The organism is Blastococcus sp. OS1-29 (assembly GCF_057628075.1).
This window is the reverse complement of the sequence record NZ_JBXXJK010000003.1, coordinates 53865-167709: the sequence shown is the minus strand read 5'-3', so window position 1 is coordinate 167709 and position 113845 is coordinate 53865. Positions and strand designations below refer to the sequence as shown.

Annotated in this window: 101 protein-coding genes and 3 tRNA genes (2 of these 104 only partly in view); 53 read left to right on the top strand and 51 right to left on the bottom strand. The window is 73.5% G+C overall.

Annotated features, from left to right (window positions below):
* A protein-coding gene (locus AC2H4J_RS08955; protein WP_487464518.1) for a GNAT family N-acetyltransferase crosses the window boundary here: on the top strand, positions 1 to 711 show its 3' portion. Its footprint begins 537 nt before the window's first position; 711 of the gene's 1248 nt are visible here — the last part of the coding sequence; the start codon falls outside the window, past its left edge; its stop codon occupies positions 709 to 711.
* Between the two features lie 96 nt (positions 712 to 807).
* Here the strand turns inward: AC2H4J_RS08955 and AC2H4J_RS08950 are convergent, their stop codons facing one another.
* Positions 808 to 2175 (bottom strand): NPCBM/NEW2 domain-containing protein, encoded by a 1368-nt coding sequence (locus AC2H4J_RS08950; protein WP_487464517.1) that lies wholly within the window; start codon positions 2173 to 2175, stop codon positions 808 to 810.
* Positions 2176 to 2535: 360 nt separating this feature from the next.
* On the bottom strand, positions 2536 to 3018 hold the full coding sequence (locus tag AC2H4J_RS08945; protein ID WP_487464516.1) for a ribose-5-phosphate isomerase: 483 nt from the start codon (positions 3016 to 3018) through the stop codon (positions 2536 to 2538).
* A 26-nt stretch (positions 3019 to 3044) separates the two neighbouring features.
* On the opposite strand from AC2H4J_RS08945, the gene AC2H4J_RS08940 reads away from it, so the two are divergent.
* Positions 3045 to 3704 carry a DUF429 domain-containing protein gene (locus AC2H4J_RS08940; RefSeq protein ID WP_487464515.1) on the top strand — a complete coding sequence of 220 codons (660 nt, stop codon included), beginning with the start codon at positions 3045 to 3047 and terminating at the stop codon, positions 3702 to 3704.
* On the opposite strand, the gene AC2H4J_RS08935 is transcribed toward AC2H4J_RS08940, so the two are convergent.
* The 3 genes from AC2H4J_RS08935 to AC2H4J_RS08925 form a co-directional block, all read right to left on the bottom strand.
* Positions 3701 to 4255: a dihydrofolate reductase family protein gene (locus tag AC2H4J_RS08935; protein WP_487464514.1), complete on the bottom strand. Its 555-nt coding sequence runs from the start codon at positions 4253 to 4255 to the stop codon at positions 3701 to 3703. The genes AC2H4J_RS08940 and AC2H4J_RS08935 overlap by 4 nt on opposite strands.
* A 10-nt stretch (positions 4256 to 4265) precedes the next feature.
* Positions 4266 to 5027, bottom strand: a complete 762-nt coding sequence (locus AC2H4J_RS08930) for an SDR family oxidoreductase (RefSeq protein ID WP_487464513.1) — start codon at positions 5025 to 5027, stop codon at positions 4266 to 4268.
* 83 nt (positions 5028 to 5110) lie between these two features.
* Positions 5111 to 5776 carry a mycothiol-dependent nitroreductase Rv2466c family protein gene (locus tag AC2H4J_RS08925; RefSeq protein WP_487464512.1) on the bottom strand — a complete coding sequence of 222 codons (666 nt, stop codon included), beginning with the start codon at positions 5774 to 5776 and terminating at the stop codon, positions 5111 to 5113.
* Between the two features lie 140 nt (positions 5777 to 5916).
* Between AC2H4J_RS08925 and pepN the strand changes: the two genes are divergently transcribed.
* Positions 5917 to 8469, top strand: a complete 2553-nt coding sequence (pepN, locus tag AC2H4J_RS08920) for an aminopeptidase N (protein ID WP_487464511.1) — start codon at positions 5917 to 5919, stop codon at positions 8467 to 8469.
* Between the two features lie 113 nt (positions 8470 to 8582).
* Here pepN and AC2H4J_RS08915 read toward each other — a convergent pair whose 3' ends face one another.
* The 3 genes from AC2H4J_RS08915 to AC2H4J_RS08905 are packed head-to-tail and all read right to left on the bottom strand — an operon-like array spanning position 8583 to position 10803.
* Positions 8583 to 9044: a DUF5130 family protein gene (locus tag AC2H4J_RS08915; RefSeq protein ID WP_487464510.1), complete on the bottom strand. Its 462-nt coding sequence runs from the start codon at positions 9042 to 9044 to the stop codon at positions 8583 to 8585.
* Positions 9045 to 9090: 46 nt separating this feature from the next.
* Positions 9091 to 9345: an aa3-type cytochrome oxidase subunit CtaJ gene (gene ctaJ / locus AC2H4J_RS08910; protein ID WP_487464509.1), complete on the bottom strand. Its 255-nt coding sequence runs from the start codon at positions 9343 to 9345 to the stop codon at positions 9091 to 9093.
* A 30-nt stretch (positions 9346 to 9375) separates the two neighbouring features.
* Entirely contained in the window at positions 9376 to 10803 is a 1428-nt protein-coding gene (locus tag AC2H4J_RS08905; protein ID WP_487464508.1) for an amidase, read from the bottom strand.
* 41 nt (positions 10804 to 10844) lie between these two features.
* On the opposite strand from AC2H4J_RS08905, the gene kynU reads away from it, so the two are divergent.
* Positions 10845 to 12110, top strand: coding sequence for a kynureninase (gene kynU / locus AC2H4J_RS08900; protein ID WP_487464507.1), 1266 nt, complete (start codon positions 10845 to 10847; stop codon positions 12108 to 12110).
* 10 nt (positions 12111 to 12120) lie between these two features.
* Here the strand turns inward: kynU and AC2H4J_RS08895 are convergent, their stop codons facing one another.
* Entirely contained in the window at positions 12121 to 12978 is an 858-nt protein-coding gene (locus AC2H4J_RS08895) for an SCO6745 family protein (RefSeq protein ID WP_487464506.1), read from the bottom strand.
* Positions 12975 to 13502, bottom strand: coding sequence for an HNH endonuclease (locus AC2H4J_RS08890; protein ID WP_487464505.1), 528 nt, complete (start codon positions 13500 to 13502; stop codon positions 12975 to 12977). The genes AC2H4J_RS08895 and AC2H4J_RS08890 overlap by 4 nt, the downstream gene beginning before the upstream one ends.
* A gap of 213 nt (positions 13503 to 13715) precedes the next feature.
* On the opposite strand from AC2H4J_RS08890, the gene AC2H4J_RS08885 reads away from it, so the two are divergent.
* The 8 genes from AC2H4J_RS08885 to AC2H4J_RS08850 all read left to right on the top strand — a co-directional run bounded on the left by AC2H4J_RS08885 (position 13716) and on the right by AC2H4J_RS08850 (position 21671).
* Positions 13716 to 15788 (top strand): prolyl oligopeptidase family serine peptidase, encoded by a 2073-nt coding sequence (locus AC2H4J_RS08885; protein WP_487464504.1) that lies wholly within the window; start codon positions 13716 to 13718, stop codon positions 15786 to 15788.
* 101 nt (positions 15789 to 15889) lie between these two features.
* Positions 15890 to 17203, top strand: coding sequence for an MFS transporter (locus tag AC2H4J_RS08880; RefSeq protein ID WP_487464503.1), 1314 nt, complete (start codon positions 15890 to 15892; stop codon positions 17201 to 17203).
* Entirely contained in the window at positions 17200 to 17598 is a 399-nt protein-coding gene (locus AC2H4J_RS08875) for a globin (protein WP_487464502.1), read from the top strand. Before AC2H4J_RS08880 ends, AC2H4J_RS08875 begins: the two co-directional genes overlap by 4 nt.
* On the top strand, positions 17595 to 19163 hold the full coding sequence (locus AC2H4J_RS08870; protein ID WP_487464501.1) for a glycoside hydrolase family 13 protein: 1569 nt from the start codon (positions 17595 to 17597) through the stop codon (positions 19161 to 19163). The genes AC2H4J_RS08875 and AC2H4J_RS08870 overlap by 4 nt, the downstream gene beginning before the upstream one ends.
* Before the next feature lie 52 nt (positions 19164 to 19215).
* On the top strand, positions 19216 to 19779 hold the full coding sequence (locus AC2H4J_RS08865; protein ID WP_487464500.1) for a biotin transporter BioY: 564 nt from the start codon (positions 19216 to 19218) through the stop codon (positions 19777 to 19779).
* Positions 19776 to 20504: an energy-coupling factor ABC transporter ATP-binding protein gene (locus AC2H4J_RS08860; RefSeq protein WP_487464499.1), complete on the top strand. Its 729-nt coding sequence runs from the start codon at positions 19776 to 19778 to the stop codon at positions 20502 to 20504. Before AC2H4J_RS08865 ends, AC2H4J_RS08860 begins: the two co-directional genes overlap by 4 nt.
* Positions 20501 to 21148: an energy-coupling factor transporter transmembrane component T family protein gene (locus tag AC2H4J_RS08855; RefSeq protein ID WP_487464498.1), complete on the top strand. Its 648-nt coding sequence runs from the start codon at positions 20501 to 20503 to the stop codon at positions 21146 to 21148. Before AC2H4J_RS08860 ends, AC2H4J_RS08855 begins: the two co-directional genes overlap by 4 nt.
* Complete coding sequence (locus AC2H4J_RS08850) at positions 21138 to 21671, top strand: MOSC domain-containing protein (protein ID WP_487464497.1); 534 nt, start codon at positions 21138 to 21140, stop codon at positions 21669 to 21671. Before AC2H4J_RS08855 ends, AC2H4J_RS08850 begins: the two co-directional genes overlap by 11 nt.
* On the opposite strand, the gene AC2H4J_RS08845 is transcribed toward AC2H4J_RS08850, so the two are convergent.
* The 4 genes from AC2H4J_RS08845 to AC2H4J_RS08830 form a co-directional block, all read right to left on the bottom strand.
* Positions 21672 to 22043, bottom strand: a complete 372-nt coding sequence (locus AC2H4J_RS08845; RefSeq protein WP_487464496.1) for a PspC domain-containing protein — start codon at positions 22041 to 22043, stop codon at positions 21672 to 21674.
* Between the two features lie 75 nt (positions 22044 to 22118).
* Positions 22119 to 22532, bottom strand: coding sequence for an acyl-CoA thioesterase (locus tag AC2H4J_RS08840; RefSeq protein WP_487464495.1), 414 nt, complete (start codon positions 22530 to 22532; stop codon positions 22119 to 22121).
* 67 nt (positions 22533 to 22599) lie between these two features.
* Positions 22600 to 24270, bottom strand: coding sequence for an energy-dependent translational throttle protein EttA (ettA, locus tag AC2H4J_RS08835; protein ID WP_487464494.1), 1671 nt, complete (start codon positions 24268 to 24270; stop codon positions 22600 to 22602).
* A 101-nt stretch (positions 24271 to 24371) separates the two neighbouring features.
* Positions 24372 to 24920, bottom strand: a complete 549-nt coding sequence (locus AC2H4J_RS08830; RefSeq protein ID WP_487464493.1) for a single-stranded DNA-binding protein — start codon at positions 24918 to 24920, stop codon at positions 24372 to 24374.
* Positions 24921 to 25128: 208 nt separating this feature from the next.
* Here AC2H4J_RS08830 and AC2H4J_RS08825 point away from each other — a divergent pair, with 208 nt between their 5' ends.
* From AC2H4J_RS08825 to AC2H4J_RS08815, 3 genes are all read left to right on the top strand, one after another.
* Complete coding sequence (locus AC2H4J_RS08825; RefSeq protein WP_487464492.1) at positions 25129 to 26265, top strand: S1C family serine protease; 1137 nt, start codon at positions 25129 to 25131, stop codon at positions 26263 to 26265.
* A 71-nt stretch (positions 26266 to 26336) separates the two neighbouring features.
* A tRNA-Arg gene (locus AC2H4J_RS08820) sits at positions 26337 to 26409 on the top strand.
* Between the two features lie 258 nt (positions 26410 to 26667).
* Positions 26668 to 28086 carry a lytic transglycosylase domain-containing protein gene (locus AC2H4J_RS08815; protein ID WP_487464491.1) on the top strand — a complete coding sequence of 473 codons (1419 nt, stop codon included), beginning with the start codon at positions 26668 to 26670 and terminating at the stop codon, positions 28084 to 28086.
* A 71-nt stretch (positions 28087 to 28157) separates the two neighbouring features.
* On the opposite strand, the gene AC2H4J_RS08810 is transcribed toward AC2H4J_RS08815, so the two are convergent.
* Together AC2H4J_RS08810 and AC2H4J_RS08805 are read right to left on the bottom strand one after the other, a co-directional pair.
* Entirely contained in the window at positions 28158 to 28781 is a 624-nt protein-coding gene (locus AC2H4J_RS08810) for a hypothetical protein (RefSeq protein ID WP_487464490.1), read from the bottom strand.
* Between the two features lie 119 nt (positions 28782 to 28900).
* On the bottom strand, positions 28901 to 29611 hold the full coding sequence (locus tag AC2H4J_RS08805; RefSeq protein ID WP_487464489.1) for an NUDIX hydrolase: 711 nt from the start codon (positions 29609 to 29611) through the stop codon (positions 28901 to 28903).
* 71 nt (positions 29612 to 29682) lie between these two features.
* On the opposite strand from AC2H4J_RS08805, the gene nadA reads away from it, so the two are divergent.
* From nadA to nadC, 3 genes are read left to right on the top strand one after another with little or no spacing between them, the layout of a single operon-like run.
* The gene (gene nadA, locus AC2H4J_RS08800; protein ID WP_487464488.1) at positions 29683 to 30693 is read left to right on the top strand and encodes a quinolinate synthase NadA; all 1011 of its coding nucleotides are present in this window, start codon (positions 29683 to 29685) and stop codon (positions 30691 to 30693) included.
* A gap of 1 nt (position 30694) precedes the next feature.
* Complete coding sequence (locus AC2H4J_RS08795; RefSeq protein WP_487464487.1) at positions 30695 to 32284, top strand: L-aspartate oxidase; 1590 nt, start codon at positions 30695 to 30697, stop codon at positions 32282 to 32284.
* Positions 32285 to 32289: 5 nt separating this feature from the next.
* Positions 32290 to 33168, top strand: a complete 879-nt coding sequence (gene nadC, locus AC2H4J_RS08790) for a carboxylating nicotinate-nucleotide diphosphorylase (protein WP_487464890.1) — start codon at positions 32290 to 32292, stop codon at positions 33166 to 33168.
* An 81-nt stretch (positions 33169 to 33249) separates the two neighbouring features.
* On the opposite strand, the gene AC2H4J_RS08785 is transcribed toward nadC, so the two are convergent.
* Positions 33250 to 34296, bottom strand: a complete 1047-nt coding sequence (locus AC2H4J_RS08785; protein WP_487464486.1) for an LLM class flavin-dependent oxidoreductase — start codon at positions 34294 to 34296, stop codon at positions 33250 to 33252.
* 207 nt (positions 34297 to 34503) lie between these two features.
* On the opposite strand from AC2H4J_RS08785, the gene AC2H4J_RS08780 reads away from it, so the two are divergent.
* A complete protein-coding gene (locus AC2H4J_RS08780) occupies positions 34504 to 36453 on the top strand; it encodes a putative bifunctional diguanylate cyclase/phosphodiesterase (protein ID WP_487464485.1) in 1950 nt (649 codons plus the stop codon).
* A 49-nt stretch (positions 36454 to 36502) separates the two neighbouring features.
* Positions 36503 to 37288, top strand: a complete 786-nt coding sequence (locus AC2H4J_RS08775; protein WP_487464484.1) for a transglutaminase-like domain-containing protein — start codon at positions 36503 to 36505, stop codon at positions 37286 to 37288.
* Position 37289: 1 nt separating this feature from the next.
* Here the strand turns inward: AC2H4J_RS08775 and AC2H4J_RS08770 are convergent, their stop codons facing one another.
* Positions 37290 to 38696: a dihydrolipoyl dehydrogenase family protein gene (locus AC2H4J_RS08770; protein ID WP_487464483.1), complete on the bottom strand. Its 1407-nt coding sequence runs from the start codon at positions 38694 to 38696 to the stop codon at positions 37290 to 37292.
* Between the two features lie 26 nt (positions 38697 to 38722).
* Between AC2H4J_RS08770 and AC2H4J_RS08765 the strand changes: the two genes are divergently transcribed.
* From AC2H4J_RS08765 to AC2H4J_RS08740, 6 genes are all read left to right on the top strand, one after another.
* Complete coding sequence (locus AC2H4J_RS08765; RefSeq protein ID WP_487464482.1) at positions 38723 to 39229, top strand: flavin reductase family protein; 507 nt, start codon at positions 38723 to 38725, stop codon at positions 39227 to 39229.
* Between the two features lie 156 nt (positions 39230 to 39385).
* Positions 39386 to 39901, top strand: coding sequence for a sigma-70 family RNA polymerase sigma factor (locus tag AC2H4J_RS08760; protein WP_487464481.1), 516 nt, complete (start codon positions 39386 to 39388; stop codon positions 39899 to 39901).
* Positions 39885 to 40967: a hypothetical protein gene (locus AC2H4J_RS08755; RefSeq protein WP_487464480.1), complete on the top strand. Its 1083-nt coding sequence runs from the start codon at positions 39885 to 39887 to the stop codon at positions 40965 to 40967. The genes AC2H4J_RS08760 and AC2H4J_RS08755 overlap by 17 nt, the downstream gene beginning before the upstream one ends.
* A gap of 2 nt (positions 40968 to 40969) precedes the next feature.
* Entirely contained in the window at positions 40970 to 41965 is a 996-nt protein-coding gene (locus tag AC2H4J_RS08750; protein ID WP_487464479.1) for an ABC transporter ATP-binding protein, read from the top strand.
* Positions 41962 to 42819 (top strand): ABC transporter permease, encoded by an 858-nt coding sequence (locus AC2H4J_RS08745; RefSeq protein WP_487464478.1) that lies wholly within the window; start codon positions 41962 to 41964, stop codon positions 42817 to 42819. The genes AC2H4J_RS08750 and AC2H4J_RS08745 overlap by 4 nt, the downstream gene beginning before the upstream one ends.
* Positions 42820 to 42846: 27 nt before the next feature.
* Complete coding sequence (locus tag AC2H4J_RS08740; protein ID WP_487464477.1) at positions 42847 to 45459, top strand: bifunctional FO biosynthesis protein CofGH; 2613 nt, start codon at positions 42847 to 42849, stop codon at positions 45457 to 45459.
* Here the strand turns inward: AC2H4J_RS08740 and AC2H4J_RS08735 are convergent.
* Together AC2H4J_RS08735 and AC2H4J_RS08730 are read right to left on the bottom strand one after the other, a co-directional pair.
* Entirely contained in the window at positions 45385 to 45867 is a 483-nt protein-coding gene (locus AC2H4J_RS08735; protein WP_487464476.1) for a hypothetical protein, read from the bottom strand. The genes AC2H4J_RS08740 and AC2H4J_RS08735 overlap by 75 nt on opposite strands.
* A gap of 72 nt (positions 45868 to 45939) precedes the next feature.
* Entirely contained in the window at positions 45940 to 46434 is a 495-nt protein-coding gene (locus AC2H4J_RS08730; RefSeq protein WP_487464475.1) for a CoA-binding protein, read from the bottom strand.
* Between the two features lie 209 nt (positions 46435 to 46643).
* On the opposite strand from AC2H4J_RS08730, the gene AC2H4J_RS08725 reads away from it, so the two are divergent.
* The 4 genes from AC2H4J_RS08725 (at position 46644) to AC2H4J_RS08710 (ending at position 50419) form a co-directional block, all read left to right on the top strand.
* Positions 46644 to 47342: a DUF4386 family protein gene (locus AC2H4J_RS08725; protein WP_487464474.1), complete on the top strand. Its 699-nt coding sequence runs from the start codon at positions 46644 to 46646 to the stop codon at positions 47340 to 47342.
* Between the two features lie 5 nt (positions 47343 to 47347).
* On the top strand, positions 47348 to 49342 hold the full coding sequence (locus tag AC2H4J_RS08720) for an ATP-binding protein (protein ID WP_487464473.1): 1995 nt from the start codon (positions 47348 to 47350) through the stop codon (positions 49340 to 49342).
* Positions 49339 to 49947: a response regulator gene (locus AC2H4J_RS08715; protein ID WP_487464472.1), complete on the top strand. Its 609-nt coding sequence runs from the start codon at positions 49339 to 49341 to the stop codon at positions 49945 to 49947. Before AC2H4J_RS08720 ends, AC2H4J_RS08715 begins: the two co-directional genes overlap by 4 nt.
* 151 nt (positions 49948 to 50098) lie before the next feature.
* On the top strand, positions 50099 to 50419 hold the full coding sequence (locus AC2H4J_RS08710; protein ID WP_487464471.1) for a hypothetical protein: 321 nt from the start codon (positions 50099 to 50101) through the stop codon (positions 50417 to 50419).
* Between the two features lie 105 nt (positions 50420 to 50524).
* On the opposite strand, the gene AC2H4J_RS08705 is transcribed toward AC2H4J_RS08710, so the two are convergent.
* The 8 genes from AC2H4J_RS08705 to AC2H4J_RS08670 are packed head-to-tail and all read right to left on the bottom strand — an operon-like array spanning position 50525 to position 61061.
* The gene (locus AC2H4J_RS08705) at positions 50525 to 51868 is read right to left on the bottom strand and encodes an adenylate/guanylate cyclase domain-containing protein (protein ID WP_487464470.1); all 1344 of its coding nucleotides are present in this window, start codon (positions 51866 to 51868) and stop codon (positions 50525 to 50527) included.
* A gap of 47 nt (positions 51869 to 51915) precedes the next feature.
* Positions 51916 to 52758 carry an HAD-IIA family hydrolase gene (locus AC2H4J_RS08700; protein WP_487464469.1) on the bottom strand — a complete coding sequence of 281 codons (843 nt, stop codon included), beginning with the start codon at positions 52756 to 52758 and terminating at the stop codon, positions 51916 to 51918.
* Positions 52751 to 54226, bottom strand: coding sequence for a biotin carboxyl carrier protein (locus AC2H4J_RS08695; RefSeq protein WP_487464468.1), 1476 nt, complete (start codon positions 54224 to 54226; stop codon positions 52751 to 52753). Before AC2H4J_RS08695 ends, AC2H4J_RS08700 begins: the two co-directional genes overlap by 8 nt.
* On the bottom strand, positions 54226 to 55605 hold the full coding sequence (locus tag AC2H4J_RS08690; protein WP_487464467.1) for an acetyl-CoA carboxylase biotin carboxylase subunit: 1380 nt from the start codon (positions 55603 to 55605) through the stop codon (positions 54226 to 54228). The genes AC2H4J_RS08695 and AC2H4J_RS08690 overlap by 1 nt, the downstream gene beginning before the upstream one ends.
* Complete coding sequence (locus tag AC2H4J_RS08685; protein ID WP_487464466.1) at positions 55602 to 56087, bottom strand: biotin/lipoyl-containing protein; 486 nt, start codon at positions 56085 to 56087, stop codon at positions 55602 to 55604. The genes AC2H4J_RS08690 and AC2H4J_RS08685 overlap by 4 nt, the downstream gene beginning before the upstream one ends.
* Position 56088: 1 nt before the next feature.
* Positions 56089 to 57180 carry a PEP/pyruvate-binding domain-containing protein gene (locus AC2H4J_RS08680; RefSeq protein ID WP_487464465.1) on the bottom strand — a complete coding sequence of 364 codons (1092 nt, stop codon included), beginning with the start codon at positions 57178 to 57180 and terminating at the stop codon, positions 56089 to 56091.
* 18 nt (positions 57181 to 57198) lie between these two features.
* Positions 57199 to 59007, bottom strand: coding sequence for a PEP-utilizing enzyme (locus AC2H4J_RS08675; protein WP_487464464.1), 1809 nt, complete (start codon positions 59005 to 59007; stop codon positions 57199 to 57201).
* Between the two features lie 26 nt (positions 59008 to 59033).
* Positions 59034 to 61061, bottom strand: coding sequence for an acetoacetate--CoA ligase (locus AC2H4J_RS08670; protein WP_487464463.1), 2028 nt, complete (start codon positions 61059 to 61061; stop codon positions 59034 to 59036).
* Positions 61062 to 61150: 89 nt separating this feature from the next.
* Between AC2H4J_RS08670 and AC2H4J_RS08665 the strand changes: the two genes are divergently transcribed.
* The 5 genes from AC2H4J_RS08665 (at position 61151) to AC2H4J_RS08645 (ending at position 65708) form a co-directional block, all read left to right on the top strand.
* Complete coding sequence (locus AC2H4J_RS08665) at positions 61151 to 61966, top strand: IclR family transcriptional regulator domain-containing protein (protein WP_487464462.1); 816 nt, start codon at positions 61151 to 61153, stop codon at positions 61964 to 61966.
* A gap of 45 nt (positions 61967 to 62011) precedes the next feature.
* Positions 62012 to 62659 (top strand): HAD family hydrolase, encoded by a 648-nt coding sequence (locus AC2H4J_RS08660; RefSeq protein ID WP_487464461.1) that lies wholly within the window; start codon positions 62012 to 62014, stop codon positions 62657 to 62659.
* 13 nt (positions 62660 to 62672) lie between these two features.
* Positions 62673 to 63092, top strand: a complete 420-nt coding sequence (locus tag AC2H4J_RS08655) for a hypothetical protein (RefSeq protein WP_487464460.1) — start codon at positions 62673 to 62675, stop codon at positions 63090 to 63092.
* Positions 63093 to 63130: 38 nt separating this feature from the next.
* The gene (locus tag AC2H4J_RS08650) at positions 63131 to 64144 is read left to right on the top strand and encodes an NADPH:quinone reductase (protein WP_487464459.1); all 1014 of its coding nucleotides are present in this window, start codon (positions 63131 to 63133) and stop codon (positions 64142 to 64144) included.
* A 130-nt stretch (positions 64145 to 64274) separates the two neighbouring features.
* Complete coding sequence (locus AC2H4J_RS08645) at positions 64275 to 65708, top strand: adenylate/guanylate cyclase domain-containing protein (RefSeq protein WP_487464458.1); 1434 nt, start codon at positions 64275 to 64277, stop codon at positions 65706 to 65708.
* A gap of 5 nt (positions 65709 to 65713) precedes the next feature.
* On the opposite strand, the gene AC2H4J_RS08640 is transcribed toward AC2H4J_RS08645, so the two are convergent.
* The 4 genes from AC2H4J_RS08640 to AC2H4J_RS08625 form a co-directional block, all read right to left on the bottom strand.
* A complete protein-coding gene (locus AC2H4J_RS08640) occupies positions 65714 to 66424 on the bottom strand; it encodes a phosphatase PAP2 family protein (RefSeq protein WP_487464457.1) in 711 nt (236 codons plus the stop codon).
* Between the two features lie 70 nt (positions 66425 to 66494).
* Positions 66495 to 67649 carry an acyl-CoA dehydrogenase family protein gene (locus AC2H4J_RS08635; RefSeq protein ID WP_487464456.1) on the bottom strand — a complete coding sequence of 385 codons (1155 nt, stop codon included), beginning with the start codon at positions 67647 to 67649 and terminating at the stop codon, positions 66495 to 66497.
* Complete coding sequence (locus AC2H4J_RS08630) at positions 67650 to 69653, bottom strand: acetyl/propionyl/methylcrotonyl-CoA carboxylase subunit alpha (RefSeq protein ID WP_487464455.1); 2004 nt, start codon at positions 69651 to 69653, stop codon at positions 67650 to 67652.
* 10 nt (positions 69654 to 69663) lie between these two features.
* On the bottom strand, positions 69664 to 71277 hold the full coding sequence (locus tag AC2H4J_RS08625) for a carboxyl transferase domain-containing protein (RefSeq protein ID WP_487464454.1): 1614 nt from the start codon (positions 71275 to 71277) through the stop codon (positions 69664 to 69666).
* A 99-nt stretch (positions 71278 to 71376) separates the two neighbouring features.
* Between AC2H4J_RS08625 and AC2H4J_RS08620 the strand changes: the two genes are divergently transcribed.
* Entirely contained in the window at positions 71377 to 71964 is a 588-nt protein-coding gene (locus AC2H4J_RS08620; RefSeq protein WP_487464889.1) for an SACE_7040 family transcriptional regulator, read from the top strand.
* A 4-nt stretch (positions 71965 to 71968) separates the two neighbouring features.
* Here the strand turns inward: AC2H4J_RS08620 and AC2H4J_RS08615 are convergent, their stop codons facing one another.
* Positions 71969 to 73741 carry a hypothetical protein gene (locus AC2H4J_RS08615; RefSeq protein ID WP_487464453.1) on the bottom strand — a complete coding sequence of 591 codons (1773 nt, stop codon included), beginning with the start codon at positions 73739 to 73741 and terminating at the stop codon, positions 71969 to 71971.
* A 165-nt stretch (positions 73742 to 73906) separates the two neighbouring features.
* Positions 73907 to 75070: a hypothetical protein gene (locus tag AC2H4J_RS08610; RefSeq protein WP_487464452.1), complete on the bottom strand. Its 1164-nt coding sequence runs from the start codon at positions 75068 to 75070 to the stop codon at positions 73907 to 73909.
* Positions 75071 to 75215: 145 nt separating this feature from the next.
* On the opposite strand from AC2H4J_RS08610, the gene orn reads away from it, so the two are divergent.
* Positions 75216 to 75884 (top strand): oligoribonuclease, encoded by a 669-nt coding sequence (orn, locus tag AC2H4J_RS08605; protein WP_487464451.1) that lies wholly within the window; start codon positions 75216 to 75218, stop codon positions 75882 to 75884.
* 160 nt (positions 75885 to 76044) lie between these two features.
* Positions 76045 to 76120: transfer RNA gene (locus tag AC2H4J_RS08600), tRNA-His, on the top strand.
* On the opposite strand, the gene AC2H4J_RS08595 is transcribed toward AC2H4J_RS08600, so the two are convergent.
* Entirely contained in the window at positions 76109 to 76633 is a 525-nt protein-coding gene (locus tag AC2H4J_RS08595; RefSeq protein WP_487464450.1) for a hypothetical protein, read from the bottom strand. The two genes, AC2H4J_RS08600 and AC2H4J_RS08595, sit on opposite strands and share 12 nt — an antisense overlap.
* 116 nt (positions 76634 to 76749) lie before the next feature.
* Positions 76750 to 79467 carry an AAA family ATPase gene (locus tag AC2H4J_RS08590; protein ID WP_487464449.1) on the bottom strand — a complete coding sequence of 906 codons (2718 nt, stop codon included), beginning with the start codon at positions 79465 to 79467 and terminating at the stop codon, positions 76750 to 76752.
* Positions 79468 to 79591: 124 nt separating this feature from the next.
* On the opposite strand from AC2H4J_RS08590, the gene AC2H4J_RS08585 reads away from it, so the two are divergent.
* From AC2H4J_RS08585 to AC2H4J_RS08560, 6 genes are all read left to right on the top strand, one after another.
* Positions 79592 to 81064, top strand: coding sequence for an MFS transporter (locus AC2H4J_RS08585; protein ID WP_487464448.1), 1473 nt, complete (start codon positions 79592 to 79594; stop codon positions 81062 to 81064).
* A 200-nt stretch (positions 81065 to 81264) separates the two neighbouring features.
* Complete coding sequence (locus AC2H4J_RS08580) at positions 81265 to 81498, top strand: heavy-metal-associated domain-containing protein (protein WP_487464447.1); 234 nt, start codon at positions 81265 to 81267, stop codon at positions 81496 to 81498.
* Positions 81499 to 81588: 90 nt separating this feature from the next.
* Complete coding sequence (locus tag AC2H4J_RS08575) at positions 81589 to 81723, top strand: hypothetical protein (protein WP_487464446.1); 135 nt, start codon at positions 81589 to 81591, stop codon at positions 81721 to 81723.
* A 54-nt stretch (positions 81724 to 81777) separates the two neighbouring features.
* Positions 81778 to 82581, top strand: coding sequence for an ABC transporter ATP-binding protein (locus AC2H4J_RS08570; protein ID WP_487464445.1), 804 nt, complete (start codon positions 81778 to 81780; stop codon positions 82579 to 82581).
* Between the two features lie 7 nt (positions 82582 to 82588).
* Complete coding sequence (locus AC2H4J_RS08565; RefSeq protein WP_487464444.1) at positions 82589 to 85117, top strand: FtsX-like permease family protein; 2529 nt, start codon at positions 82589 to 82591, stop codon at positions 85115 to 85117.
* 178 nt (positions 85118 to 85295) lie between these two features.
* Positions 85296 to 86654: an alpha/beta fold hydrolase gene (locus AC2H4J_RS08560; protein ID WP_487464443.1), complete on the top strand. Its 1359-nt coding sequence runs from the start codon at positions 85296 to 85298 to the stop codon at positions 86652 to 86654.
* Between the two features lie 11 nt (positions 86655 to 86665).
* On the opposite strand, the gene AC2H4J_RS08555 is transcribed toward AC2H4J_RS08560, so the two are convergent.
* Positions 86666 to 89896 carry an AfsR/SARP family transcriptional regulator gene (locus AC2H4J_RS08555; protein ID WP_487464442.1) on the bottom strand — a complete coding sequence of 1077 codons (3231 nt, stop codon included), beginning with the start codon at positions 89894 to 89896 and terminating at the stop codon, positions 86666 to 86668.
* 170 nt (positions 89897 to 90066) lie between these two features.
* Between AC2H4J_RS08555 and AC2H4J_RS08550 the strand changes: the two genes are divergently transcribed.
* The 5 genes from AC2H4J_RS08550 to AC2H4J_RS08530 all read left to right on the top strand — a co-directional run bounded on the left by AC2H4J_RS08550 (position 90067) and on the right by AC2H4J_RS08530 (position 95721).
* Positions 90067 to 90597, top strand: a complete 531-nt coding sequence (locus tag AC2H4J_RS08550; RefSeq protein WP_487464441.1) for a heavy-metal-associated domain-containing protein — start codon at positions 90067 to 90069, stop codon at positions 90595 to 90597.
* Positions 90598 to 90629: 32 nt separating this feature from the next.
* Positions 90630 to 90788: a hypothetical protein gene (locus tag AC2H4J_RS08545; protein ID WP_487464440.1), complete on the top strand. Its 159-nt coding sequence runs from the start codon at positions 90630 to 90632 to the stop codon at positions 90786 to 90788.
* The gene (locus tag AC2H4J_RS08540) at positions 90785 to 91213 is read left to right on the top strand and encodes a hypothetical protein (RefSeq protein ID WP_487464439.1); all 429 of its coding nucleotides are present in this window, start codon (positions 90785 to 90787) and stop codon (positions 91211 to 91213) included. The genes AC2H4J_RS08545 and AC2H4J_RS08540 overlap by 4 nt, the downstream gene beginning before the upstream one ends.
* A 79-nt stretch (positions 91214 to 91292) precedes the next feature.
* Positions 91293 to 94535, top strand: coding sequence for a heavy metal translocating P-type ATPase (locus tag AC2H4J_RS08535; protein WP_487464438.1), 3243 nt, complete (start codon positions 91293 to 91295; stop codon positions 94533 to 94535).
* Between the two features lie 19 nt (positions 94536 to 94554).
* Positions 94555 to 95721, top strand: coding sequence for a flavin-containing monooxygenase (locus AC2H4J_RS08530; RefSeq protein ID WP_487464437.1), 1167 nt, complete (start codon positions 94555 to 94557; stop codon positions 95719 to 95721).
* Between the two features lie 38 nt (positions 95722 to 95759).
* On the opposite strand, the gene AC2H4J_RS08525 is transcribed toward AC2H4J_RS08530, so the two are convergent.
* The 4 genes from AC2H4J_RS08525 to AC2H4J_RS08510 all read right to left on the bottom strand — a co-directional run bounded on the left by AC2H4J_RS08525 (position 95760) and on the right by AC2H4J_RS08510 (position 101421).
* Positions 95760 to 97880, bottom strand: coding sequence for a heavy metal translocating P-type ATPase (locus AC2H4J_RS08525; RefSeq protein WP_487464436.1), 2121 nt, complete (start codon positions 97878 to 97880; stop codon positions 95760 to 95762).
* A 109-nt stretch (positions 97881 to 97989) separates the two neighbouring features.
* The gene (locus AC2H4J_RS08520) at positions 97990 to 98463 is read right to left on the bottom strand and encodes a hypothetical protein (protein WP_487464435.1); all 474 of its coding nucleotides are present in this window, start codon (positions 98461 to 98463) and stop codon (positions 97990 to 97992) included.
* Positions 98464 to 98554: 91 nt separating this feature from the next.
* Complete coding sequence (locus tag AC2H4J_RS08515) at positions 98555 to 99880, bottom strand: methyl-accepting chemotaxis protein (protein ID WP_487464434.1); 1326 nt, start codon at positions 99878 to 99880, stop codon at positions 98555 to 98557.
* Positions 99881 to 99915: 35 nt separating this feature from the next.
* On the bottom strand, positions 99916 to 101421 hold the full coding sequence (locus AC2H4J_RS08510; protein ID WP_487464433.1) for a flavin-containing monooxygenase: 1506 nt from the start codon (positions 101419 to 101421) through the stop codon (positions 99916 to 99918).
* A gap of 47 nt (positions 101422 to 101468) precedes the next feature.
* Here AC2H4J_RS08510 and AC2H4J_RS08505 point away from each other — a divergent pair, with 47 nt between their 5' ends.
* Positions 101469 to 102608, top strand: coding sequence for an acyl-CoA dehydrogenase family protein (locus tag AC2H4J_RS08505; RefSeq protein WP_487464432.1), 1140 nt, complete (start codon positions 101469 to 101471; stop codon positions 102606 to 102608).
* A 60-nt stretch (positions 102609 to 102668) separates the two neighbouring features.
* On the opposite strand, the gene AC2H4J_RS08500 is transcribed toward AC2H4J_RS08505, so the two are convergent.
* The 4 genes from AC2H4J_RS08500 to AC2H4J_RS08485 are packed head-to-tail and all read right to left on the bottom strand — an operon-like array spanning position 102669 to position 107827.
* Positions 102669 to 103286: a TetR/AcrR family transcriptional regulator gene (locus AC2H4J_RS08500; protein ID WP_487464431.1), complete on the bottom strand. Its 618-nt coding sequence runs from the start codon at positions 103284 to 103286 to the stop codon at positions 102669 to 102671.
* A complete protein-coding gene (locus AC2H4J_RS08495; RefSeq protein ID WP_487464430.1) occupies positions 103283 to 105430 on the bottom strand; it encodes a 3-hydroxyacyl-CoA dehydrogenase NAD-binding domain-containing protein in 2148 nt (715 codons plus the stop codon). The genes AC2H4J_RS08500 and AC2H4J_RS08495 overlap by 4 nt, the downstream gene beginning before the upstream one ends.
* A gap of 11 nt (positions 105431 to 105441) precedes the next feature.
* Complete coding sequence (locus AC2H4J_RS08490; protein WP_487464429.1) at positions 105442 to 106656, bottom strand: acetyl-CoA C-acetyltransferase; 1215 nt, start codon at positions 106654 to 106656, stop codon at positions 105442 to 105444.
* Between the two features lie 28 nt (positions 106657 to 106684).
* Positions 106685 to 107827 carry an acyl-CoA dehydrogenase family protein gene (locus AC2H4J_RS08485; protein WP_487464428.1) on the bottom strand — a complete coding sequence of 381 codons (1143 nt, stop codon included), beginning with the start codon at positions 107825 to 107827 and terminating at the stop codon, positions 106685 to 106687.
* Between the two features lie 182 nt (positions 107828 to 108009).
* Between AC2H4J_RS08485 and AC2H4J_RS08480 the strand changes: the two genes are divergently transcribed.
* On the top strand, positions 108010 to 108252 hold the full coding sequence (locus AC2H4J_RS08480; RefSeq protein ID WP_487464427.1) for a hypothetical protein: 243 nt from the start codon (positions 108010 to 108012) through the stop codon (positions 108250 to 108252).
* A gap of 13 nt (positions 108253 to 108265) precedes the next feature.
* Here AC2H4J_RS08480 and AC2H4J_RS08475 read toward each other — a convergent pair whose 3' ends face one another.
* From AC2H4J_RS08475 to AC2H4J_RS08460, 4 genes are all read right to left on the bottom strand, one after another.
* Complete coding sequence (locus AC2H4J_RS08475; protein ID WP_487464426.1) at positions 108266 to 108547, bottom strand: ubiquitin-like small modifier protein 1; 282 nt, start codon at positions 108545 to 108547, stop codon at positions 108266 to 108268.
* The gene (locus tag AC2H4J_RS08470; protein ID WP_487464425.1) at positions 108544 to 109626 is read right to left on the bottom strand and encodes an exo-alpha-sialidase; all 1083 of its coding nucleotides are present in this window, start codon (positions 109624 to 109626) and stop codon (positions 108544 to 108546) included. The genes AC2H4J_RS08475 and AC2H4J_RS08470 overlap by 4 nt, the downstream gene beginning before the upstream one ends.
* A gap of 124 nt (positions 109627 to 109750) precedes the next feature.
* Positions 109751 to 110224, bottom strand: coding sequence for a hypothetical protein (locus AC2H4J_RS08465; RefSeq protein WP_487464424.1), 474 nt, complete (start codon positions 110222 to 110224; stop codon positions 109751 to 109753).
* A gap of 120 nt (positions 110225 to 110344) precedes the next feature.
* Positions 110345 to 111523: a L,D-transpeptidase gene (locus tag AC2H4J_RS08460; RefSeq protein ID WP_487464423.1), complete on the bottom strand. Its 1179-nt coding sequence runs from the start codon at positions 111521 to 111523 to the stop codon at positions 110345 to 110347.
* A 167-nt stretch (positions 111524 to 111690) separates the two neighbouring features.
* Here AC2H4J_RS08460 and AC2H4J_RS08455 point away from each other — a divergent pair.
* Positions 111691 to 111766: transfer RNA gene (locus tag AC2H4J_RS08455), tRNA-Lys, on the top strand.
* A 41-nt stretch (positions 111767 to 111807) separates the two neighbouring features.
* Here the strand turns inward: AC2H4J_RS08455 and AC2H4J_RS08450 are convergent.
* Positions 111808 to 112107 carry a hypothetical protein gene (locus AC2H4J_RS08450; protein ID WP_487464422.1) on the bottom strand — a complete coding sequence of 100 codons (300 nt, stop codon included), beginning with the start codon at positions 112105 to 112107 and terminating at the stop codon, positions 111808 to 111810.
* A gap of 242 nt (positions 112108 to 112349) precedes the next feature.
* Here AC2H4J_RS08450 and AC2H4J_RS08445 point away from each other — a divergent pair, with 242 nt between their 5' ends.
* Positions 112350 to 113504 (top strand): MFS transporter, encoded by a 1155-nt coding sequence (locus AC2H4J_RS08445; protein WP_487464421.1) that lies wholly within the window; start codon positions 112350 to 112352, stop codon positions 113502 to 113504.
* A 59-nt stretch (positions 113505 to 113563) separates the two neighbouring features.
* Here AC2H4J_RS08445 and AC2H4J_RS08440 read toward each other — a convergent pair whose 3' ends face one another.
* Positions 113564 to 113845, bottom strand: the 3' portion of a protein-coding gene (locus AC2H4J_RS08440; protein ID WP_487464420.1) for an ABC transporter substrate-binding protein. It continues 960 nt past the right edge of the window; 282 of the gene's 1242 nt are visible here — the last part of the coding sequence; the start codon falls outside the window, past its right edge; the stop codon is at positions 113564 to 113566.

Sequence of the window (113845 nt, the reverse complement as noted above, 5' to 3'; positions counted from 1 at the left end):
CGCCGGTTCGTCCCGGGCAACCTGGACCGGGACGAGCGGTGGTGGGACCGCCGGCTGCTCGACCTTGCCGACCACCGCCACGGCGCGACCGCGCTCCGGTTCCTCCTGCACGAGGAGTCCGACGGCACCGTCACCGGCTACGCCGCCTTCCGGGTGAAGGGCACCTGGGACGACGACACCGGCGAGCCCGACGGCGTGCTCCAGGTCGAGGAGGTGCGGGCCAGCAGCACCCCGGCGTACGCGTCGCTGTGGAAGGTGCTGCTGTCGGTCGACCTGATCCGCACGGTGAAGGTGCCGCTGGCCTCGCCCGACGACCCGCTGCGCCAGATGGTCACCGACGGCCGCGCGCTGGCCGTCCGGCCGGTCGACTCGCTGTGGGTCCGCCTGGTCGACGTCGGCCGGGCGCTGTCGGCGCGCAGGTATCCGGCCCCGATCGACTTCGTCTTCGAGGTGCGCGACCCGTTCTGCGAATGGAACACCGGGCGCTGGCACCTGTGGGGTCACCCGGCCGGTGCGTTCTGCGACCGCACCGACCGCGATCCCGACATCGTGCTGGGCATCGAGGAGCTGTCCGCGATCTACCTCGGCGGCGTCTCCCTGGCGAGCCTCCGGGCGGCCGGCCGGGTCACGGAGGTGAGTCCCGGTGCGGTCACCCAGGCGTCCACGGCGTTCGGCTGGCCGGTCACGGCGTGGTGCCCGGACGAGTTCTGATGACGATGACCGCAGAGAGGCCGCGCGTTCTGAGTGACCGGAGCGCGAATCTCCTGGCGGACGCGCGGAGGTCGCGCCGATTCATTGGCGTGGCACTCAGTCGAGAGAACTGCACGTCACCCGAGCGTCTCCCCATACCGCAGTGGACGTGACAGGTGCCGTCAGCGTTGTGATCAACTGCAACCGTTGAACGCTGCTGACGTCGACCGACTTCGCCTCGGCACTTCCGAATGAGATATCGGATGATGCGAGGAGTTGCCCGTCCCCGAACACCTCAAATCGTTCTTGACCATTGGACGGGGAGCTGTCGGTCAAGCCGGCCGTGTACTGCAGGACGCTGCAGTGGCCCTGCAAGTCGTACTCGAAATCCGCCCGTCCCGCGGCCTCCGCGTAGTTGGTGGCCCAGATACTGCGCGGGAACGAGTTGCCGCCCACGAGGGCCAACCCGCCATTCGGTGGCCCGTCAGCCGGGTTCACCGTGGCTCGGTCGACCAAGTAGTAGTCGTGCGGGGAGGAGCAGACCAGGGCGGTCGACGCAGACTGACTGCGCTGACCCCGATCGTCGTAGATCCAGAACTCCACATCGGACTGGGTCTGTGATGCGTTTCCGCAGTTCTGGTTGAACGGATACTCGATGCTGCCAGGGGACACTCGGCCATAACTCGGGCTCGAGAAAGTGTGCTCTTCATGGGCCCAACCGGACCCATTGATGCTCTCGAACGCGAAGCCGACGGCGTCACCATCTGCGTCCGCGTACGTGACGGTGGCGTAGACCATCACACCCTCCGTGTGCGTCCTGACGCTGACGATCTGCGGAGTGTCGTCGGAGCGGCCCCCCGGGTTCGGCACCTCTGTACCGCCCTGGCCGGGGCCGCTTGGTGCGTCCTGATCCGGGGCGCCCTTGCTCGGATCGCCCGAGGGCGGGGTGCCCGAGGGTCGGGTGCCCGAGGGTGGGGTGGCCGAGGGTGGGGTGCCCTCATGACCCGGACTGCCTGACGGAGGACAATTCGGCACGAACCGATAATCGTCCGGCGAGCCGAAGGGATCGATGCCCGGACACAGGACATCTCCAGCGTCCGGGCCCGACGGCGGGTTGGACAACAGCAGACCGAGCGCACCGTGCACAGCCTCCTTGAAGGTGGGACTCACCGCCTCGCAGTCACTGAGGCCGAGAAGGGCCGCCAGGAGTTCCAGCTGCTGGTCCTGGGACAGGTTCTCGATGCGGTCGCCGTACACCGCTTGAATCGCTTGATTCACGTCCTGCCCATGGGTGACCAATTGGTAGATCTTCGCCCCGTTGCGTGTGGCGACGTCGGCATTGACGGATGTGAATGCATCTGTCGTCCGAGCGAGGCCGCACTTCATAATCGCGCCGAGAGAGGGATCGGCTGACGAGGACGTCGATGCAGTATCAGTCGCTGTGCTGCGACAACCCGGCAGCGCGGCGACCAGGAGGGCCGCCATCAGTACTGCGCAACCGAACCGATGAGTCAACGGGCACCTCCCGCTTGCCTGACCAGTCATTGGCCTGCGGATGAGCAGCCAGAAGGAGTTGAGGCTGCCAGGTGGAGCTCCGAATCCTCGGAGCCGGCGAGGCGGCAGACGGTAGTCCCCGTCCCAGCGTCAGGGAAGGCTCGCGACGCCGACAGCGGCAGGTCCATGTCACCTGTCCGCTGGGCCCTCACGGTCAGTGGGTCGTGCGCTCGACGCTTGTGTTCCCTGCTGGCGATCAGTCAGCCGATGCTCACCCGATGGATCGCACGGCGTCCCCCGGGTCGGGCCTCGGACGGGAACGGTCACAGGCCCAGGATTGCGGAGACGGATCTAGCTCCTGGTGGGCAGCCCGCCGGCGGGGCGGTGCCGGTCGCGCTCGTAGTCCCTGATCAGACCGATCCGGCGGACGTGCCGCTCGTCGCCGCTGAAGTCGGTCCGCAGGAAGAGCAGCACGAGCTCGGTCGCCTCCTCGACGGAATGCTGCCGGGCGCCGATCGACACCACGTTCGCGTCGTTGTGCTGGCGGGCGAGCTCCGCGGTGTCCCGGTTCCACACCAGGGCGGCGCGGACGCCGGGCACCTTGTTGGCCGCCATCTGCTCGCCGTTGCCCGAGCCGCCGATCACGACGCCGAGGCTGCCCGGCTCGGCCACGGTCCGCTCCCCCACCGCGAAGCAGAACGGCGGGTAGTCGTCCTGCGCGTCGTACTCGAAGGCGCCGCAGTCGACCGGCTCGTGGCCGGCCTCCTCCAGCGCCCGCTTCAGGTGGTCCTTGAACTCCAGGCCGGCGTGATCGGTCCCGACGAAGACGCGCATGACAACGAGTCTGTCAGGCTGCCCGCGTGGCGGTGCTCGGGGTCGACGGCTGGCGCGGGCGCTGGGTCGGCGCGCTCCTCGACGGCCGCCGGGTCACGCTGCTCGACCTGCCGGACGTCGCCGCCGTCCTCGCCGTCCCCGGTGCCGACGTCGTCGCCGTCGACATGCCGATCGGGCTGTCCGAGGACGGCGTCCGCACCTGCGACGTCGAGGCCCGACGCCGGCTCGGCCGCGCCGCGAGCTCTGTCTTCCCCGCTCCCCTGCGCCCGGTGCTCGCCGCGGCCGACTACCTCGACGCGTGCCGGATCTCGGTGGCGGCGTCGGGCAAGGCGCTGTCGAAGCAGGCGTGGAACCTCGTCCCGGCCATCCGATCGATCGACGATGCCCTCGGCCACCCACCCGCCGACCACGTCGTGGAGGTGCACCCGGAGCTGGCATTCCGGGCGCTCGACGCGCGGGTCCGCGATCCCAAGGCCAGCGCGCGCGGGCTGGCCCAGCGGATGGCCGCGCTGGCACCGGTCATGGAGGTCGACCTGCTGGAGGCACCACCGATCATCCCGGCCGTCGACGCGCTGGACGCCTGCGCAGCGGCCTGGTCGGCGCACCGCATCGCGACGGGCAGGGCGGAGTGCCTCGGGGACGGCGCACGCGACCGCCGCGGGCGCCCCATGCGGATCTGCTTCTAGGAGCCGGCGCGCTCGTACCGCTCGTAGACCACACGCGAACCGAACGTCCGGGTCTCGACCAGGTCCAGCTGGATGGCCTCGGGAACCGGCGGGAAGTACGGCGTCCCGCCACCGACCACGATCGGGTGGCGGAAGATCCGGAAGTCGTCGACGAGGCCGAGCATGATGGCCTGCCCGGCCAGCCCCGCGCCGCCGATCTCGACGTCCTTGTCGGTCCCGTCGAGCACCGCGGCGACCTCCTCGGCCACCGACCCCTCAGCCAGCCGGGCGTTGCCCTCGACGCGATCGAGCGTGCGGCTGAAGACGACCTTCGGCAGAGCGGTCCAGACGTCGGCGAACGCGACCATCAGGTCGCTGCTACGCATGGCGGGGTCGGTCTCCCACGGCAGCATCGCCTCGTAGAGCCTGCGGCCCAGGAGGTAGCCGCCGAGACCGGCGACCCGGTCGAGATGGAAACCGAAGGTCTCGTCGTCCGGGGGCGTCCACGCGAACCCTCGCGCGCGGTCGTTGATGAACCCGTCCGCCGAGACGCTCATCGAGAAGATCAGCATGCCTGTGCCCTCACGAGCCGGTGAGCCGGCGGACGACCGACAGCGGGAGCACGCGGAGGAGGCGGGCGACCGGGGTCCACGGCCAGCCGGGCACGTAGGCCTTCACCGGCTCCCGCTCGACGGCGGCGACCAGCGCGTCGACGCCCTTGTCCAGGTCGACGGTCATCGGGCCCCGCCGCCCGACGTTGATGTCGGTGGCGATGTAGCCGGGCAGGATCGTCGTGACGGTGATGCCGCTGCCCCAGACGTCCGACCGGATGCCCTCGGCCAGCGCGTTGACCGCGGCCTTGCTGGCGCCGTACGCCGTCCGCGTGCCCGGCATGCCCCGCACCGATGCGACGGAGGAGATCAGCACGAGATGGCCCGACCCCTGGGCGTGGAAGACGCCCATCGCCGCCTCGCACTGCGCGTGCGCGCCGAGGACGTTGGTGAGCAGGACGGCGCGGTTGGCCCACGCCCTGCCCGAACCGATCGAAGCGCCCTTGCCGATGCCGGCGTTGACGATGAACCGGTCCAACCCGCCGAGCCGTGCCACGAGCTCCGGGATGACCGTGGCGACCGACTCCGGGTCGTCGACGTCCATCGGCGCGGTCTCCACCCGGATGCCGGGATGGGCATCGAGGAGTTCCTTCTTCAACGCGTCGAGGCGGTCGGTGCGGCGGGCGGCGAGCGCCAGGTCGCGGCCCATGGCGGCGAACCGGCGGGCCATGCCCTCGCCGAGGCCGGAGCTGGCGCCGGTGATCAGGATGCGCTGGCGGCGAGGGTGTGACACCGCGACAGCATGCCGCACCCTCAGGCCCCGCTGCAGGGGCCCGCTGCGAGCTTGCGAGCGGTGGGGGGCAGCGGGGTCCTTTCTCACCGCTGGTTGATCAGCTCCAGGGCGTCGGCGGGCACCGACTCCATGTCGGGGCCCTCGGTGCGGGTGCGCTTGAGCTCCCAGAAGGAGGGCAGGTTGGCCAGCAGGACGGCGCCGTCGAAGGCCTTGCCGGCGTCCTCACCGGTCGGCACCTTGCTGATGACGGGGCCGAAGAACGCGACGCCGTCGATGTGCATGACCGGGGTGCCGACGTCCTCGCCGACCGGGTCCATGCCCGCGTGGTGGCTCTTCTCCAGGGCCTCGTCGTAGTCGGTGGAGGTCGCCGCCTCGGCGAGCTCGGCCGGCAGGCCGACGCGCTCGAGCGCCGGGACGACGATCTGGTCGAGCTCCAGCTTCTCGTGGTGCCGCAGCGTGCCCATCGCGGTGTACAGGTCGCCCAGGACCTCGTCGCCGAACTTCTCGGCCGCGGCGATCAGCACCCGGACCGGGCCGATGGCCTGCTTCATCATCTCGGCGTAGTCCTCGGGCAGGTCCCGCCCGCGGTTCAGGACGGCGAGGGACATGACGTGCCAGTGCAGGTCGAGATCGCGCACCTTGGCGGCCTCGAGCACCCAGCGGCTGGTCAGCCAGGCCCAGGGACACAGCGGGTCGAACCAGAAGTCCACGCGGGCGGTCGTGGGGGCACTCTGCACTGCGTCGGTCAAGGCTCGGTCCTCCGGAGGTCTCGACCCGGTCGATCGCGCCGGGTCTGCTGCTCGTGCCAATCCGGATCGGCTCCGGGTTGTTCCCGAGCCGGGGGGAGCGATCAACGGGAGTGTCGCTACCGCGTGGGAAGCTGTTCCGTGTGTCCGCACCGAATCTGACCCGCATCGACGCCGCCGCACGCGCCGAACTCCTCGCCGTCTCCAGCTATGACCTGCAGCTCGACGTCACCGACGGAGCCGGCCACCCCGGCCAGCACACGTTCCGCTCGATCACCACCGTCGAGTTCACCGCCCGGGAAGCGGGCTCGGACACGTTCATCGACCTCGTCGCCGACACAGTGCACTCGGCCACCCTCAACGGCACCGACATCGACGTCAGCGGCTATACCGAGACGGGCGGGCTGCCGCTGACCGGCCTGGCCGAGACGAACACGCTCGTGATCACCGCCGACTGCCGCTACTCCAACAGCGGAGAGGGGCTGCACCGCTTCGAGGACCCCGAGGACGGGCAGGTCTACCTCTACACGCAGTTCGAGCCGGCCGACGCCAAGCGGATGTTCGCCTGCTTCGACCAGCCCGACCTGAAGGCGACCTTCACCCTGCACGTCGTGGCGCCGTTCGACTGGCAGGTCGTCTCCAACACCGGCGGCCGCACGATCGAGGCCGGCCCGGGCGGATCGCAACTGGCGCACTTCGAGCCGACGAAGCGCATCTCCACCTACCTCGTCGCGCTCATCGCCGGCCCGTACGCAAAGGTCACCGACTCCCACGACGGCATCCCGCTGGGCCTGTACTGCCGCGCCTCGCTGGCGAAGTACCTGGACCCGGATGAGCTGTTCCGCGTCACCAAGCAGGGCTTCGACTTCTACCACCGGGTCTTCGACTACCCGTACCCGTTCGACAAGTACGACCAGCTCTTCGTGCCGGAGTTCAACGCCGGCGCCATGGAGAACGCCGGCGCGGTCACGTTCCTGGAGGACTACGTCTTCCGGTCGAAGGCCACCCGGGCGCGCTACGAGCGCCGGGCCGAGACGGTGCTGCACGAGCTCGGCCACATGTGGTTCGGCGATCTGGTCACCATGCGCTGGTGGGACGACCTGTGGCTCAACGAGTCCTTCGCCACCTACATCAGCACGCTCTGCCAGTCCGAGGCGACGGAGTACACGACCGCCTGGACGACGTTCGCGAACACCGAGAAGGCCTGGGCCTACGCGCAGGACCAGCTGCCGTCGACCCACCCCATCGCCGCCGACATCCCCGACGTCGCGGCGGTCGAGGTCAACTTCGACGGCATCACCTACGCCAAGGGCGCCTCGGTGCTCAAGCAACTGGTGGCCTATGTGGGCCGGGACGAGTTCCTGGCCGGGGTGCGCGACTACTTCAAGAAGCACGAGTTCGGTAACACGACGCTGGCCGACCTGCTCGGCCCGCTGGAGGAGAGCTCCGGCCGCGACCTCACGGAATGGGTCGAGCAGTGGCTGCGCACCAGCCAGGTCAACACCCTGCGCCCGGTGTTCGAGCTGACCGACGACGGCCGGTACGCGAGCTTCGCGATCGAGCAGACCGCCGTCGACGAGCATCCCGTGCTGCGCAACCACCGGCTGGCGGTCGGGCTGTACGACGAGACCGCGGACGGGCTCACCCGCAGCTTCCGGGTCGAGCTGGACGTCGCCGGCGCCAGCACGGAGGTGCCCGAGCTGATCGGCCGGCCGGCGGCCGACCTGGTGCTCGTCAACGACGACGACCTGACCTACGCCAAGCTCCGGCTCGACGAGGGGTCGCTGGCCACGCTGCGGAAGCGGATCGGCGCCCTTCCCGACCCGCTGGCCCGGGCGCTGTGCTGGTCGGCGGCCTGGGACATGACCCGCGACGCGGAGCTGCCCGCCCGCGACTGGGTGCAGCTCGTGCTCGCGGGCGTGGACACCGAGACCGAGATCAGCGTCGTCCAGTCGCTGCTCGCGCGCGTGCAGACGGCCCTGACGTCCTACGCCGACCCGTCCTGGGCGCCCACCGGCTGGACCCTCCTGGCCGACCACGCGCTGACCTCCCTGGAGTCGGCGCCGGCCGGCAGCGACATGCAGCTGCAGTGGTCGCGCACCTTCGCCAGCGCTGCCCGCACCGACGACCACGCCGAGGTGCTGCGCGGCCTGCTCGACGGTTCACGGGTCATCGAGGGCCTGGAGGTGGACGCCGACGCGCGCTGGGCGTTCCTGTCCGGGCTGGTCGCCATCGGCGGCGCAGGCGACGCGGAGATCGACGCCGAGGCGCAGCGGGACGCGACCGCCACCGGCGTGCGGCGCGCCGCCACCGCCCGGGCGCTGCGACCGACGGCCGAGGCGAAGGCGGAGACCTGGGAGCGCGCCTTCCACGACGACAGCCTCCCCAACGCCGTCCACGAGGCGATGCTGCAGGGCTTCTGGCATCCCGCGCAGCGCAAGCTCACCGCCGAGTACGTGGAGCGGTACTTCGCCGAGATCCGGTCGCTGTGGGACCGGCGGCCCGGTGAGATCGCGAAGAACGCCGTCCAGTACCTCTTCCCGCCCGTCGTCGAGCCGCGCACGATCGTGGCCGCCGACGCCTGGCTGGCCGACCAGGAGCAGCCTCCGCCGCTGCGCCGGTTGATCTTCGAGGGCCGGGACGGGATCGCGCGGGCGCTCCGGGCGCGGGAGTGCGACGCCGACTCCGAGCTGTAGGGGGTGGACCGATCGCGGGGGCCGGAGGCTCCCCGATCGGGACACGGGGTTCGGCTCAGCGCCGGTCGGGGACGGCTCCTGGCCGCGGTGCGGTCCGGAGGACCGCAGTGTGCTCAGTACGGGTGGCGCAGGGCCGCGGGATGGCCGGCCTGGTCCGACATCTGCCGCAGCCCGTTGACGATGCCGCCGACCAGGTCACCGGCCGCGAACGACCCGGTCATCGACAGCACCGCCAGCGCGCAGGCGCGGTCGGGCACGCGGCGGGCCGCGGCGGAACCGGTGACGACCTCGACGACGCGCTGCCCCGGGGAGACGGCGATCAGCACGGCGTCGGCGGGGTGCGGGCCCGAGCGCCCGTGCAGCTCCTCGGCGGTGACGCGGGTCTGCCTGCCCAGGTCGCCGATGTAGAGCGTGAACCGCAGGCCGGTCTCCCGGGAGGACATGGTCAACGCCTCGTCCAGCCGGGCCAGCTCGTGGTAGCTGAAGATGTGGTCGGCGGGGTGCGACACGATCGAGTCGGCACGCGGGTCGTGCATGCCGTCGACCGCAGCGTCGTGCTCGATCGTCGTGTTCATGGGGCCTCTCCGGGGGAGCTCAGCAGGGCGGTGGACAGCACGGCCGTCACCAGGTGCCGCGGGCGCCGCCGAGCGGACCCGCCGCGCCGGTGTGGGCGCCCGCCTCGAGAGCGGCGTGCGAGCCGGGCCCCGCCAGGCCGCCCGGGTGCGGCTCGTACCAGATCGGGGCGTGGTCCCACGGCTGGCCGGACTTGTAGCGGGGACGCTTGCGCCCTCCGGGCAGGAAGATCAACGCCGCCATCACGGCGATGATCAGCAGCGGAGCTGCGGCGTAGACGAGGATGGTCTCGGCGACGGTCACGGCCGACAACTTACCGGCACCGCCCTCCGATCAGCCCGTCCAGTCCCACGCGTCGGGGTGGCGGTCCGCCCAGGGCCGCGCCGCCTCGACCTGCGCGGCGAGCGAGACCAGCGTCGGCTCGCCCTCCGGACGGCCCACGAGCATGCTGCCGATCGGCAGTTCCGCCGCGGTCCAGTACAGCGGCACGCTCACCGCGGGCTGCCCCGTGACGTTGAACAGCGCGGTGAACGCGGCGTAGCGCTTCTGCCGCTCGAAGTCCTCCGCGCCGTCGGTGTCGAACCAGTCGAGCGGTCGGGGCGTCATGGTGCAGACCGGCGCGAGCAGCACGTCGAAGCGGGCGGTGGCCTGCAGGAAGTGCCGGGAGAACAGCCGCAGCGCCATCAGCGCCTCCATCGCGTCCTGCGCCGACAGCGCCAGGCCCCGTTCCCGCAGCTCCCGGGTCAGCGGGCGCAGCGCCCCGACCTGCTCCGGCGGCACCGGCAACGTCGTCCCCGACAGTGCCCACACCCGCTCGAAAGCCGGCAGGACGTCGTCGCCGAGCAGACCGGTCGGCACGTCCTCGACCTCGTGACCGAGGTCGAGGAGGAGGCGGGTGGCGTCGTCGAAGGCGGCCTGCACGTCCGGCTCGAGCTCGATGCCCGGCATCGGCGACTCGCTGTAGCGGCCGATGCGCAGCCGGCCGGGCTCCCGGTCCGCCCAGCCGAGGAAGGTCTCCCCGGCCGGCAGCGGTGCCGCCCAGGCCGGGTCGCCGAGCACGGGGCCGGCCATCGCGTCGAGCATCACCGCCGCGTCGCGCACCGTCCGGGCCAGCGGCCCGTTCGTGCCCAGGCCCGTCACGTCTCCGCCGAACGGGGCGTTGCTGACCCGGCCGCGGCTGGGCTTGATCCCGACGATGCCGTTGATGCCGGCCGGGATCCGGATCGAGCCGCCGCCGTCGCTGCCCTGGGCGAACGGCACCATGCCGGCCGCCACCGCGACCGCCGCTCCCCCGCTGGAGCCGCCGGCCAGGCGCGTCGGGTCCCAGGGGCACCGCGCGGGCCCGGCCAGCTCGTTGTCGGTGTAGCAGGGGAAGCCGAATTCCGGGGTGTTGGTCTTGCCGAGGCTGATCGTGCCGGCGGCGGCGAGCTTGGTCACGACGGCGTCGTCCTGGGTGGGCACGAAGTCGGCCATCACCGCCGAGCCGAACGTCGTCCGCACGCCGGCGGTGTTGTTCAGGTCCTTGATGGCCGTCGGGACGCCGAGCAGCGGAGGGATGTCGCCGCCGGCGCGCAGTCGGGCCTCGGCGTCGGCCGCAGCGGCGAGCGCGCGCTCCGGCGTGACCGTGAGGAAGGCGCCGAGACCGGGGTCGAGCGCCTCGATGCGGGCCAGCGCGTGCGCGACGAGCTGGGTCGGGCTGACGTCGCCCGATCGGACGGCGGCGGCCTGCTCGAGGGCGGTCAGGTCGTGCAACTGAGTCACGGAGCGGGACGCTAGACCAGCCGGCCGGTAGACAGGACGCCATGGACCTCACGCGCGACGCCGCGGCAGCGCTGGACGACGTCGACCCGCTGGCCGGGTTCCGGAGCAGGTTCGTCGGCACGGAGGACGACGGGCCCGACCGGCTGCTCTACCTGGACGGCAACTCCCTCGGCCGGCTGCCGCGGGAGACACCGGCCGCGGTGGCGCGCGTCGTGGAGCGGGAGTGGGGCGAGGGGCTGGTCGGCTCGTGGGCGAGCTGGATCGGCGAGGCGGCTCGGCTGGGCGACGCCCTGGCCGCGGGTGTCCTGGGCGCGCAGCCCGGCGAGGTGCTCGTCGGCGATTCGACGACCGTCAACCTCTACAAGCTGGTGGAGGCCGGTGCGCGCGCCCGGCCCGACCGCGACGTGCTCGTGTGCACCGCCGACGACTTCCCGACCGACCGCTACGTCGTGGCGGGCGTGGCCGCGGCGCGGGGCATGACCGTGCGGGAGCTCCCGGCCGACGTCGACGAGGGCCTGGACCTGGAGACGCTGGCCGCGGCCCTGGACGACCGGGTCGCCGTCGTCGTCCTCTCCGCCATCGCCTACCGGTCGGGTGCGCTCGCCGACATGGCGGCGGTGACCCGGCTCGTGCACGACGCGGGTGCCCTCGTGCTCTGGGACCTCTCGCACGCGGCCGGCGCGGTGCCGGTCGGCCTGACCGACGTCGGCGCGGACCTGGCGGTGGGCTGCACGTACAAGTACCTGAACGGCGGTCCCGGCGCCCCCGCCTTCCTCTTCGTCCGGCGCGACCTGCAGGAGCAGCTGCGCTCGCCCATCCAGGGGTGGTTCGGTCAGCGCGACCAGTTCGAGATGGGCCCGGTGTACGAGCCCGCGGCCGGGATCGAGCGGTTCGGCGTGGGGACGCCGCCGGTGATCGGCATGGCCGCCGTCGACGTCGGCGTGCGGCTGATCGCCGAGGCGGGGATCGACCGGTTGGCCGTCAAGGGCCGTGCGCTCTGCGAACTCATGGCGGCGATCGGGGACGCCTGGCTCACCCCGCACGGCGTCACCCTCGCCTCGCCCCGCGACCCGATCCGCCGCGGCTCGCACCTCACGTTCGCCCATCAGCAGGCGTGGCAGCTGACCCAGGCGCTGATCGACCGGCAGGTCGTGCCGGACTTCCGCACCCCCGACCGCGTGCGCCTGGGCCCCGCGCCGCTGTACACGCGCTTCGTCGACATCTGGGACGCGATGCAGCGCTTCCGCGAGGTGCTCGACGAGGGGGCGCAGGAGCGGTACCCGGCCGAACGGGCCCGGGTCACCTAGGACTCGCTGGCTACGGCTCGGGGACGCCGATCGGGTTGCCCACCGGCCACTCGCCTGCGGCGACCACCGCCCGGCGCAGTGGTGTCATGAGGTCGGCCAGCCGGTCGCAGTCCACCGCCCCCAGCGCGCGCCACGGCCCGAGCGCCAGCCGATCGGTGTCGGCCTCCACGGCGGCCACCGTCGCCAGTCCGTCGGCGGTCAGCTCGTCACCGGCCAGCCGGCCCCGCGCGGTGAGCTCGGCGACCGCGCCGTCCCAGGCAGCGTCGTCCCAGCCCCGCGCCTTCTGCAGCCACTCCCGGGTGCTCCGCCCGGCGGCCGCCGCCAGCACGTGCGCCCCGATCCCGTCGATCTCCCGCTGGACGAGCGCGGCGACGTGCCCGTCACCGCGGTGCTCCCGCAACGTCGTGAGCGCCTGCCACAACCGCAGGTGCGCCTCCTCCGGCATCGGCACCCCGCAGTTCGCGGCGGCCAGCGGCCGCCCGGGGAGGTCGACGGCAGCGGCGGCGGCGACCAGGAGGTCCGCGGCCTCGACCACCTCGCGGGAGTCGACCGCCTCGCCGAGCACCCGCCGCAGCGCCCGGTCGACCCCGTCCAGCCGGGCGCCGAGCGCGTCGGACGGCGTGACCGCATCCCAGACCGCGGGTACCCGCCGGGCGACGAATGCGGGGGCGAAGTTGTAGAAGGTCGCCGTCACCACCTCGGGCCCGACCGGGCCGAGCGGGGCGGCGCGCAGCGCGAAGTAGGTCTGCCAGAACCCCCGCAGGCCGACCTTCTCCCCCGCCTCCCCCACCTCGCCGGCGAAGTAGATCACCGCGTGCAGCGGCTCGCCGAGCGCCCACAGCCGGCGAGCCGTGGCCGGCGACGTCAAGCGCTCACGCTCTCGGGCACGCCCAGCCACTCACGCCAGCGCGGATCGACGGTGCGGGTGCCCAGCAGGCGCCACGCGGCGCCGCTGGGCGTGCGTGGCGGGTGCGGCAGCGCCCAGCCCATCTCCGCCAGCGACCGGTCGGCCTTGGTGTGGTTGCACCGCCGGCACGCCGCGACGACGTTGTCCCAGGTGTGCGTGCCACCCCGGCTGCGTGGGACGACGTGGTCGATGCTCGTCGCCGACTGCCCGCAGTAGACGCAGGTCTGCCCGTCGCGCGTGAACACCGCACGGCGCGACAGCGGCACCGACGTCGGGAACGGCACCCGCACGTACCGGGTCAGCCGGACGACGACCGGCACCGGCAGGCTGATGAGCGCGGCGTGGACGACCTCCTCCGCCGAGTCGACCGGCTCGGCCTTCTCGGCCAGCACCAGCACGATGGCGCGGCGGCTGGAGACCACGCACAACGGCTCGTAGGTCGCGTTCAACAGCAGGGTGGCGCTCGTGGTCCCCGGCGAGGGCACGGACAGGAGCGCCGGATGATGGTGTGGGTCGCGACGCGGACCTGGATGACCCGCCGTCGTCGACCCGGACGCTGCTCGCGGCACGGATCACCTCCGGTCGCCCGGGACCGCCGGTGGCTCCGAGACCCGCGGGCAGCCCCATTCTGACCCGAGAATGGCCGAAAGCGGCACTCGGAATCCTGGGAGGGCCCGCGGCGAACTACCGTCGGAGCAATGCGCTACCCCGACGCCGAGCGGCTCGACCTCGTCGAGGACCTGCAGGGACAGCCCGTGGCCGACCCCTACCGCTGGCTCGAGGACACCGCCGATCCCCGCACCCGGGCCTGGACGGAGGAGCAGGACGCCCTCACCGCCGAGGTGCTGGACGGGTTGACGATGCGCGCGGAGTTCGCCGCCCGGCTGGACCAGCTCGTGCACGCCGGGGCGGTCGGCGTGCCGGTCTGGCGGGGCGCGCGGGCGTTCTCCACCCGTCGCGACCCGGGCCAGGAGCACGCGGTGCTCCGCGTGCGCGAGGCCGACGGTTCGCAGCGGGTGCTGGTCGACCCGGTGGCCCTGGACCCCGCGGGAACCACGACCCTCGACGCCTGGTCCGCCTCCTGGGAGGGCGACCGGCTGGCCTACCAGCTCTCCACCGGCGGTGACGAGGAGTCCAGCCTCTACGTGCTCGACGTCGCCACCGGCGAGGTGGTCGACGGGCCGATCGACCGCTGCCGCTACTCCCCCGTCGCCTGGCTGCCCGGCGGCGAGGAGCTGTTCTACGTCCGCCGGCTCGCCCCCGACCAGGTGCCGGCCGGCGAGGAGCAGTTCCACCGCCGGGTCTGGCGGCACCGCGTCGGGGCGCCCGCCGCCGAGGACGCGCTGGTGCACGGCGAGGGCAGCGACCCCACCATGTACTTCGGCGTGCACACCAGCCGCGACGGCCGCTGGCTGGTGGTCTCCGGCTCCGCGGGCACCGCGCCGCGCGACGACGTCTGGATCGCCGACCTCGACGGGGACGGCGCGCTGCGCGAGTTCCAGCTCGGCGTCGACGCGCAGACCGCCGCGTGGGTGGCCCGCGACGGCCGCCTCTGGCTGATGTCCGACCGCGACACTCCCCGCTGGCGGCTGGCGGTCGCTGACCCGGCCGACCCCGCGACGTGGTCGCCGGACGCCTGGCGGGACGTGATCCCCCAGCAGCCGGACGCCGTCCTGTCCGACGTCACGCTCGTCGACGGTCCGGACGGCGGCCTGCAGGTGCTCGCGGTGCACGCGGTCGACGCCACCGACCGGCTGTCGGTGTGGGCCGCCGACGGGTCCGGCCGGCTCGCGGACGTCGAGGGGCTCGTCACCGGGAGCGTCTCCGGCGTCATGTCGTCGCCGGACGGCGGGACGGCGGCCTGGGTGGGCTACACCGACTACGCGACCCCGCCGTCGGTGCTGCGCTGGGACTCCGGCACGCCGACCGCGCTCACCGAGTGGGAGCAAGCGGCCGTCGCGGGCGAGGTGCCGGCGCTGACCGTCGTCGAGACGCACGCGACGTCGAAGGACGGGACCCCGGTGCACCTGTTCGTGCTGTCCGCCTCGGGGCGCCCCGACAGCCCCCGCCCGACCGTCCTCTACGGCTACGGCGGCTTCAACGTCTCCCTCACCCCCGCCTACACCGCGCAGGCCCTAGCCTGGGTGGCCGCGGGCGGCGTCTGGGCGGTCGCCAACCTGCGCGGCGGGTCCGAGCACGGCGAGGAGTGGCACCGGGCCGGTATGCGCGAGCGCAAGCAGAACGTCTTCGACGACTTCGCCGCGGCCGGGGAGCACCTGGTGGCGCAGGGCTGGACGACGCACGAGCAGCTCGGCATCTTCGGCGGCTCCAACGGCGGCCTGCTGGTCGGCGCGAGCCTCACGCAGCGCCCCGACCTGGCGGCGGCCGTCGTCTGCAGCGCCCCGCTGCTGGACATGGTGCGGTACGAGCAGTTCGGCCTCGGCCGCACCTGGAACGACGAGTACGGCACCGCCGAGGACCCGACGGAGCTGGGCTGGCTGCTCGGCTACTCGCCGTACCACGCGGTCCGCGAGGGGACGGCGTACCCGGCGGTGCTCTTCACGACGTTCGAGTCCGACACCCGCGTGGACCCGCTGCACGGCCGCAAGCTGGCCGCGGCGCTGCAGCACGCGACGACGTCCGGCGCTCCGGTCGTGCTGCGCCGCGAGACGTCCGTCGGGCACGGGGCGAGGGCGGTGAGCCGCACCGTCGGCCTGGCCGCTGACCAGCTGGCCTTTCTTGCGGAACACACCCGTCTCGCTCGTCCGTAGGATGCCTGGCCGCGCCTTGCCTGACAGGGGGCCGCGCACCTGGGAGTATTTCCGGTAATGAATCGATCACTGGTCGTGGTCAGCGTCGCCGGAGGGCGGCGGTGAGCGCGTCCGCGCCCGAGGGGACGGCGTCTGCCGACGTCGCGGGGCGGCCGGCGACGTTCCGCGACGTGCTCTCCGTACGCGAGTTCCGGCCGCTGTTCGGCACGTTCCTGCTGTCGACCGCCGGGGACGAGCTGGCCCGTGTCGCGCTCACCGTGCTCGTCTACCAGCGGACGTCGTCCCCGCTGCTGTCCTCCCTCACCTTCGTCATCGGCCACCTGCCCTGGCTGCTCGGCGGGCCGCTGCTGTCCGCGGTGGCCGACCGGTTCCCCCGGCACCGGGTGCTCATCGCCACGGACGTCGCGCGCGCGGGCCTGCTCGGGCTGATGGCGATCCCGGGCACGCCCCTGCCGGTCCTGCTCGCGCTGCTGTTCCTGGTCTCGCTCTGCGCGCCGCCGTTCGAGTCGGCGCGTTCGGCGCTGATCGCCGACGTGCTCGAAGGCGACCGGTACGCGGTCGCCAACTCGCTGACCAACATCACGCTGCAGCTGGCGCAGGTGGTCGGTTTCCTCGCGGCGGGGGCGCTGGTCGTCGCACTGAGCCCCTCGGCCGCACTGCTGATCGACGGCCTGACCTTCGCCCTGTCCGCCGTCTGGCTCGCCCGGGGGCTGGAGCGCCGCCCGGCGCCGACGTCGGAGTCCGGCGACGGCCCGCGCTCGCTGTGGCGGGACACCGGCGACGGTCTCCGGCTCATCGCCCGCTCACCGAGGCTGCTCGCGATCATGGGTGTCCTGTGGGTCGCAACCATGTTCACGACGGCGGCCGAGGGCGTCGCCGCCCCGCTGGTCGAGCAGCTGGGGCACCGCGCCACGGCCATCGGCCTCCTGCTCGCCGCGCATCCCCTCGGGGTGACCATCGGCGGCCTGGTGATCGCCCGGCTCGTGGCGCCGGCGCGTCGCGAGGGCCTGATCGCGCCGCTCGTCGTCCTCTCCCTGGCGCCGGTCCTCGCGGCGGGACTGGTCGCCGTCCTGGCCCGCCCCGGCGAGGTCGCGTTCGCCGTCGTCCTCGTCCTGATGTTCGTATCGGGGCTGGGCACGTCGTGGCTGATCCCGCTGAACGTGAGTTTCGTGCAGGCCGTGCCCTCGGCGTACCGCGGCCGGGCGTTCGGGGTGGCGGTGAGCGGGTTGTACGGCGTGCAGGCCCTCGGGGCCTTCGCAGCGGGTCTCGGCGCGGAGGGGCTGTCGGCCGGCGGCGTCATCGCCGTGTCCGGCGGGCTCGGGCTGGTGCTGGTGGCGCCCGCGCTGGTCGCCTTCCGGCGTACGCAGGGTCACATGGCCGCCGGTACCGCCGCTGAGGGACCATCGACGGCATGAGCGAGTCGAGCCGGTCCCTGCCCTCGGCGCGCACCTTCTACGACGAGGTCGGCGGCGCCCCGGTCTTCTCCGCGCTGGTCGCCCACTTCTACGCCGGCGTCCGCACCGATCCCGTCCTCGTCCCGCTCTACCCCCAGGACGACTGGGACGGCGCCGAGACCCGGCTGCGCACCTTCCTCGAGCAGTACTGGGGCGGCCCGACGACCTACTCCCAGCAGCGCGGCCACCCCCGGCTGCGCATGCGGCACGCCCCCTTCGCCATCGGCACCGCCGAACGCGACGCGTGGCTGCGGCACATGCGCGCGGCGGTCGACTCCCTCGAGCTCTCCCCCGAGCACGACGCCGCGCTCTGGGGATACCTGGAGATGGCCGCCATGAGCATGCAGAACAGATGACGGGCGACACAGCCCTGTCGTGGTGGCGGGACGCCGTCTTCTACCAGATCTACATCCGCAGCTTCGCCGACGGCAACGGTGACGGCGTCGGTGATCTGGCCGGCATCCGCAGCCGGCTGCCCTACCTGGCCGATCTCGGCGTGGACGCCCTCTGGATCACGCCGTTCTACCCGTCGCCGATGGCCGACCACGGCTACGACGTCGCCGACCCGCGCGACGTCGAGCCGGTGTTCGGCGACCTCGCAGAGTTCGACGCGATGCTCGCCGAGGCGCACGCGCTGGGGCTGCGGGTGACCATCGACCTCGTCCCGAACCACAGCTCGCACGACCACGAGTGGTTCCAGGCGGCGCTGGTCGCCGCGCCGGGCTCGCCCGAGCGGGCCCGGTACGTCTTCCGCGACGGCCTCGGCGCCGACGGCAGCGAGCCGCCCAACAACTGGCCGTCGATCTTCGGCGGACCGGCGTGGACGCGGGTGCCCGACGGGCAGTGGTACCTGCACATCTTCGCGCCCGAGCAGCCCGACCTGAACTTCGACAACCCCGAGGTGGTCGCTGACCTCGAGGAGACCATGCGGTTCTGGCTGGACCGCGGGGTGGACGGCTTCCGCATCGACGTGGCCCACGGCATGGCCAAGCCCGAGGGCCTGCCGGATATGGTGCTGCGCGAGGACGTCGGCCTGCTCGACGACCTCGGCGCCGACGACCTCCGGTTCGACCAGGACGGCGTGCACGCGGTGCACCGGCGGATCCGCGCGGTGCTGGACCAGTACCCGGGCCGCATGGCGGTCGGCGAGGTCTGGGTGAGCGACGACGTCCGGCTCGCCGCCTACCTGCGGGACGACGAGCTCCAGCTGGCCTTCAACTTCAAGCTGCTCACCGCCGACTGGGCCGTCGACGACCTCCGGGACGCCGTCGTCGACTCCCTGGCCGCGGTCGCCGACTCGCCGGCCCCGGCCTGCTGGGTGCTGTCCAACCACGACCGCCCCCGGCACGTGACCCGCTACGGCGGCGGACCTATCGGGCTGCGCCGGGCCCGGGCCGCGGCGCTGCTGCAGCTCGCCCTCCCGGGCGCGGCCTATCTCTACAACGGCGACGAGCTCGGCCTGCCCGATGTCGACCTGCCCGACTGGGCGCTGCAGGACCCGATCTGGGAGCGCTCGGGCCGCACCGAGCGCGGCCGGGACGCCTGCCGCGTGCCGGTGCCGTGGTCGGGCAGCGCGCCGTCCTACGGGTTCTCCACGCGGCCGGACACCTGGCTGCCGATGCCGGAGGGCTGGGCCGACCTGACCGCGGAGGCGCAGGCGGGTGATCCTTCGTCGATACAGTCGCTGTACCGAACGGCCCTGGCGCTGCGCTCGTCGTCCCCCGCGGTCACCGGCGAGGCCCTCGAGTGGCTACCGGCACCCGACGGCTGCCTCGCGTTCCGCCGCCCCGGCGGGCTGGTCTGCCTGGTCAACCTCTCGGACGCGCCGATCCCGCTGCCGGAGGGTGAGCTGCTCTTGGCGAGCGAGGAGACGACCGGCGGCACCCTCCCCGCCGATGCCGCGGTGTGGCTGCGGGCCTGACCACCCGGGCGTGACGAGGGCCACCCCGGAGCTTCGGGTAGCTTCCGCCGACATGAAGACCCGCGACCTCGCCCACATCGCGCTCTTCGCCGCGATCACCGCGGTCCTCGGCCTGGTACCGGCCGTCCAGATCGGCCCGGTCCCGATCACGGCGCAGACACTCGGCGTCATGCTCGCGGGCTCCGTGCTCGGCGCCCGCCGCGGGTTCCTGTCGCAGCTGCTGTTCCTGGGCCTCGTCGCGATCGGTCTGCCGGTCCTGCCCGGCGGCGGCGGGGGTCTGGCCGTCTTCGCCGGGGCGACCGCCGGGTACCTGATCAGCTGGCCGTTCGCGGCGTTCGTCGTCGGGCTGCTGACCGAGCGGTTCTGGGCGCGCTACGGCCTGGTCCGGGGCATCGCGGCGAACGTCGTCGGGGGCATCGTGGTCGTCTACGCGATCGGTGTGCCGGTGCTGAAGCTGGTCACCGGTCTGCCCTGGGGCGATGCGATGTGGTTCGGCGCCGCCGTGTTCATCCCCGGCGACCTGGTCAAGGCGGTGCTCGCGGCGGTCATCGCCGTCCAGGTGCGCCGGAGCTACCCGGTGATCGAGCGCCCGCGCCGGGCGGTCGCCGTCCGGTGAGGCTGCGGCGCGAGGCGCCCGCCCCGGAGATCGACGCCTCGCTCGGTGTCGAGCTGCGGGACGTCGGTCACGTCTACGGCGAGCGGGTCGTCCTCTCCGACGTCGATCTGCGGCTGACCGAGCGGCGGATCGGCATCATCGGCGCGAACGGGTCGGGCAAGAGCACTCTCGCGCGGCTGCTCAACGGCCTGGTCCTGCCGACCTCGGGCGTCGTGCGCGTGGACGGCCTGGACACCCGCACCTCCGTGCGCGACGTGCGGCGCCGGGTCGGCTTCGTCTTCCAGGACCCGGACGCCCAGATCGTGCACCCGACGGTGGCCGAGGACGTCGCGTACGGGCTGGAGAACCAGGGCGTGCCGCCGGCGGAGCGGGCCGAGCGGGTGGCCGAGGTGCTGGCCCGCTACGGGCTGGCCGGGCACGCGGACCACCCCGCCCACCTGCTGTCGGGCGGGCAGAAGCAGCTGCTGGCCATCGCCGGCGTGCTGGTGATGCGGCCGGCCCGGATCGTGTTCGACGAGCCGACCACGCTGCTCGACCTGGTCAACACCGGCCGGGTCGCGCGGGTGATCGAGGAGCTGGAGCAGCAGGTCGTCGTCGTCACCCACGATCTCGACCTGCTCGACGGGTTCGACCGGGTCCTGGTCGTGGACGGCGGGCGGGTGGTCGAGGACGGGACGCCGGAGTCGTCGATCGCCGCCTACCGCTCGCTGATGGTGCACCGGTGACCCTCGCCCTCTACGTGCCGCGGGCCGGCGTCGTGCACCGGGCGCCCGCCGGGCTGAAGCTCCTCGTCCTCGCGGGGCTGAGCGTGCTGGTCTTCGCCGTCCCGACGCTGCCCGTGGTGACCGGCGCGCTGGCCACCGTGGTGGCCGTGGCTCTGGTCGCTGCGCGGCTGCCGGCTGCCGTGCTCGTGCGTCAGGCCCGCGCCGTCCTGTGGTGGCTGGTCGCGCTGTTCGTGCTGCACGCGGTGGTCACCGACGTGCTCACCGGCGCGCTGACCGCGCTCCGGCTGCTGACCCTGGTGCTGGCGGCCGCGGTGGTCACCGCGACGACCCGGGTGACCGAGATGGTCGCGTTCGTGGAGCGGGTCTGCGGGCCGCTGCGATGGGTCGGCGTGCGGCCCGCGCGGATCGGGCTGGTGATCGCGATGGCGCTGCGCTTCATCCCGCTGATCAGCGAGCGCGCCGACCGGATCCGCGAGGCCCAGGCGGCCCGGGGCGGATCGGTGCGGGGCCTGCGCGGGCTGGCGACCACGGTGGTGCCGCTGCTCGTGCAGGTGCTGCAGTTGGCGCACACCGTGAGCGAGGCGCTGGACGCGCGCGGGGCCGACGACGTGCCGGTGCACCGGGGAGGTCCCCGTGCAGCCTGAGGGCCGGGTGGTCGAGATCTGGCTGGCCGGAGCGGCGGCCCGGCCGATGCGGCGGGTGGCTGCGGTCGAGGCGGTGGCCGGCCTGGGACTGAGCGGTGACCGCTATGCCCTCGGCGGAGGCACGTGGGCGCGGTATCCCGACCTGGAGAAGCAGGTGACGCTCATCGACCGCGAGGACGTCGCGGCGGTGGCGGCCGACACCGGTTCGGAGCTGGCTCCCGGCGACACCCGCCGCAACCTCGTGACGACCGGCATCGACCTGCCGGCGCTGGTCGGGCGCTGGTTCACTGTGGGAGACGTCCTGCTCTTCGGCATGAAGCGCTGCCCTCCGTGCACGCACCTGGAGAGGCTCACCGGGGTGCGGCTGGTCAAGGCGATGGTGCACCGCGGCGGGATCAACGCGGCGGTGTTCGCCGGCGGCACCGTCCCCGAGGGAGCCGTCGTCCGTCCGGTGTCCGAGGAGGAAGCCGCACGGCGGGGCGCCCCGACCGGTGCCGACCGGCCGGTGCCCCGCGTCGTCTAGCTAGCCGCGCGGCGGCAGCCACCCGGTCGAATAGACCTTCTCGTGGGCCTGCTTCGCGAGGCGGTCGAGCGCGTCGAGCCGCCCGGGCTGCTGGTCCTCGGCCCGCGGAGCGGGCGGCATGAGCACCCACAGGAGCAGGTACACCAGGACGCCGGCCCCGCCGGCGAGGGTGATCCCGACGAACCCGGCCCGCCACACGAGGCTGTCGATGCCGGTGTGCTCGGCCAGGCCGCCGCACACGCCGGCGACCATCTTGTCGGTGGTGCTGCGGCGCAGGGGCGGCCGGACGGGAGCCGCCGGCGGAGGGGTGAGCGGCTCCTGGCCCGAGTCCCTGTCGAGGAACGGTGGGCCGGGCAGTGAGCTGGATGTCATGGGACGAGCCTGGCGCGGCGGGCCGGCCGGGACCACGGCGGAAGGTCCCGAAGTCCCCTCGTCGGAAGGCTCTCGTCAGGCGGCCGGCTCGTCGGTCCAGCGGAGCAGGAACTCCTTCTCCTCCGGCGTGATGCGGCGGGGCCGGTTCAGGGCGAAGTCGAAGGGCACCAGCATGGTCTGGCCGGTGGCGGCGAGCTGCCCCTGGTCGAAGGCCTCGTAGTGGCAGAGGAATGACGCGGCTCGGATGGTCGACACCCAGATCTGGATCTCCAGGGGCTGGGCGTCGTACAGCACCGGCCGCTTGTAGGTGATCTCGTGCGAGTGGACGACGAGGCCACGGCGCATGCCGGTCTTCTCGTCGTGCGTGGGGTGCTCGAAGAACAGGCTGACGCGCGCCATCTCGAAGTAGCCGAGGAACGCGACGTTGTTGATGTGCTGGTAGGCGTCCATGTCCGACCAGCGCATGGGGACCTGCACGGTGTGCCTCACGGCCGACACCCTGCCGTACGGCCGCCGGGGATGCGCTGTGACCTCCAGCGCATCCCCGGTCGCCCGGTCAGTCCCGCGAAAGCTTGCGGTAGGTCGCCCGGTGCGGCCGGGTGGCCTCCTGACCCAGCCGCTCGACCTTGTTCTTCTCGTAGTCGGCGAAGTTGCCCTCGAACCAGAACCACTTCGAGTCGCCCTCGTAGGCGAGGATGTGCGTCGCGACCCGGTCGAGGAACCACCGGTCGTGGCTCACGACGACCGCGCAGCCGGGAAACTCCAGCAGCGCGCTCTCCAGGCTGGTCAGCGTCTCGACGTCGAGGTCGTTGGTCGGCTCGTCGAGCAGCAGCAGGTTGCCGCCCTGCTTCAACGTCAAGGCGAGGTTGAGACGATTCCGCTCACCACCGGACAGCACGCCGGCCGGCTTCTGCTGATCCGGGCCCTTGAACCCGAACGCCGCGACATACGCCCGCGAGGGCATCTCGACGTTACCGACCTTGATGTGGTCGAGCCCGTCGGAGACGACATCCCACAGCGTCTTCTTGGGGTCGATGCCGCTGCGGTTCTGCTCGACGTAGGAGAGCTTCACGGTCTCGCCGACCTTGATCTCGCCCTCGTCGGGCTTCTCCTCGCCGACCAGCATCTTGAACAGCGTGGTCTTGCCGGCGCCGTTGGGGCCGACGACACCGACGATGCCGTTGCGCGGCAGGGTGAACGACAGGTCGTCGATCAGCACGCGGTCACCGAAGCCCTTGGTCAGGTTCTTCGTCTCGACGACGACGCTGCCCAGCCGCGGGCCCGGCGGGATCTGGATCTCCTCGAAGTCGAGCTTGCGGAACTTGTCGGCTTCGGCGGCCATCTCCTCGTAGCGGGCGAGACGGGCCTTGCTCTTCGCCTGCCGCGCCTTGGCGCCCGAGCGGACCCACTCCAGCTCCTCCTTGAGCCGCTTGGCGCGCTTGGCGTCCTTCGCACCCTCGACCTGCAGGCGGGCGGCCTTGGTCTCGAGGTAGGTGGAGTAGTTGCCCTCGTAGGGGTAGGCGCGGCCCCGGTCGAGCTCGAGGATCCACTGCGCGACGTTGTCCAGGAAGTACCGGTCGTGGGTGACCGCGACGACGGTGCCGGCGTACTTCTCCAGGTGCTGCTCCAGCCACGCGACGCTCTCGGCGTCGAGGTGGTTGGTGGGCTCGTCGAGCAGCAGCAGGTCCGGCGCCTCGAGCAGCAGCTTGCACAGCGCCACGCGGCGGCGCTCACCACCGGAGAGGACGGTGACGTCGGCGTCGCCGGGCGGGCAGCGCAGCGCGTCCATGGCCTGCTCGATGCGGGCGTCGAGCTCCCAGCCGTCGTGCTGCTCGATGACCTCCATGAGCTCGCCCTGCTCGGCCAGCAGCGCGTCGAAGTCGGCGTCGGGCTCCCCCATCGCCGCACTGACCTCCTCGAAGCGGGTCAGCGCGTCGCGCAGCGGCTTGACCGCCTCCTCGACGTTGCCGCGCACGTCGAGCTTCTCGTTCAGCGGCGGCTCCTGCAGCAGGATGCCGACCGTCGCCTCCGGCGCGAGCGTCGCCTCACCGTTGGAGGGCTGCTGCATGCCGGCCATGATCTGGAGCACGGTCGACTTTCCGGCGCCGTTGGGGCCGACGACGCCGATCTTGGCGCCGGGCAGGAACGACAGGGTGACGTTGTCGAGGATCACCTTGTCACCGTGCGCCTTGCGCGCGCGGACCATCGTGTAGATGTACTGAGCCACTGGGCTTCGAAGCCTTCCGTCGTCTTGCGAGCGGGGGCGGGGCCGCCGGTCGCGGCCCCACCCCGTGCGTTCTCACCTCCGATCCTCCCAGCCGCGGGCAACTAGACGCGCGCCGGTTCCGGGGAGGAGTTCTCGGAGTCCAGCACGTACAACGGTTCGGACCCCGTGCCGTAGTCCTCGCTGGTGGAGCCGTCGGCCAGCTCCTCGGCGAGTTCGCGGGCCATCTGCTCGTCCTCGGCTGTCGGCTGCGGCTCATCCACGGCGGAGTCCTGGCCGGCGGCCGTCGGGCGGGCCGGCTGAGCACGCTTGAAGACGGACGTACCGCGCGCGAGGTCGGGGCCGACCGTGAACGCCCTGATCCGGGGAGTGCTCCGCCGGCCGTTCTCGGTCTCCCAGCTGTCGGTGCGCAGCGCACCCCGCACGATCACCGGGTCGCCCTTGCTCACGCTGGCCGAGACGTTGCTGCTCAGGTTGTTCCAGCACTCGATGTCGACCCAGAAGGTGCCGCCGTCGACGAACTCCTGCCGGGCCGGGTCGAACCGCCGCGACGTGGACGCCATGCGGAAGTTCGTCACCGCGCCGTTCTTGAGGCTGACTCGTCGCGGGGATTCGACGACGTTGCCGACGACGGTGACCAGGGTGTCGTTCATGGTGCTCCTCGGATCTGGGGCGCCGTGCGGCGCGGCCGGCTCGCTGCCGGTTGTCGACGACCCTCGCGTCCACGGCCGTCCCGATGGATGCTCCGGAGCAATCTGTGGACGGTCTCGCGCCCTGTGGACAGTGCGGTCCCGAGCGTTCACAGCGAACTCCGGGTGGAAGCCCAGCCGCCTCTCTCGAAGGGCGCCTTTGCTGGTAGCCGTGACCGAGACAGAGATGACGCCGGCCGTCGTCCCGCAGCCCCGCCGGACCGGCCGGATGGTGGGAGGAGTCCTGGGCTCCCTCGGCATCGGAGCCGCGGCAGTGCTCGGCGTCCAGGCGGCGGCGACGCCGACGACCGTCGTCGGCCACGCCTCGCCGGCGCAGGGCGGATCCGCGCCGGCCTCCTTCGTGCCCGGCTACCGACCGGGCACCCCCGGCGGGACCCTCGGTGGCACGTCCACGACGGCCACCGCCGCCCAGCAGGTCGGGATCGTGGAGATCACCACCGTGCTCCGGTACCAGAGCGCCGAGGCCGCCGGCACCGGGATGGTGCTGACGCCGGACGGCGAGATCCTCACCAACAACCACGTGGTCCAGGGCGCCACCAGCATCCGCGTGACGATCTCGCGCACGGGCGCGACGTACACGGCGACCGTCGTCGGCACCGACCCGACCGACGACGTCGCGGTGCTCCAGCTGTCGCACGCCTCCGGACTGCAGACGGCGAGGGTCTCCGCCACCGACGCGACGGTCGGCGAGTCGGTGACCGGGGTCGGGAACGCCGGCGGAACCGGCACGCTCACCGCCGCGGCGGGCACGGTGACTGCACTGGACCAGTCGATCACCGCCTCCGACGAGACCGGCGGCACCAGCGAACAGCTCAGCGGGCTGATCGAGATCGATGCGGCGATCCAGGCCGGCGACTCCGGCGGCCCGCTGTACGGCGCCGACGGGGCGATCATCGGGATGGACACGGCAGCGTCGTCCGGCGGCCCCGCCGACGCGTACGCGATCCCGATCGACACGGCACAGGCGATCGCCCACCAGATCGAGTCCGGTGCCGACAACGCCAGGATCCATCAGGGCACCCCGGCCTTCCTCGGGGTGTCGATGACGGACGGCCCCACCGGGGCGACCGTGGCCGGCGTCCTCTCCGGCACGGCGGCCGAGACCGCGGGGCTGGCGGCAGGCGACGTCATCACGTCGGTCGACGGTGCCGGGATCGCCTCCGCCGACGACCTGAGCACCGCGCTCGCCGGCCACGAGCCCGGCGACCGGGTGACCGTCACCTGGACGACCCCCGACGGCGCGGCGCACTCGGCCACCGTTTCCCTCGGCGTGGGGCCGGCCGACTGACCCGGCGCGTTCCCCCGCAGGGGTGCAGCTGGGATTCCGGCGGCCGGCCGGATGCGATGATCGGGCGTCGAGCGCCCGTAGCTCAGTGGATAGAGCAGGTGCCTTCTAAGCACTTGGTCGCAGGTTCGATCCCTGCCGGGCGCGCCGTGTGATGTCCCGAGACATCCGCACAGCCCGGACCGACGATCCGTCGGTCCGGGCTGCTGCGTGTCGGGGGTCCGGAGGGACGGCCACGGAATCGAGCGGCTGGGGTCCCCGCAACCGACGAGCCGAAGGCCGCGTGACCATTTCGGATCGGGATCGTTTGAACAGGTGAGGTTCGTGCGCCTTACCGACGGGTAGACGCGGCTGACCGGTAGCGGGGGTAACACATAACTACCAGTCCGAGGAGTGCGGCTCTCGATGGTTCTGATCGATCATCCCCAGCAGCAGGACGGCCCCCCGGACGGCACTCCCCCGGCGCAACAGCCAGGCGGCCGGCACGCCGCCCCCACGGATCGGAGCGCGTCCCGGTTCAAGCGTCGCCACCGCTGGCCGGTGCTGGCCGCCGTCGCCGCGCTGGGCGTCCTCGTCGTCCCCCCGCCGTCGCCCCAGCACCTGCACGGCGACGTCGCCGAGGCGGCCGACACCTCCCAGGACACGTCCCCGCTCGGCGCGGCCGCCACCATCTCCTTCCTCTCCTCGGGCGCCCCGACCGGCGCGATCGTGCTGCCCACCGCACCCGCGCAGGGGGGTGACGCCGCGCCCATCGCCCCCACGGTCATCAGCGGCCTCGCCGCCAACGGCATCCCCAACGTCGCGCTCAACGCCTACCGCGTCGCGGCGACCCGGATGACCAACTCCTCGCCCGACTGCGGCATCGACTGGTCGCTGCTCGCCGGGATCGGCCGCGTCGAGTCCAACCACGGCCGCTTCGGTGGCGCCACGCTCAACCCCGACGGCACCTCGACGCCGAAGATCATGGGTCCGCCGCTCAACGGGGTCTCGTTCGCGTTCATCCGTGACACCGACGGCGGGTCGTTCGACGGCGACAGCACTTACGACCGGGCCGTGGGGCCGATGCAGTTCATCCCCTCCACCTGGCGGGCCTACGGCGCCGACGCCGACGGGTCCGGCTCGGCCGACCCGTTCAACATCAACGACGCCGCCCTCGCCGCGGCCCACTACCTGTGCGTCGCCGGCGGCAATCTGCGCACCGACGCCGGCCAGCGCAAGGCCGTCATGGCCTACAACCACTCCGACAGCTACGTGAACGAGGTGCTCGCCCTCGCCCGCGCCTACGCCAGCGGCATCCCGGTGGCCGACATCCCGCTCGTCGGCAACACGACCGCACCCGTCCCGGCTCCCGGGGCCTTCGGCACCGCGCGGTACGCCAACGGGCCGGCCAACCCGGCACCGCCCATGGGCGCACGCGACATGACCCCCGCCAACGGGCCCACGACCGGTGCCAGCGCCGACGGCGGCCAGCAGCCGACGTCCGGCGGCGCCCCCGCCGCCGACAACTCGGCCGGCACGCCGCCGGCCACGAACGGCACCAACGACACGGGGACGACGCCACCTCCCGGCCAGCCCCCGGCGCCGGCCCCTGCGCCCGGCAACCCGGCGCCCCAGCCGAACAACGGTCCCGCCCCGGCTGCGCCCGCGGCTCCGGCGCCCCTGCCGGTTCCGGTGCCGGCCCCGGCGCCGCTCCCGGTGCCCGTCCCGGCCCCCGCTCCCGCGCCGGTTCCCCCGCCGCCGGCGCTCATCCCTGGGCAGACCTGCACCACCCTCGACCCGATCACCCACCTCAAGCTGCTCGAGGATCTGCCGCTCTGCCCGTAGCGACATGACGACGGCGGCCCCTCCGATCGCATCGATCGGAGGGGCCGCCGTCTGCGGTCAGCTGACCGCGGTCAGCGCGGGCCGCCCGTGCGCTGGGAACCGGTGAACACGAAGGTCAGGTCGCTCGACGCGCCCTGGAAGACGCCGGCGGTCGCGCTGGACGGCAGCGCGGCGGTCAGCTTCAGGTGGTCGGTCGCACCCGCGGCGAGAGCGGCGCTGGCGGCCAGCGGCGCGCTGCTGACGAGGATCGGAGAAGTGAAGTAGCTGCGCACCGTGCCGGAGCAGGTGGGTACTGCGGCACCGGTGGTCCAGGCCACCGAACAGGACTCCACGGTCAGCTGCAGGCCGTTCACCTTGTCCTGGTCGAGCACGCTGGAGGACGTCGCCGCAGAGGTCAGCGTGACCGCGGCCAACGGCGTCGTCCCGTCGTTGACCAGGTCGACCAGGGCGCTGCGCGAGTCGCCGGCGAGCATCATCCCGCCGGAGAAGGGCACGGCCGCCCCGACCGGCGAGCTGACGTCGATGGAGACGACGCCGCTGTCGACCTTCGTGCCGACCGGGCTGGTGCTGTCGGTGAACTGCCCGAACGTGCCGAGACCGGCAACCGCGACGGCGGCGCCGACGACGCTGAGCGCGCCGACGATCTTCAGTCCGGTGCGACGACGCGTCGTCGTCGTGGTGTCGATGGTGGTCACGGTGGTGCTCCCCGAGCTTGTGCCGGGCAGCCGTTCTGCCTGGCGACGCCCCCACGCTGCGCCCCGATCCGCAGGCCGCCCGCCAGGAATCCGCAAGGCAACCGCAAGAAGTGGGGACCTCAGGCCGGACGGGCCGACGGCGGCCGCAGCACGGCGAACGGGTCGGTGACCCGCAACGACGGCGCCGCGAACCGGTAGAGGGTCGCCGGCCGGCCGCCCGCACGCCCGGGCGCGGTGAGCTCCCCCGTCGGCTCCAGGACGCCCCGGCGCAGCAGCACCCGCTGCAGGTTGGTGGCCGTGACGTCGTAACCGAGCGCGGCCACGTAGATCTCCCGCAGCTCCGCGATGGTGAAGGTCGGCGGCGCCAGGGCGAAGCCGATGTTCGTGTACGACAGCTTCGCCCGCAGCCGTGCCAGCGCGGACCCGACCATCGAGCCGTGGTCGAAGGCGGTCGCCGGCAGGGCGTCGACCGGCTGCCACGCGGTGTCGTCCGGGAGGACCGGGTCGAGATTGGCCGGGATCAGCCCCAGGTAGGCGGTCGCCACGGTCCTCCCCCGCGGGTCCCGCGCCGGATCGCTGCGGGTCTCCAACTGCTCGAGGTGGGCCAGGTGCGCCACCTCGACCTTCGACGCGAGTTGGCGGGCGACCGATGCGCCCAGCGTCTCGTCGTCCCGCAGCGGGCCACCGGGCAGCGCCCAGGCGCCGGCGAACGGGTCGTTGGCCCGCCGCCACAGCATCACGTGCAGGCGCGCCGTCCGGACCTGGAGCACCGCCGCCAGCGCGTGGTGCGGATAGGCGGGCCGATCCGGGGAGGACCACACGGAAGTCACAGAAGGGATGTTAGAGTCTGTACCGAGGTTTTCGCCTCACAGGAAGAAACCCCACTCCTCCGGAGGTCCCGGTGACCGCAACGCTGTCTGCACCCACCACGAGCTGGTCGTCGGAGCAGTGGGAGTCGTGGCGGGCCGAGGTCCGCGCGCTCGCTGCCGAGAAGGACGCCGTCGTCCTCGCGCACAACTACCAGGCGCCGGAGATCCAGGACGTCGCCGACCACGTGGGTGACTCGCTCGCCCTCTCCCGCCTCGCCGCCGCGAGTGACGCCTCGACGATCGTGTTCGCCGGTGTCCACTTCATGGCGGAGACGGCGAAGATCCTCGCGCCCGAGAAGACGGTGCTGGTGCCGGACGCGAACGCCGGCTGCTCTCTCGCCGACACGATCACCGCCGACCAGCTGCGCGCCTGGAAGGCCGAGCACCCCGGCGCCGTCGTCGTCTCCTACGTCAACACCTCGGCCGAGGTGAAGGCCGAGACCGACGTCTGCTGCACCTCGTCCAACGCCGTCGAGGTCGTCGAGTCGATCCCGGCCGACCGCGAGGTGCTCTTCCTCCCCGACCAGTTCCTCGGCGCGCACGTCCAGCGCGTCACCGGACGCACCAACATGCGGATCTGGATGGGCGAGTGCCACGTGCACGCGGGCATCTCCCCCACCGACCTTCGCGCCAGTGTCGAGGCCGCCCCGGACGCCGAGCTGCTCGTGCACCCCGAGTGCGGCTGCGCCACGAGCGCGCTCTGGATGGTGTCCGACGGACAGCTGCCCACCGAACGCGTGCACATCCTCTCCACCGGCGGGATGCTCGACGAGGCCCGGCGGACGACGGCGAAGCGCGTGCTGGTCGCGACCGAGATCGGCATGCTGCATCAGCTGCGGCAGGCCAACCCGGTCACCGACTTCCAGCCGGTGAACTCCCGGGCCGCCTGCCCCTACATGAAGATGTCGACTCCCGAGAAGCTGCTGCGCGCGCTGCGGGAGGGCCGCGACGAGGTCACCGTCGACCCGGCGGTCGCCGCCCGCGCGCGTGCCGCCGTCGAGGCGATGGTGGCCATCGGCACGCCCTCGCCGGTCGGTGAATGACGTGACCGACGTCGTCGTGGTCGGCACCGGGGCTGCCGGGCTGATGGCCGCGGTCACGCTCGCGGACGCCGGCCGGCGGGTCACCGTCGTCACCAAGGGCACGCTCGGCGAGGGCAGCACGGCCTGGGCACAGGGCGGGTTGGCCGCCGTCCTCGGACCGGACGACGACGCCGAGCTGCACGTGCAGGACACCCTGGTCGCCGGCGCCGGCCTCTGCGACGAGCCGTCCGTGCGCACCCTGGTCGACGAGGCGCCGGTCGCGGTCGGGCTGCTGCAGGAGCTGGGCGCCCGGCTCGACCTCGACGTCCGCGGCGTCCCGGCACTGACCCGCGAAGGCGGGCACAGCCGCGACCGGATCGTGCACGCCGGCGGCGACGCCAGCGGTGCGGAGGTCACGCGCACCCTGGCCGCGGCCCTGCGCGCCCGCGGGATCGAGGTGCTGGAGCACACCGTCGCGCTCGACGCGCTGCGGGCCGCCGACGGCCGGGTCGTCGGCCTCCGGACCGCCCGCGTCGCGGACGACGGCTCGCTCGTCGACGCCGCCGACCTGCGCGCACGCGCCACGGTGCTCGCCACCGGCGGCTACGGCCAGGTGTTCGCGGCGACGTCCAATCCGGCGGGGGCCACCGGCGACGGGCTCGCGATGGCGCTGCGCGCGGGGGCCGAGGTCGCCGACGTCGAGCTGGTGCAGTTCCATCCGACGGTCCTGTGGACCGGACGGGACGCCGTCGGGCAGCAGGCGCTGATCTCCGAGGCAGTGCGCGGGGAGGGCGCGGTGCTGGTCGACGGGCACGGACGACGGCTGATGGCCGGCGCCCACCCGCTCGCCGACCTCGCCCCGCGCGACGTCGTGTCCGCCACCCTCGCGGCGCACCTGCGGGCCACCGGCGACGACTGCGTGTTCCTCGACGCGACGGCCCTGGGGGCGGAGTTCCTGCGCGGCCGCTTCCCCGGCATCGTGCGCGCCTGCTCCGACGCCGGGTACGACCTGACCCGCGAGCCGGTGCCGGTCGTCCCCGCCGCCCACTACTCGTGCGGCGGAGTGGTGGCCGACCTCGACGGGCGGACGACGCTGCCCGGGCTCTTCGCCGTCGGCGAGGTGGCCTGCACCGGCGTCCAGGGCGCCAACCGACTGGCGTCGAACTCGATCACCGAGGGGCTGGTCGCCGCCCGGCGGTGCGCCGCGCTGCTCGCCGCCGAGCTGCCGCGGCGCGCCGAACCCGTCGCCACCGGCACCGGCTCCACGGTCGACACGTCGGCGCGGACCGTCATCACCGCCGCGATGAGCCACCACGCCGGGGTCCTCCGCGACGGCGCCGGACTCGCCCGGCTCGTTCATGAGCTCGCCGACGTCCGCCGCGTGGCCGGCCCGGCAGCGGACCTCGCCACCCTCGAGGCGACGTCCCTGCACACCGCGGCCACCCTGCTGGCCGCCGCGGCGGCCGCCCGCACCGAGAGCCGCGGCTGCCATCGACGCAGCGACTTCCCGGAGACCCGGGCCGAGTGGGAGGTCCGGCTCGTCCACCGGCTGGACGCGGCCGGCCGGCTGCACACCCGGACCGAGCCGGTGCGCACGCTGGTGACGGCGTGACCGGGATGCGCACCGAGATCGCGGCCGCGCTGGGGAAGGCCTCGCTCGATCCGGTCGAGGTCGAGCGCGTCGTCGGCCTGGCGCTGGCAGAGGATCTCGCTCTCGGGCCGGACGTCACGACGATCGCCACGGTGGCGGAAGACGCGCGCGCGACCGGCGACGTCGTCCCCCGCACGCCCGGCGTGCTGGCCGGCGTGGCCGTGGCGGCCGCGGTGTTCGACCTGGTCGGCGGGACGGCCGTCGAGATCGAGCTGCTGGCCGACGACGGCACCGCGACCGAACCCGGCCGGGCGGTGCTCACCGTGGCCGGGCCGACCCGAGCGCTGCTCACGGCCGAGCGGACGGCCCTCAATCTGATCGGCCGCCTGTCGGGGGTCGCCACGCTCACCCGGCTCTGGGTCGACGCGGTGGCCGGCACGGGTGCCGCGATCCGCGACACCCGGAAGACCACGCCGGGCCTGCGGACGCTGGAGAAGTACGCGGTGCGCTGCGGCGGGGGCGTGAACCACCGGATGGCCCTGGGCGACGCCGCGCTGGTCAAGGACAACCACGTCGCGGCGGCCGGCGGCATCCACGCAGCCGTGGACGCGGTGCGCCGGCACGCGCCGGAGATCCCGCTCGAGGTCGAGTGCGACACCCTCGACCAGGTGCGCGAGGCCATCGCGGCCGGGGTGCAGCTCGTCCTGCTGGACAACTTCTCCCTGGACGACACGGTGACGGCGGTGTCCCTCGCCCGGCCCGCGGGGGTGCGCCTGGAAGCCAGCGGTGGACTCTCGCTCGACCGGGCGCGCGAGGTCGCCGGAACGGGCGTCGACTACCTCGCGGTCGGCGCGCTCACCCACAGCGCGCCGGTGCTCGACCTCGGCTTCGACCTGCGCGCCTGATCCCCCGCTTCAGGGGTGTTGCGCACGCTCCTGGAGTCCTGCAGAACCCGTGGAGCGTGCACAACACCCCAGTAGCAGGTGTCAGGTCGTGCGCTGGTCGGGGTGCACCCAGCCGATGGCGGGCGCCACGTGGTCGACGATGTTCTCCAGCAGCCGGGCGTTGTACTCCACGCCGAGCATGTTCGGCACGGTGATCAGCAGGGTGTCGGCCTCGCGCACGGCGGCGTCCTTGGCCAGCTCCTCGGCGAGCACGTCCGGTTCGCCCACGTAGCTCTTGCCGAACCGCGCCCGCACGCCCTCGAGGATGCCGACCTGGTCCTCGTCCGACCGCTCGCCGAAGTACTGCCGATCGAGGTCGGACACCACCGGGATCACGCTGCGGCTCACCGACACGCGAGGCTGACGGTCCCAGCCGGCATCGGCCCACGCCGTCCGGAACCGGGCGATCTGCTCGGCCTGCAGCTCGTCGAACGGCACCCCGGTGTCCTCGACGAGCAGCGTCGAGCTCATCAGGTTCATCCCCTGCTGCGCCGTCCACTCGGCCGTCGCGCGCGTGCCCGACCCCCACCAGATCCGGTCGGCCAGACCCGGTGACTGCGGCTGGATCGCCAGCCGTCCGGTCGCGCCGCCGGTCATCCGCGGGTCGGCATCGACCACGGTCTGGCCTCGCAGAGCGGCGAGGAACAGCGCGGTCTTGTCGCGCGCGAGGTCGGCGTCGCTCACACCCTCCGGCGGCGCGTACCCGAACGCCTCGGAGCCGCGCAGCGCCGTCTCCGGTGACCCCCGGCTGACGCCCAGCTGCAGCCGGCCGTCGCTGAGCAGGTCCGCCGCCGCGGCCTCCTCGGCCATGTAGAGCGGGTTCTCGTAGCGCATGTCGATGACGCCGGTGCCGATCTCGATGCGGCGGGTGCGGACGGCGATCGCGGCGAGCAGCGGGAACGGCGAGGCGAGCTGCCGCGCGAAGTGGTGCACCCGCACGTAGGCGCCGTCGACGCCCAGTTGCTCGGCGGCGACCGCGAGCTCGACGCTCTGCACCAGCGCATCCCGGCCGGTGCGCACCTGCGAACCCGGAATGGGCTGCCAATGCCCGAACGACAGGAACCCGATCCGCTTCTCCACGGCACTCATGCCTCTCCGAGCGCGCGGACGGCGTTCCCTGTTCCCGCACCTCGCCGCTCACGGCCGAGCGGATGGGCAGATGTGACGGAGCCGTCCGGACGGCTTGGCACAAGACGCCGGACGACGCCGGTTACCTCACCGACTGTGATGGCACGATCACGACTCTCCGTGGTCAGGTTCCGTCACTTTGCCGCTGGGATGCGTGACCCTGTGCGGGTGAGCCTTCCTGCCTCCGAGGTGCCGCGGTCCGCCGACGGTACACACGGCGCCCCCGCCGGGCAGCGCATGCGGGCCATCGACACCCTCCTGGCCGACCGCGGCCAGCTGTTCCAGGCGCTGTTCCTGTCCGCCCCGATCCCGAAGGCGCTCGTCGACGTCGACGGCCACGTCCTGGTCGCGAACCCGATGATGTGCGCGCTCACCGGGCGCACGGCGGAGGAGCTCGCGGGCCGGCACGTCGACCTGCTCGCCCACCCCGACGAGCCGCCGGTGGGCGACCTGGGTCTGGACGTCTCCGGCGAGCGCCTCGACCCGAACCTGCTGCTCGACGGGGAGCGGCGGCTGCGTCGCTCGGACAGCACCGAGCTGTGGGTCGTCCAGTCGCACGAGGTCGTCCGGCACAACAACGGCGAGCCCCAGTTCGTCGTCCTGTCGCTGGTCGACGTCACCGACCGGCGCCGGGCCGAGGACGACCTGGTGCGCCGCGCGTTCACCGACCCGCTCACCGGGCTGCCCAACCGCCGCGCGCTGACCGACCGGCTGCGGCACGCCGTGGCCCTGTCCCGCCGCCGGGGGCTGCAGGTCGGCCTGGTGCACCTGAACATCGACCGGTTCAAGGCCGTCAACGAGGCCCTCGGACACGAGGCGGGCGACCTGCTGCTCAGCCAGGTGGCCGACCGGCTGCGGTGGAGCACCCGCGTCGAGGACACGGCCGTCCGGCTCGGGGCCGACGAGTTCCTCGTCGTCGCCGAGGACGTCGAGGACCTCGACGGCCTGCGCGCACTCGCCGACCGGCTGCTCAGCGTCCTCGACGAGCCCTTCCTGATCGAGGACCGCGAGATCAACCTGTCGGCGAGCGTGGGGCTGACCCTCGGCTCCGACACCTCCCCCGACGACCTGCTGCGCCAGGCCCAGAGCGCGCTCACCAAGGCCAAGGCCGACGGCAGCCGTGCCCGTATCGAGGTGCACGAGGGCGCCCTCGCGCACGGCGACGTGGATGCCTTACAGCTGGAGGCCGAACTCCGGCACGCGCTGGACAACGAGGAACTGCGGCTCTTCTACCAGCCGATCGTGCACCTGAGCGACGAGACCCTGCTCGGCTACGAGGCCCTCGTCCGCTGGCAGCACCCCGTCCGCGGGCTGCTCCCACCCGCGGCCTTCCTTGACGCCGCGGAGAACAACCGGCTCACCTCCAAGCTGGGCGCCTGGGTGCTCCGCCGTGCCTGCACGGACGCCGCGGGCTGGCCCGACGATCTCCGCGTGCACGTCAACGTCTCCGCGCGGCACCTCGCCGAGGACGGGTTCTCCGAGCTGGTCGCGGCGGCGCTCGAGGAGTCCGGCCTCCCGCCGCACCGCCTCGAGCTGGAGATCACCGAGTCGACGGCGCTGTTCGCCGCCGAGGCCACCCTGCACTCGGTCGCCGTGGTCACCGACGCCGGCGTCACGCTGGCGCTGGACGACTTCGGCACCGGCTACTCGGCCATCACCGCCCTGCACCGGCTGCCGATCCACACGGTCAAGATCGACCGCTCGTTCGTCGCCGACGTCGTCACCGAGCCCGCCACCGCCGCCCTCGTCCAGGGCCTGCTGCAGCTCGGCCGCGGCATGGGCCTGCAGGTGATCGCCGAGGGCATCGAGGACCTCGACCAGGCGGCGTGGCTGCTCGACCACGGCTGCGCCATGGCCCAGGGCTACGCGTTCGGCCGGCCCGCACCGCTGCCCAGCCAGGCCGAGGTGCTCATGGGCGAGCTGCTCGACGCCCCCGCCGAGATCGTCGCCGGCGAGCTGATGGACGACCCGCTGCCGCCCCAGCAGCTCGAGGTGCAGCGCTCCGTCGACCCCGAGCTGCTCGCGAACGGCGACTACGAGACCGGGCCTTTGGCGGCCGAGCTCGCGATGACCGACGCGACCGGCGAGCTGTTCGACGACCTCGCCGACGAGGACTGAACGACCTCACCGGCAGGCCGAACGCGCAGGTCCGGGCCAGGATGTGGGGATGCGCATCGACGTCGCCGCCACGCTGACCGTCTGGTCCCCGGCGGCGGCGACGGCGCTGCTGCAGGTCGCGGTCGCGGAGCCGGCGGCCGAGCAGCTGATCGTGCTGTCGGGCGGTGAGCCGGTCGAGCCCGAGGAGTTCGAGGCGGACGGCGCGCGGGTGCACCGACTCCGGCTGAACCCCGGCGACACCACGGTCACCTACACCGCGTCGGTGGAGGACGGCGGCCCGGCGCGGCCGGTCACACCCGCCGAGTGGGCCACCGCGCTGCGGCCGAGCCGGTACTGCCCGTCGGACCAGCTCGAGGGCTTCGCCACCACCGAGTTCGACCGGAGCCGGCCGCCCGCCGAGCTGGTGCCCGCGGTCGCCGACTGGGTGCACCGGCGGCTGGTCTACACGTCCGGGTCGAGCCGGCCGGTCGACACCGCCGTCGACACCCTGCTGGCCGGGCAGGGCGTGTGCCGTGACTACGCGCACCTCACGATCACGCTGCTCCGGGCCCTGGACATCCCCGCCCGGCTGGTGGCGGTCTACGCGCCGGGGCTCTCGCCGATGGACTTCCACGCGGTCGTCGAGGCCGACGTCGACGGGACGTGGTGCGTCGTCGACGCGACCCGGCTGGCGCCGACCCGGTCGCTGGTGCGCATCTGCTCCGGCCGCGACGCCGCCGACACGGCATTCCTCTCGCTGTTCGGGGGCGTGGCGCAGTTCCGCACCATGGAGGTCACCGCGACGACGGCGGGCGATCTCCCGGTGCCGGACGACGCCCCGTTCCCGCTCCCCTGACTCAGCCCCGATAGGCCTCGAGCAGCCGCAGCCAGATCTCGCTGACCGTCGGATAGGCCGGGACGGCGTGCCAGAGCCGGCGGATCGGCACCTCGCCGACGACGGCGATGGTCGCCGCCTGCAGCAGCTCGGCGACGGCCGGGCCGACGAAGGTGGCGCCGACCAGCACCTCGCGCTCGCTGTCGACGACCATGATCGCCGTGCCGTCGTAGTCGTCGGCGAACAGCGACGAGCCCGCGACCGACAGGGGGATCTGCACCACGCGGTGCGGCAGCCCGGCCTCCTCCGCCTCGGCCGCGGTGCGCCCCACGCTCGCGACCTGCGGGATGGTGAACACCACCGAGGGCGTCGCGTACTCGTCGGCGGTCGCCACGAACGGCGACCAGTCGGCGGTGTCGACGTCCTCCCCCGTCGCGCGGGCCACGATGGCCGCGCCCGCCTGGCGAGCCTGGTACTTGCCCATGTGCGTCAGCTGGCGCCGGCCGTTGATGTCACCGACCCCGTACAGCCAGGGCACGCCCCGCACCTGCAACGTGTCGTCGACCTCGAGGTAGGCGCCCGGTTCCAGGCCGACGGTCTCCAGGCCGAGATCGCGGGTGCGCGCCCGGCGGCCGACCGCCACCAGCAGTTCGTCACCGACGAGATCACCGGCCGACGTGGTGGCCACGATGTCGGCACCGTCGCGCCGCGCGGCGGTGATCTCGCAGTTCAGCCGCACGTCGACCCCGCGTGCGCGCAGGGACGCGGTGACCGCGTCGGCGGCGGCCGGCTCCAGTTCCTCGAGCAGCCGCTCGCCGCGCTGGAACAGCGTCACCTGCGAGCCCAGCGCCGACCAGGCGGTCGCCATCTCGCAGCCGACGTAGCCGCCGCCGAGGACGAGCAACCGCCCGGGCGGCTCCTTGGCGCTGGTGGCGTCCCGGGGCGTCCACGCGCCGACGGTGTCCAGGCCCGTCACCGGGGGGATCGCCGCCTCCGACCCGGTGCACACCGCGACCGCGTGCCGGGCGGTCAGCCGCACCTCGCCGCCCTCGGTGTCCACGACGACGGTCCGCTCGCCGGTCAGCCGGCCGGCGCCCCGGATCAGCTCGATGCCGGCGCCGTGCACCCACTCGACCTGACCCGCGTCGTCCCAGTGCGACGCGAAGGAGTCGCGCCGGGCCAGCGTCGCGGCGACGTCCTGCTCCCCGGTCACCGCCTGCTTCGCGCCGTCGACGGCGCGCGCCTCCTCGAGCACCTCGGTGCCGCGCAGCAGCGCCTTGCTGGGCATGCAGGCCCAGTAGGAGCACTCCCCTCCGACGAGCTCGCTCTCCACGAGCACGGCGGTCAGGCCGCCCCGGACGGCGATGTCGGCGACGTTCTCGCCGGTCGAGCCCGCACCGAGAACAATGACGTCATAGGTGAGATCCACCGGGCCAGTGTGGTCGACTGGCCGCCATGCCGGTCGATCCCGCCGAGTTCGCCGCCGCCCTCGGCCAATACGCCAGCGGAGTCTGCCTGCTGACCGTGCGGGACGGCATCGACGACGTCGGGACGACGGTCACGTCGGTCATGAGCGTCTCGGCGTCGCCCCCGCTGGTCGCCGTCGGGCTGACCACGGAGGGCTACCCGGCCGAGGTGCTGCAGGAGGTCGGCCGCTGCGGGCTGACCGTGCTGGCCGCCGAGCACGCCATCGTCGCCAGCCGCTTCTCCTCGGCGGGCCGGCCCAGCGCACGGCACCTGCTGGAGGCCGTGCCCTGGACGCGGGCCCCGGCCAGCGACGCGATCGTCCTCGACGGCGGCCTGGCCGCCCTCGACTGCCGTCTCGACCGGGTGATCGAGGCCGGCGACCACGTGCTCGCCCTGCTGGAGATCTCCGACGTCCTCGCCAGCCGGGTCGCCCCACCCCTCCTGCGGCTGCGCGGCCGCTACGTCGACGAGACCGGCCGCCCCGCAGGTCGCTGAGAATTCTCCGCCGTCGTGTCACATCCCGGGGCGCGGCGGTGCTTGGAAGGTATGGACCTCGTCGGGCATCGTGGACTGCTCCAGGCCACCGCCGCGCCACCCCTCGGGGTCCGGGGCCGGGCCCCGAGCCGGGCCGAGAGAGGGGACGGCTTCGCTGTGCCGGCTGCGCCCACCCGCTCCGGTACCCGCGCGGACCTGGAGCCGGTCTTCCGCGAGAACTACCCCCTGGTCGTCGCCGTGGCGGCGCGGGTGCTTGGCTCCCGCGACCTGGCCGAGGACGTCGCCCAGGACGTCTTCCTCTCCTTCTGGCGGTCGCCGGTGCCGGCCGGTGAGGCCCGCGGGTGGCTGTCGGTCGCCGCGGCACACACCGCGCTGAACCTGATCCGCTCCGGCAAGCGGCGGGCGCTGCGCGAGCAGGCGGCCGGAGGCGACACCGTCGTCCCCGACGTCGCCGAGGCGGTCGTCTCCGGCGAGGAGCGCGCCATCGTGCGGGCGGGTCTCGCCCGCCTGCCGCGCAAGCAGGCCGTGGCCCTGGTGCTGCGGCACAGCGGCCTGAGCTACGCCGACGTCGCGGCCGCACTCGACATCTCCCCCGGCAGCGTCGGCACCACCGTCCGCCGCGCCGAATCCGCACTGCGCAAGGAGCTGATCCGTCATGCGTCATCCGACTGAGGGCGTGCTGCGCCGGCTGCTCGACGAGCCCGCCGGTGTCGCCGACGCCGACCGCGAGCACGTCCGCGACTGCCCGGTGTGCCTGGTGGGCCTCGCCGCCGCCCGTGAGGACGCGACGAGCATCGCGACCGCACTGCGGGCCGACCGCGCCGGCGAGCCGGACGTGAACACGGCCTGGGCCCGGCTCTCCAGCGGTCTGGCCGCCCAGAGTCCGGCGCGGGCACCGGCTCCGCGGACCCGCCGTCGTGCCGCGCTGCTGCGCCGCCCGGCCGCAGCAGCCCTCGCGGTGGGCCTCGTGCTCGCCGGAGCCGGGGTCGCCGCGGCGAACGACTGGCTGCCGATCTTCCACACCGAGAAGGTGGCGACGGTCAGCATCCAGACCGACGACCTGGTCGCCCTGCCCGACCTGAGCGCCTTCGGCGACGTGAAGGTCACGGGCGAGGGCAATCCGCACCAGGTCGCCGACGCGACGACCGCAGCGGCGTTCACCGGTCTCGCCGTGCCCGAGGTGGTGCAGCTGCCGGCCGGTGTCAGCGGGAACCCCACCTACCAGGTGGTCGGCGAGCTGAGCGGCGTCTTCACGTTCTCCGCGGAGAAGGCGGCCGCGGCCGCCGCCGCGAAGGGCCAGCCGCTGCCCCCCCTGCCCGCGGGCCTCGACGGCAGCAGCGTGCGGCTGGTGGCCGGCCCGGGTGTGGCGGAGGTCTGGGGCCAGTCGAGCGGCATGCCGACGCTCGTGGTCGGGCGCGCGGTCGCCCCGACGGCCTTCTCCAACGGCGTGCCCTTCACGACCCTGCGCGACTACCTCCTCTCGCTGCCCGGCATGTCCCCGCGGCTCGCCTCGCAGCTGCGCAGCTTCACCGGCGACGGGACGACGCTGCCGCTGCCCGTGCCCGCCGACCAGGTGAGCAGCTCGACCGCCGACGTGAACGGTCATGCCGCGACCGTGCTCGTCACGCGGGACCAGGGGATCGCCGCGGTCGTCTGGGTCGACAAGGGCGTGCTCACCGCGGTCGCCGGCGTCCTGGGCGACGACGAGGTGCTCGCCATCGCCCGGAACCTGCGCTGACGATGGCCGAACCGACGCTCGCCGTCCCGGACGAGGCAGCCGTCCGGGCGGCGGCGCAGCTGGTGGCCGACCTGCCCCCGGCCCCCGCCGTCTGGTGCACCGGCCTGCGCAAGCGGTACGGGAAGCGGGTCGCGGTCGAGGAGATCTCGCTGACCGTGGGCCGCGGCGAGGTCGTGGGACTGCTCGGCCCGAACGGCGCGGGCAAGACGACGGTCATCAAGATGCTGCTCGGGCTGGTGCGGCCGGACGCCGGCGAGGTGATGCTGCTCGGCCGGCCGGCCGGTGACGTGTCGGCCCGCCGCGCGGTCGGCTACCTCCCCGAGCTCTTCCGGTACCAGCCGTGGCTCAGCGCGGCGGAGGTCCTGCGGCTGCACGTGCGGCTGGCCGGCGTGGCGGTCTCCGACGACGACCAGCGCGGCTGCCTCGACCTCGTCGGACTCGGCGCCCGCACCGGCGACCGGGTCGGCGGCTTCTCCAAGGGCATGCAGCAGCGGCTGGGGCTGGCCGTCGCGCTGGTCGCCCGGCCGGAGTTCGTCGTCCTCGACGAGCCGACCAGCGCCCTGGACCCCCTCGGCCGGGTCGACGTGCGGGACATCGTGCTGTCGTTGCGCGAGCGCGGCGTGGCCGTGCTGCTCAACTCGCACCTCATCGGCGAGGTGGAGCGGGTGTGCGACCGCGTGGTCATCCTCGACTCCGGCCGGGTCGCGGCATCCGGCACGCTCGCCGAGCTGCTCGGCCAGCACGAGGTGAGGCTGCACCTGAGCGGCGTCACCGCCGCGGTCGAGGCCCGGCTGGCCGCGGCCGGGCGGGTGGCCCGCGAGGGCGACCACTACACGGTGGCGCTCGGTACCGAGGACGACGGGACGACCGTGCCCGACCTCGTGCGCGACCTCGCCGCTGCCGGCGTCCGCATCCACGCCGTGGAGCCCGCGCGGATCAGCCTCGAGGAACGGTTGCTCGGCATCCTGCGTGCCGGGCACGACGAGGACGCCGCATGAGCGCCCGCGTCGTCCTCACCGTCGCCGGCCTCACGCTGCGCGAGGCCTCGAGACGGAAGGTGCTGCGGGCGCTGATCGCGTTGACCGTGGCGCTTCTGGCGCTGAGCGCGTGGGGGTTCTCGCGGCTGGCCGCCGAGGAGACCGACTTCGGCACGCTGACCAGCGGCCAGGCCCGGCTGGTGGCCTCGCAGCTGCTCAACCTGGTCATGTTCGGCATGAGCCTGATCGCCGCCCTGGGAACGGCGTTCCTCGCCGGGCCGACCGTGTCGGGCGAGGTCGAGTCGGGCATCGCGCTGTCGGTGCTGGCGCGGCCGGTGCGGCGCTGGGTGGTGCTGCTGGGCAAGTGGCTGGGCCTGGCCGTCTTCGGCAGCGGGTTCATCGTGGTGGCCGGCCTGGCGATGTGCATCGTGGTCAAGCTGACGGTGGACTACTGGCCGCCGAACGTCATCGGCGCGCTCGTCCTGCTCGCCGCGCAGACGGTCGTGCTGCTGACCCTGGCGCTGCTGCTGTCGACCGCCGTGTCGCCGATGGCGTCCGGGGTGGTCGCGGTCGGGCTGTTCGGGGCGACCTGGGTGGCCGGCGTCGTCGGCGGGATCGGTCAGGCGCTGGGCAACGAGGGCGTCGAGCGGGTCGGCACCGTGTCGCGGATGATCGTGCCCACCGACGGGCTCTGGCGCGGCGCGATGCACGCCCTGCAGGACCCGTCGGCGCTGCTGTCGTTCGGCCGGGAGCTGCAGGGCTTCCCGTTCCTCAGCGAGGCGCCGCTGACCGCGGCCTACCTCGTCTGGGCCGCGGTGTGGGTGGCCATGGTGGGCGGTCTGGCCGCGCTGGCGTTCTCCCGCCGCGACCTGTGAGGAGCCACGGGTAGCGTCAGCAGCACGATGACCCAGTCTGCAACGCCGTCGGCCTCCGCCGTCTCGCGCGCGGTCACCCGCGCCGAGCGCGGTGTGACGCTGGACGCCACGGAAGCCGAGACCCTGCTGCACGCCCGCGGGCTGGGCGAGGGTGAGCCGTTGGACCGGTTGCTGGCGGCGGCCGGCCGGGTGCGCGACGCCGGGCTCGCGTCGGCCGGGCGGGCGGGGGTGGTGACCTACAGCCGCAAGGTGTTCATCCCGCTCACGCACCTGTGCCGCGACCGCTGCCACTACTGCACGTTCGTCACGACGCCGGGGCAGCTGCGCGCGCAGGGCAGGGCGCCGTTCCTCTCCCCTGACGAGGTCCTCGACGTCGCGCGGGCCGGGGCGGCGATGGGCTGCAAGGAGGCCCTGTTCACCCTCGGCGACCGCCCCGAGGACCGCTGGCCGGTCGCGGCGCAGTGGCTGGAGGCGCACGGCTTCGACTCCACCCTGGGCTACCTGCGCGCGATGGCGATCCGGGTGCTGGAGGAGACCGGGCTGCTCCCCCACCTCAACCCCGGCGTGCTCAGCTGGGAGGAGATCCAGCGGCTCAAGCCCGTCTCCGCCTCGATGGGCATGATGCTGGAGACCACCGCGACCCGGCTGTGGTCGACCCCGGGCGGCCCGCACTTCGGCTCGCCGGACAAGGAGCCCGCCGTCCGGCTGCGGGTGCTGGAGGACGCCGGCCGCTCCGCCGTCCCGTTCACCACCGGCGTGCTGCTCGGGATCGGGGAGGACTACGCCGAGCGGGTCGACGCGATCGGCGCGATCCGGGCGTCGGCGCAGCGGCACGGGCACGTGCAGGAGGTGATCGTGCAGAACTTCCGGGCCAAGCCCCGGACGGCGATGGCCGCGCACGACGACCTGGAGCTGCAGGAGTACGTGGCCGCCGTCGCGGTGACCCGGCTGCTGCTCGGACCCAAGGCGCGGGTGCAGGCACCGCCCAACCTGTCGGACTCCACCGAGCTCGCGCTGCTGCTGCGCGCCGGGGTCGACGACTGGGGCGGGGTGTCGCCCCTGACGCCGGACCACGTGAACCCGGAGCGGCCCTGGCCCAATATCGACAAGCTCGCGGCGCTGACCGCCGAGGCCGGCTTCACCCTCCGCGAGCGCCTCGCGGCCCAGCCGCCGTACGTGCTGCAGCCCGAGCCGTGGCTGGACCCGCGGGTGCGCCCGCACGTCGACGCCCTCGCCGGCCCGGACGGTCTCGCCGTCGAGGGCCGGCACCCGGTCGGGCGGCCGTGGCAGGAGCCGGACGAGGCGTGGACGGCTGCCGCCGGGACGGGCCGGGTGGACCTGCACGTGGAGGTCGACACCGTCGGGCGGACGGCGGACCGACGCAGCGACTTCGACGCCGTCTACGGCGACTGGTCCGAGCTCCGCGACCGGACGGTCTCCGCCCGGGACGGGCACACCACGGCGATCGCGGCCGGTGACCGGGAGGTGCTGGCCGCGCTGCGGCACGCCGAGGCCGACCCGGCGGGGCTGTCCGACGCGGAGTACCTGGCGCTGCTGGGCGCGGACGGCACCGACCTCGAGGCGCTCTGCGCCCTTGCCGATGCCGTCCGCGCCGACGTCAACGGCGAGGACGTCACCTACGTGGTGAACCGGAACATCAACTTCACCAACGTCTGCTACACCGGCTGCCGGTTCTGCGCGTTCGCCCAGCGGCGCACCGACGCCGACGCCTACACCCTGTCCATGACCCAGGTCGGTGACCGGGTCGACGAGGCGTGGGCGGCGGGGGCGACCGAGATCTGCATGCAGGGCGGCATCCACCCCGACCTGTCGGGCACCGCCTACTTCGACCTGGCGCGGGAGGTGAAGGCCCGCCGGCCCGGCATCCACCTGCACGCCTTCTCCCCGATGGAGATCGTCAACGGCGCCGCCCGCACCGGGCTGTCGTTCACCGACTTCCTCACCGCCGCCAAGGAAGCGGGGCTGGACTCGATCCCGGGCACCGCGGCGGAGATCCTCGACGACGACGTCCGCTGGGTGCTGACCAAGGGCAAGCTGCCGACCGCGACCTGGCTGGAGATCATCAAGACGGCGCACACGGTCGGCATCCCGACCACGTCGACGATGATGTACGGGCACGTCGACGCCCCCGCGCACTGGGTCGCGCACCTGCGCACCCTGGCCGCGGTGCAGGACGAGACCGGCGGGTTCACCGAGTTCGTGCTGCTGCCGTTCGTGCACCACAACTCCCCGATCTACCTGGCCGGGGTCGCCCGGCCCGGCCCGACGGTGCGGGAGAACCGGGCGGTGCACGCCGTCGCCCGGCTGCTGCTGCACGGCCGCATCGACAACATCCAGACCTCCTGGGTCAAGCTCGCCGACGCCGGCACCAAGGCGGTGCTGCGGGGCGGCGCGAACGACCTAGGCGGCACGCTGATGGAGGAGACGATCAGCCGGATGGCCGGCAGCGAGAACGGGTCGCTGAAGACCATCGCCGAACTGGAGGCCATGGCCGCCGCCATCGGCCGCCCGGCCCGGCAGCGGACCACCGACTACGGCACCCCGTCAGCCGAACGCCTCGCCACCGCCCGCTCCGACGAGGGACGCCGCCGCCTCACCCTCTCGATCACGCCGTCCTGACCCCGCCACCCGGTACACGAGCGCGCCCTGGAGCGCGTACACGCCGGCCATGGCCAGGAAGATCGGGACGAACAGCGCCCACTGCTGCGCGCTGAACGGTCCCGATGCCTCGAGGTCGGTCTGCGCGATGCCGCTGGCCTGCACCGGGATCGCGACCGCGCCCAGGACCAGGAGGCCCTTCGCCCAGCGGGCCGAGCTCGCCGCCACGGCGACGGCACCGGGGGTCAGGAACACGACGTAGAACAGCGCGATGAAGGCCAGCCCGGTCCAGGTGAACCGGTGGAAGCCGTCGGCGACGAGGATGACCAGCCGCATCAGCCCGCGCGTGAGTACCGCCCCGAGGACCCCACCGAGAACCGCCGCGGCGACCCCGCGGACCACCGCCTGCACCCATCGGCGCCCGCCCATGCCCTGCGCTCCGTCCCGTCCGTCGGTCGACCGGCGGTGAGAATAGGGGTTCGAGGGCGCGGACGGGAGGACTCAGCTGCTCGAGGGGTGTGGTTCCTCGACCTGGCGCGGCATGTGCCCGACCCCGAAGAAGTGCATGACCTTGTGCCCGGTGTCGGCGGTGGGGTCGAACATGCACGGGCAGCCGCCGTCGATCACCTCGACGCCGTGCTCGCGGCCGTACCGAGTGGCCGCCTCGGAGACGCTGCCGGCGCCCGGGCCGCGGTGCATCCAGACGCGGTCGATGTGCAGGGCGACCGCCTGCCGCATGGTCGCCTCCGCGTTCGCCGGGCTGGTCCCGATCACGACGCCCTCGATCGGAGCGGGCACCGAGGCGAGGTCGCGGTAGCAGGGGTCGCCCTCGACCTCGTCCGCGTTGGGGTTGACGGCGAAGACGGTGTAGCCGCGCTCCTTCAGCCGCTTGTAGACCACGTTCGCGCCGTGGTCCTTCGGCGAGCGGGAGACGCCGGTGACGGCGATCCGCTTGTGGCTGAGGAACTCCTGCGCGGCCTGCTTGGCGGGGATCATGGTGCCTCCTGGAGCTCGGAAGGAACGTGCCCAACGCTGGCCCGCCCGTCGCCGGTGGACCATCGCCGTTCGACCCCGCGTTCCGGCCCGTTCGGCCCGGGTCGGCAGGGCCGGGAGTTCTTCCCGGCCGTCCCGGGACGGCGCCCGATGCTCCGCCGGTCCGCGCGTTCGACGCTCCTCCTGCACGCACATCCCGTCCGGAGGAAGCCATGTCCCAGGTCGCGTTCGACGCCCCGCCGCGGGCGACCGTCCACTCCCCCGCCCTCTGGCGCGTTGCCGGCGGCCTGGCCATCGCCCATGTCGTCCTGCTGTTCGCCGGCTTCAGCCAGGAGCGCTCCTTCTCCCTCGGCGACAGCGCCGCGACCGCCCGGCACAGCCTCGCCGGGGGCAGCCTGGCGCGCAGCATGGCCGGCGGCTACGTCGAGTCGTTCGCGTTCGTGCTACTGCTGCCGGCACTGGCGTTCCTCGCGCACGCCGTCGGCACCCGCACCGCCGTCGGCAGGTGGGCTGCATCGACGTCGCTGATCGCCGGCGTCTGCTATGTGGCGATCACGCTGGCCACCGGCATGCCCGCCGGTGCGGCCGCGCTCTACGACGCCCATCGCGGTGCCGACGTGGCGACCGCGGTGATGGTCACCGACATCCGCAGCTTCGCCTTCTTCCTGAGTCTGCTGGTCCTCGGCCTGCAGGCGGTCGCCCTCGGCATCGCGGCCATGAGCGACCGCTTCTCCCCGCGGTGGACGGGGATCGGCGGCATCGTCGTCGGTCTGCTGCTGTTCGCCGGCGTCGCCGGCGCGGGCATCGGGCTGCACGACTACGCCTCCATGGCCTGGATGGTCTGGTGGATCGGCGTCGCCATCGCGCTGATCAGGAAGGCCCCCACGGCAGCGTCGGATGCGCGATCCTGACGGCCGTGACCGGCAGGCTCGGCGCGGCGTCGGCGGCACTCCTCGGTGCCGCCGGCGCCGTCGTGTCCGTCGTGGTGGCGCCCACGCCGGGCGACCGCCTCACCAATGCGGCCCTCGCGCTGGCGATCTGGACCTATGCGGGAGTGGGGCTGCTCATCGTATGGCGGCACCCGGGCCATCGGGTCGGGCTCTGCGTGCTGGCCGGCGCGGCGGTCTGGGGTGCCGGGTCGGCGGCGCTGGACGTCGCCGTCCAGCGGCTGCGCAGCGGCCACGCCGACCTCGGCACCCGGCTCGCCGCCACCGTCGGCGACGCGACCCGCGGGCTGGGCTGGCTGCTGCTGGTCCTCGTCCTGCCGCTCCTGTTCCCCGACGGCCGGCCGGCCGGCACGCCGCGGGTGCGGCGGGCCGCCTGGTCGGCCGCCACGGTGGCCCTGGCCGCGTTCACGCTGGCCGCGCTGCTCACGCCCACGTCGAACGACCTGCGCATCCCCGACATGGACAACCCCATCGGCCTGCCTCCCACCTGGCAGCCGGTCAGCGACCTGCTCGCCTTCGTCGGCCTGCTGGCCGCGTCCACCGCGGTGGCCCTGGCCGTGGTCACGCTCGTGCAGCGCTGGCGCCGCGACGGCGACCTGGCCCGTCAGCGGGTGCTCTGGTTCGCCCTCGCCTTCGCCTGCCCCGTCGTGTTGTTCCCCCTCGGCCTGGCCGACGTGGCCGCCTCCTGGATGTTCGCCCTGGCGACCCTGCCCGTGCCGGTGGCCATCGCGGTCGCGGTCACCCAGCGCCGGCTCTACGACGTGCAACTGGCCGTGAACCGGTCGCTGACCTACGGCCTGCTCTCGGTGCTGATCGCCGGCCTCTACGCGGTGGTCGTCGGCGGGGTCGGCGCCTTCACCCGCAGCCGCGGCGCCCCGTGGCTGCCCTGGGTGGCGGCCGGCGTGGTCGCGGTCAGCTTCGCGCCCTTGCGCAACGCGCTGCAGCAGGCGGCGAACCGGCTCACCTACGGCCAGTGGTCGCAGCCCGCCGACGTGCTCGCGGCCACGGGCCGGCGGCTGGCGGACGCGGCGGACGTGCCGGCCCTGCTGCAGACGCTCGCCGACGAACTCGGCACCGGCCTGGGCCTGGAGTCCGTGGAGATCACCGACTCCCTCGGCCGGACGCTGGCCCACCACGGCACCGCCGGAGCGGCCACCGAGGCTCTGCCGCTGACCGCCTACGGCACACCGGTCGGCGTCCTCCGGTGGAGCGGCGGGCGGCTGCGCGCGCCCGATCGCGCACTGCTCACCGACGTCGCGCACCAGCTCGGCGGCGTCGTGCACGCCGCCGCACTGGTGGGCGTCGTCCGCACGGCGCAGGAGCGGCAGGTGCTGGCCCGGGAGGAGGAGCGCAAGCGGCTGCGCCGCGACCTGCACGACGGCCTCGGCCCGGCGCTGGCCGCGCTGACCCTGCACGTCGACGCGCTGCGCAACCGGCTCCAGACCGACGAACCCGAGCCCGAGCTCGACGCCGACCTGCTCCGGCTCCGCTCGGGCATCCAGGGCACGGTGTCCGACGTGCGCCGGATCGTGGAGGGCCTGCGCCCCCCGTCGCTCGACGAGCTCGGGCTGGCCGGCGCGCTGGAGCAGCTCGTCGACCGGCTCACCGCCGGCAGCGACCTGCTCGTCGACGTCGAGGTCGCGGGCCCGCTGCAGCTGCCTGCCGCGGTCGAGGTCGCCGCATACCGCATCGCGCAGGAGGCGCTGACCAACGTCGTGCGGCACTCCGGCGCGCACCGGGCCTGCGTCCGGCTGCGCGCGGACGGCGGCGAGCTGGCGCTCCAGGTGACCGACGACGGGACGGGCACGCCGGCGCCGCGGGACGGCGGCGTGGGGCTGGCCAGCATGCGGGAGCGCGCCGAGGAGCTGGGCGGTCGGGTGGAGGTGACCGGCCGGCCGGGTGCGGGCACCCACGTCACCGCCCGGCTGCCCGCGGACGCCGCCCGGACGGCGGGCGCGCGGTGATCCGGCTGCTCGTGGTCGACGACCACCCGCTGTTCCGCGCCGGTCTCGAGGCGCTGCTGGCCACGGTCGCCGACGTCCAGGTGACCGGCTCGGTCGGGGACGGCGCGGCAGCGGTGCGCGCGGTGGCCGACCACCCACCGGACGTCGTCCTCATGGACCTGAACCTGCCCGGCACGCCGGGGCTGGAGGCGACCCGGCGCATCGCGGCCGCCCACCCGGACACCGCCGTGCTGGTCCTCACCATGGTCGACGACGACGACAGCGTGCTGGCGGCGCTGCGGGTCGGCGCGCGCGGCTACGTGCTCAAGGGCGCCGCCCAGGAGGAGGTGCTGTCGGCGATCCGCACCGTGGCGGCCGGCGGTGCGGTGTTCGGCGCGGGTGCGGCGCATCGGGTGCTGCGCGGCGGGCGGTCGAGGTACGCGCCCGACCTCACCGCGCGCGAGGCCGAGGTGCTCGCACTCGTCGCCGATGGGCGCAGCAACCCGGACATCGCCCGCGAACTCGGGCTGAGCCTCAAGACCGTGCAGAACCACGTGTCGCACGTGCTGGCCAAGATGCAGGTGCGGGACCGCACGCAGGCGGCGCTTCGGATGCGCGGTCTCTGACCCACCGGACGCATTGAGGCGCCGGCATGACGCGGCCCCCGGCAACAACTTTCCGCCACCACCCGGCGCGGGAGCGCTGCTGCGGCGCGTCATCCCGGCCCGCGCACGTCGTCTTCACCTGCGCACGGGGTCGACGACAGGAGTGGCCGGCATGACCAGCACGCGATGGGCCGACGACACCGCCCAGGTCCGGGCGATCGCGGTACGGAGGCGGACGGCCGAACGCCGACGGGAGGCGCTCGAGAGCCTCAAGCGGCTCTCCGTCCAGCTCGAGGCCGCGTCGGCGCTCGATCGGCGGGCGGACCGCTCGAATCCCGTCCTGGCGGGGCTGCTCCGCGAGCGGGCCGAGGAGCGACGGCGGATCGCCGCGGTGATCCGCGCCCATCTCGACTGCGAGCGACAGGCGCGCTCGGCCGGCTCCCCGGCTGCGGCCACCTTCTCCGGCTGGTCCTCGAGGAACAGGTACCAGTAGGACGTCGCCACGACGACGACCGCGCCGACGAGGTTGCCCGCTCCGGCGAACAGCCAGTTGAGCAGGGTGTCGCCCGCCCCTGGGCGGTCCGTGGCACGACCTGAGCTATCCGCCGGTCACCGCCCGGTGCAGCCGCCACGTGCCCGGCACTCCCTTGAGCCGGCACTCCATCCCCTCGTCGAACGCGGGTGTGCCGGTGACCCCTGCGAGCAGGCTGACGACGGTTTCGGTCGCGAGAACGGTGTCCGCCGCCGCTTCCGCACAGACTCTCGCGGTGATGTGGACGGCGAGCCCGGACACCCCGCCGTCCCGCACCGTGATCTCGCCGGCGTGGATGCCGATCCGGAGATGGATTCCGTCGTCCCGGGCGCCGGTCATCATCTCGGCGGCGCAGGCGAGGGCCCTGCTCGGCAGAGCGAACGTGGCCAGGAGGCCGTCACCCGCGGTATCGATCTCTGCGCCCTTGTTGCGGGCCAGGGCGTCGCGGAACGACCGGCGGTGCGCGTCGAGCCGACGCCGCCACGCGTCCCCGCCGTCGGCGGTCAGCTGCTCGGTCGAGCCCACGATGTCGCTGACCAGCAGCGCGCACAGCTGACGGTCCCGGCCGCCGCCTGACCTCCGCCCGGTCAGGAACTGCTCCACCTCGTCCAGCATCCGGTCGCCGGGCATGTAGGCGATCATCCGGTCGTCGGTCACCACCCGGAGGCGCGCATCGGGCAGGCGGGCGGCGAGCCAGCGCATGCCCTCCTCCGGGATCAGGGTGTTGCCGGCGTCGTGCAGCAGGAGCACCGGAGCGCGCACGTCGTCCAGGTACGGGGACGCGTCGGCCTGCAGGGTGGCACCGAGAAGCCGGGCTGCCGCCGACGGGCTGGCCGACAGGCGCTCCAGGCGCCGCCACCAGCCCGCGAGCCGGTCGTCGGGGACGACCCCGGCGTTCTCCGCCATGACGCGGAACAGCACGCCCTCGCCCCAGCCGGCCTCGATGACCGGGACCATCTGCTGCCACCACGCGGGATCCCAGCCCCAGGGATGGCCGACGCGCGGGGTGAACGTGGCGAGGAGTTCCCCCGCCACCACCGCCTCGATCCGGTCCGGGTGGCGGGCCGCGACCGTCAGCGCCGTCGCGCCTGCGTGCAACCAGGCGAAGAGCACAGCACGCGTGCTGCCGGCCGCGTCCAGCACGGCGACGACGTCGTCCGCCGCGACCTCCAGCGAGGGCGCGGGCCCCGAGGGGCGGTCCGACAGTCCGACCCCGCGCTTGTCGAAGAGGATGACCCGCCCCATCGTGGCCAGCCGCTGCACGTTCTCGACGTTCTCCGGAAGGTCCCAGAAGACCTCGAGGTGGGACACCCCCGAGATCAGGACGACGATGTCCCTCGGCCCCTGACCCACCACCTGATACGCCAGCGACACGTCCCCCGACCGAGCCCATCGGACCTCGGGAACCATGCGCCGAGTGTGGGAGATCTCCCGCGCACCGGAAAGGGGCGCGGGCCTCAGGAGCGCAGGAGTGCGGCCAGGGCGCCGACATCCGGCAGATCCAGGTGCGGGCGCAGCTCCGGCTCGAGGTCGGTGAAGGACTCCGCGTGCCCGAGGCCAGTGTGCACCGCGACCGCGAACGCCCCCCCGCGGTGCGCCATCGGCACCTCCAGCTCCGGGTCGTCGCCGACGACGGCGAGCTCCCGGGTCGCAAGGCCCAGGCGCCGCGCGGCGGTCGCCAGGGCGGCCAGTGACGGCTTGCCGACGACGGTCACCGCGCAGCCGGTGATGTCCTTGACGACCGCGCTGATGGCCCGCGACGTCCCGAGCGACCTCCCCTCCGCCGTCGCGAAGAACAGCGACTCCGACGCCGAGTAGAAGTCCGCCCCGTCGAACACGGCGAAGACGGCCGCCTCCAGGGCATCGAAGGTCAGCTCCTGGCGGAACCAGCCGACCATCACCGCATCGACCGCCGCACCCCGCAGTGGGGGCACCGCCTCGATCCCGGCGGCCTCCAGCGGCTCGGTGATCCCCTTTCCACCCAGCACCATCACCCGCCCGTAGCCACGCTCGACGAACAGCTCGACCGCCGCGGACGTCGGCGTGAGCATCCGATCGGCGGTCACGGGGAAGCCGACCTGTCGCAGCGTGTCGGCGTACTGCTCCGGCGTCCGCGTCGTGCCGTTGGTCAGGATGCAGAACGGCAGGTCCAGGTCGACCAGCGTGCGGGTGAACTCCAGCGCGCCCGGCAGCGGGTTGAGCCCGCGGTTGTTGCGGTCGCCCAGTACGAGGGTGCCGTCCATGTCCAGGACGAACCCGCGCACCTCGCGCAGGCGGTCGAGGGCGGTGGGATCAGGCACCGACCCGCCCCTCGGAGCGGCGGACCGACAGTCGCATCCCCGGCTTGGCGATCGCGAGGTCGTGGACGGAATCTCGGGAGCCGAGCTCGGAGAGCAGGGAGAGGACCGGCGCGAGCTCGGGGTTGAAGTGCCGGGGCGCAGGGCCCGCCGACACCATCGCGTCGACCTGCTCGGCCGGCATGTGCGCCCGGAGCAGCAGCTCCTCGTCGCTCACGCCCGGGAACGTCCGCCGCAGCTCGGCGGGGGACGGCGGCGGCGGCTCGGCCCGCAGCTCACGCGCCCGCGGGCGGTCGAGGATCCGGTCGAGCACGTCCGGCGCGATGGGCGCCGTGGGGCGACCGAAGCCGCCCATGGCGTACCGGATCACCTGGTCGGGCACGTTGGACCAGCGCTCGCCGATCACGTTGAAGAGCGCCTGGGAGACCACCATCTGCGGGAACGGCGTCACCATGATCGGGTATCCGAGCTCGGCACGGACCTTCTCCACCTCCTCGACGAGCGCCTCGAACCGGTGCTCCATGCCGATCTCGCGCAGCTGGCGCCGCGTCGTCGTCATCACGCCACCGGCGATCTGGTGGTGCAGGAACGCGGCGTCGAAGTCCTGGGGCCGTCCGACCGGCAGCTCCTCGGCGACGGCCAGCCGGTCGAAGAAGTCGCACACCAGGCCCAGCGCCCGGTCGTCGACGTCCACCCGGTGGCCCATCTCGCGCAGGTTGGCGACCGTCCGCCGCGCCTCGGGCAGCGACGAGCCGTTGCCGAGCGCGCCGCAGCCGACCTGCACGACGTCGACGCCCAGGTCCGGGGCGATCGAGTAGGTGAGCGGGGACAGCCCGATGGTCGCGTGCGAGTGCAGCTCGAGCGGGGTCGTCCCGAGCGCGGCCCGCAGCGCCGGCAGGAGACTGCGGGCCCGCTCGGCGGTGAGGATGCCGGCCGGGTCCTTGACGTAGACGCGGTCGAAGTTCGGGTCCGCCGCGAACTGCGCGGCGAGGTCGACGTAGAACGCGTCGTCGTGCACCGCGCTGATCGTGTACACCAGGGCGCCGATGACCTCGTCGATGCCGGCCTTCTTCAGCCGCCTGGCGGTCTCCCGGGCGGCGTCCATGTCGTGCATCGGGTCCAGGACGACGACCCGGTCCATGCCGTTGACCGCCAGTCTGTCGTAGACCAGCTGCATGGTGTCCGGGTGCGAGTTCTGCCAGGAGATGAAGCGGAACCCGGTGCCGATGAACTGCAGCTTCGTCGTCGGCATCGCGGCACGGGTGAGCCGGAGCTGCTCCCACGGATCCTCCCGGTGGACGCGCACGGCGACACCCATGGCGGTGCTCGACGAGTAGTCCAGCGCCCGGAAGCCCACCCGCTCCAGCAGCGGCGCCACCTGGAGCACGTGCCCCATCCGGAGGCCGGTGGCCCCCCACAGGCTCTGATTGCCGTCCCGCAGCGAGACATCGACGAGTCCGACGTCGGCCATCAGCGTGCCCCCACGAGGTCCGGTCGGTGCGCGCCCAGGAAGCGCTCGAAGAAGGTGGTGTCCACTCCCCCGGCAGAGAACTCCGGGTCGGCCAGGAGCGCCTGGTGCACCGGCACGGTGGTGGTGACCCCCTCGATCCGCAGCAGGTCCAGCGCCACCCGGGCACGGGCCAGGGCGTCCTCGCGGTCCGTGCCGTGCACGATCAGCTTGGCGAGCAGGGAGTCGTAGTACGGGGGGACGACGGAGCCGCCCTGCACGTGGGTGTCCACCCGCAGGCCGTCGCCGACGGGCAGCACGACGCGGTCGACCCGGCCGGGCGACGGCCGGAAGTCGGCCGTCCAGTCCTCGGCGTTGATCCGGCACTCCACGGCGTGGCCGGTGAGGACGACGTCCTCCTGCCGGATGCGCAGGGGCAGGCCCTCGGCGACCGCGAGCTGCTCGGCGACCAGGTCCAGCCCGGTGATCATCTCGGTGACCGGGTGCTCGACCTGGATGCGGGCGTTCATCTCCAGGAAGTAGAAGGTGTCCCGCTCGCGGTCGACGAGGAGTTCGACGGTGCCCAGCCCGCGGTAGCCCAGGTGGTGACAGAGCTTGAGCGCGGCGTCGGCCATCGCGGCGCGCAGCGGGTCGCTGATCATCGGCGCCGGGGCCTCCTCGAACAGCTTCTGGTAGCGCCGCTGCACGGAGCAGTCACGGTCGCCCAGGGCGACGGCGCGGGCCCCGTCGCCGAGCACCTGCACCTCGACGTGCCGCCCGGAGGCGACGAACCGCTCGATGTACACGCGGGGGTCGCCGAAGGCGGCCGCGGCCTCGGAGATCGCGAGATCGAGGGTGTGCGCCAGGTCGGCGGGGTCGGACACGCGCTTCATGCCGCGGCCGCCGCCGCCGCCGACGGCCTTGACCAGCAGCGGGAAGCCGACCTCCGCGGCGACCGCCTCTGCGCCGGCGAGGTCCGCGGCCTCGCCGCCGGGCACCACGGGTAGGCCGGCAGCGAGTGCGTGGGCCCGGGCCTTCAGCTTGTCGCCGACGGCCTCCAGGGACTCGGGGGTCGGGCCGACGAAGACGATGCCGGCGGCTGCACAGGCACGGGCCAGCGAGGGATTCTCGGACAGGAAACCGTAGCCCGGGTGCACGGCGTCGGCCCCGACCGACCGGGCGGCCCGGACGACGGCGTCCGGGTCCAGGTAGCTCGCCGACGCGGGCGCGGGTCCGAGCCGGACCACCCGGTCGGCCAGCCGGGCCGGAAGCGATTCCAGGTCGGCATCGGACGCGGCGAGCACCGACTCGATGCCCAGCTCGGAGCAGGTCCGGATCACCCGGGCGGCGATCTCCCCCCGGTTGGCGATCAGCAGCCGGCGGATCCGGGTCGGTCCGGTCATCCCGCCCCACCACCGTCGGCGGGCTTCACCAGCAGGAGCACCGCGTCGGCATCGGCGAACTCACCGTTGCCCAGCCGGAACTCCGCCACGGTGCCCCGCACGCCCGCATGCACCGGCGTCATCATCTTCATGGTCTCCACGACGCCGACGACGGTCTCCTCGGTCACCTCGTCGCCGACGTCGACGAACGGGGGTGCACCCGGCTGCGGAGCCCGGTAGAAGGTGCCCAGCAGCGGGGGGTGCACGGCGACGAAACCGTCCCCGATGTCGGCCTGCGCCGGCGCGGATCCGGCGGCCGCGGCCGGCGCGGCGGCCTGCTCGACGACGGGCGCCCGCACGACCTGCTGTTCCGCCGTCCAGCCCGCGGCACCCTCGCGGCGCACGGTGAGCGTCAGGTCGGCGAGTTCCAGGTGCAGCTCGTCGAGGCCGCTGGAGTCCAGGACGCGCAGCACGTCCCGGACGTCGTCGGGGGTCAGCTCCATCTCAGCTCCCCGACGGGCGCTTGCCGCCCAGCAGGTTGAAGACGTGGTCGAACGGGCGGGCGGCCGGCGCGGCGGCGGTCGCGCGCTCGGCGTCCTTGCCGGCCCACACCGTCTCGGGCCGGCTCTGCAGCAGGAAGACGTCGCCCCCCTCGGCGACGGCCCACTCGATGTCCTGGGGGCAGCCGTAGTGCGCCTCCACCGTGCGGGCGATCGCGACCAGCTCGGCGATCTCCGCGTCGGACACCGATGGCCGGTTCTGCAGGTCGGCCGGCACGTCGGTCTCGACCACTCCGTGTCCGGACGGGTCCGGACGGTGCCACCGGGTCTTGGTGGCCACGTTCCGCTTCACGTCACCGGTCACCTTGCTGACGACGAACGAGTCGGGGGTGACGTCGCCGCTGACCACGGCCGAGCCGAGGCCCCAGCTCGCGTCGATGGCGACCACCGACTTGTCACCGCTGAGCGGGCTGCGGGTGAACATGACCCCTGAGCTGCGCGCGCCGACCATCCGCTGGACGACGACGGCCATGCCCAGGTCGTCCTCGGGGATGCCGCGGCGCAACCGGTAGGTCACCGACTCGACGCTGTACAGGCTGGCCCAGCACCGGCGGACGTGTTCGAGCACCGAGTCCGCCCCGTGCACCCACAGGTAGGTGTCCTGCAGGCCGGCGAAACTGGCCTCGGCGCTGTCCTCGCTGGTAGCACTCGAGCGGACGGCGACCGGCAGGTCCGGTTGCCCGCACTCCTCGCAGAGTGCGGCGTACGCGGCGGTCACCGCGTCGGCCACCTCCGGCGGCAGGGGGGCGGACTCGACGACCTGGCGGACCGTCGCCGTCACGCGGGCCACGGTGGCGCCGTCCGCGTGGTCGAGCGCCGCCACGCGGGCCGGCACCGGGACCGGCGCGCCCGAGTCGTCGTCGACGGTGAGATGCCCGACGACCTGCCGGAACGCCGACGTCGTCACGGCGAAGCCGGTCGGCACCTGGATACCGGCCCGCAGCAGCTCGCCCAGGCTGGCGCCCTTGCCACCGACGGTCGGCACGTCGCCCAGCCCGACGTCGCGGAAATGGAGGACCGGAGCAGTCGAGATCATGAGGGTTCCCATCCGAGGTCAGGCGAGGACGGTGACGACGCCGCGGTCGCCGTCGACCCGGACGCGGTCGCCGGTCTTGATCCGCGTGGTGGCCAGGCCGGTGCCGACGACGGCCGGCATGCCGTACTCGCGGGCCACGATCGCCGCGTGCGACATCGTGCCGCCGATGTCGGAGACCGCCGCCGCGATCTTGCCGAACACCGGGCCCCAACTCGGCGCGGTCACCGGGCAGACGAGCACCTCGCCCTCCCGGATCTGCCCGATGTCGTTGACGTTGAGCAGCACCCGCGCGATCCCCTCGACCACACCGGGCGAGGCTGCGTAGCCGCGGACGCTCGACTCGTCGTCGTCCGCACTGCCGAGCCAGGTCTCGACGGTCTCCTGCGTGATGCCCCAGAGCATCTTGACCGCCGGATCGTTGAGGGCCTCGGGGACGGCGCCCAGCGCGGGCGGCGGCGACCAGCCCGACAAGGCATCGACGATGCGCTTGCGCTCCGCGACGATCGGCTGCCAGTGCCGGGCGCCGAGCTCGGTGCCACCGCCGGCCCAGGCCAGCATCACGTCGACGAGGGCGTCCTCGATCTCGACCGAGCGCAGGTGGAAGACGTCGTCGGCCGCCAGCAGCACACCCCGCTCCGCCAGGAGCGACCCGAAGGCGCGGATCTTCTGGAAGAAGCGGGTGGTGAACCAGTGCTCGCAGTAGAACTTGTGGCTCTCGATGTAGGGGAACACCTGCCGGCACAGGCCGAGCATCTGGTCGAACGCCGCCTTCTCCTCCTCCGAGCCCAGCAGCGCGCGGTGCTCGGCGGCGATCCGGTCGCGCTCCTCGGCCAGCCGCTCGGTGGGACGGGTCAGGTCCTCCCCGGCGCGGATCTGGTCGACGTAGCGGGGCAGTGCGGCGAACGGCACCGTGAGGTCGTCGGCCCACGACAGGTGATGGTGGTAGAAGCCGTCACCCACCGAGACGTTGAACCACGGGTCCTTCGCCACCTCGAGCGCGGCCAGCCAGCGGGCACCGGCCTCGCCGCGCTCGCCGAGCGAGGCGAGCACCTTGGCCGGCTCGGCGCCTTCCACGAACAGGTCGCCGAGGTCCAGTTCGACGGCGAGGGCGGCGAGCTTCTTCAGCTCGTCGTCCGGGCGGTACATGGTGACGTCCATGCCGGCGACCATCCGGGCCACCATCTGGTCGCCCATCTCCGGGAACGCCTGCTTGCAGAACTCGAAGAAGACGACGTAGGCGCCGTAACCCAGCTGCAGCATCTCGGTGTGGTAGTGCCACATCTTCGAGTACAGGTCGATGCACCGGTGGAAGTTCTCGCGGAGCAGGTGGTTGCTGGCGTAGCCCCGGCCGCTGGTGACCACCGACAGGTCGTCGAGGTCGCCGAGCACCGGGATCTCGACGGCCTCGATCTCGGCGATGAGCGCGTCCATCCGCTGCTGCCACTCGCCGTAGATGCGATCCCAGTTCTCGTAGTAGTAGCCGGCCCGCTCCTGGAAGTGCGGGAGCCGCTGCTCGATCACCGCCGGGTCGAGCACCGGGTTGGCCGTGATGTACACCCGCCCGTTGACGATGCGGTACTCGATCCCCATCGTCGTCGGGAAGGAGAACAGCCGGGCGAGGTTGGCCCCGATCGCGGTGTACGGGATCTCCGAGGTGATGCCGTCGAAGGCAGGGATGACCTCCGGGAAGTGCATCGAGTTGTAGAACCAGAACCGCTGGTCGTCCTCGGGCTGGAAGCGCGTGAAGTACGGGTACATCTGCTCCCACCCCTCGGCGCCGGGCACCTGGGCGATCTGGGAGGGCAGGGGGAACGAGCGCTCGGTCATGGTGCTCCTCATCGGACGGGCGGGGGTCAGAGCGAGTAGTCGGTCTGGGTGCGCGCGTACGCGGCGATGTCGGTGAACGAGGCCGGGTCGGCCATCGCGTGCGGGTCGGCGACGCCGGCGGGGTCCGCGCCGAGCAGTACCCGGCGCACCGGGATCTCCATCTTCTTGCCGCTGCGCGTGAGCGGGATGTCCCGGACGGCGATGAACGCGTCCGGCACGTGCCGGGGCGTGTACTCCTCCCGGAGCGCGCGACGCAGGCGGTCGACGGTCGCCTCGTCCAGTTCGGCGCCGGGCTGGAGGACGACGAACAGCGGCATGAAGAAGCCGCCGCCGGGCAGGTCGAGATTGACCACCAGGGACGTGCGGACGGCCGGGTCGTCCTCGACCACCCGGTAGATCTCCGCGGTGCCGATGCGCACGCCCTGCCGGTTCAGCACCGCGTCGGAGCGGCCGCGGACGAAGCAGCCACCGCGCTCGTTGACCTCGAAGAAGTCGCCGTGCCGCCACACGCCGGGAAAGGTGTCGAAGTAGCTCGCCCGGTAGCGGGCGCCGTCCTCGTCACCCCAGAAGAACACCGGCATCGAGGGCATCGGCTCGGTGATCACCAGTTCGCCCACCTGGCCGACGACGGGGTGGCCGTCGTCGGCCCACGACTCGGCGGCGACACCGAGCGAGCGGGCCTGGATCTCGCCGGCACGGACCGGCAACGTCTCGACGCCGCCGACCAGTCCGGTGCAGATGTCGGTGCCGCCGCTGCCGGTGGCCACCCAGAGATCGGCCTTCACGTTCTCGTAGAACCAGGCGGTGATCGCCGGCGAGACCGGCGAACCGGCCGGCATGATCGTCCGGATCGCGCTCACGTCGAACCGCTCCCGGGGCACCACGCCCGCCTTCTGCATCAGCTCGACGAACGTGGGACTGGCACCGAACAGCGCGGCCCGGCTGTCCTGCGCGATCCGCCAGAGGACGTCGACGTCGGGGTGGCTGGGGTTGCCGTCGTAGAGCACCGGCACGACGCGGAGGGTCAGCATGCTGACGAGGAAGTTCCACATCATCCAGCCGGTGGTGGTGAAGAAGAACGCGCGATCGCCGGGCCGCAGGCCCTGGTGGAAGCTCAGCCCCTTGAGCTCCTCGAGGAGGATGCCGCCGTGCCCGTGCACGATCGCCTTGGGCAACCCGGTGGTGCCGGAGGAGAACAGCACCCACAGCGGGTGGTCGAACGGCACCTGCTCGCAGCGGAACTCGTCGGCCGGGACGGTGGGGCCCTCGATCACCTCCGCCCAACCGGTGCCCTCGACCTCGAGACCGAGGACCGGCACGTGGACGACCTCCCGCAGGGTCGACAGCGAGGCGACCAGCTCGGCGACCTCGCCCCGCCGGTCGAACTCCTTGCCTCCGTACCGGTAGCCGTCGGCCGCGAAGAGCACCACCGGGTCCAGCTGGCCGAGCCGGTCCAGCGCGCCCCGCGACCCGAAATCGGGTGACACGCTGGCCCAGACCGCGCCGAGGCTCGCCGTGGCCACCATCGCGACCATCGCCTCCGGCACGTTGGGCAGGAACGAGACCACCCGGTCACCAGGGGCCACCCCGCGAGCACGCAGGTACGTGGCGACTGCGCGGACCTGGCGGGTGAACTCCTCCCAGGGCAGCTCGCGCAGCTCGTGCGTCTCGTCGGCGAACAGCAGTGCCGGCTCGCCCGGGCGCTCCTGGTCGAGGATGCGCTCCGCGAGGTTCAGCCGGGCGCCCGGGAACCAGCGCGCGCCGGGCATGGCGCGGCTCTCGAGGACGGCGGTGTGCGGCGCCGAGGAGCGGACGCCGAAGAAGTCCCAGATCGCCTGCCAGAAGTCCTCGAGCTCCGTGGTCGACCAGGCCCACAGTTGCGCGTAGTCGGCGAAGCTGCGGCCGCTGCGCTGCTCCGCGAAACGGGTGAACTCGGTGAGCGGAGCGTTCTCGACCCGGTCTGCCGAGGGTGTCCAGAGCAGGTCGCTCTCGCGCACCGAGGAGCCCGCTCGACCGTCCTGGGCGACGGTCGTCGGAGCGGGGCGAACCGGCATGGACAGACAGTGGCGCAGGGCACACGTGATGGGCAACACTCATCTCACTGCTTTTCACTGTGCGAAAAGCACCTGGCGGGAGGGGTGCCGTGCGGGACTACCGGGTGAAGCCGATCGAGTCCCTGGCACGCGGGCTGCAGGTCCTGCAGGTGCTGCAGGACGTCCGGGCGGCGAGTCTGCACGACCTGCACCTGGCCACCGGCATCCCCAAGCCCACCCTCACCCGCATCCTCCACACCGCCCACCAGCACGGACTGGTCTGGCAGCGCATGGTCGACGGCGCCTTCGTGCCCAGTCACACCCAGGGGCGGGTCGTGCCCGACGAGGACGGGTGGCTGGTCGAGATCGCCTCGCCCGTGCTCGCCGACCTCGCCCACCGGCTGCAGTGGCCCTCGGTCCTCGCCGTCCCGCGCCTGGACTACATGGAGACGCTGGAGACCAACAGTTCCCGCACCTACTTCGACGCCATGCCCCCGCGTCCGCGTGGGTACCGGGTCAACATGCTGGGGTCGGCGTCCGGGCGCGCGTACCTCGCCTTCTGCAGCCGGCAGGAGTTCGATGCGGTGATCGCCCGGCTGCGGCACAAGGAGGTGCCCGCGCGTGGCCTGGCGGCCGACGACGATGCCCTGCGGCGCCTGGTGGAGAGCACCCGCGAGCGGGGTTACGCGGTGCGCGCCCCCGATTTCGGGGGCCATTACACCCGGCCGCGCTCCGAGGTGGACGACGGTCGCGAGTCCATCGCGATGGCGGTGCGCCCCGGGGACCGGGTGGTCGCCACGATCAACCTGACCTGGCGGCGCCAGGTGATGTCCACGACCGGCATGGTCCAGCGGCACCTGGCCGACCTCCGCGCGGCGGTCGCCGCGGTGGAGGAGCGCGCCCGTGCCGATGGTTTCGGCAGCTGACCAGTGCAGGTTTCCCGCACCCCCGCCGGTCGGTAATCCACGGGCATGGCGGCGACGGTCGTGTTCGACCTGGACAAGGTCCTGCTCGGCGGCGACGCGTCGACGCTCTTCCTGCACGGCCGGCTCCGCCAGGCCCCCTACCGCGTGCTGCTCCTCCTGCTCGCGGCGCCGCTGCTGATCCCCGGCGCGCTGATCCCGCAGATCCGCCCGCTGTCCGCCCGGCTGATGACCCGCATCGCCGTCGGCGGCCGGTCCGGGTCGGATGTCGACGCGGTCGCCTCCGCCTACGCCGAGGCCCTCACCCGCAAGCCCGAGGCCGCCGTCGCCGAGGCGATCGCCTGCGTCCGGCAGCACCAGCGCCAGGGGGACGTCGTGGTCGTCGCCACCGGCTGCGAGGAGACCCTGGCCCGCGGCTTCCTCGCCGCCGTCGGCCTCGGCGACCTGGACGTGATCGGCTCGACCGGTTCCCTGTGGCCGCCGCGGGTGGCCCGGGCGATGGGTGGCTCGAAGGTGCAACTGCTGATCGACCGCGGCTATCCGCCGCCCTGGGCGGCGGCCTACAGCGACAGCGCCTCTGACCTGCCGCTGTTCGCCGGCACCCCACGCCCGGTGCTCGTCAACGCCGGCGACAAGGCCGTCCGGCAGGTGGAGCGCACCCTGGGCCGCGCCCCGGAGACCCGCGGCTGGCGCTGACTAACCTCGCTCCGTGGGGCTCTTCGGGAAGTTCGCGTACAGCGCCGGCCGGTGGAGCACCGACGGGCCGACCGCCGTCCCCTTCCTGCTGCTCGACGTGCACGACGGCGACCTGGTGACCGTCGACTACCGCCGCGCCGACGCCTCCGGTGGCCGCTTCTTCCTCGGCTACGAGCCGCGCTTCTACTTCGACGAGCGCGACTCCGCCGGCCCGGTCGACACCGCCGCCGAGGCCGAGGGCTTCACCGCGTGGGTCCGCGAGGCCGCCGGCCGCGAGATCCACCCGGCCGAGGTGCGGCAGCTGATGGCCTCGCCGGAGGGTGCGCCGCCGCCGGCCGACGTCCCGGTCGAGGAGACCGTGGCCCGGTTGCTCGGGCTCGCCGGCCTGCCCGTCCCCGACTGGCCCGCCGACCACGACGCCCCCGCCGGCTGAGCTGGCGGAACTCGCGTCCGGTCGGGTAGGCACGTCGTGTGCGAGCCATCTCCTACACCGAGTCCGGCGGCCCCGAGGTCCTGCGGCTGGTCGACCGCCCCGTCCCCCGGCCCGGCCCCGGCGAGGTCCTCGTCCGGGTCGCCTTCTCCGGCGTCAACCCCACCGACTGGAAGTCCCGCAGCAACACCGACCCGGGGCCCGACGGCCAGACCCCGAACCAGGACGGCTCGGGCACCGTCGAGGCCGTCGGCGAAGGCGTCGACCCGGTGCTCGTGGGTGAGCGGGTCTGGATCTGGGAGGCGGCCTACCAGCGCCCGTTCGGGACGGCGGCCGAGTACACCGTCGTCCCTGCCCGGCAGACCGTCCTGCTGGGGCCCGAGGCGTCCTTCGAGCTGGGCGCAGCGCTCGCCATCCCGTTCCTCACCGCGCACCGCTGCCTGACCGTCGCCGAATCCCTGCCCGATCGGATCGGCCCGGGCTCGCTCACCGGGCACACCGTGCTGGTCCAGGGCGGCGCAGGGGCGGTCGGCAACGCAGCCATCCAGCTGGCGCGATGGGCCGAGGCCACCGTGATCACCACGGTCAGCAGCCCCGCCAAGGCGCAACTCGCGGCGGCGGCCGGCGCCGACCACGTCATCGACTACCGGCAGGAGGACGTCGTGGCCGAGGCGCGGAAGATCGCCCCGGATGGCGTGCACGCGATCGTCGAGGTCAACCCCGTCGTCAACGCAGCGGCCGACGCGCAGCTCGTCGCGCTGCACGGCGCGGTCGCCATGTACGCCGGCACCGCCGGGGACGACCTGACCGTCCCGGTGCGCTCCCAGATGACCGCGAACGCCCGGTGGCAGTTCGTCCTGGTCTACACCGAGCCGGCGCGCGCGAAGGCGCTCGCCGTGGAGGACGTGAACGCCGCCGTCCTCGACGGGGCGATCCGGGTCGGCCGCGAGCACGGCCTGCCGCTGCATGTGTTCCCGCTCGCCGACACCGCCGAGGCGCACCGGGCCGTGCAGGAGGGTGCCGTCGGCAAGGTGCTCATCGACGTCACCGCCTGAGCACGCCCCCGCGCGTTCCGGAGTGGTGAGGTTTTCGGTCACCGAACCCCTGTCGGACCGCGCCCAGGCGCTGGATCATGTCCCGGGGGCAGCAGCCCCGGCCCGCGACCGCGGGAGGTGACCAGCTCCGTTGGGACGACACAGCGCTGCGTTGCAGGGCCGCCGCGTCGGCGACCGAAGGCTCCGGCCGCTGGCGGCGGGCGCCCTCGCGGTAGCGCTCTGCCTGCCCTTGGCCGGCCTGCTCTCCCTCCTGCAGATCGACTACCGGCAGTGGCACTACACGAACCCTTCCCTGCACTTCGTCCTCTTCCTCACGGTCGGTGCAACGGCGGCCAGCCTGTCGCTGGTCACGGGTGAGGCCGCGCGCCGCCGCGGTGATGCGCGGGTCCTCCTGCTGTCGCTGGGCTTCCTCTCCACGAGCGGCTTCATGGCGCTGCACGCGCTCGGCACAGGCGGGGTGCTGCTGCATGAGGCGCTGCCCGGCTTCACCATCGCGATCTCGGCGGGTCTCCTGCTGGCCGCGGTGTTCGCGCTGCTGGCCGCGCTCGTGGACGCCGGCCCGCGGATGGGCCCCCTGGTCATCCGCATGCGGCGTTGGCTGTACGGCACGGTTTTCGCCGCGCTGGCCGGCTGGGCGGTCTGGACGTACTTCGACTGGCCGCCGCTGAACACGGCGCTCAGCGAGGGCGGGGCAGGGATGGCGCTGAAAGTGGCCGCCGGACTGGGCGCGCTCACGTACGCCGCCTCGGCCGCGCGCCTGTGGTGGGTGCATCGCCGCCGCCCCAGCCTGCTGGTGATCAGCGTCGGCGCCTGCTTCGTGCTGCTCGCCGAGGCGCTCGTCGGTGTCGCGTTCGCCGGCGAGATGAAGTGGCACTCCGCGTGGTGGGAATGGCACGCGCTGATCGTGACGGCCTACCTGATCGTGTTCGCGGCGGCCCACCGCGAATGGCGTGACGAGCGGTTCCGCGAGCTCTACCTCCCGACCACGCGGGAGCACCGGGAAGAGGTGTCGGTGCTCATCGGGGACCTCGCGGGCTACACGAGCTTCGCCGAGGCGAACGACCCCGCGGAGGTGGCCGCGATGCTGCGGGCCTACTACGAGGTCGCGGCGCCACTGATCAGCCGCCGGTTCGGTGGCGAGGTGGAGAAGTTCATGGGTGACGGCATTTTCGCCACCTTCAACCGGCGCGGCGACCAGCCCGACCACGCCGTTCGGGCGGTGCGGGCCGCCGCAGCCCTGCAGACGGAGGTCGAGGCCATCCGAGGGTCCAGCCCGGAGTGGCCGGGGCTGCGGATCGGCATCAACAGCGGACCGGTCGTCGTCACCGAGATGGGAGGGGCGGGCTACGTCGCCTACCCGGCGGTCGGCGACCCGGTCAACGTCGCGGCTCGCCTGCAGGCGGCCGCACCCGTCGGGGGCGTGCTCATCGGCTGCGAGACGCGCCGCCGGCTGCCGCCGGAGACGCCGGTGCAACCGGTGCCCGGGCTGCGGGTCAAGGGGAAGGATGCGCCCGTCGACGCCTACCTGCTGACCTCAGCCGACACCCAGCCGGCTGCCCACTGACGGCATCAGGTCCGCCGTGCCCGGTCGCGAGTGGCCGGGGGCAGCAGGACCGCGCGCAGCAGGAACAGCCAGAGCAGGGTGAAGACGACGGACGCCGCGACGTCGGTCGGCCAGTGCATGCCGCGGTAGAGCCGGCTGGCGAGCACGAAACCCGGCAGCGCCACGGCCAGGACCCAGCTCAGCAACCGCAGCGGGTGGCCCGGATGCGTCCGGGCCAGACCGAGGGCGAGCCCGCACCAGAGCGCGACGGACGCGGCCGTGTGCCCGGACGGGAAGCTCGAGGTGGGCGGCGCCCCGTCGAGGTGCGGGATCCCGGGCCGGAGCCGGTCGATGACCAGCGACGCGAGCACGAACAACGTCGTCTCGCCCGCGACCGCGAGGGCGAGGAACGCGGGCAGGCGCGGCCCGTGACCGCGCAGTAAGAGCAGCAGGCAGCCGACGGCGGTCATCGCCAGCACGATCTCGGTGCCCCCGAGCAGCGTGCCTGCGCGCGTCACGGAGTTCCAGAACGGCGTCCGGTGCGTGACGACGTCCTGCTCGAACGCGAGCTCGTCGGCGTGCACCCAGGTGTGCACCAGCACCCGGGTGACGAGCAGTCCGAGCCCGAGGATCACCGCCTCCACCAGGACGAAGGCGCCCAGCACCAGGCCGACGACGGCTCCGCCGGTCCTCGGCCGCGCGCCCTCGACGACTCCTGCCCCGCGTGGCTCGGTCACGACCCTGATGTCTCCGACGGTTTGTGCACTAAACGCCGCGGCGTTTAGTGCACAAACCGTCGGGTGCGGCTCAGCCGACGCCGAGATCGCGGGCGATGAGCATCCGCTGCACCTCGCTGGTGCCCTCGCCGATCTCGAGGATCTTCGCGTCGCGGTAGAAGCGCCCGACGGGGAACTCGTTCATGAACCCGTAGCCGCCGTGCACCTGGGTGGCGTAGCGGGCGTTGTCCATGGCCACCTCGGAGCTGTACAGCTTGGCGATCGAGGCCTCCCGCTTGAACGGCTCGCCGCGCAGCATCTTCTCCGCCGCCCGGTAGTAGGCCAGCCGCGCGGTGGAGGCGCGCACCTCCATGTCGGCGATCATGAACTGGATCGCCTGGTTGCGGCCGATCGGCTGCCCGAACGCCTCCCGCTCGGCGGCGTACTTGACCGACTCGTCGACGCAGCCCTGCGCCAGCCCGACCGACAGCGCCGAGATCGCGATCCGCCCCTCGTCGAGGATGGAGAGGAACTGCGCGTAGCCGCGGCCCCGCTCCCCCACGAGGTTCTCCTCGGGCACCCGGACGTCGTCGAAGGCGAGCTCGCGGGTGTCGGAGGCGTTCCAGCCGACCTTCGAGTAGCGCTGTCCGACGGTGAATCCTGCGGTGCCCGACGGCACGAGGATCGCCGAGATCTCCTTGCGGCCGTCCGGCTTCGTGCCGGTGACCGCGGTGACGGTGACCAGCTCGGTCAGCGGCGAGCCGCCGTTGGTGATGAACGCCTTCGACCCGTTGATCACCCAGTGGCCGTCCTCCAGCCGCGCGGTGGTCTTCGTGGCGCCGGCGTCCGAGCCCCCGCCGGGCTCCGTGAGCCCGAACGCGCCCAGCGCCTCGCCCGCGCACAACCGCGGCAGCCACTCCTGCTTCTGCGCCTCGCTGCCGAACCGGTAGATCGGCATGGCGCCCAGCGACACCCCGGCCTCGACCGTGATGGCCATCGAGGAGTCGACCCGGGCCAGCTCCTCGAGCACCACGCAGAGGTCGAAGTAGGTGCCGCCCGCGCCGCCGTACTCCTCGGGGAACGGCAGGCCGAACAGGCCGAGCTCGCCCATCTGCCGCACGATCTCGGTCGGGAACTCGTCCCGCTCGTAGAACTCCCCGATCTGCGGGGCGATGACCTCCTGGGCGAACTCCCGGACGGTCTTGCGCAGCGTCTCGGTCTCGTCGTCGAGCCGGTAGTCCAACATTCAGTTCTCCTGCTGATCGGTTGCGGACGCCGATGGGGTCACCACGGCCACCCGCTCGTCCAGCGCGACCGTCTGGCCCGCCGTCACACCGAGCTCGGTGACCGTCCCGTCGACCGGGGCGGTCAGCACGTGCTCCATCTTCATCGCCTCGACGACGAGCAGCGGGGTCCCCGCAGTCACCTCGTCGCCGACCGCCGCCTGCACCACGGTCACCGTTCCCGGCATCGGTGCGGTGACCGCGCCGTCGGCCGCCGACCCCTCGGCGCCGGAGGCGAGCCGCTCGTGCTCGCGGAGCGCCGCCACCCGTCCCTCGGTCGCCAGCCAGAGCGTGACACCGTCGTGCACGACCGTGTAGGACAGCGTCAGCCCGTCCAGCGTCACGGTCAGCCGGCCGCCCTCCCGGACGGCCCGCCCGGACACCGGTTCGCCGTCCGCGACCTGCACCTCCGCCGCGTCCGACCGACCCCGCAAGCGCACCTCGACCGGCTCGCCGCCGGCCGCCTGCAGCCGCCGCGCGGTCCACGCGGGCTCGCCGAGCCGCCACCCGTCGGGCACGTCCCAGCGGTCGACCACGGGCCCGACAGGCTCGGCCTCGAGCAGCTCGTACAGCGCCGCCGCGGCGTACACGTGCGGCGGTGGGGGCTCGGGCGCGGTCAGCTGCTCGCCACGGCGCTCGATCAGGCCGGTGTCGAGCTTTCCGGCGACGACGTCGGCGTCCTCGAGCAGCGAGCGCAGGAAACCGGCGTTGGTCGTCACGCCGAGGACGGCGGTCCGGCCCAACGCTCCGACCAGCCGGGCGCGGGCCGTCTCGCGGGTCGGCGCCCAGGCGATGATCTTGGCGAGCATCGGGTCGTAGTCGGTGCCGACGACGCTGCCCACGGCGAGCGAGCTGTCGACCCGGACGCCGGGCCCGCTGGGCTCGACCAGCCCGAGCACGGTGCCGGCCTGCGGGAGGAACCCGCGCGCGGGGTCCTCCGCGTAGAGCCGGGCCTCGATGGCGTGCCCGTCGAGTGAGATGTCGCTCTGGTCGACCGGCAGCCGCTCGCCCGCGGCGACCCGGATCTGCTGCTCGACCAGGTCCAGCCCGGTGATCATCTCGGTGACCGGGTGCTCGACCTGCAGGCGCGTGTTCATCTCCAGGAAGAAGAAGTCGCGCGGCCGGTCGGCGTCGACGATGAACTCCACCGTGCCGGCGCCGGTGTAGCCGACCGCCTTCGCGGCCTCGACCGCCGCGCGGCCCATCGACGCGCGCGAGGCGGTGTCGAGCAGCGGTGACGGCGCCTCCTCGATGACCTTCTGGTGCCGGCGCTGCAGGCTGCACTCGCGCTCGCCGAGGTGGATGACGTTGCCGTGCGCGTCGCCGAGCACCTGCACCTCGATGTGCCGCGAGTTGCCGACGTACCGCTCGACCAGCAGCGTGTCGTCGCCGAAGGAGCCCTGGGCCTCCCGGCGGGCGCCGGCGATGGCGTCGGGCAGCTCGTCCTTCGAGCGGACCACGCGCATGCCCTTGCCGCCGCCGCCCGCGCTCGGCTTCAGGAGCACCGGGAAGCCGACGGCGACCGCGGCGTCGGTGACCTGGCCGTCGTCCATGCCGGGCTCGGTGCGCCCGGGGACGACCGGTACGCCGGCGGCGCTGACGGTCTGCTTGGCGCGGATCTTGTCGGCCATCGCCTCGATCGCGGCGACCGGCGGGCCGATGAAGACCACGCCCGCCTCCTCGCAGGCTCGGGCGAAGTCGACGTTCTCCGACAGGAACCCGTAGCCGGGGTGGATGGCCTGGGCACCGGTGCGGGCGGCCGCCTCGAGCACGCGCTCGATCGACAGGTAGCTCTGGGCCGCCGGCGCCGGCCCGATGGGGACGGCGACGTCGGCGAGCCGGGTGTGCAGGGCGCCGGCGTCCGCGTCGCTGTGCACGGCGACGGACCGGATGCCCATCTCGCGCAGGGTCCGGATCACGCGGACGGCGATCTCGCCCCGGTTGGCCACGAGCACGGTCTCGAACATGTCGTGGCCTCTACATCCGGAAGACGCCGTAGCCGACGTCTTCCAAGGGAGCGTTGGCGCAGGCGGAGAGCGCCAGGCCGAGGACGGTGCGGGTCTGCGCGGGGTCGATCACGCCGTCGTCCCAGAGCCGGGCGGTGGCGTAGTAGGGGTGGCCCTGCGATTCGTACTGGTCGCGGATCGGCTTCTTGAACGCTTCCTCGTCCTCGGCCGACCACTCCTCGCCGCGGGCCTCGACGCCGTCCCGGCGGACGGTCGCCAGCACGCTGGCGGCCTGCTCCCCGCCCATCACCGAGATCCGTGCGTTGGGCCAGGTGAACAGGAAGCGGGGCGAGTACGCCCGGCCGCACATCGAGTAGTTGCCCGCCCCGAACGAGCCGCCGATGACCACGGTCAGCTTGGGTACCCGGGCGCAGGCCACCGCGGTCACCATCTTGGCGCCGTGCTTGGCGATGCCGCCGGCCTCGTAGTCGCGACCGACCATGAAGCCGGTGATGTTCTGCAGGAACAGCAGCGGGATCTTGCGGCGGTCGCACAGCTCGATGAAGTGCGCGCCCTTGAGCGCCGACTCCGCGAACAGCACGCCGTTGTTGGCGATGATCCCGACCGGGTGGCCGTGCAGCCGGGCGAACCCGGTGACCAGGGTGGCCCCGTAGAGCGGCTTGAACTCGGCGAAGCGGCTGCCGTCGACCAGCCGGGCGATGACCTCGCGGACGTCGTAGGGCGTGCGCGGGTCCGGCGGCACGACCTCGTAGACCGACTCCGCCGGGTACAGCGGCTCTTCCGTGGGCTCGACGTCCCAGGGCCGGGCCCCCCGCGGGCCCAGCGTGCCGACGATCTGCCGGACCAGCTGCAGCGCGTGCGCGTCGTCGTCGGCCAGGTGGTCGGTGACCCCGCTGACCCGGGAGTGCAGGTCGCCGCCGCCGAGGTCCTCGGCGGTGACGACCTCGCCGGTCGCGGCCTTCACCAGCGGCGGGCCGCCCAGGAAGATCGTGCCCTGGTTCCGGACGATGACGGCCTCGTCGCTCATCGCCGGCACGTAGGCGCCGCCGGCGGTGCACGACCCGAGGACGGCGGCGATCTGCGCGATCCCGGCCTTCGACAGGTTGGCCTGGTTGTAGAAGATCCGGCCGAAGTGCTCGCGGTCGGGGAAGACCTCGTCCTGCATCGGCAGGAAGGCGCCGCCGGAGTCGACCAGGTAGATGCAGGGCAGCCGGTTCTGCAACGCCACCTCCTGCGCCCGCAGGTGCTTCTTCACCGTCATCGGGTAGTAGGTGCCGCCCTTCACGGTGGCGTCGTTGGCCACGACGACGCACTCCCGTCCGGACACCCGTCCGATGCCGGTGATGATCCCGGCCGCGGGGGCGTCACCGTCGTAGAGCCCGTGCGCGGCCAGCGGGGAGAGTTCGAGGAACGGGCTGCCGGGGTCGAGCAGGGCGTCGACCCGCTCGCGCGGGAGCAGCTTGCCGCGCTCGACGTGCCGCTGCCGTGCGCGTTCACCGCCGCCGAGGGCCACCCGCTGCAGCTGGGCGGCGAGGTCGGCGGCCAGTTCCGCGTGCGCGGCGGCATTGCGGGCGGCGCCGTCGGCGTCGACCGCGGCGACTCTTGGTAGCACCGGAGCGTCCACGGGCAGAGGTTAACGCCCGTTCACTCCGACGGTCCACCTCACACCACGGAGTGGTTAACGCCCGTTCACTTCGGCGCTAGCATCCTCGTCGTGACCACGATGCGGGATGCGGCGCTGCATGCCGATGCGGAGCGGCCCTCACGTCGGGAGCAGATCCTGCAGGCCGCGGCGCAGCTGTTCGCCGAGCGCGGTTCGCGGTCGGTCGGCATGGACGACGTCGGCGCCGCCGTCGGCGTCACCGGACCGGCGATCTACCGGCACTTCACCAGCAAGGACGCGATGCTCGCCGAGATGCTGGTGCGGATCAGCGAGCGGCTGCTCGCCGGTGGCCGCGAGCGGGTCGCCGAGGCCGGTACCGATCCGGCCGCCCAGCTGCGGGCCCTGATCGCCTTCCAGGTCGACTTCGCCCTCGACAACCCCGCGCTCATCACGGTGCAGGACCGCGACCTGGCAACCCTGCCGGACGCCGAGGCCGCGCAGGTCCGCCGGCTGCAGCGCCGCTACGTCGAGGAGTGGGTGACCGTGCTTGCCCGGTTGCACCCGGCCAGCGACGCCGCGACCTGCCGGGCCCGAGCGCACGCCGTCTTCGGCCTGATCAACTCGACGCCGCACAGCGCCGGCCGGCTCGACCGCACCGCGATGGCCGACCTGCTCGCCGCGATGGCCTGGGCCGCCGCCGCGGCCTGAGCTCCTACTTGGCGGGGAACGGCGGGGTCTTCAGCGCGACGGCCTGATCGGCCAGGTGGTCGAGGTCGGTCGAACTGCCGTCGGCGTTCTCGTCGACCCAGGCGGTCTCGACGATGGTCACCGTGGTTCCGGACAGCGCGCTGGCGAATTCCCTCGCACCGTGCAGCTCGGCGGGGCTGCCGGTGTAGCGCACGCCCTCCCGGAGCAGGTCGCTCACGTTCCCGGTGCCGTCGGCGCGGGTGAGCGCCTGCAGGTCACGCGCCGACGCGGCGTCACCCATCCGGACGCGGGACACGGCGACCACGACCGCCTGCCCGCCGGACTCGGTCGAGTAGAGCGCCCGGGACAACCCCGTGCAGTCGTTGTCGGCAAAGAAGCCGGCGGTGTCGCCGTACGCGTGGCCGACGCAGGTGTCCTGGTAGTCGACCGCCTGGACGGTGAAGTCCACGCCGTCCACCGTCTGCGCCGTCCCGACGGCCGGTCCGCCGACGATGGCTCCGGCGGACGTCGTGCCGGCAGCCGTCCCGGTGCTGCTGTCGTCCGGCCGGTCGCGCAGGAGCCACCACCCGCCGACGACCAGGATCACCACGGCGAGCATCCCCGCGAGCACCATCAGCAGCGCGCGACGCCCCGACCCCGGGCTGGATTCCTCGTCGCCGGCAGCGCCGGCCAGCGACTGCTCGGTCCAGTACGAGAACGGCTGGGCCGGCGCGGGCGCAGCGCTCGGCGGCTGGCCCACCGGGAAGACGGCCGTCCGCGGCGGACCGGCCGGCGCCGCCTCCGGCTCCGCGCGCGCGAACAGGCCCCCGATGCCGTTGTCGTCCGGCGGCGCGGCGGGGCCGTCGACCGCCACCGTGTCCCGCTGCGGCTGGGCCGGGGCGCCCGGCGCCCAGGACGCGGGCGCCGCGGCGTGCGCGGCGGCCGCGGATGCCGCCACGGCCTGGGCGATCGCGGCCGGGCTGGGCTGCTCGCGGACCGGCGGGGCGGGCGACGGTGGTCCCGCAGGCGCCGCAGCAGGCGGTGTCGGGGCGGGCGGTGTGGGAGCAGGTGGTGTGGGCGCGGCCGGTCCGGCCGCCGGCGGGTTGGCCGCCATCGCCGCAGGGGTCAGCAGCTCCGGACGGCGCAGCACGTACGGGGAGTACGGGAAGCCCTCGCCGTTGAGCTCCTCCACCGACGGTCCCCGCCCCTGCAGCCCGAGCGCCTCCAGCGCGGCCCGCACGTCGGCCGTCGTCCACAGCCGGGGGTTGTCGACGGCGGTGTACCGGCTCGAGCGGGCGATCCCGAGGAGCAGCGACCGCGGCTCCAGCAGCGCCACCTGGTCGCCCTCGCCGAGATCGCCGTCGGCGGGGACCAGACCGCTCACGTCACCGGACAGCACCGTGAGCCGTGCGATCCGCCCGGGTTCCAGGCCGGCCCGGCGCAGCTTCTGCGCGGTGTCCATGCCGGCCCGCATCAGGCCGTCGAGCGGGCTGGAGCCCCCGCCGGAGAGCTGCAGGACGGCGCCGGGCTCGCCCTCGGGCCCGATGGTCCACGGCCCCTCGGGCTTCGCGGTCACGACACCGGACTGCCGGACGACGTCGACGACGCGGACGACGGCGACGCCCTCGGGCACGAACAGGACGGCGTCCGAGAGCCGGCGCTCCATCGGCCCGTCGACGAGCGGGATGGACGCGACCACGGCAGCCCGCACGGAGGCACCGGTGTCCCAGCGGGTGAGCTCGTGAAAGAGCGCACGCTCCCCCGCCGTCTGCAACGGCACCGGGGTCAGGGCCAGCACGTCGTGTGTCCTCCGGCAGTTCGCGATGGTCGGGTTCTGTGGGCGTCAGGCCGCCTGGCGCCGCGGGACGCGCGCCCCCCGGGGCGGGCTCCCCGCGCCGACACCTGCCTCGACGCTACGTCATCGGAGCCGCGGGCCGGGCCGTCCGCGCCGGTGCCGTGCCGATCAGCCGGCGGCGGATTGCCGCCAACGCTGCAGCCACCCGCTCCGCTCGAGCCGGTCCACACCGGTCCAGAGCAGGGCGAGGACGACGGCCACCGGCAGCGCCGACCACCAGTTCCACGGGGGCAGCAGCCCCAGCGACTCCTGGCCGGCGGCGACGCCGTAGACGACACCGGTCACGACGGGGCCGCCGATCCACCCGGGCACCCGGCGGGTCACCGCCAGGTCGACCAGGACCGCGCCCACGAGCAGGACGAACGGCAGGACCGACGGCGGGAAGCCGAGCCCGACGAGGACCAGCCACATGACCGCGCGGTACGCCAGGTAGGCGCCGGCGATGGTGGTGGCCGTCCACCGCAAGCCGACGACCTTGCGGGCGACGACCAGCGCGAGCAGGCCGGCGCAGATCAGCCAGGCGGGGTGCACCCAGGAGGGCACCGGCAGCATGAACTGCGTCGGCGTCTGCCCCTGGGAGGCCGCGAAGTCGAGCAGCTGCGGCTCGGCCGTCGTGTGACCGCCGCGGTAGTCCCGCAGCGACAGGACGCCGTACTCCTGGTGCTGGTTGGGGAAGAGCACGTTCTCGACGAAGAAGAGCCAGAGCCCCAGTGAGACCAGGTTCCGCACCCGGCCGGGCGCCGCGTAGAGCCACCAGGCGCGGATCGCGCCGGCCAGCATGATCGCCGTCCCCAGGTAGAGCAGCCCGTGGCTGGGGCTCCAGCTCGTGATGTCCAGGCCGTTGATCCGGTGGTTGAGGATGTCGATCGGGATGGCGACCAGGAACATCCCGATGCCCCACTGCATGAGCCGCAGCGCCCGCTGGTCGACGCCGTACCCGCTGTAGCTGTGGAACACGACGAGGCCGATGACCACCGCGGTGCCGGCCGAGTTCAGCAGGTGCGGCGGGGCGAGGTCGTCGCGCAGCCAGCGGAAGTGCCAGGAGACGTCCCAGGACGAGCCGAGCATCTTGAGCAGGAAGGCGCCCAGCCAGGCCGTGTAGATCCAGCGCAGCTCGAGCTGGCTCGTGGGGCGCCCCGGCCGTCCCGGCGTCATGTACGCCGGCCACAGCCAGCGCACCGTGGCGACGGGGTGGGCGATCGCGCGGCCCAGGGAACCCGGCGCCGGCGGGACCGCCGTCCGGGGGCGGACGGGTGCTGCAGGAGAGGGCACGGGAACTTCCTCGGCTCGGTGATCTGCCGCGACCCTAGCCGCGGAGGGCCGCGTTTCCGCCCTCCTACAGGGCCGTGTGACAGGGGATGCGCCAGTGACGGCCGGGCGGGGCAGCGCCCGCGGACGGTGCGTACTGTCGGGCGACGTGGCAGAGAGCGCAGGGCACCTGGTCTGGATCGACTGCGAGATGACGGGTCTGGACCTCGTCAAGGACAAGCTGATCGAGGTGGCGGTGCTCGTCACCGACTCGGAGCTGAACGTCCTGGACCCGGGGCTCGACCTGATCATCGGTGCCGACGACGCCGACCTCGACGACATGAACGACGTCGTGCGCGAGATGCACGCCAAGTCCGGGCTCACCGACCAGGTGCGGGCGTCGACCCTGACCGTTGCCGAGGCCGAGCAACAGCTGCTCGCCTACATCAAGCGCTGGGTGCCCGACCGCCGGACGGCGCCGCTGTGCGGCAACTCGATCGGGACCGACCGCGGGTTCATCACCCGGGACATGCCCGAGCTCGACGACCACCTGCACTACCGGATGGTCGACGTCTCGTCGGTGAAGGAGCTGGCCCGCCGCTGGTTCCCGCGGGTGTACTTCGCCCAGCCGGCGAAGGGTCTGGCCCACCGGGCGCTGGCCGACATCATCGAGAGCGTGCGCGAGCTCGCCTACTACCGCCGCACGCTGTTCGTGCCCGCCCCGGGGCCCAACAGCGACGCGGCGAAGGGCGCGGCCGACGAGGTCGTCGAATCGTTCGCGGCCCTGCTGGCAGCCGGCGACGCGAACCCCCCCGAGGACGCCGCCGGCACGGCCTGACGGCCGCAGCGATGCCCCTCTGACGGCCACTCCCGCGGCCGTTGCGGCCGGATGAGGGTCAACGCTCCTGCGCGGCGCTCGCCCGGCCGTCGCCGGACGCCCAGCCACCTCCGGTATCGTTACGCCGTTCCCACCGGCGCTCGCGTCCGGCCGGGGCATGGTGGGTGTAGCTCAGTTGGTAGAGCACCAGGTTGTGATCCTGGGTGTCGCGGGTTCGAGCCCCGTCACTCACCCCAGCGGTGGAGGCCCTGGTCAGGCGACTGACCAGGGCCTTCGTCCTTTCCGGCACCCGACTCCCGGCCGTGCGGACCCAGGGGCAGCGGCTGTGCGGTCAGCGCGAGCGCCACGGCGAGGAGCGTGCTCACGGGTCCCCACAGCAGCAGGCCGGCCGGGGAGAGCCAGCCCGCCGCGGCCGACCCGGCCAGCAGCGCGACCGGGCCGGCGACGATCGTGGCCACGGTGGCAGTTCCCCAGCCGCGCCGTCGCAGCCAGCCCGCGACGGCCGGCGCCCAACCGGCCATCGCAGCGACGGCCACCGGCCAGCCGGGGCCTTCGTCCAGCGGTCGTCCGACGAGTTGCACCGCCACCAGGAGAGCGACCAGGAGCGCGACCGGTGGCAGCAGCGTGCCCGTGTAGCGGAGGAGGAACACGCGTCGCGTCGCGGACCCCCCGGCGGCCAGGCGTCGATCCGGTCGTGGGGCCGTCGACGACGGTGCGGCGCTGTCCGGCGGGAGCGTGGCGGTGCTCATCGGGTCTCCTCCGGTGGGTGGGGTCTCCACCGGGACGCTAGGAGCCGGTCAGCGGGCTCACGCCGGGGAAATCGCCAGGTCCACCGCCGCGGCCGGAGACCCCGCAGCCGCAGCCGTCAGAGCTCGAGCGGGAGCGCGGTGAGCTCGGCGCGCGAGGTCACCGCGAGCTTGCTGAACACGTTGCGCAGGTGGAAGTCGACCGTGCGCGGGCTGACGAACAACTGCGCGGCCACGTCGCGGTTCGACAGGCCCTGCCGGACGAGGGCAGCCACCTGACGCTCCTGGGCGGTGAGGTCGGTGGCCGTGGAGACGTCACGGCGCCGGGCGGTCTCGCCCGAGGCCCGCAGCTCCTGTGCAGCGCGCTCGGCCCACGGGGTCGCGCCGAGTTCCTCGGCCAGCGCCAGAGCGGTGCGCAGGTGCTCCCGGGCGTCCACCCTCCGTCGCGCCCGCCGCAGGTACTCGCCGTAGGCCAGCTCGGTGCGGGCGCGGTCGGGTGACCGCGGCGACGACGCGTGTGCCGTCAGCGCCGCCTCGAAGTGCGCCACGGCTTCGGGCCCATCGGCCAGCAGCGCGCGGCCGTGCTCGGCGACCGCGCGTGCGCTGGCCCGCCCCGTGCTCTCGGCGAAGGCCGACACGTCGTCGAGTCGAGCACGCAGGACGTCGAGCCGCCCGGCCCGGACGGCGGATTCGAACAGGTCCAGAGCGGCCAGGCGGCGCAGGGCGGCCCCGGACACCTGCTCCAGGTGATGCACGGCAGTGGCCGGTCGAGCGGCGGCCCGCAGACCCCTGGTCCAGTGCATCATGTCGACGACGAGGCTGTCGGTGATCCCGACCGGATGCTGGTCGCGGATCGCGGCGGCTTCGTCCAGACGGTCGTCGGCGGAGTCGTCCCCGCGCAGCGCGGCGATGAGGGCCTGCTGGACCATCGGCAGCACCGTCAGGCCGGGGTGGCCGGTGCCGGCCGTCAGGAGCAGGGCCTCGTCCGCGGCGGCACCCGCCCTGCTCCACTCGCCTGTCGCGAGTTGCGCGTAGAAGCCTCGGGTCAGGGCGTGCTCGACCATGCTCAGCGCGCCGGCGCGGCGCGCCGCGGTCAGCTGGTTCAGGTGGAGCCGCAGGCTGCGCTCATCGTCGTCGATCAGCCACGCGGCGATCGCGACATTGGGCTGCAGGACGTCGTCGTCCTCGAGCGGCTCCGCATCGGTCAGCGCGAACGCGTGCCCGAACGACGCAGCGGCGCCGGCGTCGTCCCCGCGAGCGAGGGCGCGGAACCCGTGCATCAGGGCGAACGCCACGTGCGCGGGGGGCGGGGCGCCCGGTGCGGGCTCGGGCACCAGCGCCACCGGATCGAAGGTTCGTGGCGAGCGGGCACCGAACCCCGACAGCGACGCGCTGAGCATCGCCAGCTGCCGGGCCAGCGCGTCGTCGGCTCCCACGGCGACCTCGGCGGCCTGGAGGACGAGGTCGTAGCCGTCGTGCAGTGAGCGGGTGTTCCACTCGATCTGGCCCTGCAGCACGAGCAACCGCGCGCGCAGCACGGGATCGCCGACGTCGGCCGCGGCGGCCTGCGCCAGCGCGGCGGCTCGGGACGGGTGCGCGCCCAGCCAGGCCGAGGCGGCGGCCAGGTAGAGCCGCCGGGCACGGTCCTCGCCGGCCGGGGTCAGCTCGGCGGCGCGGGCCCAGGCGGCGGACGCCGCCTCGTGGCCGCCCCGGGCAGCGGCCCGCTCGGCGACCCCGTCGAGGGCAGCGACGACGGTCTCGTCGGGCCGGTCGGCGGCGGCGGCCAGGTGCCACGCCCGGCGGTCGGGGTCGCCATCGAGCACGTCGGCGAGTGCCTGGTGGGCGGCGCGACGCTGCGCGCTGGTGGCCGCCCGGTAGACCGCCGAGCGCACCAGCGGGTGGTACAGGGCAACGGTGTCGCCGTCGATGCGGAGCAACCCGGACAGCTCGACGGCGTCCAGCGCCGCGTCGTCGGCGGCCAGCAGGTCGGCGGCGGCACGGACGACGGTCAGCCGGGCGGTGTCGTCGGTGGCGGCGACCAGGAGGAACCGCCGCGCTGACTCGTCGAGGCGGCGGAAGCGGTCACCGAAGGCGCGCTCGACGCCGTCGGTCAGTGGCAGCGTGCTCGGCAGCGGCGCCCGCCCGGCCAGCTGCTCGCCGGAGAGCACGCCGGCCAGCTCCACGAGCGCCAACGGGTTGCCTCCGGTGCCGGCCACCAGCTGGTCGCGGACCGCCGGGTCCACGGTGATCCCGGCGCGCGCTGCCAGCAGCGCGTCGGCATCGTGTCCGGTCACGCCCCCGAGGACGACGGAGGGCACGTCGGGGGCGTCGAGACGACGGGCGTCACCGTCGCGGGCGGCGAACAGCAGCGCCACTCGTTCGTCCTGGAGCCGGCGGGCGGCGAACAGCAGCGCCGCGGCGGAGGCGTCGTCGAGCCAGTGCGCGTCGTCGACCACCGCGAGCACCGGCGTCCGGTCGGCGGCCTCGGCGAGGAGGCTCAGCGTGCCGAGGAAGGCCAGGAACCGGTCGCCGTCCCCCTCGGCCTCCCCCAGCGCCGCCCCGAGCGCCGCGGCCTGCGGCGCCGGGAGGGCGTCGAGGTGGCCGCGCACCGGCCACAGCAACCGCTGCAGTGCGGCGAAGGCGAGCGGCGACTCGGACTCCACGCCGGAGGTGCGCAGGACGCGCATGTCACTGGTGTCCGCGGAGACCTCGGCCAGCAGCGTCGACTTGCCGGAGCCGGCCACGCCGCGCACCACCAGCGCGCCGCCCCGACCGGCACGGGCATCGGCGAGCAGGGCGGCGATGGTCGCACGTTCGGAGTTCCGCCCGGCCAGCACGCCCAGGACCGTACCGACCGAATCGACAGGTCCCGGTCGCAACCCGGCGGTTCTCCCGGCGTGAGCGATCTCCTGCGCGGCGCAGCGTGGGACCCGTCCACCGACCCACTCTCGAGGAGGAGCCATGTCGGCCCACCCCGCCGCCGCCCCGGCGGCATCCACCCACCCGGCGCCGCCCCACGCGGCGGAGGAACCACGCCGGCCGTGGACGATCTTCGCCCTGGCCATCGCCGCCCAGTTCATGGTCATCCTGGACGTGTCGGTGGTGAACGTCGCACTGCCGTCGATCAGCGATTCGCTGCGGCTGTCGGCGGCGGACTACCAGTGGACGATCAGCGCCTACGTGCTGCTGTCCGGTGGTCTGCTGCTGCTCGGCGGGCGGATAGCCGACCTGCTCGACCGCCGCGGCGCGTTCCTGGCCGGTGTCGGTCTGTTCACCGCGGCCTCGCTGGTCAGCGGTCTGGCTCAGGGCCCGCTGACGCTCATCCTGTCGCGCGCCGCGCAGGGCGCCGGCGCCGCGCTGCTCACCCCGGCGGCGCTGTCGATCATCATGACCGCCTACGCAGGGCGGCAGCGGCAGACCGCACTGGCCGTCTGGGGCACCGTCGGAAGCCTCGGCATCGCCGCCGGCGTGCTGTTCGGCGGCGTCCTCACCACCGCACTGGGCTGGCGAGCGGTGTTCTTCATCAACGTGCCGATCGGCATCGCAGTCGTCGCGGGCACGCTCCGGACCGTCGGCCGCGCCCCTGCCCGGCGCGGTGCGGTGCGTCGCCTGGACGTGCCCGGGGCCCTGACCCTGGTCGGCGGGCTGCTGGCGCTCGTGTTCGGCATCGAGGCGACCCGGTCGGCCGGCTGGGCCGCGCCGCGCACCTGGATCGCCCTGGCCGCCGCGGCCCTCCTGCTGTCCGCGTTCTCCCGGCTGGAGCGGCGCGCCGCCGACCCGCTGGTGCCCCCGGCGACCTGGCGGATCCGCTCGCTGATCTCCGCCTCGGCGGTCATGGCCGGTGTCACCGGGGTCGTGGTGGGCGCGATCTTCCTGACCAGCCTGTACCTGCAGCACGTCGTCGGGGCGTCCCCGCTGGTGGCGGGTCTGGAGTTCCTGCCGCTGGCCGCTGCGATCACCGTGGCCGCAGCCGTGGCGTCGAAGGTCATCGGCCGGCTCGGGGCCCGCACGCTGATCCTGGGCGGTCTGGTCACCATGACCGCCGGGGTGCTGCTGCTGGCTGCCCGTGCCGGCGGCACGTCCTACGCCGGCGACGTGTTACCCGGCTTCCTGCTGGTCGGCGGGGGCGTCGGGCCGATGTTCGTGGCGATCGCCGTCGCCGCGATGAGCGATGTGCCGGCCGAGCAGTCCGGGCTGGCGTCGGGGCTGATGATGACCGGCCACGAGATCGGCGCGGCGCTCGGCGTCGCCGGGCTGACCGCGATCGCCGGCGACCTGGCCACCTCCGCCGGGCTCGTCGATGGCTACGGCCGCGCCTTCACCGCCACCGCCGTCGCCCTCGCGGCGCTGTTCCTGCTGGCGGTGCTGACCGTCCCCGCCGGCAAGCCCCCGGCCGGCGCCGGCGCGCACGGCCACGGGGGCCACGGTCACTGACGCGGTTCCCGACCCCATCAGCGGGCGGTGCGGCGGCTTCCCGTCGCACCGCCCGCTGCCGCGTCCTGACCGCGGCGCCTGCCCCGGAGCCCGGCGGCCGGCACGGCAGAGATCCCGGCGATTTCCCCGGTGAGAGCCACCCCCTGTCGCGCCGACTCTCATCACTGACCGAAGCCACACCCACCGCACGAGGAGTCCCCATGCTGTCCGGCACGCCCCGCACGTTCATCGGCTCGACCACCTTCACCGTCACGGGCATGACCTGCGCGCACTGCCGGCGTGCGGTCACCGAGGAGATCTCGGCCGTGGACGGCGTCGAGTCGGTCACCGTCGACCTGGCCACCGGCTCGGTCACCGTCACCGCCGACCGGCCGGTCGACCGCGCCGACATCGCCGCCGCGGTCGATGAGGCCGGCTACGCCCTCGTCCCCTGACCCGCCCCGTCACCGCCGGCCGAGGCATCCGCCCGGATGCCCGCCGGCGGCCCGCCCCCCACCAGCCCCCACCCCGCCCCGGAGCCCGCCGTGACCATCGCCCATGACTACTACATCCGCTACCGCGAGCAGGAGCTCATCCGCGAGGCGCAGCGCGCCCGCCTGGCCCGCTGCCTGCAGCCCTCCCGCCCCTGTCGGCGCCGCAGCCGGCGCCCCTGCGCCTGACCGCCCACCCCTCGACTGCCGCCGCCGCGGCGGCCCGCCTCTTCAGGAGAGCCCATGACGACCACCACCGACACCACCGACATCCAGCCGGCACCGCCCGCGCGGGCCACGCCCTCGATCGCGGCCCGCGCGGTCGACGTGACCAAGACCTACGGCCGCGGCGAGGCCGCCGTCCGCGCCCTCGACGGCGCCACTGTGGCCATCCCGGCCGGTGAGTTCACCGCCGTCATGGGGCCGTCCGGGTCGGGCAAGTCCACCCTGGTGCACGCTCTGGCCGGGCTGGACCGGATCGACTCCGGCCGCGTCCTGCTCGGTGACACCGAGCTGAGCACCCTGTCCGAGCGGGACCGCACCCTGCTGCGCCGCGAACGGCTCGGGTTCGTCTTCCAGGCCTTCAACCTGGTGCCGTCGCTGACCGCCGCGGAGAACATCGCCCTGCCACTCACCTTGGCCGGCAGGAAGCCCGACCCGGGCTGGTTCGGCGAGCTCGTGCAGATGCTCGGCCTCACCGACCGGCTCGGCCATCGGCCCACCCAGCTCTCCGGCGGTCAGCAGCAGCGGGTGGCCGTCGGCCGGGCACTCATCGCCCGCCCCGAACTCGTCTTCGCCGACGAGCCGACCGGCAACCTCGACTCCCGCGCGAGTGCGGCGCTGCTCGCCTTCCTCCGCGACGCCACTCGCAGGCTGGGCCAGACGATCGTGATGGTCACCCACGACCCGGTCGCGGCCGCGTACGCCGACCGGGTGGTCTTCCTCGCCGACGGCCGCGTCGTCGACGAGCTGCCGAACCCCACCGCCGAGACCGTCCTGACCCGCATGGCGCGGCTGGACGAGCCGACCCCGACGACCGGAGCGTGACCTGACCATGTGGCGTCTCACCCTGTCCACCGCCCTGGCGCACCGCTCCCGGCTGGCGCTGACCTGGCTGGCCGTCGCGCTCGGCGTCGCGTTCGTCGCCGGCAGCCTGGTGCTCACCGACACCTCCACCCGGCTGCTCGACGACCAGTTCCGCACCAGCGCCGCCGGCGTCGATCTCACCGTCCGCGGCGCGGCTGCCTTCGACGCCGCGATGGGCGTGGAGGTACAGCGCGACCCGCTGCCGGCCGGCCTCGCCGACCGGATCGCCGCCATCCCCGGCGTCGAGCGGGTCCGCGCCGTCGCCTCCGGCCCCGCGCAGCTGCAGGCCCGCGGCACCGCCATCGAGCCCAATGGGCCCACCCTGCTGAGCACCTGGGCCGAAGCCCCGTTCACCGCCTACGCGCTGCGCGCCGGGCACGCCCCGGACGGTCCCGGCGAGGTCGTCCTGGACGCCGCCACCGCCCGCGCGCACCAGGTGGCCCTGGGCGACACCGTCACCGTGTCCGCCACCGCCAGCAGGCAGCTGCGCGTCGTCGGGCTGACCGGCATCGGCGACAGCGACGGCCTGGCCAACAGCACCGTGGTACTGGTCGACCTGCCCACCGCGCAGGCGCTGCTGAACCTCGGGACCGGGGCCACCTCGGTCGACGTGATCGCCGGCGACGGCGTCGCCGTGGCGGACCTGCGCGGCGACCTGGCCGACGCGCTCGGCACGAAGTTCGCCGTGGCCAACAGCCAGGATGCGGCCGCGGCCAGCGCCGACGCGGCGAAGGAGAGCATCAGCTACCTGCGCATCGTGCTGCTCGCCCTGGCCGCGGCCGGGCTGGTGGTCGGCGCGTTCCTCATCGCCAACACCTTCGGCATCGTGCTCACCCAGCGCTCCCGGGAGCTCGCGCTGCTGCGCGCCGCCGGCGCCACCGGCCGGCAGGTGCTCGCCTCGGTGCTCGGCGAGGCGCTGCTCGTCGGGCTCACCGGCGCCGTCGGCGGCACCGTAGCGGGCCTCGCGGCCGCCTACGGCCTGCGCGGCCTCGCGCAGAGCGCCGGTCTGGCACTGCCCGACGGCCCGCTGACCGTCACCGGCAGCACGGTGGCCATCGCGCTGGCCGCCGGCGTGCTGGTCACCCTGCTCGCCGCGCTCGGCCCGGCCCGCCGCGCCGCCCGGGTCGCCCCGGTCGAAGCGATGCGCGCCTCTGATCCGGCGCCGCCCCGCCCCCGCCGGCGCCGGCGGATCACCGGCTGGGTGCTGACCGGGCTCGGCCTCGCGCAACTGGCCGCCGCGGCGGTGCTGCGGGACATCGCCGGCATCGCGATCGGCGCGGTGCTGCTGCTGGCCGGCCTGGTCGTCCTCGGCCCGGTGCTGGCGCCGCGGCTGGCGCAGGCGGTCGGCGGCCCGCTGAACGGCCTCGGCGTGCCCGGGCAGCTGGCCCGGGAGTCCACCGTGCGCAACCCACGGCGCACCGCGGCGACCGCGACGGCCCTGGCGCTCGGGCTGGCGCTGATCTCCTTCGTCTCGGTGCTCGGCGCCTCGGTCAAGGCGATCACCGCCGGCTCCGGCGAGGCGATCACCGCCGACCTGCTGGTGCAGAGCTCCCGGGAGGAGATGCTCGGCGGGCTGTCCCCGGAAGTGACCAGCCGCGTGACCGCAGTCCCGGGAGTCGCCGCGGCGTCGGCGACCCGGTTCGGGCACTGGCTGGACCGCGGCATGACCAGCGCGCTGACCGCGGTCGACCCGGCCACCCTGCCGAAGGTCGCCGACGTGCGGATGACCGCCGGCAGCCTCGCCGCACTCGACGAGGACGGCATCGTGCTCGCCGACAAGGTCGCCGCCGACCGGCACGTGTCGGTCGGCGACACCCTCACGATGACCTTCCCGCGGGACGGCGAACAGCAGCTGCGAGTGGTCGGGCTGATGGCCGACGACTCGGCCCGAGCGCTGTCCACCAGCTACGTCATCTCCCTGGCCGGCTATCCGCGGCACTACAGCGAGAACGTCGACGCCACCGTCTACGTGGCACTTGCCGACGGGGTCGACCAGGCGAAGGCCCGCACCGAACTGAAGGCCGCGGTCGCCGACTTCCCCAACGCGGAGATCCTGGACCAGGCCGAAGCGGCCGACCTCCGTGCCGCCGCGATCGGCCAGGTGCTCGGGCTGATCACCGTGCTGCTCGGCTTCGCGGTGCTGATCGCGCTGCTCGGCATCACCAACACCCTGGCGCTGTCCATCGTGGAGCGCACCCGGGAGATCGGTCTGCTGCGGGCGGTCGGCATGACGCGCGCGCAGCTGCGGTCCATGGTCCGCGCCGAGGCGGTGCTCATCGCCGCCGTCGCGGTCGTCGCCGGAGTCGCCCTCGGTCTCGGGCTGGGCGCGGCCACCCTGGCCGGCCTGGCGTCCGACGCCCCGCTGGTCATCCGGATCCCGGTCGTCCAGCTGCTGGCGGTGGTCGGCGCCGCCGTGCTCGCGGGGCTGCTCGCCGGCCTGCTCCCGGCCCGCCGGGCCGCCCGCCTGGACGTGCTCGCCGCCATCGCCAGCCAGTGATTCGTGCCGGTGCCGGCCCGCACCGCAGGCCGGCACCGGCGCCTTGCCCCATCCGCGAGCTGACTGCCGTGATCAGCACGTCGACAGCGCCGCGACAGCGGGCTCCCGCAGTGTTGCCGACACCCCGACCGGCGCCGGACGACGCCGGCAGCCGGGTCCCTCGTCGCAAGGAGCCGTCATGTCCACCGCCACGACACCGACCGCCGCCGCGGCCGCGCGCACCGCCGGCCGCGGCACCCGTCGCGGGCCCATCCGGCGGATCATCGCCGGATCGCTGCTCACCGGAGCGATCCTCGCCGCCCTGCTCCCCCTGGTCGTGTTCGCCGCGACGAGCGAGGCCGTCCTCACCGGCTCGGCGCTGCTCGGCTTCGCGGCCGGGTGGGCCGTGCTCGCCCTGCTGTCCACCCGGATGACGGCCTCTCCCCAGCGGTGGGCCTGGGTTCCGGCCGGCGCTCTCGGCGCCGCCGGGCTCGGGCTCGTGCTCACCGCTCCGGGCGACCGGCTGTTGACCGCCGCAGGCTGGGTGTGGCCCCCGCTGCTCCTCGCGCTGGCGGTGTGGACGGGAGTGCGGGTGCGCCGCGCGCTGCCGCCCCGCAGCGGTCGTCGGCTCCTGTACCCGGTGGTGGCCGTCATGGCGCTCGCCGCCGTGGGCGGCGGGATCGAGAGCATCGGCCTGACCTCCGACCAGCACGCCTACGCGATGCCCGGACGGCTCTACGACGTCGGCGGCCATCGACTGCACCTGGACTGCACCGGCTCCGGTGGCCCGACCGTGGTGCTGATGAGCGGATTGGGTGGGCTCTCGGCCGGCTGGGCAAGGATCGCACCGGCCGTCGCGAGCACCACCAGGGTCTGCGCCTATGACCGCGCCGGCCAAGGATGGAGCGAGGACGCCTCCGAACTCCAGGACGGGCTGGCCGCCGCCGCCGATCTGAACACCCTGCTGGGCCGGGCGGGCGAGGAAGGCCCGTACGTGCTGGTGGGGCACTCCATCGGCGGCGACTACGCGATGACGTACGCCGCCCGCTACCCGGATCAGGTCGCCGGGATGGTCCTCCTCGACACCACCAGCCCCTACCGGACCGCCGCCGGCACGACCCATGCCGGTCCACCCGGGGCGATCGCCGTCCTGCCGAGCCTCGCCCGCCTCGGCGTCGGACGCCTGTTCCCGACGTCCACGTGGTCCGCGCTCCCCGAGCCGGCGGCCAGCCGGTACGGAGCCTTCGCCACCAGTCCCCGGCGCTGGCAGAACACGGTCGACGAGGCCGCCACGATGCCTGCGCTGCTCGACCAGGCCCGGCGGCTGTCCGGCCTCGGCAGCACACCTCTGGTGGTCCTGACGGCGACCGGGCACGAGTCGGACACGGTCTGGAACGCCGCCCAGGACCGGATGGCCGGGCTGTCGACGAACAGCAGTCACCGCGCCGCCGGCGCGGGCCACGGCGGTCTCCTCGACGAGGCATCGGGAGCGCAGCAGTCGACGTCCGCCATCGACGACGTCGTCCGGGCCGTGCGCACCGGCACGACTCTGACATAGCCCACGACGGGTCAGCGCGGGACGAGCACGCGCCCGGCGTCGTCGAGGACGGCGTCGGGCGCGTCGTGTCCGGCCTGGAACGCCGCATCGAACTCCGTCCGGCCCAGGACCGCCCGAGCGCACTGCTGCGCCCGCTCGGCATCGGCCCGCTCGAGCCGGTCGGCGGGCCGATGCCGACGCCGGCGCCAGGCCGCAGCCGCACCGAGCAACCGGGCCGCGGCCCCGGCGTCGCCCCGCGCTGCGGCCACGCAGGCAAGACCCTCCAGGGCAGCCGCGTGTCCGGGCGCGGACTGCCACGCCCGGCGGTGGAAGGACTCAGCGCGGTCGAGGTCGCCGTCGCCCTGTGCGACGTGACCCAGGCCCACCAGTGCGGCCGCGGTCCATTCCGGCTTCTCGGTCAGCCCCGCGAGCAGGTGCTCGGCGACGGTGAGGCGCTCCCGCGCTGCGTCGAGGTCGCCGCGCGCACGGGCCAGCAGCCCCTCACCGATCGCGGCCCGCGGGTTGCCGACGCCGCCGAGCTGGTGGGCCACCGCGTGGGAGTCGGCGAACAGCTGCGCGGCACGGTCGAGGTCCCCCAGCAGCAGCCTGACGAGCCCAGCCCCGGCGAGGGCGTACTGGACGGTGTTCGCCGGGCCGACGTCGCGGACGCTGGCGAGCGCACCCTCGTACATCTCGAGAGACTGTCCGAGGCGGCCGGCGCGGTGCAGGGCCATGCCGAGGTGGAACTGGATGGCGGACTCCCCCCACTGGTCGCCCAGCGCCCGGAAGGCCAGCAGTGCCCGACGACCGATGGCGGTGGCGGCATCCAGATCGCCGGTGCCGGCGTGCAGCTCCAAGCGGACGAAGTCGGCGAGCGCCGCGCACCAGGCATCGCCGTCCCGGGTGAACTCCCGCTCGGCCCCGGCCAGGAGCGCGAACGCCGCGGCGGGATCGTCGGTGCCGATGGCCTCGACGGCGAGCAGGGTGTCCGACAGCGCGGCGCGGAACGCGTCGCCGAGGTCCGTGAACAGTGCCCGGCTCTGCTCGGCGGCCGCGGCACATCCGGCGTGGGGGTGCACGATGCACGCGCCCGGGCGGGCGGCGACGGCCAGCGCCTGCAGCGCCCGTGCCCGGGCCTCGTGTGAGCCACCCGAGGCGGCGGCGAGCATGGCGGCGACCCGCCGTCCGCCGTCGGGATGCGTCGCGAAGTACCAGTACCAGCCCAGGGAGGCGACCAGCCGCAGTCCCGCATCCGGCTCCTCGGCCGCGTGCGCCATGCACCAGGCGAGGGCGGCGTCGACGTCGTCGCGCTCGGCGGCCAGCCGCGGCAGCCAGCGGGCCTGCCCGTCGCCGCGCAGCTCCGTCTCGGCCAACTCGGCCAGGGCGGTCAGGTACCCCACGTGCGCGCGGGCGACCGCGTCGCCCTCACCGCCCTCGGCCAGCCGCTCGGCGGCGTACTGCCGGATGGTCTCCAGCAGGTGGTAGCGCTGCCCGCCGTGCCGGTCGTCCCGGGCGCGATCGGGGACGACCAGCGACCGGTCGACCAGCCGGCCGAGCAGGTCCACGGTGCCCGGCCGATCCAGAGGCTCTCCCGCCGCGACGGCCTGCATCGCGTCCAGGGTCCAGCTGCCCCGGAAGACCGACAGCCGCCGCAGCAGCACCCGTTCCGGTTCGGTGAGCAGCTGGTAGCTCCAGTCGACCGTGGCCCGCAGGGTGCGCTGCCGCGTCTCCGCGGTGCGGGGGCCGGTGGTCAGCAGCGTGAAACGGTCACCCATCCGGGCGGCGAGTTCGCCCACGGGGAGCGCCGCCACCCGGGCGGCAGCCAGCTCGAGGGCAAGGGGCATCCCGTCGAGGTGCCGGCAGATGTCGGCCACCGCCGCGGCGTCCGCCTCGTCACGCAGGGCGAAGTCGGACCGGGCAGCACGGGCTCGGTCGAGGAAGAGCTCAGCGGCGGAACTGAGGGTCAGCGCCGCCGCCTCGGCCGCGCGTGGCGGCACGGGCAGCGGGTCGACGGCGTACTGGACCTCGCCACGGGCAGCCAGCGGCTCACGGCTGGTGGCGAGCAGCCGGACGTCGGGACAGGACTCGAGCAGACGCTCGGCGAGCAGCGCGCAGCCGTCGGCGAGGTGCTCGCAGTTGTCCAGAACCAGCAGCACGCTCCTGGCCCGCAGGCTGCCGACCAGCTGGTCCTCGGCGGTCGCCGTGGCCACGTCCCGGATCTCCAGCGTGGCCAGCACGGCCGAGGACAGCTGAGACGGGTCGGTGACGCCGGCCAGCCGGACGAAGGCCGCACCGTCCCCGAAGCGTTCGGCCGCCGCACGGGCGGCCTCCAGCGCGAGGCTGGTCTTGCCCACGCCACCGGGACCGGTCACCGTGACCAGCCGGGCGGTGCGCAGCAGCTCGTCCAGTCGCTGCAGGTCGGCCGTGCGGCCGAGGAACGAGGTCAGCCGCGGAGGGAGGGGAGGCCCGGAGGACGCGGTGCTCCCGACCGGGGCCGCCGTCGGCACGGCTCGCGGCGGCGCCGTGAGGTCCGGCCGCTGCTGCAGGATCGCCTCCTGGAGGCCGCGCAGTTCTGCACCGGGTTCCAGGCCCAGCTCGGCGTCGAGGAGGGTGCGAGCGCGCTCGTACGCGGTGAGGGCGTCGGCCTGCCGACCGGCCCGGTAGAGCGCGAGCATCAGCCGGCCGTGCAGGCGTTCCCGCAACGGATGGGCGCTCGTGAGCTGCTCCAGCTCGCCGAGCACGTCCGTGTGCCGGCCTGCGGCCAGCTCCAGGTCGATCAACTCTTCGCGGGCCGCGAGGTGCAGCTCCGCGAGCCGGGCTGCCTCGCCTGCGGCCCACGAGGCGTCGGCGAACTCGGCCAGCGCCGGCCCGCGCCATGCCGCGAGTGCCTGCCGGTAGAGCTGCCCGGCTGTCACCGGATCGGCGGCGCGGGCCGCCGCCACCTGATCGGCGAACCGCAGCGCGTCGACGCGGCCGCGGTCGAGGTCGAGCCGATAGCCCGGTGGCCGGGTGACCACGAGCTCACCGGGCGCGTCGGCCGTGGCCAGGGCGCGGCGCAGCTTCGACACCCGCACCTGCAGGGCGTTGCCCGGATTCGCGGGCAGCGCCTCCCCCCAGAGGGCATCGATCAGCGCCGGGACGGCGACCACCCGGCCGGCGGACAGCGCCAGCAGGGCCAGCAGCTCTCGCTCTCCGTTCCCGGGCAGGGAGCGGGTCTGACCGTCGATCACCAGGTCGACCGGGCCGAGGACGCGGACCTCCATGCGGCGCCTCCCGGAACAGCGTTCCTGACAAGCCGCCGATTCTGGCCTCCGTCCGCCGTGGGGACAACGAGTTGCCGGTCGGCCGGGCGCACTGCGGTCAGCGGACCGACAGCGCCGCGACAGCGTACGCCGCCACGGTGAGCGCACCCCACCAAGCTGAGAGAGGCGCCATGATCACCGTCCACGTGCCGGAGATGACCGAGCGGGCCGACGCCCGTGTCGTCAGCGCCGCGATCAGCGACGTCCCCGGTGTACGGACCCTCCGGGTCGACCTGGCCACCCGCACGGTGCACGTGACCGGTCCGGCCGATCCCGCCGTGGTGACCGCGGCCGTCACCGCCACCGGCTACGCCGTCGGCCGCACGCCCACCGACGAGCACACCGGCGGTTTCCCCGGTGTGAGCCCCACCGCTGCGCAGCCAGCCTCGAGCACGACACCACACCACTCATCCCAGAGGAGCACCCCGATGCTGTCCGACACCTCCCGCACCTTCGTCGGCCCGACCACCTTCGCGGTCAGCGGCATGACCTGCTCGCACTGCGAGCGCGCCGTCACCGAGGAGATCTCCGCCGTCGAGGGCGTCGAGTCCGTCGCCGTCGACCTGGCCGGCGGCACGGTCACCGTCACCGCCGCTCAACCGGTCGACCGGGCGGACATCGCCGCGGCCGTCGACGAGGCCGGCTACGTCCTCGTCCCCTGATCCAGCCCGACACCCGGGAAGGCAGCACCACCATGACCCACCTCGACACCCCCGTTGTCCTTCACCACCAGCAGCACCTGCTCACCGCCGCGCTCCACCGTCGCCTGGTGCGGGCCGGCTTCCACCCGGCGCCGTCCACGAGACCGGTCCAGGGCCGCCTGACCACCCGCCCCGAGAGCAGGATTCCGTGACCACCCACCCGGAGACGGCTGCACGCGAGCTGCGCACACCGGTGGCGTGGGGTGTCGCGTTCGGCGTCCTCCAGGCCGCCTCGCCGCTCGCTTTCCCGTGGGTGTCCGCCACGACGGTCTACGCGCTCGAGCTCACGGCGATCGCCGCCGTCTACGTCGGCTTCGCCGTCGCCGACGGACGGCGGCACGTGCTCGCCGTCGAGGTGGCGGTGGCGGTCCTCTTCGTGGTCGTCGCCGCGGCCGCTCTCCCCGTGTCGCTGTGGCTCGTCGTCGCCGGACTCGTCGGTCACGGGCTCAAGGACCTGTGGCAGCACCGCACCGGCTTCGTCACCGGCACCCGGTGGTGGCCGCCGTTCTGCGCCGCCGTCGACTTCGTCGCCGCTGCCCTCGTCGCACTGGCGCTCGTGGGCGGCCTCGCCTCCTGAACCCGGCGATTCCACCGGTCCGACCCGGCCCACCGCCCCGAACGATCAGCCCCAGCAACCCACGTCCCCAGGAGTTCCGATGACCACCACCCTCACCGAGCCGACCGCCGCCGCCGCCGCTTGCACCCTCGAGATCGGCGGCATGACCTGCGCCTCCTGCGTCGGCCGGGTGGAGAAGGCCCTCAACCGGATGGACGGGGTCGCCGACGCCCAGGTCAACCTCGCCACCGAGGTCGCGACCGTCCGGTTCGACCCGGGCCGGGTCGGCCTCGCCGAGCTGACCGCCGCCGTGACGAGGGCCGGGTACACCGCCACCCCCCGCCGCGAGGCGGAGGCGGTACCGACCGCTCCGGACGTCCCCGCCGGAGAGCGGGACGACACGGCACACCTGGACTCGCTGAAGCGCCGCTGGCAGCTCACGCTCGCGACCGGCCTCGGCCTGATGGCCCTGATGTACGTGCCGCTCTACCTCGACACGATGGACTGGCTGATGCCGGCCATCCTCGTGGTCGCCACGGTGGTGCAGTTCTGGGCCGGTCGCGACGTCTACCGCGCCGCCTGGGCTGCCGCCCGGCACGGCTCCACCAACATGAACACACTGGTCGCGCTCGGCACCGGCGTCGCCTATGCCTACAGCGCGTTCGTGACCCTGTGGCCGGCGACCGCCGAGCGCTGGGGCCTGCCGCTGCACGTGTACTTCGAGACCTCGCTGGTCATCCTCGCCCTGGTCCTGGCCGGCCGGTGGATGGAGGCGAAGGCCAAGAAGCAGACCGCCGCCGCGATCACCGCCCTCGTGGGCCTGGCGCCCAAGACCGCCCGCGTGCTGCGCGACGGCGCCGAGATCGACGTGCCGGTCGAGCAGGTTGTCGTCGGCGACCTGGTGCGGGTCCGGCCCGGCGAGAAGCTGCCGGTCGACGGCGTCGTCACCGACGGAGCGTCCGCAGTCGACGAGAGCATGCTGACCGGTGAGAGCCTGCCGGTGGACAAGGCCGCCGGCGACACGGTCATCGGCGCCACCCTCAACCGCACCGGCACGATCGTGCTGCGGGCGACCGCCGTCGGCGCCGACACCGCCCTGGCGCAGATCGTCCGCCTGGTCGAGGACGCGCAGGGCGCGAAGGTGCCGCTGCAGCGGCTCGCCGACCGGGTCTCGGCCTGGTTCGTGCCGATCGTGCTCGGCCTGGCCGCGGCCACCTTCGCCGCCTGGGCGCTGTTCGGGCCCGACACCGGCTCGATGACCATGGCGATCACCACCACCATCGCCGTCCTGATCATCGCCTGCCCGTGCGCGCTCGGACTGGCCACCCCGACCGCGGTCATGGTCGGCACCGGCCGTGCCGCGGAACTCGGCATCCTGATCGGCAACGGCGACGCGCTGGAGACGGCCCGCCGGGTCACCGCCGTCGTCCTGGACAAGACCGGCACCATCACCCGCGGGAAGCCGGCCCTCACCGGCATCACCACGACGGGCGACTGGGCCGAGGACGACGTCCTCGCGCTGGTCGCCGCCGCCGAGACCGGGAGCGAGCACCCGGTCGGGGAAGCGATCGTCGCCGCAGCCACCGAGCGTTTCCTCGGCCTGCCGGCGCTGCGGTCCTTCGACGCCATCCCCGGCCACGGTATCGACGCCGCGGTGGGCGAACGGGTGGTCTCGGTCGGCAACGCCGCGCTGATGGCCGCCCGCGGGGTGGACGTCGACTCGCTCACCGGGCCCGCTGCCCGTGCCGCAGCGCGCGGCGAGACGCCGATGTTCGTCGCCGTCGACGGCGTCGCCGCCGCCGTGGTCAGCGTCGCCGACACCGTCAAGCCGGAGTCCGCGGACGCGGTCGCCCAGCTGCGCGCGCTCGGCGTCCAGGTCTGGATGCTCACCGGGGACAACGCCGCCACCGCCGCCGCGATCGCCCGACAGGTCGGCATCGAGGACGTGCTGGCCGAGGTACTGCCCGCCGACAAGGCGGCGAAGGTCCGCGACCTGCAGGCGCAGGGGCACGTGGTCGCGATGGCCGGCGACGGCATCAACGACGCCGCCGCGTTGAGTGCCGCCGACCTCGGCATCGCGATCGGCACGGGTGCCGACGTCGCGATCGCCGCCTCCGACATCACCCTGGTCGGTGGCGACCTGCGCAGCATCGTCTCCGCGATCGCGCTCTCCCGGCGCAGCGTGACCACCATGAAGCAGGGGCTGGGCTGGGCCTTCGGCTACAACCTGCTGCTCGTCCCGGTCGCGGCCGGCGCGCTGTTCTGGTGGAACGGTCTGCTGCTGGACCCGGTGCTGGCCTCCGCCGCCATGGCGATGAGCTCGGTCAGCGTGGTCACCAACGCGCTGCGGCTGCGCCGCTTCCGCCGCCCGGCGACGGCCGCCGAGATCCTGCACCCGCCGCTGCGCGCCCGGATCGGCCAGTACGCCTACCTGGCCGGTGTCGCCGTCGTCGCCCTCGCGCTCGGCGCCGGGCTGACCGCCGTCTCCCGGATGGACTTCGCGGCGCACGGCATGAACGGCCAGCTGGCCTGGGCGCAGACCACCGGCATGCCGATGCGCCCGGCGATGAGCGTGATGATGACCGCAGAGGTCCCGCCGACCGACGCCGCCGACGCCGGTGTCGACGTCCGGCTCACGCTGCCGGCCGACGTCCGTCCCGGGCAGCCCACCCGGCTCGTGGTGAACCTCGTGGACGAGCGCACCGGGAAGCCGATCGGCGACCTCACCCGCAGCCACGAGGCCTGGATGCACCTGATCGCCACCCGGGACGACCTGGGCACCTTCGCCCACGTCCACCCCCAGCCGACCGGCCGGCCCGGCCAGCTCGCGGTCGACCTCACCTTCCCGACGCCGGGCCGGTTCATCGTCAACGCCGAGTTCCGCCGGCAGGGACAGATGGGTGACGTGCACGTCCGGCAGGTCCTCACGGTCGCCGGCACCGCCCCTCGGCCGACCGTGCTCGTCGAGAGCCCGCGCAGCACGGTCGTCGACGGCGTCCGGGTGCAACTCCTGGGCGACGCCGACGCGGGCCGTCGCAGCGACCTGCACTACGCGCTCACCGACGCCGCTACCGGGCGTCCGGTCGACGACCTGCAGCCGTACCTCGCCGCCGCCGGGCACGTCGTGGTCATGCGGTCCGACGGCCGGACCTTCGCGCACGAGCACGCCGAGGTGACCGATGCGGCCGGCCGACCGGTCTTCGCTCTGCCGGGCCAGACGTTCGGCCCGGAGCTCGAGGTGCACGCGGACTTCCCGACCGCCGGCATCTACCGGCTGTGGGCGCAGTTCCGGCTCGCCGACGGCGACCTGATCACCGTCCCGTTCACCGTCCAGGCCCGCTGAAGACGATCGGAGAACAGCCATGACCATGCCCGCGACCAGCCGGCCCCTCGAGGTGATCGTGATCGGCGCCGGTCAGGCCGGCCTGGCCGTCGGCCACCACCTCGCCGCCCGCGACGTCGACTTCCTCCTGATCGACGCGGGACCGGAGGTGGGCCACGCCTGGCGGTCCCGCTGGGACTCGCTGCGCCTGTTCAGCCCCGCGCAGTACGACTCGCTGCCGGGGCTGCCGTTCCCGGCGCCGGCCGACACGCACCCGAGCAAGGACGACGTCGCCGATTACCTCGCCGCCTATGCCCGGCACTTCGATCTGCCGGTGCGCCTGAACTGTCCGGTCCTGCGGCTGCACCGCGGGGACGACGGCCTCTTCGCCCTGACCACGCCGACGGGCGTGCTCCTCGCCAGGCAGGTCGTCGTCGCCACCGGCCCGTTCCAGACGCCTCTCGTGCCCGCGCTCGCCCGGCAGCTGGACCCGTCGGTGCGGCAGCTGCACAGCGCCCAGTACCGCAATCCCACCCAGATTCCCGGGGCCGGCCGCGTGCTGGTCGTGGGCGCGTCGAACTCCGGCCTCCAGATCGCCGCCGAGCTCTCCGACACGCAGTCGGTGACCGTCGCCGTGGGGTCCCGACCCACACAGCTGCCGCAGCGGATCGCCGGCCGGGACCTCTTCTTCTGGCTCACCAGGTCAGGCTTCCTCAGCGTGCCCGCCGACAGCCGCATCGCCCGCCGACTGCGCGCCCGAGGCGACCTGGTGATCGGGACGCGCAGCAGCACGCTCCGCCGTCGCGGGGTCGCCTTCCGTCCGCGGCTGACCGGTTTCGCCGGCCGCACCGCGACCTTCGCCGACGGCAGCACGCTCGAGGTCGACGCGGTCGTCTGGGCCACCGGCTACCGCCCCGACTACTCCTGGCTACACGTGCCCGGGGTGATCGATGAGACCGGCACGGTCCGGCACACCGCCGGAGAAACCGACGTGCCCGGGCTGCGCTTCCTCGGGCTGCCGTGGCAGACCACCCGGGGCTCGGCGCTGCTGGGCTTCGTCGGCGCGGACGCCGCCGCCCTGGCCGCCCGTCTGGCGGGCGACTGCGTCACGACGCCTCGGTCACCGCGAGGAAGCGGTCACCCCAGCAGGCAGGAGACGCCGCTCGGGCATGGCGGCCGCGACCGCACTCCGCGGGCCACGTCCTGACAGCGGGTCCGGAGGGGGCGAGAGTGACCGGTCGACGCTCACCGGTCTGCGGCCGTGAGCTCGCCCACCGGGGCGGGGGACACCGGCGGACGCAGGCCCTGCCCGGCCCGGGCGGCGGCCACGCCCGCTGCCGGAGTCAGGTCCAGCCGTCGCAGCAACTGGGCGTTGAGCGCGACGACGACGGTGGACAGTGACATGAGCAGCGCGCCGACCTCCATGGGGAGGACGAAACCGATCGGGGCCAGCACGCCGGCGGCGAGCGGCACCGAGATCAGGTTGTAGCCGGCCGCCCACCAGAGGTTCTGCTTCATCTTCCGGTAGCCGGCCCGGGACAGCGCGATCACCGACAGCACCGACCGGGGGTCGTCGGAGGCGAGGATGACCCCGGCCGAGGCGATGGCGACGTCGGTGCCCGCGCCGATCGCGATGCCGACGTCGGCCTGGGCGAGCGCGGGAGCGTCGTTGACGCCGTCGCCCACCATCGCCACCGCTCGGCCCTGCTGCTGCAGCGCGGCGACCTGCTCGCTCTTGTTCTCCGGCCGGACACCGGCGAAGACGTGGTCGATGCCGAGCTCGGCGGCGACCGCGCGGGCGACCGGTTCGGCGTCGCCGGTGATCATCACGACCTCGACGCCCAGCGCGTGCAGGGCGTCGACCGCCTCGCGGGACTCCTCCCGGACCTCGTCGGCCACGCCGAGGACGCCGACCACCCGGCCGTCGACCAGCACGTGCAGCACCGTCGACCCGGTCTCCGCCCAGCCCTGCGCCTCGGCCAGCGGCTCCAGGCCGTGCTCGGTGAGCAGGTGCGGACCGCCGACGGCGACGGTCCGGCCGCCGACGGTGGCCGTGACCCCGACCGCGGCGGAGGCCTGGAAGCCTTCCGCCGGCGCGACGGTCAGGCCGCGCTGACGGGCGGCGGCGACGACGGCCCGCGCGAGGGGGTGCTCGCTGTCGCTCTCGGCGGCCGCCGCGAGCGCCAGCACCTCGTCCTCCGGGGCGCCGACGGTGGCGATGTGGGTCAGCGCGGGCTCGCCCCTGGTCAGCGTGCCGGTCTTGTCGAACAGGACGGTGTCGATGGTGCGCATGCGCTCCAACGCGGCCCGGTCCTTGATCAGCACGCCGCCCCGCGCGGCGCGTTCGGTGGAGATGGAGACCACCAGGGGGATGGCCAGGCCGAGGGCGTGCGGGCAGGCGATGACCAGGACGGTGATCACCCGGACCAGGGCGCTCTCCGGGGCCCCGACGACCGACCAGACGACCGCGGTGACCGCCGCAGCGGCGAGGGCGTACCAGAACAGCCACCCCGCGGCCTTGTCCGCCAGCAGCTGCGCCCGGGTGGACGAGGACTGGGCCTCGGCGACCAGCCGCTGGATGCCGGCCAGGGCCGTGTCCTCCCCCACCGCGGCCACCCGGACACGGACCGCCGAGTCGGTCGCGACGGTGCCGGCGACGACCCGGTCACCCACCGTGCGGCGCACCGGCCGGGACTCGCCGGTGATCATGGACTCGTCCAGGTGCGCGGTGCCGTCGACGACCTCGCCGTCGGCCGGCACCCGCCCACCGGGCCGGACGATGACGACGTCGCCGACGACCAGCTCGGCAGGCGCGACGGGGACGACCCGGTCGCCCTCGACCTTCTCGGCCTCGTCGGGCAGCAGCGCGGCCAGGGAGTCGAGGGCGGACGACGTCTGCGCCAGCGAGCGCATCTCCAGCCAGTGACCCAGCAGCATGATCACGATCAGGAGCGCGAGCTCCCACCAGAAGTCGAGATCGGCGGAGAGCACGCCGAGAGCAGCACCCCACGACGCGACGAAGGCCACCGTGATGGCCGTGCCGATCAGCAGCATCATCCCGGGCTGACGGGCCCGGATCTCGCTGATCGCGCCGGTGAGGAACGGGCGGCCGCCCCAGACGTACATCAGCGTGCCCAGCAGGGGGGCGATCCACGTCAGGCCCGCGACGTCGGGCAGCTCGTAGCCCACGATGTGCGCGAACATCTCGCTGAGCAGCACGGTCGGCACCGCGAGCGCGAGCATGATCCAGAACAACCGGCGGAACATCGCCACGTGGTCGCCGTGCCCGTGCGCGCTCATGTGCCCGGCGGCGTCACTCGTTCCGTGCCCGTCCGCCGCCTCGTGGTGGGAATGCGCGGAACTCACGGGGGCCTCCAACGGTCGATCGGGGAGATACCCCCCTAGGGTACTCGTCCACCGCGCGCCGAACCAGGCCCCGGTCGTCCGACCTGGGGCCTGCTCTGTTCGTCCGACGTCAGGGAGCCGGCGGCGGCGGGATCTGGTCGCACGGCAACGCGACCAGCTGACCGGTGGTGAGGCGGCAGAAGCCCTGGACGTCGAGCGTCGGCAGCCCGGACAGCAGGTCGGTCGGCGACGGCAGCCCGCCCCCGAGCGGGGTGCCGGCGCCGGGGCCGGGGTAGCCGCCCTGGCTGCCCGTACCTCCGCCGCCCGGAGGGGCGGCCGGCGGCACCGCGCCGGGCCCGGCGGGGCCACCGGGAGTGCCGGGCGGCGGCTGCGGCGCGACCGGGTTCGCCGAGTAGTGCTGCGGATCGCCCGGCTGGGGTGCGCCGGGGTCGTGCGTTACCGGCGGCGGCTGGTTCTGCGACTGCTCCTCGATCGACGGGAAGTCACCGACGTACTGCGGGCCCTGGTCGCTCATGCCGTTGATCACGGCGTACCCGGCGGCAGCCACGGCAGCGAGTCCGACGAGTGCTCGTGTCGCCGTCATGGTCACCTCCGCAGGGTCGTGCGCGGGAACGGCCCCGCCCTACCCTCAACGAGCGACCGTGACTCCGGTCACGCCGATGTCCGCAGAACTGTCAGACGCGCTCGACGATCGCCTGCAGGTCCGCCGCCATGCGCGTCGCCTGCCGTGACGCACCGACGATGGCCTCCTGCGCCTGCGCCGAGGACGCGCTCTGCTCCTCCACGGCTGCGGCGATCGTGGTCTGCGCCTCCACGACGCCCTGCATGGTCTCCTGGACGCTGAGCAGCGCCGTCGCGGCGGCCTCCACGTCGCCACGGACGGTGTCGACGACGCGGCGGATCCGCTCGGTGGCCTTGGCCGTCTCCCCCGCGAGGTCCTTCACCTCGCCGGCGACGACGGCGAACCCCTTGCCCGCCTCGCCGGCACGCGCGGACTCGATGGTGGCGTTCAGGGCCAGCAGGTTGGTCTGGTCGGCGATCGTGGAGATGCTGCCGGCGATCTGGTCGATCTCGGTCATCGTGCCGGCGAGGCGCTCCACGGTCTCGGCGCTCTCGCGGGATCCGGCGCTCGCCTGGTTCGCCGTCGTCGTCGCCTGGCTGGCCGCGGCCGAGATCTCGGCGATGGCGTCGCGCAGGCCCGACATGACCGACGTCGCCGTCCCGACGTTGAGCTCCAGCTGCTGGCCGGCGTCGACCAGCTCGGCGATCCGGTGCTCCAGCAGCGCGGCACGCTCCTCGCGGGCGGCGAGCCCTGCGGCGGCCTCCTCGGCGGCGCGCGAGCGCTCGGCAGCGAGCTCGGCCTGCGCGGCGAGCTGGGCGACGGCCTGCTCCTCGGCCCGCTGCTGCTCGGCCCGCCGTCCCCGGTCGGCCTCCTCGGTGAACTTCCAGCCGTAGGCGAGGAACGTGGCCTCGGCGAGCAGGAACACGGCGTGCAGCAGGGCGAACAGGATCGGGTGCTGCTGCGCCTGGTGCGTCGAGAAGACCGACTCGGGCATCCACAGGCTCATCGCCGCGTGGTGCACCGCGACGAAGCCGACGGCGAGCAGGAACGGCGTCCACATCTGGTAGAGCGCCACCAGCGCGAGCAGCGCGTAGAACCAGATGTGCATGTCGGTCAGGCCACCGCTGACGTGGACCAGCACGTCGGCGCCGACCATCAGGCCCAGGCCGACCAGGCTCGCCCGCGCGACCTGGCTGCGCAGCAGCTGGCCGACGACGAGCATCACGACGATCGCCGCCAGCTGCCCCCACAACAGCAGGCCGCCGACGCCCCGCGCGATGCCGATCGCCGCGAGCACGGGCGGGTGGAGAGCGAGGACGGCCGAGATGATGCGGTGCCGCGAGACGAAGCTGCGCTCGTCCAGTCGGGCGCCGCGTGGGATGCCGGCCCAGAAGCCGGTCGGTCGCGACGTCGTCGTCGCAGTCGCTGGTGTAGTCACACCAGATCTATCGGCGGTACGACGGGCAAGTGGACTCAGGCCGGAGGCTGTCGGGATCCGCCCGCCGGACGACGGACAGCGGCAGCAGCCGGAGCGCCAACCGGGTCAACCGCGAACTCCTCGAGACGGAGCCGGCGCAGCCGGCGGCGGAAGGTGAGCGTGGACGCCGGCCAGTTCTGGGTGTTGCGGCCGCTCTCGGTGAGGTACCAGCTGCGGCAGCCGCCGGCGAAGACGGTGTGCCCGACCCGTTCCTGCACCCAGGCGTCGAAGGCCTCGGCCACGTCGCGGCGCACGTCGAGGACCCGTCCTCGCGCGATCGCCCGGACCGCCTGGACGACCCAGCCGACCTGGGCCTCCACCATGACGATGACCGAGTTGTGGCCCAGGTTGGTGTTGGGCCCGTAGAGCACGAACAGGTTCGGGAAGCCGGGGACGACGGTGCCGAGATAGGCGCTCGCGCCGTCCTTCCACTGCTCGTGCAGGTCGCGGCCACCCCGGCCGGTGATGCTCATCGGCGCGAGGAACTCGGTCGCGGCGAAGCCGGTGCCCAGCACGATCGTGTCGACCGGCCGCTCGGTGCCGTCGGCGGTGACGATCGAGTGCGCCCGCACCTCGGCGATCCGGTCGGTCACCACCTCCACCTGGGGAAGCTGCAGCGCCGGGTACCAGTCGTTGGACATCAGGATCCGCTTGCAGCCCATGGGGTCGGTGGGGGTCAGCTTCGCCCGCAGCTGCGCGTCGGCCACCGCCTCGCGCAGGTGCTTGCGGTAGCGGGCCCGGTGCGCGAACAGCAGCCGCGGCTCGGTGTTGAAGCCGAGCGACCGCAGCTCGTTGGAGAAGTAGTTGCCCTCCCGGCTGAGCCGCAGCAGGGCGGGCATCCGGGCGAGCCGGCGCCTCTCCCGCTCGTCGTACGCCCGGTCGGGCTTGGCCAGCACGTAGGGCGCCGACCGCTGGAACACCGACAGCTGCGCGACGTCGGGTGCGATGGCCGGCACGAACTGGATCGCACTGGCCCCGGTGCCGAGGACGGCGATCCGCTCGCCGGACAGGTCGTGCTCGTGGTCCCACCGCGCGGAGTGGAACAGGGTGCCCTCGAACCGGTCCAGGCCGGGGATGTCGGGCGTGCTCGGCCGGCTCAACTGTCCGGTCGCCGTGATGAGGACGTCGGCCTCGTGCTCCGCTCCCCCGGACAGCGTCAGCCGCCAGGTGCCGCTGCCGTCGTCGAACGCGGCGGAGAGCACCTCGGTGTCGAACCGGATGTGCCGGAGCACGTCGAACTCACAGGTCACGTCGCGCAGGTACTGGTGGATCTCCGCCTGCGGGGCGAACCGCCGCGACCAGTCGGCCTTCGGGGCGAACGACAGCGAGTAGAGGTGGCTGGGGACGTCGCACGCGGCGCCCGGATAGGTGTTCTCCCGCCAGACGCCCCCGACGTCCGCACTCTTCTCGAACAGCACCAGGTCGTCGAATCCTGCCTGCTTCAGACGCACCGCGGCCGCCAGGCCGCCGAAGCCCGTCCCGACGATCGCCACCCTCGTCACGTCGCGCACCGTACGTTCCTCGCAGCAGAGACCACGGGAGGCGTGTCGTGAGCAGCTGGGACACCGAGGAGCGCCGCGCGCTGCGTGCGTCGGCGCGCCGCTTCACGGAGGCCGAGGTGGTGCCGAACCTCGCCGCGTGGGAGGACGCCGGCGCGCTGCCCCGCGAGCTGCACCGCGCGGCCGCTGCGGCCGACCTGCTGGGCGTCGGCTTCCCGGAGGAGGTCGGCGGCAGCGGCGGCTCGGCGATCGACTCGCTGCTGATCGCGGAGGAGATCATCCAGGCCGGTGGCTCCAGCGGCCTGATCGCGAGCCTGTTCACCCACGGCATCGGCCTGCCGCACCTGGTCGCGGCCGGCAACCCGGACCTGGTCGACCGCGTGGCCCGGCCGGTCCTGGCCGGGGAGAAGATCGTGTCGCTGGCGATCACCGAGCCGGGCACGGGTTCCGACGTGGCCGGCATCCGCACCCGTGCCGTGCGCGAGGGCGACGAGTACGTCGTCACCGGTTCGAAGCTGTTCATCACCTCGGGGACGCGCGCCGATTTCCTCACCGTCGCCGTCCGCACCGGTGGGGAGGGCGCCCGCGGCATCTCGCTGCTCCTGCTGGAGCGCGGCATGCCCGGCGTGACCGTCTCGCCGCCGCTGCGCAAGATGGGCTGGCTCTGCTCCGACACCGCCGAGCTGGGGTTCGACGAGGTGCGGGTGCCGGCGGGCAACCTGATCGGCGCGGAGAACCACGGCTTCGCCGCGATCATGGAGCAGTTCGCCGCCGAGCGGCTCAGCCTGGCCGTGCAGGCCTACGCCACCGCGCAGCGCTGCGTCGACCTGACCCTCGACTGGATCCGCCGGCGCGAGACCTTCGGCCGACCGCTGGCCACCCGCCAGGTGGTGCAGCACCGCGTCGCGGAGATGGCCCGCCGCACCGACGTGGCGCGCGTCTACACGCGGGCGGTGGTCGACGACTGGCTGGCCGGGGAGGACGTGCTCGCCCGGGTGGCGATGGCGAAGAACACCGCGGTCGAGGCCTGCGACTTCGTGGTCGACGCCGCCGTCCAGCTGCACGGCGGACTGGGCTACATGCGTGAGTCCGAGGTCGAGCGGCACTACCGCGACAGCCGGATCCTCGGCATCGGAGGCGGCACCAACGAGATCATGACCGAGGTCGTCGCCAAGCTGCTCCTGCGCTGACCCCCCGCGACGGTTTGTGCACTGATCGCCGGGCGGTTGGTGCACAAACCGGCGGGGACATCAGGCGCCCACCGGGGCGACGGCGTCCACGATCGCCAGCCAGTGCGGCAGGAACTCGCCGTCGCGGGCGGCGCCGGGCTGCAGTGAGTAGGTCAGCGCCTGCCCGCGCATCGAGGTGAGCAGCACCTGGTAGACGGCCTCCGACGCCGGGTGCCGCGCGACCTGCTCGCCGAACACCTCGACCGACAGCTCGCGCAGCTGGGCGCCAACCCGCCGCTCGTGCGGCAGCAGCGCGGCCCGCAGCTCCGGGTCGGTGCGGGCCGCCGTCCACAGCTCCATCGACGCCACGAACAGCGGCCCGTGGAACCGCGCCCAGATCAGCTCGATGCCGAACCGGATCCGGGTCGCCGGGTCCTCGGGCAGCTCGGCGGCGGCCGTGCGGACGCTGTCGCTGAACTCCCCGTAGAGGTGATCCATGGCGGCGAGCACCAGGTCGGCCTTGGTCGTGAAGTGGTGGGTCAGGGCCCCCCGGGAGACCCCGGCGCGCGACTGCACCTCCTGCGTCGTCGTCCGTGCGTACCCGAGCTCGACGAGGCTCTCCACCGTCGCCCGGACCAGGGCCGACCGGGTCGCGGTCCGCCGCTCGGCCTGGGTCCGCCGCCCGGGGATGGCCGTCATGCGCCGACGGCTGCGCGCAGGCTCCCGGCCGGCACGGCCCGCTCCAGCAGCAGCGCCGGTGGGCGGAACCGCTCGCCGTAGGCGTCGGCGAGCGCGTCGGCCCGCGCCACGAACCCGGCGACGCCGCCCGCGTACTGGTCGACGTACTGGAGGACGCCGCCGTACAGCGGCGGGAAGCCGATGCCCATGATCGAGCCGATGTTGGCGTCCTCGACGCTGCTCAGGATCTCCTCCTCCACACACCGCGCCGTCTCCACCGCCATGGCGAACAGCAGCCGCTCCTGGGCGTCGGTGAACGACACGGCGTCCGACGACGGGAAGAGCTCGGCCAGCCCCGGCCAGACGCGCTTCTCGGGCGTCCAGTCGAAGAAGCCGGTGCCGGCCGACTTGCCGGTGCGGCCGTGCTCGACCAGCGTCCGCAGCACGGCGACGCCCGGGTGGTCGTCGGCCGCGCCGGCCTTGGCCGCCTCGTCGCGGATCTTCAGCGGCAGGGTGAGCGTGACCTCGTCGAGCAGGGTCAGCGGCCCGGCCGGGAAGCCGGCCTGCAGCGCGGCACGCTCGATGCTCATCGGTGCCATGCCCTCGGCGAGCAGCGCGGCCCCCTCGAGCACGAGGGTGCCGAACACCCGGCTGGTGAAGAACCCGCGGCTGTCCTGGACGACGATCGGCGTCTTGCCGATCTGCCGGACGACGTCGTAGGCGCGGGCGAGCGCGGCGTCGGAGGTATCCCGACCCACGATCAGCTCGACCAGCGGCATCTTGTCCACCGGCGAGAAGAAGTGCATGCCCACCACGTCGGCGGGCCGCTGCACGCCCTCGGCCAGCCCCGTGATCGGCAGGGTCGACGTGTTGGACGCCAGCAGGGCGTCGGGCAGCGCGCCGGCCTCCGCCTCGGCCAGGACACGGTGCTTGAGCGCCTGGTCCTCGAAGACGGCCTCGACGATCACGTCGCAGCCGGCGAGGTCGGCGGCGTCGCCGGTCGGCGTGATCCGGGCGAGGAAGGCGTCGGCCCGCTCCTGCGTCATGCGCCTGCGCGACACCTGCTTGCCGACGAGCCCGGCGACGTGCGCCTTGCCCTTCTCCGCGGCCTCGGCGCTCACGTCCTTGAGCACGACGTCGACGCCGACCTTCGCGAACGCGTGCGCGATCCCGGCGCCCATCATCCCAGCGCCGAGCACGCCGACCTTCGCGGCCGTGTACTTCTCGGGACCGTCCGGCCGCGACGCGCCGCCGTTGACGGCATTGAGGTCGAACCACAGCGCCTGGATCATGTTCGTCGAGATCTGGCCGACGACGAGGTCGACGAAGTACCGGCCCTCGACGGTGAACGCGGTGTCGACGTCGACCTGGAGGCTCTCCACCGCCGCGGCGAGGATCGAGTACGGCGCCGGGTAGGGCGCGCCCTTGAGCTGCTTGGTCAGGTTCGCCGGGAACGCGGGCAGGTTCGCCGCCAGCGACGGGTTCGACGGGGTGCCCCCGGGCACCCTGTAGCCCTTCGCGTCGTAGGGCTGCTGCGCGGTCTCGTTCGCCAGCACCCACTGCTTCGCCTTCGCGACCAGCTCGTCGGCGCTCGCCAGCTCGTGCACCAGCCCGAGCTCCAGCGCCTTGGCGGGGCGGAGCTGCTGGCCCTGCAGCAGCAGCTCGAGCAGCGCCGTCGTCAGACCGAGCAGCCGGACGGAGCGCACGATCCCGCCGCCGCCGGGCAGCAGGCCGAGGGTCACCTCGGGGAAGCCGAGCTTCACCTTCGGGTCGTCGAGGACGACGCGGTGGTGGGTCGCGAGCGCGATCTCCAGCCCGCCGCCCAGCGCCGCGCCGTTGATCGCGGCGGCCACGGGGATGCCGAGGGTCTCCAGGCGGCGCAGCTGGCTCTTCACCAGCGTCACCTGGGCCAGGACGTCGTCCCGGGTGTCCGGCGTGGCCTGGATCAGGCTGCCGAGGTTGCCGCCGGCGAAGAAGGTCTTCTTCGCACTCGTCAGGACGACGCCGCGGATCGACTCCTTCTCGCGTTCCAGCCGGTCGATCGTCTCGCCCATCGAGCGCACGTACGCGTCGTTCATGGTGTTCGCCGACGACGACGGGTCGTCGAGGGTGAGGACGACGACGGCGTCGGCGTCGGACTCCCAGCGGATCGTGCTGTCGCTCATACCGGTGCTCCTCAGACTCGCTCGATGACGGTGGCGATGCCCATGCCGCCACCGACGCACAGGGTGGCCAGGCCGCGGCGCAGGTCGCGGCGCTCGAGCTCGTCCACGAGCGAGCCCAGGATCATGGCTCCCGTCGCGCCGAGCGGGTGACCCATGGAAATGGCGCCGCCGTTGACGTTGACCTGCTCCTGGTCGAACCCGGTGTCCTTCATGAACCGGAGGACGACGGCGGCGAACGCCTCGTTCATCTCGACCAGGTCGATGTCGTCGACGGTGAGCCCCGCCTTGGCCAGCGCCTTCCGGGTCGCGGGCGCCGGGCCGGTCAGCATGATCACCGGGTCCGCGCCGGACACGGCCGCGCTCACGATGCGGGCCCGCGGGATCAGCCCGTTGGCGCGGCCGGCCTCCTCGCTGCCGATCACCACCAGGGAGGCGCCGTCGACGATGCCGCTGCTGTTGCCGGCCGTGTGCACGTGGTCGATCCGCTCCACCCAGTGGTAGCGGTCCAGCGCGACGGCGTCGAAGCCGCCCATGTCGCCGATCCCGGCGAACGCCGAGGGCAGACCCGCGAGCGACTCGACCGTCGTGCCGGGGCGGACCAACTCGTCGGTGTCGAGGACGACGGTGCCGTTGCGATCGGTCACCGGGACGACGGACCGCTCGAAGTACCCGTTCGACCAGGCCTTCGCGGCGCGGGCGTGCGACTCGGCGGCGTAGGCGTCGACGTCCTCCCGGCCCCAGCCCTCCAGGGTGGCGATGAGGTCGGCGCCGATGCCCTGCGGCACGATTTTCGTCGCCGCCGCGGTCTCCGGGTCCATCGGCCAGGCGCCGCCGTCGGACCCCATCGGCACCCGGGACATCGACTCGACGCCACCGGCGAGGACGAGGTCCTCGAAGCCGGAACGGACCTTCTGGGCCGCGAGGTTGACCGCCTCCAGGCCGCTGGCGCAGAACCGGTTGATCTGCACGCCGGCCACCGTCTCGGGGAGGCCGGCGGCCAGCGCGGCCGTGCGGGCGATGACCGCGCCCTGCTCGCCGACCGGGGAGACGACACCGAGCACGATGTCGTCGACGAGGGCCGGGTCGAGGCCGGGGTTGCGGCGGCGGACCTCGTCGATGAGGCCGGTGGTCAGGCTGATCGGCTTGACCGAGTGCAGCGCCCCGGTCTTCTTGCCCTTGCCGCGCGGCGTGCGCACGGCGTCGTAGATGAACGCCTCGGCGGTCATGGGAGTCCTATCGCTGGTGGGAACTGGATCAGAGTCCGAGCGAGCGGCCGACGATCTCCTTCATGATCTCGCTCGTGCCGCCGTAGATGGTCTGGATGCGGGAGTCGAGGAAGGCCTTGGCGACCGGGTACTCGAGCATGTAGCCGTAGCCGCCGTGCAGCTGGAGGCACCGGTCGACCACGCGCTTCTGCAGCTCGGTGGTCCACCACTTGGCCATCGCGGCGTCCTCGACGCTGAACCGGCCGGCGTTGTGCTCACCGATCGCCTTCTCCAGGTACGTCTCGGCGATGGTGACCTCGGTGTGCATCTCGGCAAGCTCGAAGCGGGTGTTCTGGAACGTGCCGATCGGCCGGCCGAACGCCGTGCGGCCCTTGGCGTAGTCGACGGTGAGGTCGAGGATCTGCCGGCTCGCCGCGACCGCGACCGCCGCGATCGACAGCCGCTCCTGCGGGAGGTTGGTCATGAGGTGGACGAAGCCGTGGCCCTCGGTACCGAGCAGGTTGCCCGCGGGCACCCGGACGTCGTCGAAGAACAGCTCGGCGGTGTCCTGCGCCTTCAACCCCACCTTGGCGAGGTTCCGGCCGCGCTCGAAGCCCGGCATGCCGCGCTCGACCACCAGCAGCGAGAAGCGGCGGGCGCCGGCGTCGGGATCGGTGCGGGCCACCACGATCACCAGGTCGGCGTTGATGCCGTTGGTGATGAAGGTCTTCGACCCGTTCAGCACCCACTCGTCGCCGTCCCGGCGGGCCGACGTCTGCACCCCCTGCAGGTCGGAACCGGCACCCGGTTCGGTCATGGCGATCGCGGTGATGAGGTCGCCGCTGACGAAGCCGGGCAGCCAGCGCTGCTTCTGCTCCTCGGTGGCGAGCCCGAGCAGGTAGGGGGCGACGACGTCGTTGTGCAGGGGAAAGCCGAGGCCGCTGGCGCCGACCCGCGTGATCTCTGCGGCCAGGATCACGTTGTAGCGGAAGTCCTTCACGTCCCCGCCGCCGAACTCCGCCGGCACGTCCATGCCGAGCAGCCCCTGCGCGCCGGCCCTCTGCCAGACGGCCCGGTCGACGATGCCGGCCTCCTCCCAGGCGGCGTGGTGCGGCACGACCTCCTTGGCGAGGAAGTCGCGCACCATGGCGCGGAAGGCCTCGTGGGTCGCCTCGTAGAGCGTGGATCGCACAGGACCTCCGGAGTCGGACGGGCGGCGGGGCGAGCTCACCAGAACATACCGACCATCTGTTCGGTATGTTCCCGGCGGCCCGCGTGGGGCCCGTGGGTCGGGCGCGCCTGGTGAGCAGGCTGCGACGGACACGCCCGTCCGGGGTGCTGGCACTCTCGGGGGCACGCTCGGACTCTGTTCCCATGACCAGCGTCTACGCGTACGGCACAGCTCACGCGGTGGTGATGGTCGGGTCCTTCGGGTCCGAGGGTCTCAAGCCACGGCAGATCGGCCCGGCACACGCCACCATCGGCCGGGTCAGCGGGCAGAGCCGCAAGGCGCTCTGCGGCGCCTACGTGTCGATCGACGAGCAACTGCCCTGGCCGCCGGAGGGCTACGAGGACCAGCAGCTCTGTGAGAACTGCGCGACGCTCGCCGCGCTCTGAGGGCGGCCGCCCGTCATCCGCCGGCGACCGAGGGCAGCACGTGCACCTCGGCGCCGTCGCGCACCGTCGTCTGCAGGCCCTCGGCGAACCGCACGTCGTCCCCGTCGACGTAGACGTTCACGAACCGCCGCACCTGACCGGTCTCGTCGCGGATCCGTCGCGCCAGCATCGGGTGCTGGGCGGCGAGGGCGTCGAGCACGTCGGCCAGCGTGCCGCCCGCCGGCTGGACGGCGACGTGCTTCTCCCCGCCGACCAGGGCGGCGAGCACTCCGGGCAGCAGCACCTGGACGCTCACGGCAGCGAGGCGGCCTTGACGTTGAGCACGTCGGGCAGGTGGTCGGCGACCAGGGTGAAGGTGTCGCCCTCGTCGGTGCTGGCGTAGACGCAGCCGTCGCGCGTGCCCAGGTAGAGGCCGGTGGATTCGGCTCCGTCGACGCAGAACGCATCCCGCACGACCGATACCCAGGCGTCGTCCGGCAGGCCCTGGCCCACCTCGGTCCACGTCTGGCCGGCGTCACGGGTGCGGTGGACGCGCAACCGGCCGTCCGGCGGCACCCGCTGCATGTCGGCGACGAGCGGCACCACCCACGCAGTGCCGGGTGTGGTGGGCGAGGCGGCGATCGGGAAGCCGAAGTCCGCGGGCAGGCCGCCCGCGATCGACGACCACGAGACACCGGCGTCGTCGCTGCGGTACACCCCGCCGTGGTTCTGCGCGTAGAGCCGGTCGGGGCCGCCCGCGTCGACGGCGACCTTGTGCACGCACTGCCCGTACTCGGGTTCCTCACCGGGCAGGAATCCGGCGCCGATCCCCCGGTTGCGCGGCTCCCACTTCTCGCCGCCGTCCTCGCTGACGTACACGCCGCCGGTGCTCATGGCGATGGTCACCCGGTCGGAGGCGGCGTCGGGGAGGATCGTGTGCACCGCTCCACCGCCCCCGCCCGGCTGCCACGTCGGCCGGTGCGGGTGGTCCCATAGGCCCCGGACGAGCTCGAACGTGCAGCCGGCGTCGGTGCTGCGCCACAGGGAGTGGGGCTCGCATCCCGCCCAGACCACGCCCGGGCGCTCGGCGCTGTCGGGGCGCAGCTGCCACACCCGGGCCAGCGCGGCGTCCGTGCCCTCCGGGAAGTGGATGGCCCCGTGCTCGGTCTCCTGCCAGGACGCGCCCAGGTCGTCCGACCACATGACCGTCGGGCCCCAGTGGCCGTACTGGATGCCCGCGAGCACCCGCGGGGCGGGCCCGCGGGTGTCGATCGAGACGGCTGCGACCTCCTGCGCGAGCAGGTGCGGTCCGTCGACCGTCCAGGTGCGGCGGTCGTCGTCACTGCGGGCGAGCCACAGCCCCTTGCGCGTCCCGATGGCCAGCAGGTCGGTCATGGCACCCCTCCGAGGTCGACGGATCGACGTGAGGGTGACCGTAGGACCGGGGACCGACAGGTTCGAGACCTCTCGGCGCGGTCGGGCGCCTCACGGAGAGGTAGACCGGCGGAGCCGCCGGAACTCAGCGGCGGGTGGAGCCACCCTCGGGATGGTCGCGGTCGGCGGTGGCCGGGTACTCGCGGGTTCCGGTGGGGCCACCCGGTTCCGCGTAATCCTGGCCTGCCGTCGTGCCCGGCACGCGCCGACCGTCGTTGGCGACGTCCGGGTTGAGCTTCTCTGCCTTGGCCCTGAGCTCCTGCGCCGCGGCGTGTTCCTCGCCGGCGCGGGCGGCGCGCTCGCGAGCCTCCTGCTCGGCGAGCGCGGTGCGCTCCTGGACCTCGGCGCGCTCCCGGCGGGCACGGGCCGCCTGCTCCTCCGCCAGGGCCTGCTCCTGCTCGGCGCGGGCCCCACGCAGGTGGGCCTCCTCCAGGTGCTGCCGTGCCTGTTCCCGCTTGCGCACCTGCGCGACGCGGGAACGTCGGGACAGGGCGAGAGCGATGGCCAGGATGACGATGACCGCGACGACGACGATGAGAACGACGACCCAGGTGTCCATGACGAGCCTCCTCGGATTCCCCGATCTTGTTCCCCGGGGGAGGCGGGCGGAAACGCCGAGGTCGGCTCAGCGGGCTCCGACGACCGTGGCCGTCACGTCAGCAGGGCGGCTACCGGGCCGTCACTTCAGCGCGCTGCCGGCCTGCCACTGGTCCCACGGGATGGCCCAGTCGTAGATGTCGCCGTCGGACGCCGACAGCGTGGGGCCGACGGAGTTCTTGACCTCCACCACGTCGCCGGGCCGGGAGAAGCCGAAGAACCAGGAGGCCCGCTCGGTGGACAGGTTGATGCAGCCGTGCGACACGTTGCTGCTGCCCTGCTGCCCGACCGACCACGGTGCGGCATGCACGAACTCACCGTTGTTGGAGATGCGGACGGCGTACTCCACGTCGGCCCGGTAGCCACCGGGAGCGTCGACGGCCAGCCCGAAGGTGGACGAGTCCATCGTGATGTTGCGGTAGGACTCGGTGACCACGTGCGCGCCGTTGCGCGTCGGGTTCTCGGCGCTCCCGGCGCTCATCGGATAGGTCTGGACCACCTGCTCGCCCTCGTAGACGGTCAGGGTGTGGGCGGCCGCGTCGGCCACGGAGACGTGCTTGGCACCGATGTCGAAGGAGACGGTGCGGTTCTTCTCGCCCCACACGCCGTCGCCCATGTTCACGCCGTACAGGTTCGCGTCGAGGGTGACGTGGGTGTTCGCCGGCCAGTACTGCGAGGGCCGGAAGTGCACCTCCCTGTCGTTCATCCAGTTCCACGCCCCGTCCGTCGGTGTGGAGGAGGTGACCTTCAGGTGGCTCTCGACGGCGGCCTTGTCGGCGACCGGGTCGTCGAAGTACACCCGGATCGGCATGCCGACGCCGACCGTCATGCCGTCGAGCGGGCCGATGGACGGGGTCGAGAGCGTGCCGGGACTGACGGTGGTGAAGGTCGAGGACGCCTTCGTCTCGTGGTCCGCGGTGTTCTTCGCGCTCGCCGTCAGTGTGTAGGTGGTGCCGTAGGCCAGCTTGTCCTGGGGCGTCCAGACCGCGCCGCCCTCCTGCTGAGGGTCGGGGGCGACGGACCCGTCCACCGTGGTGCCGTCGTCGCCGACGACGGTGACGGGGCCGAGCTTCCCGGCGGCGACGGTGATCTCGAGGGGTTCCACGGGCGAGACGTCCTTGGTCCCGTCGGCGACGCTGAGGGACACCTGCGCCGGGGGCACCTTCCCGGCCGTAGCCTGGGCATCGCCCGTGGCGCTGCCCTTGCAGCCGCCGAGGAGCACCAGTGCTCCCACGGCGATGATTGCGGCTGTCCGTCGCACCTGCCGAACTCCCCTCGTACCCCGGCGCGCTCCGGACGTGCGCCGGGACCCAGTGTCCACGTCCGGACGACGGAAGGGGCGAGTCGAGGGTCACTCCCGGGTGCCCGGACCCGGCCGCAACCGCGCTGGTATCGTTCTCCCTCGTCGCCCAGCAGGCCGGGCGACACGCGCCATTAGCTCAATTGGCAGAGCAGCTGACTCTTAATCAGCGGGTTCGGGGTTCGAGTCCCTGATGGCGCACCACGGGAGCGGCCTCGTCCAGCAGGACGGGGCCGCTTCGTGCGTCAGGCCCCGTTGTCATTCCGGACCAGGCGCAGGTGCGGACGGGTGGCGATGTCGGCTCGGGGGTCGGGCACCTGAGGCAGGCCGGCCGCCCGCCGGACGCGGTTCTCCGGGACGCCGAGAGCACGGGCCAGGAACTCGGCCACTCCCTCGCTGATGAAGCTGCGGCCACCGCGACGGGTCATCCGCTCGATGGTCTCGACGGGCACGGCCCAGCGGGACAGCCGGGACGCCTCCTCCGGCGTGCGCGCCAGCTCCCAGAGCCGTCGACGCACGAGGCGCTGCAGATCCTGTTCGGACACGCCCCGAGGCTATTCCCGGTTGCAGCGGCAGGCATCCGGGCGGCGCATTGCAGGCGACAGGGCTCCGTCGTCGCAGCAGGCCGACTACGACCGGTTACGGATCGCGGGTCTCCCTCCCTGGGCGGCTTCCGCGCCTTCACCCATGATCATCCTGTTCTCTGCTCGGCCAGCGGCACTCGTCCGGGGCATCGCCACGACCGGCACAAGGGCTGATCCGTCGACCGGGTCCGTACGGTCAGGCCGTGACCTGGAAGCGGGCCGTGTTCGCCCTGTTCGCCGTCGCGGCCGGCACCAACGTCCCGACCCCGCTGCTGCTGGTCTACCAGGAGCGGCTGCACCTCTCGCCCGAGGTGCTCACCGCGTTGTTCGGCAGCTACGCCGCGGGGCTCGTGCCCGCGCTGCTGCTTGCCGGGGAGCTCTCCGACCGGCTCGGCCGCCGCCGGGTCGCCATCCCCGGCATCGTGCTGTCCGGCCTGGCGTCGCTGGCCTTTGCTGCCGCGGGTGACTCCCTGACCCTGCTGTTCACCGCCCGGTTCCTGCAGGGCGTGGTCAGCGGCGTCGTCTTCAGCGTGGGCAGCGCGTGGGTCGCCGAACTGTCGCTCGCCTCCGGGGAGGGGGCGGGCGGACGGCGGGCCGCGGTCGCGATGACCGCCGGCTTCTCCCTCGGCCCGCTGACCAGCGGTTTCCTCGGCCAGTTCGGCCCGGCGCCCACGGTGCTGCCGTATCTCGTGCACGCCGTCCTGGTCGTCGTGGGGCTGGCCCTCGCGCTGCGACTGCCCGAGACCGTGGACCTCCTCCCCCACCCCTCCGGCGCGCGCACCGAGCCGACGGCTCCCCTGATCCCGCCCGGCCAGGCGCTGCTCTTCGCCACCGTGCTCGCCCCTGTGGCGGTGTGCGTCTACGCGTTCCCGTCGTCGGTCATCTCGGCGGTGCCGCTGCTCGTGGACCTCCCCTACGGCGGGGTGGCGGCCACCGGCCTGCTCGCCGGCGTCACGCTGGGCGCCGGCACCGTCGTCGCACCCCTGCAGCGCCGGCTGGGCCCGTGGGCCGCGGTCGTCGGCACCGCCCTGGGCGCGGCCGGTTTCGCCACAGCAACCGCGTTCGCGACCACCGACCGGCTCGTCTGGCTGGTCCTCACCGCGCCGCTGCTCGGGTCGGGTGGTGGCCTCTGCCTGGCCGCCGGCCTGACCCTGACCGCGCGCCTGGCTGCCCCTACCCGCCGGGGCGCGCTGACCGCGCTGTTCCTCGCGATCGCCTACCTCGGGTTCGCCGTCCCGTTCCTCATGGCGGTGATCGCCCGTGCCTCGTCGTCGGCCACGCCACTGGGGATCGCTGCGGTCGTCACCGGTGTGCTGGCGCTGCGACTGGTCCCGGTCGCACGGAGCAAGCGGCTCTAGACAGCGGAACGGCGCCCCTCCCCGTGGGGGAGGGACGCCGTCCGTGGGCGGTGCCGGAGTCAGCCGGCGATCTTGGCGGCGAACTCGCCCTCGGTCGCGTCCTCCAGGAGCTTCGCGCCACCGGGCGCGTCGGCGGGTGCGAGCACGAAGCTCTCCAGGCTGGGCGACTTGCCGTGCTGGAAGCCACGGATCGGGACGACGAGGCCGCCGGTGTCGGCGTTCTTCAGGCCTTCGAACGCCTTCAGGACGCCGGCGTGCGTGAGGTCACCGTCCTTGCAGGCGGCGTCGAGCACCTGGTTCATCAGGGTGGCCATGCCGTAGCCCACCAGCACCCCGAGGCT

What these genes read in the sequence shown, in the direction of transcription:
- AC2H4J_RS08520 (WP_487464435.1), bottom strand. Translation starts at nt 98,463, where the DNA reads ATGACGGCGACACGAGCACTCGTCGGACTCGCTGCCGTGGCTGCCGCC.
- AC2H4J_RS08565 (WP_487464444.1), top strand. Translation starts at nt 82,589, where the DNA reads ATGTGGCGTCTCACCCTGTCCACCGCCCTGGCGCACCGCTCCCGGCTG.
- AC2H4J_RS08595 (WP_487464450.1), bottom strand. Translation starts at nt 76,633, where the DNA reads ATGAGCACCGCCACGCTCCCGCCGGACAGCGCCGCACCGTCGTCGACG.
- AC2H4J_RS08710 (WP_487464471.1), top strand. Translation starts at nt 50,099, where the DNA reads ATGACCAGCACGCGATGGGCCGACGACACCGCCCAGGTCCGGGCGATC.
- AC2H4J_RS08680 (WP_487464465.1), bottom strand. Translation starts at nt 57,180, where the DNA reads ATGATCTCGACTGCTCCGGTCCTCCATTTCCGCGACGTCGGGCTGGGC.
- AC2H4J_RS08765 (WP_487464482.1), top strand. Translation starts at nt 38,723, where the DNA reads ATGCCGGTCGATCCCGCCGAGTTCGCCGCCGCCCTCGGCCAATACGCC.
- AC2H4J_RS08555 (WP_487464442.1), bottom strand. Translation starts at nt 89,896, where the DNA reads ATGGAGGTCCGCGTCCTCGGCCCGGTCGACCTGGTGATCGACGGTCAG.
- AC2H4J_RS08885 (WP_487464504.1), top strand. Translation starts at nt 13,716, where the DNA reads ATGCGCTACCCCGACGCCGAGCGGCTCGACCTCGTCGAGGACCTGCAG.
- AC2H4J_RS08675 (WP_487464464.1), bottom strand. Translation starts at nt 59,007, where the DNA reads ATGACCGAGCGCTCGTTCCCCCTGCCCTCCCAGATCGCCCAGGTGCCC.
- AC2H4J_RS08690 (WP_487464467.1), bottom strand. Translation starts at nt 55,605, where the DNA reads ATGACCGGACCGACCCGGATCCGCCGGCTGCTGATCGCCAACCGGGGG.
- AC2H4J_RS08580 (WP_487464447.1), top strand. Translation starts at nt 81,265, where the DNA reads ATGCTGTCCGGCACGCCCCGCACGTTCATCGGCTCGACCACCTTCACC.
- AC2H4J_RS08545 (WP_487464440.1), top strand. Translation starts at nt 90,630, where the DNA reads ATGACCCACCTCGACACCCCCGTTGTCCTTCACCACCAGCAGCACCTG.
- AC2H4J_RS08670 (WP_487464463.1), bottom strand. Translation starts at nt 61,061, where the DNA reads ATGCCGGTTCGCCCCGCTCCGACGACCGTCGCCCAGGACGGTCGAGCG.
- AC2H4J_RS08735 (WP_487464476.1), bottom strand. Translation starts at nt 45,867, where the DNA reads ATGGGCGGGCGCCGATGGGTGCAGGCGGTGGTCCGCGGGGTCGCCGCG.
- AC2H4J_RS08865 (WP_487464500.1), top strand. Translation starts at nt 19,216, where the DNA reads ATGAAGACCCGCGACCTCGCCCACATCGCGCTCTTCGCCGCGATCACC.
- nadC (WP_487464890.1), top strand. Translation starts at nt 32,290, where the DNA reads ATGCGCACCGAGATCGCGGCCGCGCTGGGGAAGGCCTCGCTCGATCCG.
- AC2H4J_RS08950 (WP_487464517.1), bottom strand. Translation starts at nt 2,175, where the DNA reads ATGGCGGCCCTCCTGGTCGCCGCGCTGCCGGGTTGTCGCAGCACAGCG.
- AC2H4J_RS08635 (WP_487464456.1), bottom strand. Translation starts at nt 67,649, where the DNA reads ATGTTGGACTACCGGCTCGACGACGAGACCGAGACGCTGCGCAAGACC.
- AC2H4J_RS08560 (WP_487464443.1), top strand. Translation starts at nt 85,296, where the DNA reads ATGTCCACCGCCACGACACCGACCGCCGCCGCGGCCGCGCGCACCGCC.
- AC2H4J_RS08870 (WP_487464501.1), top strand. Translation starts at nt 17,595, where the DNA reads ATGACGGGCGACACAGCCCTGTCGTGGTGGCGGGACGCCGTCTTCTAC.
- AC2H4J_RS08535 (WP_487464438.1), top strand. Translation starts at nt 91,293, where the DNA reads ATGACCACCACCCTCACCGAGCCGACCGCCGCCGCCGCCGCTTGCACC.
- AC2H4J_RS08740 (WP_487464477.1), top strand. Translation starts at nt 42,847, where the DNA reads ATGACCCAGTCTGCAACGCCGTCGGCCTCCGCCGTCTCGCGCGCGGTC.
- AC2H4J_RS08785 (WP_487464486.1), bottom strand. Translation starts at nt 34,296, where the DNA reads ATGAGTGCCGTGGAGAAGCGGATCGGGTTCCTGTCGTTCGGGCATTGG.
- AC2H4J_RS08585 (WP_487464448.1), top strand. Translation starts at nt 79,592, where the DNA reads ATGTCGGCCCACCCCGCCGCCGCCCCGGCGGCATCCACCCACCCGGCG.
- AC2H4J_RS08490 (WP_487464429.1), bottom strand. Translation starts at nt 106,656, where the DNA reads ATGACCGCCGAGGCGTTCATCTACGACGCCGTGCGCACGCCGCGCGGC.
- AC2H4J_RS08755 (WP_487464480.1), top strand. Translation starts at nt 39,885, where the DNA reads ATGCGTCATCCGACTGAGGGCGTGCTGCGCCGGCTGCTCGACGAGCCC.
- AC2H4J_RS08630 (WP_487464455.1), bottom strand. Translation starts at nt 69,653, where the DNA reads ATGTTCGAGACCGTGCTCGTGGCCAACCGGGGCGAGATCGCCGTCCGC.
- AC2H4J_RS08685 (WP_487464466.1), bottom strand. Translation starts at nt 56,087, where the DNA reads ATGGAGCTGACCCCCGACGACGTCCGGGACGTGCTGCGCGTCCTGGAC.
- AC2H4J_RS08730 (WP_487464475.1), bottom strand. Translation starts at nt 46,434, where the DNA reads ATGATCCCCGCCAAGCAGGCCGCGCAGGAGTTCCTCAGCCACAAGCGG.
- AC2H4J_RS08495 (WP_487464430.1), bottom strand. Translation starts at nt 105,430, where the DNA reads ATGAGCGACAGCACGATCCGCTGGGAGTCCGACGCCGACGCCGTCGTC.
- AC2H4J_RS08750 (WP_487464479.1), top strand. Translation starts at nt 40,970, where the DNA reads ATGGCCGAACCGACGCTCGCCGTCCCGGACGAGGCAGCCGTCCGGGCG.
- AC2H4J_RS08500 (WP_487464431.1), bottom strand. Translation starts at nt 103,286, where the DNA reads ATGACGGCCATCCCCGGGCGGCGGACCCAGGCCGAGCGGCGGACCGCG.
- AC2H4J_RS08530 (WP_487464437.1), top strand. Translation starts at nt 94,555, where the DNA reads ATGACCATGCCCGCGACCAGCCGGCCCCTCGAGGTGATCGTGATCGGC.
- AC2H4J_RS08815 (WP_487464491.1), top strand. Translation starts at nt 26,668, where the DNA reads ATGGTTCTGATCGATCATCCCCAGCAGCAGGACGGCCCCCCGGACGGC.
- AC2H4J_RS08745 (WP_487464478.1), top strand. Translation starts at nt 41,962, where the DNA reads ATGAGCGCCCGCGTCGTCCTCACCGTCGCCGGCCTCACGCTGCGCGAG.
- AC2H4J_RS08620 (WP_487464889.1), top strand. Translation starts at nt 71,377, where the DNA reads ATGCGGGATGCGGCGCTGCATGCCGATGCGGAGCGGCCCTCACGTCGG.
- AC2H4J_RS08845 (WP_487464496.1), bottom strand. Translation starts at nt 22,043, where the DNA reads ATGACATCCAGCTCACTGCCCGGCCCACCGTTCCTCGACAGGGACTCG.
- AC2H4J_RS08775 (WP_487464484.1), top strand. Translation starts at nt 36,503, where the DNA reads ATGCGCATCGACGTCGCCGCCACGCTGACCGTCTGGTCCCCGGCGGCG.
- AC2H4J_RS08705 (WP_487464470.1), bottom strand. Translation starts at nt 51,868, where the DNA reads ATGGTTCCCGAGGTCCGATGGGCTCGGTCGGGGGACGTGTCGCTGGCG.
- AC2H4J_RS08550 (WP_487464441.1), top strand. Translation starts at nt 90,067, where the DNA reads ATGATCACCGTCCACGTGCCGGAGATGACCGAGCGGGCCGACGCCCGT.
- AC2H4J_RS08830 (WP_487464493.1), bottom strand. Translation starts at nt 24,920, where the DNA reads ATGAACGACACCCTGGTCACCGTCGTCGGCAACGTCGTCGAATCCCCG.
- AC2H4J_RS08465 (WP_487464424.1), bottom strand. Translation starts at nt 110,224, where the DNA reads ATGGACACCTGGGTCGTCGTTCTCATCGTCGTCGTCGCGGTCATCGTC.
- AC2H4J_RS08915 (WP_487464510.1), bottom strand. Translation starts at nt 9,044, where the DNA reads ATGAACACGACGATCGAGCACGACGCTGCGGTCGACGGCATGCACGAC.
- AC2H4J_RS08935 (WP_487464514.1), bottom strand. Translation starts at nt 4,255, where the DNA reads ATGCTGATCTTCTCGATGAGCGTCTCGGCGGACGGGTTCATCAACGAC.
- kynU (WP_487464507.1), top strand. Translation starts at nt 10,845, where the DNA reads ATGGACCTCACGCGCGACGCCGCGGCAGCGCTGGACGACGTCGACCCG.
- AC2H4J_RS08725 (WP_487464474.1), top strand. Translation starts at nt 46,644, where the DNA reads ATGTCCCAGGTCGCGTTCGACGCCCCGCCGCGGGCGACCGTCCACTCC.
- AC2H4J_RS08480 (WP_487464427.1), top strand. Translation starts at nt 108,010, where the DNA reads ATGACCAGCGTCTACGCGTACGGCACAGCTCACGCGGTGGTGATGGTC.
- AC2H4J_RS08470 (WP_487464425.1), bottom strand. Translation starts at nt 109,626, where the DNA reads ATGACCGACCTGCTGGCCATCGGGACGCGCAAGGGGCTGTGGCTCGCC.
- AC2H4J_RS08570 (WP_487464445.1), top strand. Translation starts at nt 81,778, where the DNA reads ATGACGACCACCACCGACACCACCGACATCCAGCCGGCACCGCCCGCG.
- AC2H4J_RS08875 (WP_487464502.1), top strand. Translation starts at nt 17,200, where the DNA reads ATGAGCGAGTCGAGCCGGTCCCTGCCCTCGGCGCGCACCTTCTACGAC.
- AC2H4J_RS08695 (WP_487464468.1), bottom strand. Translation starts at nt 54,226, where the DNA reads ATGGCCGACGTCGGACTCGTCGATGTCTCGCTGCGGGACGGCAATCAG.
- AC2H4J_RS08660 (WP_487464461.1), top strand. Translation starts at nt 62,012, where the DNA reads ATGGCGGCGACGGTCGTGTTCGACCTGGACAAGGTCCTGCTCGGCGGC.
- AC2H4J_RS08945 (WP_487464516.1), bottom strand. Translation starts at nt 3,018, where the DNA reads ATGCGCGTCTTCGTCGGGACCGATCACGCCGGCCTGGAGTTCAAGGAC.